105 protein-coding genes and 6 tRNA genes (1 of these 111 running past the window's edge) are annotated in these 111,395 nt (G+C 66.6%); 36 read left to right on the top strand and 75 right to left on the bottom strand.

The window, feature by feature from the left end; all coding sequences use genetic code 11:
• Positions 1-265 carry the 3' portion of an EAL-associated domain-containing protein gene (locus BMZ19_RS17300; protein WP_425287181.1) on the top strand. Its footprint begins 239 nt before the window's first position, so only the last 265 of its 504 coding nucleotides appear in the window; its start codon lies beyond the left edge, outside the window; the stop codon is at positions 263-265.
• Positions 266-337: 72 nt separating this feature from the next.
• Positions 338-1,669, top strand: coding sequence for a deoxyguanosinetriphosphate triphosphohydrolase (locus BMZ19_RS17295; protein ID WP_090312826.1), 1,332 nt, complete (start codon positions 338-340; stop codon positions 1,667-1,669).
• A gap of 66 nt (positions 1,670-1,735) precedes the next feature.
• Here BMZ19_RS17295 and BMZ19_RS17290 read toward each other — a convergent pair whose 3' ends face one another.
• Entirely contained in the window at positions 1,736-2,074 is a 339-nt protein-coding gene (locus BMZ19_RS17290) for a YggL 50S ribosome-binding family protein (RefSeq protein WP_090312825.1), read from the bottom strand.
• Between the two features lie 156 nt (positions 2,075-2,230).
• Here BMZ19_RS17290 and dacB point away from each other — a divergent pair, with 156 nt between their 5' ends.
• Positions 2,231-3,733 (top strand): D-alanyl-D-alanine carboxypeptidase/D-alanyl-D-alanine endopeptidase, encoded by a 1,503-nt coding sequence (gene dacB / locus BMZ19_RS17285; protein WP_425287180.1) that lies wholly within the window; start codon positions 2,231-2,233, stop codon positions 3,731-3,733.
• 121 nt (positions 3,734-3,854) lie between these two features.
• Here dacB and rlmKL read toward each other — a convergent pair whose 3' ends face one another.
• Positions 3,855-6,074, bottom strand: a complete 2,220-nt coding sequence (rlmKL, locus tag BMZ19_RS17280; RefSeq protein ID WP_090312824.1) for a bifunctional 23S rRNA (guanine(2069)-N(7))-methyltransferase RlmK/23S rRNA (guanine(2445)-N(2))-methyltransferase RlmL — start codon at positions 6,072-6,074, stop codon at positions 3,855-3,857.
• 414 nt (positions 6,075-6,488) lie between these two features.
• On the opposite strand from rlmKL, the gene rmf reads away from it, so the two are divergent.
• The gene (gene rmf, locus BMZ19_RS17275; protein WP_090312823.1) at positions 6,489-6,704 is read left to right on the top strand and encodes a ribosome modulation factor; all 216 of its coding nucleotides are present in this window, start codon (positions 6,489-6,491) and stop codon (positions 6,702-6,704) included.
• A gap of 105 nt (positions 6,705-6,809) precedes the next feature.
• On the opposite strand, the gene BMZ19_RS17270 is transcribed toward rmf, so the two are convergent.
• The gene (locus tag BMZ19_RS17270; protein ID WP_090312822.1) at positions 6,810-7,835 is read right to left on the bottom strand and encodes a quinone-dependent dihydroorotate dehydrogenase; all 1,026 of its coding nucleotides are present in this window, start codon (positions 7,833-7,835) and stop codon (positions 6,810-6,812) included.
• Between the two features lie 233 nt (positions 7,836-8,068).
• Here BMZ19_RS17270 and BMZ19_RS17265 point away from each other — a divergent pair, with 233 nt between their 5' ends.
• Positions 8,069-8,935, top strand: coding sequence for a DUF6685 family protein (locus BMZ19_RS17265; RefSeq protein WP_090312821.1), 867 nt, complete (start codon positions 8,069-8,071; stop codon positions 8,933-8,935).
• A gap of 9 nt (positions 8,936-8,944) precedes the next feature.
• On the opposite strand, the gene BMZ19_RS17260 is transcribed toward BMZ19_RS17265, so the two are convergent.
• Both BMZ19_RS17260 and BMZ19_RS17255 read right to left on the bottom strand, forming a co-directional pair.
• Positions 8,945-12,475, bottom strand: coding sequence for a sensor domain-containing protein (locus BMZ19_RS17260; RefSeq protein ID WP_090312820.1), 3,531 nt, complete (start codon positions 12,473-12,475; stop codon positions 8,945-8,947).
• A 219-nt stretch (positions 12,476-12,694) separates the two neighbouring features.
• Positions 12,695-12,771 (bottom strand) — tRNA-Arg (locus BMZ19_RS17255).
• 328 nt (positions 12,772-13,099) lie between these two features.
• Between BMZ19_RS17255 and BMZ19_RS17250 the strand changes: the two genes are divergently transcribed.
• Positions 13,100-13,402 carry an Arc family DNA-binding protein gene (locus BMZ19_RS17250; protein ID WP_090312819.1) on the top strand — a complete coding sequence of 101 codons (303 nt, stop codon included), beginning with the start codon at positions 13,100-13,102 and terminating at the stop codon, positions 13,400-13,402.
• A 67-nt stretch (positions 13,403-13,469) separates the two neighbouring features.
• Here BMZ19_RS17250 and BMZ19_RS17245 read toward each other — a convergent pair whose 3' ends face one another.
• The 16 genes from BMZ19_RS17245 to BMZ19_RS17170 all read right to left on the bottom strand — a co-directional run bounded on the left by BMZ19_RS17245 (position 13,470) and on the right by BMZ19_RS17170 (position 29,646).
• Complete coding sequence (locus BMZ19_RS17245) at positions 13,470-14,606, bottom strand: sodium ion-translocating decarboxylase subunit beta (RefSeq protein WP_090312818.1); 1,137 nt, start codon at positions 14,604-14,606, stop codon at positions 13,470-13,472.
• Between the two features lie 10 nt (positions 14,607-14,616).
• Positions 14,617-16,395 carry a sodium-extruding oxaloacetate decarboxylase subunit alpha gene (oadA, locus tag BMZ19_RS17240; protein WP_090312817.1) on the bottom strand — a complete coding sequence of 593 codons (1,779 nt, stop codon included), beginning with the start codon at positions 16,393-16,395 and terminating at the stop codon, positions 14,617-14,619.
• A gap of 33 nt (positions 16,396-16,428) precedes the next feature.
• The gene (locus BMZ19_RS17235; protein ID WP_090312816.1) at positions 16,429-16,686 is read right to left on the bottom strand and encodes an OadG family protein; all 258 of its coding nucleotides are present in this window, start codon (positions 16,684-16,686) and stop codon (positions 16,429-16,431) included.
• 169 nt (positions 16,687-16,855) lie between these two features.
• Entirely contained in the window at positions 16,856-18,298 is a 1,443-nt protein-coding gene (mgtE, locus tag BMZ19_RS17230; protein ID WP_090312815.1) for a magnesium transporter, read from the bottom strand.
• 328 nt (positions 18,299-18,626) lie between these two features.
• Positions 18,627-18,703: transfer RNA gene (locus BMZ19_RS17225), tRNA-Arg, on the bottom strand.
• A 65-nt stretch (positions 18,704-18,768) separates the two neighbouring features.
• Positions 18,769-18,845 (bottom strand) — tRNA-Arg (locus BMZ19_RS17220).
• 106 nt (positions 18,846-18,951) lie between these two features.
• A tRNA-Ser gene (locus tag BMZ19_RS17215) sits at positions 18,952-19,042 on the bottom strand.
• A 73-nt stretch (positions 19,043-19,115) separates the two neighbouring features.
• Entirely contained in the window at positions 19,116-19,301 is a 186-nt protein-coding gene (gene csrA / locus BMZ19_RS17210; RefSeq protein ID WP_090312814.1) for a carbon storage regulator CsrA, read from the bottom strand.
• A gap of 181 nt (positions 19,302-19,482) precedes the next feature.
• Entirely contained in the window at positions 19,483-20,718 is a 1,236-nt protein-coding gene (locus tag BMZ19_RS17205; protein ID WP_090312813.1) for an aspartate kinase, read from the bottom strand.
• Between the two features lie 102 nt (positions 20,719-20,820).
• Positions 20,821-23,445, bottom strand: a complete 2,625-nt coding sequence (gene alaS / locus BMZ19_RS17200) for an alanine--tRNA ligase (protein WP_090312812.1) — start codon at positions 23,443-23,445, stop codon at positions 20,821-20,823.
• A 156-nt stretch (positions 23,446-23,601) separates the two neighbouring features.
• On the bottom strand, positions 23,602-24,609 hold the full coding sequence (gene astE / locus BMZ19_RS17195; protein WP_090312811.1) for a succinylglutamate desuccinylase: 1,008 nt from the start codon (positions 24,607-24,609) through the stop codon (positions 23,602-23,604).
• Positions 24,610-24,663: 54 nt separating this feature from the next.
• Entirely contained in the window at positions 24,664-24,945 is a 282-nt protein-coding gene (locus BMZ19_RS17190) for a GTPase (RefSeq protein WP_090312810.1), read from the bottom strand.
• 89 nt (positions 24,946-25,034) lie between these two features.
• A complete protein-coding gene (gene astA / locus BMZ19_RS17185; protein ID WP_090312809.1) occupies positions 25,035-26,063 on the bottom strand; it encodes an arginine N-succinyltransferase in 1,029 nt (342 codons plus the stop codon).
• Positions 26,064-26,179: 116 nt separating this feature from the next.
• A complete protein-coding gene (aruF, locus tag BMZ19_RS17180) occupies positions 26,180-27,196 on the bottom strand; it encodes an arginine/ornithine succinyltransferase subunit alpha (protein WP_090312808.1) in 1,017 nt (338 codons plus the stop codon).
• A 27-nt stretch (positions 27,197-27,223) separates the two neighbouring features.
• Positions 27,224-28,444, bottom strand: a complete 1,221-nt coding sequence (locus BMZ19_RS17175) for an aspartate aminotransferase family protein (protein WP_090312807.1) — start codon at positions 28,442-28,444, stop codon at positions 27,224-27,226.
• Positions 28,445-28,683: 239 nt separating this feature from the next.
• Positions 28,684-29,646 carry a GlxA family transcriptional regulator gene (locus BMZ19_RS17170; RefSeq protein ID WP_090312806.1) on the bottom strand — a complete coding sequence of 321 codons (963 nt, stop codon included), beginning with the start codon at positions 29,644-29,646 and terminating at the stop codon, positions 28,684-28,686.
• Between the two features lie 258 nt (positions 29,647-29,904).
• On the opposite strand from BMZ19_RS17170, the gene BMZ19_RS17165 reads away from it, so the two are divergent.
• Positions 29,905-30,990: a metal-dependent hydrolase gene (locus BMZ19_RS17165; protein ID WP_090312805.1), complete on the top strand. Its 1,086-nt coding sequence runs from the start codon at positions 29,905-29,907 to the stop codon at positions 30,988-30,990.
• Between the two features lie 53 nt (positions 30,991-31,043).
• On the opposite strand, the gene mqo is transcribed toward BMZ19_RS17165, so the two are convergent.
• From mqo to BMZ19_RS17135, 6 genes are all read right to left on the bottom strand, one after another.
• Positions 31,044-32,546 (bottom strand): malate dehydrogenase (quinone), encoded by a 1,503-nt coding sequence (gene mqo / locus BMZ19_RS17160; protein ID WP_090312804.1) that lies wholly within the window; start codon positions 32,544-32,546, stop codon positions 31,044-31,046.
• 370 nt (positions 32,547-32,916) lie between these two features.
• A complete protein-coding gene (gene hmuQ, locus BMZ19_RS17155; protein ID WP_090312803.1) occupies positions 32,917-33,222 on the bottom strand; it encodes a heme-degrading protein HmuQ in 306 nt (101 codons plus the stop codon).
• A gap of 49 nt (positions 33,223-33,271) precedes the next feature.
• Positions 33,272-35,068, bottom strand: a complete 1,797-nt coding sequence (locus BMZ19_RS17150) for an ABC transporter ATP-binding protein (protein WP_090312802.1) — start codon at positions 35,066-35,068, stop codon at positions 33,272-33,274.
• Positions 35,061-35,696 (bottom strand): DsbA family protein, encoded by a 636-nt coding sequence (locus BMZ19_RS17145; RefSeq protein WP_090312801.1) that lies wholly within the window; start codon positions 35,694-35,696, stop codon positions 35,061-35,063. Before BMZ19_RS17145 ends, BMZ19_RS17150 begins: the two co-directional genes overlap by 8 nt.
• A 95-nt stretch (positions 35,697-35,791) precedes the next feature.
• The gene (trhO, locus tag BMZ19_RS17140; protein WP_090312800.1) at positions 35,792-36,724 is read right to left on the bottom strand and encodes an oxygen-dependent tRNA uridine(34) hydroxylase TrhO; all 933 of its coding nucleotides are present in this window, start codon (positions 36,722-36,724) and stop codon (positions 35,792-35,794) included.
• A 158-nt stretch (positions 36,725-36,882) separates the two neighbouring features.
• Positions 36,883-37,197, bottom strand: coding sequence for a BolA family protein (locus BMZ19_RS17135; protein WP_090312799.1), 315 nt, complete (start codon positions 37,195-37,197; stop codon positions 36,883-36,885).
• Between the two features lie 184 nt (positions 37,198-37,381).
• On the opposite strand from BMZ19_RS17135, the gene BMZ19_RS17130 reads away from it, so the two are divergent.
• Entirely contained in the window at positions 37,382-38,773 is a 1,392-nt protein-coding gene (locus BMZ19_RS17130; protein WP_090312798.1) for a class II fumarate hydratase, read from the top strand.
• Between the two features lie 15 nt (positions 38,774-38,788).
• Here BMZ19_RS17130 and BMZ19_RS17125 read toward each other — a convergent pair whose 3' ends face one another.
• Positions 38,789-39,751, bottom strand: coding sequence for a DMT family transporter (locus tag BMZ19_RS17125; RefSeq protein ID WP_090312797.1), 963 nt, complete (start codon positions 39,749-39,751; stop codon positions 38,789-38,791).
• A 202-nt stretch (positions 39,752-39,953) separates the two neighbouring features.
• Between BMZ19_RS17125 and BMZ19_RS17120 the strand changes: the two genes are divergently transcribed.
• On the top strand, positions 39,954-40,181 hold the full coding sequence (locus BMZ19_RS17120) for a DUF6316 family protein (protein ID WP_090312796.1): 228 nt from the start codon (positions 39,954-39,956) through the stop codon (positions 40,179-40,181).
• Between the two features lie 6 nt (positions 40,182-40,187).
• Here the strand turns inward: BMZ19_RS17120 and pap are convergent, their stop codons facing one another.
• Complete coding sequence (gene pap / locus BMZ19_RS17115) at positions 40,188-41,678, bottom strand: polyphosphate:AMP phosphotransferase (RefSeq protein ID WP_090312795.1); 1,491 nt, start codon at positions 41,676-41,678, stop codon at positions 40,188-40,190.
• A gap of 129 nt (positions 41,679-41,807) precedes the next feature.
• Here pap and mnmC point away from each other — a divergent pair, with 129 nt between their 5' ends.
• The 4 genes from mnmC to BMZ19_RS17095 all read left to right on the top strand — a co-directional run bounded on the left by mnmC (position 41,808) and on the right by BMZ19_RS17095 (position 45,003).
• Positions 41,808-43,769 carry a bifunctional tRNA (5-methylaminomethyl-2-thiouridine)(34)-methyltransferase MnmC2/FAD-dependent 5-carboxymethylaminomethyl-2-thiouridine(34) oxidoreductase MnmC1 gene (gene mnmC, locus BMZ19_RS17110; protein WP_090312794.1) on the top strand — a complete coding sequence of 654 codons (1,962 nt, stop codon included), beginning with the start codon at positions 41,808-41,810 and terminating at the stop codon, positions 43,767-43,769.
• 112 nt (positions 43,770-43,881) lie between these two features.
• On the top strand, positions 43,882-44,436 hold the full coding sequence (locus BMZ19_RS17105; protein WP_090312793.1) for a Tll0287-like domain-containing protein: 555 nt from the start codon (positions 43,882-43,884) through the stop codon (positions 44,434-44,436).
• Complete coding sequence (locus BMZ19_RS17100) at positions 44,433-44,699, top strand: metal-sensing transcriptional repressor (RefSeq protein WP_090312792.1); 267 nt, start codon at positions 44,433-44,435, stop codon at positions 44,697-44,699. Before BMZ19_RS17105 ends, BMZ19_RS17100 begins: the two co-directional genes overlap by 4 nt.
• Positions 44,700-44,772: 73 nt before the next feature.
• Entirely contained in the window at positions 44,773-45,003 is a 231-nt protein-coding gene (locus BMZ19_RS17095) for a YheU family protein (RefSeq protein WP_090312791.1), read from the top strand.
• 26 nt (positions 45,004-45,029) lie between these two features.
• On the opposite strand, the gene BMZ19_RS17090 is transcribed toward BMZ19_RS17095, so the two are convergent.
• The 3 genes from BMZ19_RS17090 to BMZ19_RS17080 form a co-directional block, all read right to left on the bottom strand.
• Positions 45,030-45,458 carry a hypothetical protein gene (locus BMZ19_RS17090; protein WP_090312790.1) on the bottom strand — a complete coding sequence of 143 codons (429 nt, stop codon included), beginning with the start codon at positions 45,456-45,458 and terminating at the stop codon, positions 45,030-45,032.
• Positions 45,459-45,619: 161 nt separating this feature from the next.
• Positions 45,620-47,278: a cation acetate symporter gene (locus BMZ19_RS17085; protein WP_090312789.1), complete on the bottom strand. Its 1,659-nt coding sequence runs from the start codon at positions 47,276-47,278 to the stop codon at positions 45,620-45,622.
• Positions 47,278-47,592, bottom strand: coding sequence for a DUF485 domain-containing protein (locus BMZ19_RS17080; protein ID WP_090312788.1), 315 nt, complete (start codon positions 47,590-47,592; stop codon positions 47,278-47,280). The genes BMZ19_RS17085 and BMZ19_RS17080 overlap by 1 nt, the downstream gene beginning before the upstream one ends.
• Positions 47,593-47,907: 315 nt before the next feature.
• Here BMZ19_RS17080 and BMZ19_RS17075 point away from each other — a divergent pair, with 315 nt between their 5' ends.
• The 3 genes from BMZ19_RS17075 (at position 47,908) to BMZ19_RS17065 (ending at position 51,160) form a co-directional block, all read left to right on the top strand.
• Positions 47,908-48,132 carry a DUF2061 domain-containing protein gene (locus BMZ19_RS17075; protein ID WP_090312787.1) on the top strand — a complete coding sequence of 75 codons (225 nt, stop codon included), beginning with the start codon at positions 47,908-47,910 and terminating at the stop codon, positions 48,130-48,132.
• Between the two features lie 112 nt (positions 48,133-48,244).
• Entirely contained in the window at positions 48,245-49,828 is a 1,584-nt protein-coding gene (locus BMZ19_RS17070; RefSeq protein ID WP_090312786.1) for a glycoside hydrolase family 17 protein, read from the top strand.
• Positions 49,829-49,972: 144 nt separating this feature from the next.
• On the top strand, positions 49,973-51,160 hold the full coding sequence (locus tag BMZ19_RS17065) for a YbfB/YjiJ family MFS transporter (protein ID WP_090312785.1): 1,188 nt from the start codon (positions 49,973-49,975) through the stop codon (positions 51,158-51,160).
• A 110-nt stretch (positions 51,161-51,270) separates the two neighbouring features.
• Here BMZ19_RS17065 and BMZ19_RS17060 read toward each other — a convergent pair whose 3' ends face one another.
• The 5 genes from BMZ19_RS17060 to dapA all read right to left on the bottom strand — a co-directional run bounded on the left by BMZ19_RS17060 (position 51,271) and on the right by dapA (position 55,386).
• Positions 51,271-52,326: an extracellular solute-binding protein gene (locus BMZ19_RS17060; RefSeq protein ID WP_170847798.1), complete on the bottom strand. Its 1,056-nt coding sequence runs from the start codon at positions 52,324-52,326 to the stop codon at positions 51,271-51,273.
• Between the two features lie 305 nt (positions 52,327-52,631).
• Positions 52,632-52,721: transfer RNA gene (locus tag BMZ19_RS17055), tRNA-Ser, on the bottom strand.
• 98 nt (positions 52,722-52,819) lie between these two features.
• Positions 52,820-53,689 (bottom strand): phosphoribosylaminoimidazolesuccinocarboxamide synthase, encoded by an 870-nt coding sequence (locus tag BMZ19_RS17050; RefSeq protein ID WP_090312783.1) that lies wholly within the window; start codon positions 53,687-53,689, stop codon positions 52,820-52,822.
• 88 nt (positions 53,690-53,777) lie between these two features.
• The gene (gene bamC, locus BMZ19_RS17045) at positions 53,778-54,491 is read right to left on the bottom strand and encodes an outer membrane protein assembly factor BamC (protein ID WP_090312782.1); all 714 of its coding nucleotides are present in this window, start codon (positions 54,489-54,491) and stop codon (positions 53,778-53,780) included.
• A 16-nt stretch (positions 54,492-54,507) separates the two neighbouring features.
• A complete protein-coding gene (gene dapA / locus BMZ19_RS17040) occupies positions 54,508-55,386 on the bottom strand; it encodes a 4-hydroxy-tetrahydrodipicolinate synthase (protein WP_090312781.1) in 879 nt (292 codons plus the stop codon).
• A 170-nt stretch (positions 55,387-55,556) separates the two neighbouring features.
• Here dapA and BMZ19_RS17035 point away from each other — a divergent pair, with 170 nt between their 5' ends.
• Both BMZ19_RS17035 and BMZ19_RS17030 read left to right on the top strand, forming a co-directional pair.
• Positions 55,557-56,114 carry a glycine cleavage system transcriptional repressor gene (locus tag BMZ19_RS17035; protein ID WP_090312780.1) on the top strand — a complete coding sequence of 186 codons (558 nt, stop codon included), beginning with the start codon at positions 55,557-55,559 and terminating at the stop codon, positions 56,112-56,114.
• 25 nt (positions 56,115-56,139) lie between these two features.
• Complete coding sequence (locus BMZ19_RS17030; RefSeq protein WP_090312779.1) at positions 56,140-56,613, top strand: peroxiredoxin; 474 nt, start codon at positions 56,140-56,142, stop codon at positions 56,611-56,613.
• A gap of 42 nt (positions 56,614-56,655) precedes the next feature.
• Here the strand turns inward: BMZ19_RS17030 and BMZ19_RS17025 are convergent, their stop codons facing one another.
• Positions 56,656-56,907, bottom strand: a complete 252-nt coding sequence (locus tag BMZ19_RS17025; RefSeq protein ID WP_090312778.1) for a sulfurtransferase TusA family protein — start codon at positions 56,905-56,907, stop codon at positions 56,656-56,658.
• 106 nt (positions 56,908-57,013) lie between these two features.
• Here BMZ19_RS17025 and BMZ19_RS17020 point away from each other — a divergent pair, with 106 nt between their 5' ends.
• On the top strand, positions 57,014-58,447 hold the full coding sequence (locus BMZ19_RS17020; protein ID WP_090312777.1) for a M48 family metalloprotease: 1,434 nt from the start codon (positions 57,014-57,016) through the stop codon (positions 58,445-58,447).
• Positions 58,448-58,508: 61 nt separating this feature from the next.
• On the opposite strand, the gene nadA is transcribed toward BMZ19_RS17020, so the two are convergent.
• From nadA to aspS, 16 genes are all read right to left on the bottom strand, one after another.
• Positions 58,509-59,567, bottom strand: coding sequence for a quinolinate synthase NadA (gene nadA, locus BMZ19_RS17015; RefSeq protein ID WP_090312776.1), 1,059 nt, complete (start codon positions 59,565-59,567; stop codon positions 58,509-58,511).
• A 112-nt stretch (positions 59,568-59,679) separates the two neighbouring features.
• Positions 59,680-59,754: transfer RNA gene (locus tag BMZ19_RS17010), tRNA-Lys, on the bottom strand.
• Between the two features lie 59 nt (positions 59,755-59,813).
• On the bottom strand, positions 59,814-60,494 hold the full coding sequence (gene queC, locus BMZ19_RS17005) for a 7-cyano-7-deazaguanine synthase QueC (RefSeq protein WP_280142178.1): 681 nt from the start codon (positions 60,492-60,494) through the stop codon (positions 59,814-59,816).
• An 11-nt stretch (positions 60,495-60,505) separates the two neighbouring features.
• Positions 60,506-61,153 (bottom strand): 7-carboxy-7-deazaguanine synthase QueE, encoded by a 648-nt coding sequence (queE, locus tag BMZ19_RS17000; protein ID WP_090312774.1) that lies wholly within the window; start codon positions 61,151-61,153, stop codon positions 60,506-60,508.
• Positions 61,154-61,275: 122 nt separating this feature from the next.
• Entirely contained in the window at positions 61,276-62,073 is a 798-nt protein-coding gene (gene ybgF / locus BMZ19_RS16995; RefSeq protein WP_090312773.1) for a tol-pal system protein YbgF, read from the bottom strand.
• A gap of 6 nt (positions 62,074-62,079) precedes the next feature.
• Positions 62,080-62,580: a peptidoglycan-associated lipoprotein Pal gene (gene pal, locus BMZ19_RS16990; protein ID WP_090312772.1), complete on the bottom strand. Its 501-nt coding sequence runs from the start codon at positions 62,578-62,580 to the stop codon at positions 62,080-62,082.
• A gap of 75 nt (positions 62,581-62,655) precedes the next feature.
• The gene (gene tolB, locus BMZ19_RS16985; protein WP_090312771.1) at positions 62,656-63,957 is read right to left on the bottom strand and encodes a Tol-Pal system beta propeller repeat protein TolB; all 1,302 of its coding nucleotides are present in this window, start codon (positions 63,955-63,957) and stop codon (positions 62,656-62,658) included.
• Positions 63,954-65,006: a cell envelope integrity protein TolA gene (tolA, locus tag BMZ19_RS16980; RefSeq protein WP_090312770.1), complete on the bottom strand. Its 1,053-nt coding sequence runs from the start codon at positions 65,004-65,006 to the stop codon at positions 63,954-63,956. Before tolA ends, tolB begins: the two co-directional genes overlap by 4 nt.
• A complete protein-coding gene (tolR, locus tag BMZ19_RS16975) occupies positions 65,003-65,455 on the bottom strand; it encodes a protein TolR (RefSeq protein ID WP_090312769.1) in 453 nt (150 codons plus the stop codon). The genes tolA and tolR overlap by 4 nt, the downstream gene beginning before the upstream one ends.
• Positions 65,456-65,463: 8 nt before the next feature.
• Positions 65,464-66,159 (bottom strand): protein TolQ, encoded by a 696-nt coding sequence (gene tolQ, locus BMZ19_RS16970; RefSeq protein ID WP_090312768.1) that lies wholly within the window; start codon positions 66,157-66,159, stop codon positions 65,464-65,466.
• Positions 66,160-66,161: 2 nt separating this feature from the next.
• Positions 66,162-66,605: a tol-pal system-associated acyl-CoA thioesterase gene (gene ybgC, locus BMZ19_RS16965; protein WP_090312767.1), complete on the bottom strand. Its 444-nt coding sequence runs from the start codon at positions 66,603-66,605 to the stop codon at positions 66,162-66,164.
• 53 nt (positions 66,606-66,658) lie between these two features.
• On the bottom strand, positions 66,659-67,708 hold the full coding sequence (ruvB, locus tag BMZ19_RS16960) for a Holliday junction branch migration DNA helicase RuvB (RefSeq protein ID WP_090312766.1): 1,050 nt from the start codon (positions 67,706-67,708) through the stop codon (positions 66,659-66,661).
• A gap of 18 nt (positions 67,709-67,726) precedes the next feature.
• Complete coding sequence (gene ruvA, locus BMZ19_RS16955; RefSeq protein ID WP_090312765.1) at positions 67,727-68,332, bottom strand: Holliday junction branch migration protein RuvA; 606 nt, start codon at positions 68,330-68,332, stop codon at positions 67,727-67,729.
• A 17-nt stretch (positions 68,333-68,349) separates the two neighbouring features.
• Positions 68,350-68,874 (bottom strand): crossover junction endodeoxyribonuclease RuvC, encoded by a 525-nt coding sequence (ruvC, locus tag BMZ19_RS16950; RefSeq protein ID WP_090312764.1) that lies wholly within the window; start codon positions 68,872-68,874, stop codon positions 68,350-68,352.
• Positions 68,875-69,067: 193 nt separating this feature from the next.
• A complete protein-coding gene (locus tag BMZ19_RS16945; protein ID WP_090312763.1) occupies positions 69,068-69,817 on the bottom strand; it encodes a YebC/PmpR family DNA-binding transcriptional regulator in 750 nt (249 codons plus the stop codon).
• A gap of 90 nt (positions 69,818-69,907) precedes the next feature.
• Positions 69,908-71,683, bottom strand: a complete 1,776-nt coding sequence (aspS, locus tag BMZ19_RS16940; RefSeq protein ID WP_090312762.1) for an aspartate--tRNA ligase — start codon at positions 71,681-71,683, stop codon at positions 69,908-69,910.
• Positions 71,684-72,116: 433 nt separating this feature from the next.
• Between aspS and BMZ19_RS22845 the strand changes: the two genes are divergently transcribed.
• On the top strand, positions 72,117-72,785 hold the full coding sequence (locus BMZ19_RS22845; protein WP_090312833.1) for a cold-shock protein: 669 nt from the start codon (positions 72,117-72,119) through the stop codon (positions 72,783-72,785).
• A 72-nt stretch (positions 72,786-72,857) separates the two neighbouring features.
• Here BMZ19_RS22845 and BMZ19_RS16930 read toward each other — a convergent pair whose 3' ends face one another.
• The 9 genes from BMZ19_RS16930 to BMZ19_RS16890 all read right to left on the bottom strand — a co-directional run bounded on the left by BMZ19_RS16930 (position 72,858) and on the right by BMZ19_RS16890 (position 80,100).
• Positions 72,858-73,064 (bottom strand): SlyX family protein, encoded by a 207-nt coding sequence (locus BMZ19_RS16930; RefSeq protein WP_090312761.1) that lies wholly within the window; start codon positions 73,062-73,064, stop codon positions 72,858-72,860.
• Positions 73,061-73,495, bottom strand: coding sequence for an HIT family protein (locus tag BMZ19_RS16925; protein ID WP_090312760.1), 435 nt, complete (start codon positions 73,493-73,495; stop codon positions 73,061-73,063). The genes BMZ19_RS16930 and BMZ19_RS16925 overlap by 4 nt, the downstream gene beginning before the upstream one ends.
• Positions 73,496-73,546: 51 nt before the next feature.
• Positions 73,547-75,022, bottom strand: coding sequence for an ATP-binding protein (locus tag BMZ19_RS16920; RefSeq protein ID WP_170847797.1), 1,476 nt, complete (start codon positions 75,020-75,022; stop codon positions 73,547-73,549).
• Positions 75,019-75,678, bottom strand: a complete 660-nt coding sequence (locus tag BMZ19_RS16915) for a response regulator (RefSeq protein ID WP_090312758.1) — start codon at positions 75,676-75,678, stop codon at positions 75,019-75,021. The genes BMZ19_RS16920 and BMZ19_RS16915 overlap by 4 nt, the downstream gene beginning before the upstream one ends.
• Before the next feature lie 131 nt (positions 75,679-75,809).
• Positions 75,810-76,466, bottom strand: coding sequence for a tetratricopeptide repeat protein (locus BMZ19_RS16910; RefSeq protein WP_090312757.1), 657 nt, complete (start codon positions 76,464-76,466; stop codon positions 75,810-75,812).
• 25 nt (positions 76,467-76,491) lie between these two features.
• Positions 76,492-77,283, bottom strand: coding sequence for an SDR family oxidoreductase (locus BMZ19_RS16905; protein ID WP_090312756.1), 792 nt, complete (start codon positions 77,281-77,283; stop codon positions 76,492-76,494).
• A complete protein-coding gene (locus BMZ19_RS16900) occupies positions 77,270-77,944 on the bottom strand; it encodes an iron-containing redox enzyme family protein (protein ID WP_090312755.1) in 675 nt (224 codons plus the stop codon). Before BMZ19_RS16900 ends, BMZ19_RS16905 begins: the two co-directional genes overlap by 14 nt.
• A 13-nt stretch (positions 77,945-77,957) precedes the next feature.
• Positions 77,958-79,418 (bottom strand): AMP-binding protein, encoded by a 1,461-nt coding sequence (locus BMZ19_RS16895; RefSeq protein WP_090312754.1) that lies wholly within the window; start codon positions 79,416-79,418, stop codon positions 77,958-77,960.
• The gene (locus BMZ19_RS16890) at positions 79,402-80,100 is read right to left on the bottom strand and encodes a thermostable hemolysin (protein WP_090312753.1); all 699 of its coding nucleotides are present in this window, start codon (positions 80,098-80,100) and stop codon (positions 79,402-79,404) included. The genes BMZ19_RS16895 and BMZ19_RS16890 overlap by 17 nt, the downstream gene beginning before the upstream one ends.
• Before the next feature lie 261 nt (positions 80,101-80,361).
• Between BMZ19_RS16890 and BMZ19_RS16885 the strand changes: the two genes are divergently transcribed.
• From BMZ19_RS16885 to BMZ19_RS16875, 3 genes are all read left to right on the top strand, one after another.
• Entirely contained in the window at positions 80,362-81,693 is a 1,332-nt protein-coding gene (locus BMZ19_RS16885; protein ID WP_090312752.1) for an OprD family porin, read from the top strand.
• A gap of 157 nt (positions 81,694-81,850) precedes the next feature.
• Positions 81,851-83,566 (top strand): proline--tRNA ligase, encoded by a 1,716-nt coding sequence (locus BMZ19_RS16880; RefSeq protein WP_090312751.1) that lies wholly within the window; start codon positions 81,851-81,853, stop codon positions 83,564-83,566.
• 8 nt (positions 83,567-83,574) lie between these two features.
• Complete coding sequence (locus tag BMZ19_RS16875) at positions 83,575-84,528, top strand: hypothetical protein (RefSeq protein WP_090312750.1); 954 nt, start codon at positions 83,575-83,577, stop codon at positions 84,526-84,528.
• Here the strand turns inward: BMZ19_RS16875 and BMZ19_RS16870 are convergent.
• Complete coding sequence (locus BMZ19_RS16870) at positions 84,525-84,998, bottom strand: TlpA disulfide reductase family protein (protein ID WP_090312749.1); 474 nt, start codon at positions 84,996-84,998, stop codon at positions 84,525-84,527. The two genes, BMZ19_RS16875 and BMZ19_RS16870, sit on opposite strands and share 4 nt — an antisense overlap.
• Positions 84,999-85,148: 150 nt before the next feature.
• Here BMZ19_RS16870 and BMZ19_RS16865 point away from each other — a divergent pair, with 150 nt between their 5' ends.
• Positions 85,149-85,538, top strand: a complete 390-nt coding sequence (locus tag BMZ19_RS16865) for a hypothetical protein (protein ID WP_090312748.1) — start codon at positions 85,149-85,151, stop codon at positions 85,536-85,538.
• Positions 85,539-85,551: 13 nt separating this feature from the next.
• On the opposite strand, the gene BMZ19_RS16860 is transcribed toward BMZ19_RS16865, so the two are convergent.
• Positions 85,552-86,790, bottom strand: a complete 1,239-nt coding sequence (locus tag BMZ19_RS16860) for a YihY family inner membrane protein (RefSeq protein ID WP_090312747.1) — start codon at positions 86,788-86,790, stop codon at positions 85,552-85,554.
• A gap of 97 nt (positions 86,791-86,887) precedes the next feature.
• Between BMZ19_RS16860 and arsC the strand changes: the two genes are divergently transcribed.
• The 3 genes from arsC to BMZ19_RS16845 are packed head-to-tail and all read left to right on the top strand — an operon-like array spanning position 86,888 to position 88,243.
• Positions 86,888-87,241, top strand: coding sequence for an arsenate reductase (glutaredoxin) (gene arsC, locus BMZ19_RS16855; RefSeq protein ID WP_090312746.1), 354 nt, complete (start codon positions 86,888-86,890; stop codon positions 87,239-87,241).
• Complete coding sequence (wrbA, locus tag BMZ19_RS16850) at positions 87,238-87,834, top strand: NAD(P)H:quinone oxidoreductase (protein ID WP_090312745.1); 597 nt, start codon at positions 87,238-87,240, stop codon at positions 87,832-87,834. Before arsC ends, wrbA begins: the two co-directional genes overlap by 4 nt.
• Position 87,835: 1 nt before the next feature.
• Positions 87,836-88,243, top strand: coding sequence for a DUF2069 domain-containing protein (locus tag BMZ19_RS16845; protein WP_090312744.1), 408 nt, complete (start codon positions 87,836-87,838; stop codon positions 88,241-88,243).
• 122 nt (positions 88,244-88,365) lie between these two features.
• On the opposite strand, the gene hda is transcribed toward BMZ19_RS16845, so the two are convergent.
• From hda to BMZ19_RS16830, 3 genes are read right to left on the bottom strand one after another with little or no spacing between them, the layout of a single operon-like run.
• Positions 88,366-89,070: a DnaA regulatory inactivator Hda gene (gene hda / locus BMZ19_RS16840; RefSeq protein ID WP_090312743.1), complete on the bottom strand. Its 705-nt coding sequence runs from the start codon at positions 89,068-89,070 to the stop codon at positions 88,366-88,368.
• On the bottom strand, positions 89,067-90,161 hold the full coding sequence (locus BMZ19_RS16835; RefSeq protein ID WP_170847796.1) for an AI-2E family transporter: 1,095 nt from the start codon (positions 90,159-90,161) through the stop codon (positions 89,067-89,069). Before BMZ19_RS16835 ends, hda begins: the two co-directional genes overlap by 4 nt.
• Positions 90,162-90,209: 48 nt before the next feature.
• Positions 90,210-91,244, bottom strand: a complete 1,035-nt coding sequence (locus tag BMZ19_RS16830; RefSeq protein ID WP_090312742.1) for a DUF2066 domain-containing protein — start codon at positions 91,242-91,244, stop codon at positions 90,210-90,212.
• Between the two features lie 165 nt (positions 91,245-91,409).
• Between BMZ19_RS16830 and purM the strand changes: the two genes are divergently transcribed.
• Genes purM through BMZ19_RS16815 form a run of 3 tightly spaced genes read left to right on the top strand, consistent with a single transcriptional unit; the run spans position 91,410 to position 93,882 of the window.
• Positions 91,410-92,468 carry a phosphoribosylformylglycinamidine cyclo-ligase gene (gene purM / locus BMZ19_RS16825; protein WP_090312741.1) on the top strand — a complete coding sequence of 353 codons (1,059 nt, stop codon included), beginning with the start codon at positions 91,410-91,412 and terminating at the stop codon, positions 92,466-92,468.
• On the top strand, positions 92,468-93,130 hold the full coding sequence (gene purN, locus BMZ19_RS16820) for a phosphoribosylglycinamide formyltransferase (protein ID WP_090312740.1): 663 nt from the start codon (positions 92,468-92,470) through the stop codon (positions 93,128-93,130). The genes purM and purN overlap by 1 nt, the downstream gene beginning before the upstream one ends.
• 41 nt (positions 93,131-93,171) lie before the next feature.
• A complete protein-coding gene (locus BMZ19_RS16815) occupies positions 93,172-93,882 on the top strand; it encodes a DUF3108 domain-containing protein (RefSeq protein WP_090312739.1) in 711 nt (236 codons plus the stop codon).
• Between the two features lie 63 nt (positions 93,883-93,945).
• On the opposite strand, the gene BMZ19_RS16810 is transcribed toward BMZ19_RS16815, so the two are convergent.
• The 5 genes from BMZ19_RS16810 to cysM all read right to left on the bottom strand — a co-directional run bounded on the left by BMZ19_RS16810 (position 93,946) and on the right by cysM (position 100,166).
• Entirely contained in the window at positions 93,946-94,488 is a 543-nt protein-coding gene (locus tag BMZ19_RS16810) for a DUF2058 domain-containing protein (protein ID WP_090312738.1), read from the bottom strand.
• A gap of 81 nt (positions 94,489-94,569) precedes the next feature.
• Positions 94,570-95,409, bottom strand: coding sequence for a nucleoside triphosphate pyrophosphohydrolase (gene mazG / locus BMZ19_RS16805; RefSeq protein ID WP_280142176.1), 840 nt, complete (start codon positions 95,407-95,409; stop codon positions 94,570-94,572).
• Position 95,410: 1 nt separating this feature from the next.
• Positions 95,411-97,657: a GTP diphosphokinase gene (gene relA / locus BMZ19_RS16800; RefSeq protein WP_090312737.1), complete on the bottom strand. Its 2,247-nt coding sequence runs from the start codon at positions 97,655-97,657 to the stop codon at positions 95,411-95,413.
• 154 nt (positions 97,658-97,811) lie between these two features.
• Positions 97,812-99,176 carry a 23S rRNA (uracil(1939)-C(5))-methyltransferase RlmD gene (rlmD, locus tag BMZ19_RS16795; protein WP_090312736.1) on the bottom strand — a complete coding sequence of 455 codons (1,365 nt, stop codon included), beginning with the start codon at positions 99,174-99,176 and terminating at the stop codon, positions 97,812-97,814.
• An 84-nt stretch (positions 99,177-99,260) separates the two neighbouring features.
• The gene (cysM, locus tag BMZ19_RS16790) at positions 99,261-100,166 is read right to left on the bottom strand and encodes a cysteine synthase CysM (protein ID WP_090312735.1); all 906 of its coding nucleotides are present in this window, start codon (positions 100,164-100,166) and stop codon (positions 99,261-99,263) included.
• Positions 100,167-100,377: 211 nt separating this feature from the next.
• Here cysM and BMZ19_RS16785 point away from each other — a divergent pair, with 211 nt between their 5' ends.
• The 6 genes from BMZ19_RS16785 to BMZ19_RS16760 are packed head-to-tail and all read left to right on the top strand — an operon-like array spanning position 100,378 to position 107,759.
• Positions 100,378-103,158 (top strand): response regulator, encoded by a 2,781-nt coding sequence (locus BMZ19_RS16785; RefSeq protein ID WP_090312734.1) that lies wholly within the window; start codon positions 100,378-100,380, stop codon positions 103,156-103,158.
• 22 nt (positions 103,159-103,180) lie between these two features.
• Positions 103,181-104,170, top strand: a complete 990-nt coding sequence (locus BMZ19_RS16780) for a 2-hydroxyacid dehydrogenase (protein ID WP_090312733.1) — start codon at positions 103,181-103,183, stop codon at positions 104,168-104,170.
• 47 nt (positions 104,171-104,217) lie between these two features.
• Positions 104,218-104,655 (top strand): hypothetical protein, encoded by a 438-nt coding sequence (locus tag BMZ19_RS16775; protein ID WP_090312732.1) that lies wholly within the window; start codon positions 104,218-104,220, stop codon positions 104,653-104,655.
• Positions 104,655-105,068 carry an META domain-containing protein gene (locus BMZ19_RS16770; protein WP_090312731.1) on the top strand — a complete coding sequence of 138 codons (414 nt, stop codon included), beginning with the start codon at positions 104,655-104,657 and terminating at the stop codon, positions 105,066-105,068. The genes BMZ19_RS16775 and BMZ19_RS16770 overlap by 1 nt, the downstream gene beginning before the upstream one ends.
• A gap of 33 nt (positions 105,069-105,101) precedes the next feature.
• Complete coding sequence (lapG, locus tag BMZ19_RS16765; RefSeq protein ID WP_090312830.1) at positions 105,102-105,764, top strand: cysteine protease LapG; 663 nt, start codon at positions 105,102-105,104, stop codon at positions 105,762-105,764.
• A gap of 18 nt (positions 105,765-105,782) precedes the next feature.
• Positions 105,783-107,759 carry a bifunctional diguanylate cyclase/phosphodiesterase gene (locus BMZ19_RS16760; protein ID WP_090312730.1) on the top strand — a complete coding sequence of 659 codons (1,977 nt, stop codon included), beginning with the start codon at positions 105,783-105,785 and terminating at the stop codon, positions 107,757-107,759.
• Positions 107,760-107,806: 47 nt separating this feature from the next.
• Here the strand turns inward: BMZ19_RS16760 and BMZ19_RS16755 are convergent, their stop codons facing one another.
• Both BMZ19_RS16755 and BMZ19_RS16750 read right to left on the bottom strand, forming a co-directional pair.
• Positions 107,807-108,118: a hypothetical protein gene (locus tag BMZ19_RS16755; RefSeq protein WP_090312729.1), complete on the bottom strand. Its 312-nt coding sequence runs from the start codon at positions 108,116-108,118 to the stop codon at positions 107,807-107,809.
• Positions 108,119-108,221: 103 nt separating this feature from the next.
• On the bottom strand, positions 108,222-111,395 hold a 3,174-nt coding region (locus tag BMZ19_RS16750), incomplete at its 5' end, for a beta strand repeat-containing protein (protein ID WP_139214707.1).

Below are 111,395 nucleotides of genomic sequence, written 5' to 3'. Positions count from 1 at the left end.
GCGCGAGGATCCCAGCTACCTGCGCCACAACTGGTCGTGGCGCCCGTACTTCCACCAGTTGCTGGCCGAGGGTCTCGACGAGTGGCGACTGACCCTGTCACCCACCTACCGCGACGTCACCAGCAACCAGTACTGCCTGACCGCCGGCCAGTGCATCGACAACGGCCGCCGCCTGCTGCTGGTCGACATCGACGCCGCCGCCCTGAGCACCTGCCCGCAGCCAGCCGCCTGGTGCCCGCTGCAGTTCGGCCTCACCGGCTCCTGAACTCGCGGCAGGGCTTGCAGGCCGGCGCGCCAGACAGCAAGCTGGAGTCTCCGCGATTGCTGAGGATCTCCCTTGGACTGGCACACCCTGCTTACCCGCGAACGGTTCGGCAAACCCGCGCAGAGTTCGGAAGAACTCGGCCGCAGCGCCTTCCACAAGGACCACGACCGCATCATCTTCTCCGGCGCCTTCCGCCGCCTGGGGCGCAAGACCCAGGTGCATCCGGTGTCCAGCAACGACCACATCCATACCCGCCTGACCCACAGCCTGGAGGTCGCCTGCGTCGGCCGCTCGCTGGGCATGCGCGTCGGCGAGATCCTCCGCGACGCCCTGCCGCGCTGGTGCGATCCCAGCGATCTGGGCGTGATCGTACAGTCCGCCTGCCTGGCCCATGACATCGGCAATCCGCCATTCGGCCACTCCGGCGAGGACGCCATCCGCCACTGGTTCCAGCAGGCCGACGAGCGCGGCTGGCTGGATGCGCTGAGCGAGGCCGAACGCGCCGACTTCCTCGGCTTCGAAGGCAACGCCCAGGGCTTTCGCGTGCTGACCCAGCTCGAATACCACCAGTTCGACGGCGGCACCCGGCTGACCTACGCCACCCTCGGCAGCTACCTGAAGTACCCCTGGACCGCCCGGCATGCCGACGCCCAGGGCTACAAGAAGCACAAGTTCGGCTGCTACCAGAGCGAGCTGCCGCTGCTCGAGCAGATTGCCCGCAAGCTGCAACTGCCGCAGCTCGAACCCGAGCGCTGGGCGCGTCACCCGCTGGTCTACCTGATGGAGGCGGCCGACGACATCTGCTACGGCCTGATCGACCTCGAGGACGGCCTGGAGATGGACCTGCTCGACTACCCGGAGGTCGAGGCGCTGCTACTCGACCTGGTCGGCGACGACCTGCCGGAGACCTACCGCCAGCTCGGTCCGCAGGACTCGCGCCGGCGCAAGCTGGCGATCCTGCGCGGCAAGGCCATCGAGCACCTGACCAATGCGGCGGCGCGCGCCTTCGTCGCCCAGCACGACGCCCTGCTCGCCGGCACCCTGGAGGGCGACCTGGTCGAGCACATGCACGGCCCGGCCAAGCAGTGCGTGCTGCGCGCCAAGAGTCTGGCGCGCGAGAAGATCTTCCAGGACAAGCGCAAGACCCTGCACGAGATCGGCGCCTACACCACCCTGGAGATCCTCCTCAACGCCTTCTGCGGCGCCGCGCTGGAGCAGCATGGCGGACGCACGCCGTCGTTCAAGAACCGGCGCATTCTCGATCTGCTCGGCAACAACGCCCCCGATCCGCACTGGCCGCTGTACAAGGCCTACATGCGGATGATCGACTTCATCGCCGGGATGACCGACAGCTACGCCACCGAGATGGCCCGCGAGATGACCGGCCGCTCCAGCCCGGCATAAGCCCCCTGGAAACGCAAAAGCCCCGCGACACCGAAGTGGCGCGGGGCTTTTGCACGGAAGCGGCGATCAGGCGTTGATCGACTTCTCCGGGTACCAAGCGTCAGCCAGGGCACCGAGGGTGTAGCTTTCCAGCTCGCTGCGGCCCTTGAGCCAGGCGTCGACCTTGCCACGCTGCTCTTCGGTCACCGAGCCACGCTTGCCCAGGCAAACCATGCCGAACTCGTCGCAGCCGATGAAGATCATGTCGTTGGCGCTGATCGCTTCCTGGAGGAACTGCTGCAGGAAGGCGTCGGCAGCCACCTCGTCGAGGTCTTCACGGTAGTTGAGCAGCAGCTCGAAGCCGAGTTCCTGGAATTCGTCGACACACAGCTTCTTGCGCAGACGACGGGAACGGTTGGTAGCCATGGGGGAATCCTTAGAACAGATGGGGATGCGGCACTCTACCAGCTTCTGCACGGCAGGCCCATGACAGCCGCGCCGTCCGGCTTGAAAAGCCCCGGAACAAAGCCTTTGCGGCTTATAATGAAATTCGTCTATCCGTTCACGAATGTGAGCCTTCCCATGCTGTTTCGCGTTTCCCTGTCCTTGCTCGCCAAGGTCCAGAACATCGGCCGTCCGCTGCGCATGCTCGGCCTGGCCGGCCTGCTCCTGCCTGTCGCTCTGCCGCTGCCCGCCCACGCCAGCAACCTGCCGCCGCGGATCGAGCAGGCGCTCAAGGCCCACAAGCTGACCAGCGATGCGCTGTCGCTGGCGCTGATTCCGCTCGACGGCCCGGGCACTCCCAGCTACCTGAATGCCGACGTGGCGGTGAACCCGGCCTCGACCATGAAGCTGGTCACCACCTATGCGGCCCTGGAGCTGCTCGGTCCGACCCACCAGTGGAAGACCTCCTTCTACACCGACGGCCCGCTGCGCAACGGCGTGCTGCAGGGCAACCTCTACCTCAAGGGTGGCGGCGATCCCAAGCTGACCATGGAACGCCTGTGGCTGCTGCTGCGCGACCTGCGCAACGCCGGCGTGCAGGAGGTGCAGGGTGACCTGGTACTGGAACGCAGCCATTTCCGCACCGACGGCCAGACTCCCTTCGACGACGACGGCGGCGACTCGAGCAAGCCCTACCTGGTCGAGCCGGATGCCCTGATGGTCAACCTCAAGACCCTGCGCCTGATCGTCCGCGGCGAGGCCCGCGGCGCCGCGGTGCAGGTCGAGCCGCCGATCCCCTACATCCGCATCGACAACCGGGTGAAGGTGACCGCCCCCGCCGCCTGCCCGAGCTGGCCGCAGGTCATCTACAACTTCCAGCCGCAGCCGGACGGCAGCCTCAACGTGGTGGCCACCGGGCAGATTCCGGAAGGCTGCAACGGCCAGCGCTACCTGTCACTGCTCGACCACCCGGCCTTTACCGGAGGCACGGTGCGCGCGCTGTGGAGCGAGCTAGGCGGCTCCATCGCCGGCCAGGACCGCCTCGGCGCCACCCCGGGCAATGCCCGTCTGCTCGCCCAGGCCTTTTCACCGGACGTGGTCGAGGTGATCCGCGACATCAACAAGTACAGCAACAACACCATGGCTCGCCAGCTGTTCCTGTCGATCGGCGCACGCCACCGCCTGCCCGGCGATGGCAACGACGCCAGCGCCGCCCACCGCGCCATCGACCAGTGGCTGACCCGCAAGGGCATCCGCGCCCCGAACCTGATGATGGAGAACGGCTCCGGCCTGTCGCGCCGCGAACGCATCACCGCGCGGGAGATGGCCGCCATGCTGCATGCGGCCTGGAAGAGCCCCTACGCCGCCGAGTTCATCGCCTCGATGCCGCTGGCGGCGATGGACGGCACCCTGCGCAAGCGCATGCGCAACACCCCGCTGGCCGGCAACGCACACCTGAAGACCGGCACGCTGAACAACGTGCGCGCCCTCGCCGGCTTCAGCCGCGACGCCCAGGGGCACACCTGGGCGGTGGTCGCCATCCTCAACCACCCTCGGCCATGGGGCGCCTCGGCGATCCTCGACCAGGTGTTGCAGGAGCTGTACCGCCAGCCAGGCACCCTCGCCAGCCTGGGCCGCTGAGCCGACAACGAAAAACCGCCTGCCCGGGACACCGGACAGGCGGTTTTTTGTTGGCATGACCGCGAAGATCGCCGGGGGAATCAGCCGTACAGAGGCGTGATCCCCCCAGCGGCGACGGGCTCTATCGAGCGGTCAGCCGCCAGGCACGGTGGATCTTCGGATTGCGGGCGAAGTCCGGGTCCAGGGTCTGTGCACTGATCTCCTCCACCGCATAGCGCTGCTCCAGCAGAGGATCGAGCTGGAACTTGCGGAAGTTGTTGGAGAAGTACAGCACCCCGCCCCTGGCCAGGCGCGCCATGGCCAGGTCGAGCAGGTGCACATGGTCACGCTGCACGTCGAACACGCCTTCCATGCGCTTGGAGTTGGAGAAGGTCGGCGGATCGATGAAGATCAGCTCGTATTCGCCGCGATCGGCCTCCAGCCACTCCATCACGTCGCCCTGCTCGAGCTTGTGCTTGTCGGAGAAGCCGTTGAGCGCCAGGTTGCGCCGCGCCCAGTCCAGGTAGGTCTTCGACAGGTCGACGCTGGTGGTGCTGCGCGCGCCGCCCTTGGCCGCATGCACGGTGGCCGTCGCCGTGTAGCAGTACAGGTTGAGGAAGCGCTTGCCAGCCGCCTCGCGCTGGATGCGCAGGCGCAGCGGCCGGTGGTCGAGAAACAGGCCGGTATCCAGGTAGTCGGTCAGGTTGACCAAGAGCTTCACCCCGCCCTCGCTGACCTCCATGAAGCGGCCCTGCTGATCCTGGCGTTCGTACTGCTTCTTGCCGGCCTGGCGCTCGCGGCGCTTGATCACCACCCGCGCAGGGTCCATGTCCAGCGCCTGGGGAATCGCCGCCAGGGCATCGAGCAGGCGTGCCTGGGCCTTGTCCGGGTCGATCGAGCGCGGCGGCGCGTACTCCTGGACGTGCACCCAGTCGGCGTACAGATCCACCGCCAGGGCGTATTCGGGCATGTCGGCATCGTACAGGCGGTAGCACTCGACGCCTTCCTTGCGCGCCCACTTGCCCAGGGTCTTGAGGTTCTTCTGCAGGCGGTTGGCGAACATCTGCCCGCCCTCGGACAGCCGCGCTGGCTCGCTGCGCACCGCCGGCGGACGCTCGACCAACTGGCCGCCGATCATCCGCGCCTGACTCGGCGCCGGCTGCGCGGCCGACTCGTTGCGCCCGGTGACGAACTGCTCGGGCAGCACCTTGAACAACAGCAGCTTGCACGGCAGCGCGCCGTTCCAGAAGGCGTACTGCTTGTGGCTGCGGATGCCCATGCGCTTGCCCAGTTCCGGGGCGCCGGTGAATACCGCCGCCTCCCAGTTCAGGCACGCCTGGCGCAGGCGCTCGCCGAGGTTCTGGTAGAGGTACAGCAGGCTGGCTTCGTCGCCGAGACGCTCGCCGTAGGGCGGGTTGCACACCACCAGGCCCTTCTGGTTCTGGTCCGGACGCGGCTCGAAGGTGGCCAGCTCGCCCTGGTAGATCTTCACCCACTCGGACAGACCGGCGCGCTCGACGTTGTTGCGTCCCGGCTGGATCAGGCGCGGATCGGCCTCGTAGCCACGGATCCACAACGGCTCGCGGGCCAGGCCGGCGGCGGCGCGCGCCTCGGCTTCCTCGTGCAGCTTCTTCCAGATGGCCGGCACGTGGCCGAGCCAGTTGGAGAAGCCCCACTTCTCGCGCTTGAGGTTGGGAGCGATGTCGGCGGCGATCATCCCGGCCTCGACCAGGAAGGTACCGACGCCGCACATCGGGTCGCTCAGCGCGCCGCCCTCGGCGGCGATGCGCGGCCAGCCGGCACGGATGAGGATCGCCGCGGCGAGGTTTTCCTTGAGCGGCGCGGCGCCCTGCTGCAGGCGGTAGCCGCGCTGGTGCAGGCTGAAGCCGGACAGGTCCAGCGACAGCACCAGCTCGCCGCGCTCCAGGCGCGCATGCACGCGCAGGTCGGGCTCGTACTTGTCCACCGACGGGCGCTCACCGGACGCGGTGCGCAGGCTGTCGACGATGCCGTCCTTGACCTTGAGGGCACCGAAGTGGGTGTTGTCGATGCCGGCGCCACGGCCGGAGAACTCCACCGCCAGGCTGCCGGTGGGCAGCAGGTGCTCGCTCCAGTCGACCGAACGCACGGCCTCGTACAGTGCCTCGGCGTTGTCGACCGGGAAGCGGCCGAGGACCAGCAACACGCGGTTGGCCAGACGCGACCACAGACACAGGCGATAGGCGGTTTCCAGGCTGCCCTGCCCCTGCACGGCGGCCACCTGCGAGCGTCCGTCGAGCAGCCCCAGTGCGTTGGCCTCCTCGAGCAGCAGGGTTTCCAGGCCCTTGGGACTGGTGAGAACGAGTGGGTACAGATCGGACATGCAGTATTCCAGGGGCAGAGCCCGTGATGGCCAGAGGGCGGAGCCCGTAATGGGTAATTGATTGTAACGCCGGGTTACAGGCAACCCTTCGTCGGAGGATGACCGCCAACCGCGGCCGCTCCCCTCAAGTTGTTCGGTATCGGTACAAAGTCTGCCACAACACGAGCCGCCGGGCGTGCCGGGCGATGATCGTAGCGACTTATAGTCGAGAAACCATTTTGATTAAGCCCTTATGACAAAACGATCATTCACAGGATCGTGGGCATTGGTTAGAACTGAACCCAGTCCGCAGCCGCAAGAGCTGCGGAATTTGCTCGCCACGCCGGCAGCGGGCAGCACGCAAGTGGCAGACAATCTGCCTGGCCTCCAAGAGGCCAACGGGACAGTACAGTCAACGAACGAGGGCAATACCCGATGAGAAGACTTAAGCGTGATCCGTTGGAAAGAGCCTTTTTGCGCGGTTATCAGTATGGCGTCAGCGGGAAATCCCGTGACATGTGCCCCTTCACCCTTCCCACCGCTCGCCAGGCTTGGCTCAGCGGCTGGCGCGAAGGCCGTGTCGACAACTGGGAGGGCATGACCGGCGCTGCCGGCGTTCATCGTCTCAACGAAATCCACGCTGTCGGCTGACAGCTACCTTACCTAGAGCCTAGAGTCAGCCATTTAGATACCGGCTTTTTCCATCCATCCTCGCCAGGGCTCCTTCGGGAGCCCTGTTCTTTTGTGTAGCGTCGCTTACCGCTTGTTGCCGGCGGCCGCGATGGCATCCACCGCGGCGCGGATCAGCGCCGGCCCCTTGTAGATGAAACCGGAATAGATCTGCACCAGGCTGGCGCCGGCGGCCATCTTCTCCGTCGCATGCACGCCCTCGGTGATGCCGCCGACCGCGATGATCGGCAGCTTTCCCGCCAGTTCGCCGGCCAGTATCCGTACGGTGTGGGTGCTCTTGTCGCGCACCGGCGCCCCGGACAGACCGCCGGCCTCGTCGGCATGCGCCAGCCCTTCGACGCCTTCGCGGCCAAGGGTGGTGTTGGTGGCGATCACCGCATCCATACCGGTATCCAGCAGGGCGCGGGCGACCAGCACGGTCTCCTCGTCGCTCATGTCCGGAGCGATCTTGATCGCCAGCGGCACACGGCGACCATGGCGCACGGTCAGCTCTTCCTGACGCACGCGCAGGGCCTCGAGCAGCTGCTTGAGCGAGTCGCCGAACTGCAGGCTGCGCAGACCGGGAGTGTTCGGCGAGCTGACGTTGACCGTTACGTAGCTGGCATGGGCGTAGACCTTGTCCAGGCAGAGCAGATAGTCGTCCACCGCACGCTCGACCGGGGTATCGAAGTTCTTGCCGATATTGATGCCGAGCACACCGCGGTACTTGGCCGCCTTGACCCGCTCCAGCAGATGATCGACGCCCTGGTTGTTGAAGCCCATGCGGTTGATGATCGCTTCGGCCTGCGGCAGACGAAACAGGCGTGGCTTGGGGTTGCCCGGCTGCGGCCGCGGGGTCACGGTGCCGATCTCGATGAAGCCGAAGCCCAGCTGGGCGAAGCCGTCGATGGCGTCGCCGTTCTTGTCCAGACCGGCCGCCAACCCGACCGGATTGGGGAATTCCAGGCCCATCACCGTCACCGGCAGGCGCGGCGTCTGGCAGACCAGCCGATTGAGGCCGAGGCGGCCACCGGCACCGATCAGGTCGACAGCCAGTTCGTGGGAGGTTTCCGGATTCAGTTTGAACAGCAGCTCGCGAGCCAGAGCATACATGGGCAGGGGTCATCAGCAGGTCATCGGGGCGCAGATTATAGCCCAGCCGTTGCTGCCGGGCGAAGTCGCTACCGCCCATCCGAAAGCCGCCGTTTCCAGTGCCAGCCACGCGCCAGCATTTTTTCGCGAGGCGAAGTCGGTTAATCTTGACGCCTGTTAGGCCGCTACCGGACGGCGTCATACGCCACAGCGCCTATAACTTATCTGTATGCAGGAAGCATTCAGGCGTGGATATGCCCTCCTTTTCTCTGATCGACCGTTTTGCAGGCATGCTCGGCCTCTTCGGCCTGGCGCGTCGCGGCAGCCAGCAGTTGCGCGAGCAGGCTGCGCGTCTGCGTCTGCCTTTCGGTCCGCTGCCGGAAGTACCGGACAGCATCTGGTGGCAGGATGGCCCACCGCTGCAGCGCCTGGCCGATCTGCCACGGAGTGCGCTGTCCGGACCGGTACAGGAAGACAAGGCCGCCGCGCACGCCGCGCTGCGCGCCCTGATCAGCGTGAACGCCCGCCCGATCAGCGAGTTCGACCTGCGCTGGGTCGACGGACTCGGCGGCGTGGCGGAGCCGGGCGCACGCTTTACCCGCTTCGAGGACTACGCGGCCTCACCGGCCTGCCGCAACATCCGCCTGATCAGCTACAAGGACTTCAGCCGTACCCTGGCGCAGGCGCTGCCGCATCACGCCAGCGGCGAAACCCTGCACCTGCGCCAGGCCAACTGGCGCGGGGAGCGCTATTTCTGGAGCGGCGAGCAGGCCCCGCAGGCCTTTGCCTGCGCGATCGCCTACGCTCGCCGTCGCGGCCTAACCCTGCAGATGCCGGCAGTACTCAGCGAGTACCGTCTCAACCGTAGCGGACTCGAGCAACTGGAGGCCGGCTACCACGTCTTGGCCATGCCCGCCGCCGCCTGGAGCGATGCGCGCTTCATGCGCCTGCTGCTCACCGGCATGCCCTACTCGCGCCTGGCCCTGCTGCGCGACAGCGGCGGCCCGGAATTTCTCCTCCTGCCGCGCACCCAGAACGAGGCCAATGCCCTCGGCGAGGGTCTGCGCGAGGCCGGCGCCGCCGACGTCTGTGCCTGGCTGCGCGCCCTGCTGCCGAGCTGATTCCGGCGCTCAGGCCGGCACACCGGCCTGTTCTTGCAGCAGACGCATCTGGGCCTGTGCCGCAGGCACCGGTCGGCCGCACAGATAGCCCTGCACCGCATCGCAACCCAGCGCCCGCAGCAGCTCCAGCTGGCCCGCATTCTCGACGCCTTCGGCCACCACCTGCAGGTCCAGGCTCTGGCCCATGGCGATGATGGTGGCGACGATCTTGTCGGCCCGTGCATCCTGGCCGAAACCGTCGATGAAGCTCTTGTCGATCTTCAGCTTGTCGATCGGGAAGCGGCTCAGATAGGCCAGCGACGAATAGCCGGTGCCGAAATCGTCCACCGCCAGCTGCACTCCCAGCGCCTTGAGTTCGCCCAGACGCTCCTGGGTCTCCAGGTTCTGCGCCATCAGCGCGCCCTCGGTGATCTCCAGCTCGAGCAGTTCCCCGGGCAGGCCGCTGTCCTCCAGCGCCCGGCGCACCAGCTCGACCACATCCAGATGCTGGAACTGGCGCGGTGACAGGTTGACGCTGACCGGCATCTTGTCCAGGCCGGCCTCGCGCCAGCGCACGGCCTGGCGGCAGGCCTGGTGCAGCACCCAGTCGCCGAGGGCGAGGATCAGCCCGGTCTCCTCGAGCAGGGGAATGAACACCGCCGGCGAAACCCCCTCGCCACATTCCGGACGCCAGCGCACCAGCGCCTCGAAGCCCAGGGTCCGGCCACTGACGACATCCACCTGCGGCTGGTAGTACAGCTCGAACTCCTCGGCGGTGATCGCCCGGTGCAGGCGACTCTCCAGGGCCTGGCGGTTTTCCGCGGCGCGGGTCAGCTCCAGGGTATGGAACTGGTAACCGTTGCGGCCGTTCTCCTTGGCCTGGTACATGGCCACGTCGGCGCAGCGGATCAGCTCGGCCATTTCCTGACCATCGTCGGGAAACAGGCTGATGCCGATGCTGGCGCCGACGAACAACTCGTGGCCGCTGCCGGCGCGGAACGGCTGCTGCAGCAGGTTGATCAGATCCTGGGCGACCGTCGCCGCCTCCTCCGGATGACCGATGCCCTCGAGGATCAGCAGGAACTCGTCGCCGCCCAGGCGGGCGAACATGTCCTCGGCGCGGATGCGCTGGCGCAGCCGGCCGGCAATCAGCACCAGCAGTTCGTCGCCCACCGAGTGGCCGAGACTGTCGTTGACCCGCTTGAAGCCGTCGAGATCGAGGAACAGCACGGCCACCTTGCAGTGCTGGCGGCGGGCGCGCTCGATGGCACTGTTGAGATGCGACTGCACGAGAATGCGGTTGGGCAATCCGGTCAGCGGGTCGTAGTGGGCCAGGCGTTCGAGCTGCGCCTCGGACTCCTTGAGCTGGGAAATGTCGCTGAACACCGCCACATAGTTGGTCAGCTTGCCCTTGTCGTCGCGCACGGCGCTGATGCTGTGCCACTGCGGGAACACCTCGCCGGACCTGCGCCGGTTCCACACCTCGCCCTGCCAGTGCCCCGTTTCCAGCAGCGCGCCCCACATGTCGCGGTAGAACTCCTTGCTCTGCCGGCCGGAGCTGACAATGCTGGGGTTGCGGCCGATCACCTCGTGTTCCTCGTAGCCGGTGATGTCGCAGAAGGCGCGGTTGACCGCAATGATCTGCGGACTGGTGTCGGTGATCACCACCCCTTCGCGGGCATTGGTGAATACCGCCGCGGCATGCCGCAGTTTCTCGTCGGCCGCCTTGCGCGCGGAAATGTCGATCAGCAGGCTCTCGAGCCACTGCGCCTCACCGCTGGCATCGCGATGCACGCGGGTATAGTCCTCGATCCAGATATAGCTGCCGACGCCGGTGCGGATGCGGTATTCGAGGACGAACTCCGGGCGCAGCTCGCGAATGTTGCGCGCCACTTCGCCCAGCACCTGGGGCAGATCGTCGGTATGGATCAGCGTGGTGAACCAGCGTGCGCCGTCGAGCAGCTTCGCCACCGAGTAGCCCCAGCGCTCGACGTTTTCCGAAACATACTGCAGCGGCCAGCCGGTCTGGACCTGACGGCGCAGCATGACCATCGGGCTGGCCACCACGGCATCCACCACCGCCTGGACGGTTTCGCGATCCTTGTAGCGCTGGGTCACGTCCAGCAGCGTGCCGATGATCGCCGGCAGGCCATCCAGTTCGATGCGCGTGCCAAAGGCCTCGGCCATGAACTCGCGGCCATCGCGGGTCAGCGCGCGGAACTCGTAGTGCGCCGACACCAGCTCGCCGCGCTCGCGCCTCTCGAGCATGTCGCAGACCAGCGCGCGGTCGCCCTCGCTGACCAGATCCAGCAGCGAACGGGCAACCAGCTCTTCGGGCTGGTAACCGAACCACTCGGCCATGCGCGGATTGACGTACTCGAAGTGGCCGTCACGCAGCACATAGACCCCCACCAGCGACTGCTCGACCAGCCCGCGGAAGCGCGCCTCGTTGGCCTGCAGCTCGGCGCCGGCATCCAGTTCGGCCTGGATATCGAAAGCGCTGCCGAGGTAGCCGCAGAACTGGCCATCGCGCCCGACCAGCGGCGCGCCGTGCAGCTGCACCCAGTGGTGGCGACCGGAGCGCGCGCGCAGGCGCAGGCGCATGGCAAAGTCCTGCCCACACGCCCCCCGACCTGGCCCCAGCAGCGACTCCAAACCGGCGCAGTCGTCCGGGTGCAGCGCCTGCCACCAGCCCTCATGCAGGCTTTGCGCCTGGCTGAGGCCGGTGAAGTGGCTCCAGGCTGCGTTCACGTAGACACAGCGCTGTTGCGCATCCACCTGCCAGACCGGACTGGGAATACAGTTGAGCAGGTACTCGTTGTAGTCGCGCGCGCTGATCACGCGCTGCATCAGGGCGCCGAACTCGGCCGCCAGCTGCCCCACCTCGTCGCTGCCGAGCACCGGCAGGGTGTCGATCCGTCCGCTGCTCAGGTGGCGGACATCCTCGAGCAGCTCCTCGATGCGATCGGTGAGCAGCCGCTTGAGCAGCCAGGCCAGCAGCACGGCCATCAGCAGCAGCGGCAACAGCAACAGAATCAGCTGCTGGCCGGTACGCGACCAGGCGTGGGCGCGCAAGGTATCGCTGCGCATGGCCAGCACCACCATGCCCTGCCCTTGCGCGGCCGGGTCTTCCACCAGCGGGTAGCCCCCGACCAGCAGCTCCTCCTGCTCCAGCCAGTGCAGATGATTCTCCGCCCACTGCTGGCGCTCGTGCAGCAGCCGCTCGATGGCCGGGACGCCCAGCGGCATGCGGGCCGCGCCCTGCGGCAGACTGAGGGTGCGCATCCGCCCGGAATCGTCGAGCACTGCAGCGTAGACCAGCGCAGGATGGTTGAGGTGTTCGGCGAACAGGTGGCCGACCCGGTCGGTCGTGTCGGGACTGCCCTGGCCCAGGCCGCTGGCCAGGAAGTGGCCGATGAAGTCGGTGGTGGTTTCCAGCTCGCCGATCGCCTCCTGCAGCGAATGGCGATAGACCGACACCACCTGATACACGGAGACCAGCAGGCCGAAGCCGAGAAAGGCACTCAGCAGCAACGCACGCAGAGTGAACAGGCGACTCATCCGTAAGCTCTCCAGGGCAGAATTCTTTCACTAGGCGAAGAAAGCCGGTCCGACGGAGGCAAGTCAAACCACCCCGCAGACGTGGGCCACTGGAAATCGAGGTACATGGGGTTGCCGCTGGTGCTGGACGCTTCCGACGGCACACTTTGCATGCACCTGTGGCAGAAATGCAAAAGGGCCACTCCTTAAAACGTAACCCTTTGATTAACATCAAGAACCTGGTGCGCGAGGGGGGATTCGAACCCCCGACCTACCGCTTAGGAGGCGGTCGCTCTATCCAGCTGAGCTACAGGCGCATACGGCCGGCGATGTTAAACGAGGCGCCGCGACTTGTCATGCCCCAGGCGGTAAACACGCCGACGCGATGGGACCGATGCACGCTCGCCGAGGCGGCAATGCAGAACCATTCGCAATTCCACGACCGCCAACTGGCCAGGCTTGCTGCCCGGGGGCACACTCGCGCCTCAGCAATTTCGGAGACTGACCATGTACAGGGATGCAATGGAAAGGAACAACGCTGGAACGCAGGCTCGGGAGATGAACGCCGACGGGAAACTGCGGTCATAACGTGGCTACCTCTAATCCTCATCAGCAAACCTACTGCCAACCGGTTACCTACAGCCTATGAAACAGAGCCTCTCCTCTCGCTCCAGCCGCAGCGCCGACAAATTTGTCGTGCGGCTGCCCGAGGGCATGCGTGCACGCATCGCCGAAGTGGCCCGCCACTATCACCGCAGCATGAACTCCGAGATCGTTGCCCGCCTGGAAAAGACCCTGCTGGCCGAGGGCAACCTGCCGAACGACACCGCCAGCGCTCCGTTTCATGCCGAACTGCATCCCCATGAGCATCAACTGCTGCAGCACTTTCGCCGACTGCCGCAGCCGCAGCAGAGCGCACTGATCGCCCTGCTCAACACCAAGAGCTGAGCCCCTCAACGCAAAAAAGCCGCCCGGCTTGCACCGGGCGGCTTTTCCAGCAACAGCCGCAAGGGGCTCAACCGACGAAGTTGAGCAGTACCCCCGCCGCTACCGCAGAACCGATCACCCCGGCCACGTTCGGCCCCATGGCGTGCATCAGCAGGAAGTTCTGCGGATTGGCCTCGAGGCCGACCTTGTTCGACACCCGCGCCGCCATCGGCACCGCCGACACCCCCGCCGAGCCGATCAGCGGATTGATCTTGTGGGTGCTGAACAGGTTCATCACCTTGGCCATGATCACCCCTGCCGCGGTACCGCCGCAGAAGGCGAGCATGCCCAGCACCAGGATGCCGAGAGTCTTCAGCTGCAGGAAGGCATCCGCCGACAGCTTGGAACCCACGGTGAGCCCCAGGGCGATGGTGACGATGTTGATCAGCGCGTTGCGCGAGGTGTCGGCCAGACGCTCGACCACCCCGGCTTCACGCAGCAGGTTGCCGAAGGCGAACATGCCGATCAACGGCGCGGCATCCGGCAGCAGCATGCCGATCAGCACGCACAGCACCAGCGGGAAGATGATCTTCTCGGTCTGACTGACATGGCGCAGCTGCGACATGACGATCGCTCGCTCTTCCGGCGTGGTCAGGGCGCGCATGATCGGCGGCTGCAGCAGCGGTACCAAGGCCATGTAGGAGTAGGCCGCCACAGCAATCGGGCCGAGCAGTTCCGGCGCCAGCTTGGAGGTCACGAAGATCGAGGTCGGGCCGTCGGCACCGCCGATGATGGCGATCGAGGCCGCTTCCTTGAGGGTGAACTCCATGCCCGGGATGCCCATGGCGGTGAGTGCCAGAGCGCCGAGCAGGGTACCGAAGATGCCGAACTGCGCGGCAGCGCCGAGCAGCAGGGTCTTCGGGTTGGCCAGCATCGGCCCGAAGTCGGTCATCGCCCCCACGCCCATGAAGATCAGCAGCGGAAACACGCTGGTCGGCAGGCCGACTTCATAGAACAGGTGCAGGATGCCCACGCCTTCGGCCATGTCCGCCACCGGGATGTTGGCGAGAATGCCGCCGAAACCGATGGGGATCAGCAGCAGCGGCTCGAAGCCCTTGCGGATCGCCAGGTAGATCAGGCCGACGCACACCGCCGTCATCAGCGCCTGACCAGGCTCCAGATGATAGAGGCCGGTGCTCTGCCACAGCTTGAGAAGCTTTTCCATACGGTGCTCCTCAGCCGATGGTCAGCAGGACGTCGCCCACTGCCACGGCATCGCCGACCTTGACGTTGACGCTGCCGATGCTGCCCGCCCGGAAGGCGCGTATCTCGGTTTCCATCTTCATCGCCTCGAGGATGATCACGATCTGCCCCTCCTCCACCATCTCGCCCGGCTGCACCAGCACCTTGAAGATATTGCCGGCCAGTGGTGCATTCTGCGGCTCGCCAGCACCGGCCGGAGCCGCCACTGCACCGGCCGCGGGAGCCGCCGCGCCACCGAGCGGCTTGATGCCCTCTATGTCGCCGCCCTCGTTGACCTGCACCACGAAGGACTTGCCGCTGACCTCGACGGTATACACCTCGGGCTTGCCGGCCTCGCGCGGCGCGCTTTGCTTGCCGTTCGGCGCCGGCTCGAAGGCCGCCGGATTGCCGCGGTTCTCCAGGAACTTCAGGCCGATCTGCGGGAACAGCGCATAGGTCAGCACGTCGTCGATCGCGTCGGCGGCCAACTTGAAGCCCTTGTCACTGGCCAGCTGCTTCAGCTCGGCGGTGAGCTTGTCCATCTCCGCCTCGATCAGGTCGGCCGGACGGCAGGTGACCGGGTCCTCGCCGCACAGCACGCGCGCCTGCAGCTCCTCGTTGAACGGAGCCGGCGCCGCGCCGTACTCACCCTTGAGCACGCCGGCGGTTTCCTTGGTGATCGACTTGTAGCGCTCGCCGGTGAGCACGTTGATCACCGCCTGGGTGCCGACGATCTGCGAGGTCGGGGTCACCAGCGGAATGAAGCCGAGGTCTTCGCGCACGCGCGGGATTTCCGCCAGCACCTGGTCGAACTTGTCCTGGGCGCCCTGCTCCTTGAGCTGGCTCTCCATGTTGGTGAGCATGCCGCCCGGTACCTGGGCAACCAGGATGCGCGAATCGACGCCCTTGAGGTTGCCCTCGAACTTTGCGTACTTCTTCCGCACTTCGCGGAAGTAGGCGGCGACCTCTTCGAGCAGCTCCAGGTTGAGCCCGGTATCGCGCTCGGTGCCCTGGAAAATGGCCACCACCGACTCGGTCGGCGAATGGCCGTAGGTCATCGACAGCGAGGAGATGGCCGTATCGACGTTGTCGATGCCCGCTTCCACCGCCTTGACAATGGCCGCGGTGGACAGGCCCGCCGTGGCGTGGCACTGCATGTGGATCGGGATGGACAGGCTGGCCTTCAGCCGCGATACCAGCTCGAAGGCGACATAGGGATTGAGGATGCCGGCCATGTCCTTGATCGCCACCGAGTCGGCGCCCATGTCCTCGATCCGCTTGGCCAGGTCGACCCACATTTCCAGGGTGTGCACCGGGCTGGTGGTGTAGGAAATGGTGCCCTGGGCATGCTTGCCGACATTCTTCACGGCCTGCAGCGCGCGCTCGAGATTGCGCGAATCGTTCATCGCGTCGAACACGCGGAACACGTCCACGCCATTGAAGGCGGCACGCTCGACGAACTTGTCCACCACGTCATCGGCATAGTGACGGTAGCCCAGCAGGTTCTGCCCGCGCAGCAGCATCTGCTGCGGGGTCTTCGGCATGGCCTTCTTCAGCGCGCGGATGCGCTCCCAGGGATCTTCACCGAGATAGCGGATGCAGGCATCGAAGGTCGCGCCACCCCAGGATTCCAGCGACCAGAAACCGACCTGATCGAGCTTGGGGGCGATCGGCAGCATGTCCTCGAGGCGCAGGCGGGTGGCGAGGATGGACTGGTGCGCGTCACGCAGCACCACATCGGTAATGCCGAGCGGCTTTTTCACGTCAGTCATGACGACATGACTCCTTGAGCAATGACTCGTGATTCAACCGCGGCGGGCGCGGTGCTGATGGATGGCGGCCTGGATTGCGGCCAGCAGTTCGGCATCCGGCTGTTGCGCCGGTGCAGGCTGCGCCCTGACCGTACGGACAGCGGCAGGCTGCGGCACGGCAGGAGCAAGGAGGGTGATCAGCCACGACATCACGCGGATGGCGCCGATCAGAAGAACAAGGAAGGCGAACACGAAACCCATGCCAAACAGCATGAGTTCAACGCCTTCCATAAGCAGTTGGCCCGAGGTCATGTAGGCTCTGACTCCCTGAAACTGGCAGTTCGTTGTAGGAATGGAAGATCCGCGCACTCTCGCGGACCGGACAAAACCCACCGAACTTACCGGGAAAAGCCCCCCCGGACAATAGTCTGATTGACCGTCGCGCGCCCGAGCGATCTGAGCAGAGCCCCGCGGCCGGGACCTACATCAGAAACAGCGTGGCCAGACCGAGGAAGATGAAGAAGCCGCCACTGTCGGTGACCGCGGTGATCATCACGCTGGCGCCCATCGCCGGGTCGCGCCCCATGCGCAGCAGGGTCATGGGAATCAGCACGCCCATCAGCGCGGCCAGCAGCAGGTTGAGGGTCATGGCTCCGGTCATCACCGCACCCAGCGACCAGCTGCCGTACAGGTACCAGGCCACCGCACCGATCACCCCGCCCCACACCACGCCATTGATCAGGCCGACGCCCAGCTCCTTGCGCAGCAGGCGCATGGTGTTGCCGGTACCCACCTGATCCAGCGCCATGGCACGCACGATCATGGTGATCGTCTGGTTGCCGGAGTTGCCGCCGATACCGGCGACGATCGGCATCAGCGCGGCCAGTGCCACCAGCTTCTCGATCGAACCCTCGAACAGACCGATCACCCGCGAGGCCAGAAAGGCGGTGATCAGGTTGACCGCCAGCCAGGCCCAGCGGTTGCGCAGCGACTTCCACACCGAGGCGAAGATGTCTTCCTCCTCGCGCAGACCCGCCATGTTCAGCACTTCGTTTTCGCTTTCCTCGCGGATCAGGTCGACCATCTCGTCGATGGTCAGACGACCGATCAGCTTGTCGTTCTTGTCCACCACCGGCGCGGAAATCAGGTCGTAGCGCTCGAACGCCTGGGCCGCATCGTAGGCATCCTCATCGGGATGGAAGGTGACCGGGTCGGTGGCCATTACTTCGGCCACCTTCTTGTCCGGATCGTTGACCAGCAGGCGCTTGACCGGCAGCACGCCCTGCAAGACGCCGTCGTAGTCCACCACGAACAGCTTGTCGGTATGCCCGGGCAACTCCTTGAGCCGGCGCAGGTAGCGCAACACCACCTCGAGGCTGACATCGTCACGGATGGTGACCATCTCGAAGTCCATCAGCGCACCGATCTGGTCCTCCTCGTAGGACAGCGCCGAGCGCACCCGCTCGCGCTGCTGCGCATCGAGGGACTCCATCAGCTCGTGGACCACATCGCGCGGCAGTTCCGGCGCCAGGTCGGCCAGCTCGTCGGCGTCGAGGTCGCGGGTGGCGGCGAGGATCTCGTGATCGTCCATGTCGGCGATCAGGGTTTCGCGCACCGCATCGGACACTTCGAGAAGGATGTCACCGTCACGCTCGGCCTTGACCAGCTGCCAGACGGTCAGACGATCGTCGAGCGGCAGGGCTTCGAGGATGTGGGCGATGTCGGCGGGATGGAGATCATCCAGCTTGCGCTGCAACTCGGCCAGATTCTGGCGGTGCACCAGACTCTCCACCAGCTCCTGGTGGTCGCCTTCCTGGCGCTGGGCCAGCTGCTCGACCAGCTTGTGCCGGTGCAACAGCTCGATCACCAGAGCCAGGCGCTCCTGCAAGCTTTCCTGCGGCTTTTTAACTTCGGCTTCGGTCATGATGGCGCACTCCCTGTCCCCCAGTGGCAGGGCGCGCACCGGAGGCGATCAATCTTTCAAGATGCAGACGAACAATCGCGGTTCGCTATGACTACTGGGTAATTCCATGGCTGGATGTCCACACAACCCGCTGGGGGCAGATAAGCGCAATGTTAGCATTCGCCGACCACCGCACGAGCAACAAATCTCTGCCGGAATCGCCGGCCAACGCTGCCACGGCGAGCACGCGATGCGCGCATGACTCGCCAGCCGAGCCACGGAAAAAGCCGCGGCTCGACGAAAAAAAGGCAAAAAAAAGGCCTGCATCGCTGCAGGCCTTTTTTCGATATGGTGCACTCAGGAGGATTCGAACCTCCGACCGCCCGGTTCGTAGCCGGGTACTCTATCCAGCTGAGCTATGAGTGCGGTTGTGATGTTTAACCAGATCACCTCTGGATTGACGCTGAAGCCTTTGCTGCAGTGTCGAATAATGGTGCACTCAGGAGGATTCGAACCTCCGACCGCCCGGTTCGTAGCCGGGTACTCTATCCAGCTGAGCTATGAGTGCACTGGGTGGTGCGCATTATAGGCTCTGTCTTTCGACAGTCAAGATGTTTTTGCTAGATTATTCAGTTACTTACGTCACCGAACAACATCTCTACCGATAATGTTAATGGCGGAGAGGGGGGGATTCGAACCCCCGACACCCTTTTGAGATGTACTCCCTTAGCAGGGGAGCGCCTTCGGCCACTCGGCCACCTCTCCGCAACACGGGGCGTACTATACCCAAGCAAACCCCGCTTTGCAAAGCCCTGATTCGCTAAAAAGCGAAAAAAAATCAATGGCTTGGTTCTTCGTCCTTCTCTTTCTGGATGCGCTGGTAGATTTCCTCGCGGTGCACGGCGACTTCCTTCGGGGCATTGACACCAATGCGCACCTGATTGCCCTTCACCCCCAGCACGGTCACGGTGACATCGTCACCGACCATCAGGGTCTCTCCAACCCGGCGAGTCAGAATAAGCATTCCATTTCTCCTTGTACCTGTTTCAGGACAGCTGTCTGCAAGATAAAAACGACCACAACCGGCAAGCTCGAAACCTGCCGGCTATGGCCCAAGTATTGACCAGCGCCACCAGAATAAAAGTCGGCGGCCCAACCAAAAACGACAAAAGGCGCGGATGTCCGCGCCTTTTGCTCGAAAAACGTCACTCGGCCTGGCGGACCGGCGCGTCCAGATCGAAAGCGGTGTGCAGGGCACGCACGGCCAGCTCGAGGTACTTCTCCTCGACGACCACGCTGACCTTGATTTCCGAGGTGGAGATCATCTGGATGTTGATGTTCTCCTTGGCCAGGGCTTCGAACATGCGGCTGGCCACGCCGGCGTGGGAGCGCATGCCGACGCCGACGATGGACACCTTGGCGATGTCGGTGTCGCCCGACACTTCGCGCGCGCCCATGGCGTCGGCGGTCTGCTTGAGCACGCCCAGCGCCTTGTCGTAGTCGTTGCGGTGCACGGTGAAGGTGAAATCGGTGGTGTTATCGTGCGCCACGTTCTGCACGATCATGTCCACTTCCACGTTGGCCGCGCTGATCGGGCCGAGGATCTTGAACGCCACGCCGGGGGTGTCCGGCACGCCGCGAATGGTCAGCTTGGCTTCGTCGCGGTTGAAGGCGATGCCGGAGATGATCGGCTGTTCCATGGATTCCTCTTCGTCGATGGTAATGAGGGTACCCGGACCCTCCTGGAAGCTGTGCAGCACGCGCAGCGGAACGTTGTACTTGCCGGCGAACTCCACCGAGCGGATCTGCAGCACCTTGGAGCCGAGGCTGGCCATTTCCAGCATCTCCTCGAAGGTGATCTTCTCCAGGCGCTGCGCCCGGGCCACCACCCGCGGGTCGGTGGTGTAGACGCCATCGACGTCGGTGTAGATCTGGCACTCGTCGGCCTTCAGCGCCGCCGCCAGGGCCACGCCGGTGGTGTCCGAACCACCGCGACCGAGGGTGGTGATGTTGCCCTGCTCGTCCACGCCCTGGAAGCCGGCGACCACCACCACGCGACCGGCAGCCAGCTCGCCACGCAGGCGCTGGTCGTCGATCTCGAGGATGCGCGCCTTGGTGTGCGCACTGTCGGTGAGGATGCGCACCTGGTTGCCGGTGAAGGACACCGCCGGCACGCCGCGCTGAATCAGCGCCATGCTGAGCAGACCGATGGTGACCTGCTCGCCGGTGGAGATGATGGCGTCCAGCTCGCGCGGATCCGGCTGCGGCATGACCTGCTTGGCCAGCTCGATCAGACGGTTGGTCTCGCCGCTCATGGCCGAGACCACGACCACGATGTCATGTCCCGCTTCGCGGAACTTCTTCACCTTGTCGGCCACCTGCCCGATGCGCTCGACGCTGCCGACCGAGGTGCCACCGAATTTCTGTACGATCAATGCCATTTGGATGCCGCCTAACCGCAAAAAAGTCGCCCATTAAACCCACCAGGCCTGCGCCTGCCAAGAGCCCGCCGGGCGCCGGGCGGGCTCACTGATGGGCGGTTGTCAGAACGCGGCAGCGACGAACGGCTCGACCAGCGCCAGCGCCTCGCCGAGCTTGCCGGCGTCCACACCGCCGCCCTGGGCCATGTCCGGACGACCGCCGCCCTTGCCGCCGACCACGGCGGCAGCCTGCCTCATCAGCTCGCCGGCCTTGAGCTTGGCGGTCAGGTCCTGGGTGACGCCGGCGACCAGCACCACCTTGCCGTCGAACTCGCCGCCGAGCAGGATCACCGCGCTGCCCAGCTTGTTCTTCAGCTGGTCGGCCAGCGCCAGCAGGGCCTTGCCATCCAGGCCGTCGAGACGGCTGGCCAGCACCTTGACCCCGGCCACCTCGATGGCGGCACCGGCCAGATCGTCGCCGGCGGCACTGGCGGCCTTGGCCTTCAGCTGCTCCAGCTCCTTCTCCAGCTGCCGATTGCGCTCGAGCACGCCGGCCAGCTTGTCCAGCAGATTGTCGCGACTGCCCTTGACCAGCGCCGCGGCTTCCTTGAGCTGCTCCTCGGCGCCACTCAGGTAGTCCAGCGCACCGACGCCGGTAACCGCCTCGATACGACGTACGCCGGCGGCCACGCCACCCTCGCTGATGATCTTCATGAGGCCGATGTCGCCGGTGCGCTTGGCGTGGATGCCGCCGCACAGCTCGACGGAGAAGTCCCCCATGCTCAGCACGCGCACGCTGTCGCCGTACTTCTCGCCGAACAGCGCCATGGCGCCTTTCTGCTTGGCGGTCTCGATGTCGGTCTGCTCGGTTTGCACCGCGGAATTCTTGCGGATCTCGGCATTGACCAGCGCTTCCAGGGCCTTCAGCTGCTCGGGCTTGATCGCCTCGAAGTGGCTGAAGTCGAAACGCAGGCGCTGGCTGTCGACCAGCGAGCCCTTCTGCTGTACGTGTTCGCCGAGCACTTGGCGCAGCGCGGCGTGCAGCAGGTGGGTGGCCGAGTGGTTGAGCGCGGTGGCGCCGCGCACCGAGGCATCGACCTGGGCTTCCACGGCCTGGCCCACGCGCAGGCTGCCTGCGCCGACCACGCCGTGGTGCAGGTAGGCGCCACCGGCCTTGGTGGTATCGCGCACGTCGAAGCGCACGCCACTGGCATCGCTCAGGTAGCCGCAGTCACCGACCTGGCCGCCGGATTCGGCGTAGAACGGGGTGCGGTCGAGGACCACCACGCCCTCCTCGCCTTCCTGCAGCTGCTCGACCGCCGCGCCGGCCTTGAACAGGGCGACGATCTGGCCCTGGCCGAAGGTGTCTTCGTAGCCGGTGAACAGGGTATCGGTATCGACCTTGACCAGGCTGTTGTAGTCCAGGCCGAAGGCGCTGGCGGAGCGGGCGCGTTCGCGCTGGGCCTGCATCTCGCGCTCGAAGCCGTCCTCGTCGATGCTCAGCTCGCGCTCGCGGGCGATGTCGCCGGTCAGGTCGACCGGGAAGCCGTAGGTGTCGTACAGCTTGAACACCACGTCGCCGGGAATCACGCGGCCTTGCAGCTCGGCCAGGTCCTGCTCGAGGATTTTCAGGCCCTGCTCGAGGGTTTTGGCGAACTGCTCTTCCTCGGTCTTCAGCACGCGCTCGATGTGCGCGCGCTGCTCGCGCAGCTCCGGATAGGCCTCGCCCATCTCGGCCGCCAGCGCGGCGACGATCTTGTGGAAGAAGCTGCCCTTGGCGCCCAGCTTGTTGCCATGACGGCAGGCGCGGCGGACGATGCGGCGCAGCACATAGCCGCGGCCCTCGTTGGACGGGGTCACGCCATCAGCGATCAGGAAGCCGCAGGAGCGGATGTGGTCGGCCACCACCTTGAGCGACGGCGCGCCGTCGTTGGCGCAGCCGATGGCCGCAGCGGATGCGGCCAGCAGGTTCTGGAACAGGTCGATCTCGTAGTTGGAGTGCACGTGCTGCAGCACCGCGCTGACCCGCTCCAGACCCATACCGGTGTCCACGCTCGGCGCCGGCAGCGGGTGCAGCACGCCGTCCGCGGTGCGGTTGAACTGCATGAACACGTTGTTCCAGATCTCGATGTAGCGGTCGCCATCCTCTTCCGGGCTGCCGGGCGGGCCGCCCCAGATGTGCTCGCCGTGGTCGAAGAAAATCTCGGTGCACGGGCCGCACGGGCCGGTGTCACCCATCGCCCAGAAATTGTCCGAGGCGTAGGGCGCCCCCTTGTTGTCGCCAATACGCACCATGCGCTCGGCCGGCACGCCGACTTCCTCGGTCCAGATGGCGTAGGCCTCGTCGTCGCTGGCGTAGACGGTGACCCAGAGCTTTTCCTGGGGCAGGTTCAGCCACTGCGGCGAGGTGAGGAACTCCCAGGCGTAGCGGATGGCGTCGCGTTTGAAATAGTCGCCGAAGCTGAAGTTGCCCAGCATCTCGAAGAAGGTGTGGTGGCGCGCGGTGTAGCCGACGTTCTCCAGGTCGTTGTGCTTGCCGCCGGCACGCACGCACTTCTGGCTGGTGGTGGCGCGGGTGTAGGCGCGCTTTTCCAGGCCGAGGAAGCAGTCCTTGAACTGATTCATGCCGGCGTTGGTGAACAGCAGGGTCGGATCGTTCGCCGGGATCAGCGAACTGGAGGCGACACGGGTGTGCCCCTTCTCTTCGAAGAAGCGGAGGAAGGCTTCACGGATTTCTGCGCTTTTCATGGATTATTCTCGGAAAACTGGGCCGCTGCGGCAATTGCGGGACTGCCGCACGGATTGCCGGCAAAGAGCGGCATTATATAAACAACCGGCACCAGCGTGCATCGCCGCAGCAACTATTAGCGCGATAGGCGTCGATAAAGAGTCAGCGGGGAAGCGTCAGGCGCAGGCGTCGTCGAGCGCGACGGGCACCACGATCAGGCCGGCGCGCAGGCCGTTTCTCACCTTGGGATTGGGAAACACGAGGCGCGCGCCCTCTTCCTCGACGCGCCAGCGACGCCCTCCGGCATCCTCGGCCAGGAGACTGCCCGGCACCAGCGCGGTGAAGTTCTCCACACCGTCGTCCAGATAGAAGCGGAACGCGTCGCTGTGGCGGATGACTTCCCGGGCGACCCGAAACAGCTGCAGTTGGTGCAGATCGCCGGCAACGGGCGGCTCGCGGCCCTCGATCAATGCGCGCAGCAGCACCTCCAGGCGCCCCAGGTCGGTGGCGGTGTTCGCTCCGAACGGATGCGCCTGACCCAGCTCGAGGGTGAAGGCTTCGGCCGCCAGGCGGCGACCGGTAAAGGCGCTGAAGGTGGCCGAGCTGCCGTTCTGCAGCAGCACCGCCTGCATCCCCCCTGCCTGCAGACGAGCCAGCTGCTCGCGGGTCGGCGGCTGGGCACTGCACGGGTGCAGGGCGAACTGCTCGATCTGCGAGCCACGGATGGCGGCATGCAGGTCGTAGTGCAGACGGCGACGCTGCGGCCGATTGAAGAACAGCTCGGCCTGCAACTCCAGCTCCACCGCACGCAGGGCCTCTGGGCCGCTGACCGAGGGCTCGCCGCCGCCGAACAGGCGATTGAGGTCGTAGCCGACGAAGCGCTCGCCGCGGCGCAGCGCCGCCGGGTTGCCCAGCACCAGCAGCAGGCGCACGGCCGGCCGCAGCCGACAGGAAGCAATGTCGTGCAGCAGACGCTCGAGCAGCTCCACCGGCGCGGTTTCGTCACCATGAATGCCAGCCGACAGCAGCAGGTCGAGCCCGGTATCGCGCCCGCTCGGGGGATCGATTTCCAGCACCCCCTCGGTCTTCCACTGCAGGCGACAGCCGTCGGCGCACAGCTGGATCGCCTCCGACGGCTCGCGCCCCGTCAGGGTCAGTTCAAGCAAACGGCCCAGAGCAAGCATGGCGCGCACTCCTTGGTTGCGACACCCACAAGCATAGCTACCGGGACCGAATCGTCAGTGGTGATGATCGCAGCCGCAGTCGGGGCCGTGTTCGTGGGCTTCGGCGGCTTCCAGCTCGACCGACAGCGACAGCTGGTTGACCGCCTGGGGGCGCACCACCAGCAGCGGGATGTCGGTTTCACCTTCCACCGACTCGGCGTAGATGATCACCCCACCCATGCCGTCGGCTTCCAGCCACAGCTCGCGGCCTTCGAGGCGCACGCCAACGCGCGCACTGTGGGTTTCCCGGCGCTCGCCGTGGGCATCTTCAAGGATCAGGGGCAGGCTTTCGCTCATGGGGTTTCTCGCTCGGATAGGCTGAAAAATGGACAGGGTCCAGCTTAAGGATTTGCGTCAATTCGTCCAGTGCCGTGCGCGCTGCCAGCTCAACGCCAGCCGACCTGCGCCGACAGCGGCACCGCGCGCACCTGGGCACCGGCGCTCAGGCGCAGGCGCTTGGCGGTGGCGGCATCCACCACCAGGGTGCCGGAAGCCGGGCGTGCCTGGCCGACGGTGATCCGGCACTCCTCACGCTTGCGGTTGTGGATGAGGAACTGCGGCGCCTCCTCACCCGGCGTGCCGATCGCCAACACCAGGGTCTGGCTGTCGCGCACCGCACGGATGCTGCCGGTCTCGCATTCCAGCGCCGGACCACCGTCGAAGATGTCGATGTAGCCCTGGTAGGTGAAGCCCTCGGCTCGCAGCATGGTCAGCGCCGGCTCGGTGTCGCGGTGCACGCGGCCGATCACCGCGCGCGCCTCCTCGGAGAGGAAGCAGGTGTACAGCGGGAACTTGGGCATCAGCTCGGCGATGAAGGCCTTGTTGCCGACCCCGGTCAGGTAGTCGGCCTGGGAGAACTCCATCCTGAAGAAGTGCCGGCCGAGGCTATCCCAGAATGGCGCGCGGGCGTTGTCGTCGGAAATCCCGCGCATCTCGGCGATCACCTTGTCACTGAACAGCTCGCGGAACTCGGCGATGAACAGGAAGCGCGCCTTGGACAGCAGGCGTCCGCTGAGGCCGCTGTGGCGGTAGCTGGCATCGAGGAACAGCGAGCACACCTCGGTGTTGCCGGTCAGGTCGTTGGCGAGGAACAGCGTGGGGTTCTGCCGATGAATCCCCAGCGCGCGCGAGGCACTCACGGTCAGACCGACGCGGAAGTTGTACCAGGGCTCGCGCAGGCCGACCGCGCCGTTCATCGCCGAGATGCCGACCACCTCACCGGCATCGGTCTCCAGCACGAACAGGTAGTCGGCGTCCGCGCGCTCGGACTCGCCGCGGAAGGATTTTTCCGCCCAGACGACCCGCTGGGTCAGGCGCTCCTCGTTGGCCGGCAGCGAAGTCAGGCCGGCACCGGTGCTGCGCGCCATGGCAATCAGCGCGGGCAGGTCGGTACTGCGGACGGGACGAACGATCATGGTGCCTCCTGTTGACGGCCCCGCTTGGTCGGGGCCGGGCCGCGCCGTCTCTGCGCGCGGCATCGATGCCGGAGGCGGCAAGCCTCCAATAGGGTCCGCTCAGCGGCTGACGGGGCTCACATCGCCACCACGCGCACGCTGCTGCCTTCAGCGACGCCCAGCGCGGCGGCCACTGCCGGCTCGAGGATCAGCGGTTGGCCGGGCTGCCAGTCCAGTTCGGCGATCAGCGCGCGGAAATCCTGGGTCTGCTGGTTGGCCACCAGGTAGAGCCGGCCGCTCTGCGCCGGCGCGCCCAGGTGCACCGACTCCAGGCGACTCTGGGCGATCGAGTGGATGCCCGACGTGCGCGCATGCACGGTCGGCCCGCCGTCGAAGATGTCGATATAGTGCTCGGCCTCGAAGCCTTCGCGCATCAGGATATCGAAGGACACCTGCGCACGCGGATGCACCTGGCCGATGGCCTCCTGGGCACTGTCGGGCAGCAGCGGCACGTAGATGGGGTAGCTCGGCATCAGCTCGGCCAGCATGGTGCGGCTCTTCAGGCCGCACAGGCGCTCGGCCTCGGCGTAGTTGATGGCCAGGAAGTTGCGGCCGATGGCGTCCCAGAACGGCGCGTCGCCCTGCTCGTCGCTGTAGCCGACCACCTCGACCACCATCGCTTCGGCGAAACGCTCGGCGTGGCTGGCGACGAACAGCAGGCGGCCCCGCGAATTGAGTTCGGCCGCCGGCGTGCTGTCCAGCTCCGGCTGCAGGTGGAAGCTGGTCAGCAGGCTGTTGCCGGTCAGGTCGTGACACAGCGACAGCACATGAATCTTGTTGTGGATCTTCAGCTCGCGCGAGGCGTGCACGAAGGTCTCGTTGCGGTAGCTGTAGAACGGCTCGGAAAAGCCGGCGGTGGCGACCACCCCCGAGCAGCCAACCAGCGCGCCGCTGGTGGTGTCCTCGAGAACGAAGAAGTAGCTTTCCTCGCCGTTGAAGCTCACCTCGGCGGCGAACGAGGCCTCCGAGGTGCGGATCTTCTCGGCCAGGCGCTCGCGGTCATCCGGCAGGGAGGTGACACCGATGGGACTGTCGGCCGCCAGACGCTGGACCTCCGGCAGGTCGCCCATCCGGGCGGGACGCATGATCAGCATCGATGTCACTCCTTGTCGCAATTGTCGTCAGGCGGCGGTCAGGCTGGCCAGGGCGCGCTCGAGACGGGCCATGCCCTCGTCGATGTCGGCATCGGAGATCACCAGGCTGGGCGCGAAGCGCACCACGTCCGGACCGGCCTGCAGGATCATCAGGTCCTGCTGCTGGGCAGCGGACATCACCTCGCCGGCACGGCCCTTCCAGGCGTCGGTCAGCACCGCGCCGAGCAGCAGGCCCATGCCGCGCACCTGGCTGAACACGCCGTACTGCTCGCCCATGCGCATCAGTTCGCTGGTGAAGCGCGCGCTGCGCGCCGCAACGCCGGACAGCACCTCGGGGGTGTTGACGATGCTGATCACCGCCTCGCCCACCGCGCAGGCCAGCGGGTTGCCGCCGTAGGTGGTGCCGTGCACGCCGACGCCGAAGTGCTTGGCCACCGCGTCGGTGGTGAGCATGGCGCTGACCGGGAAGCCGCCGCCCAGGCTCTTGGCGCTGGTGAGGATGTCCGGGGTCACGCCGTAGTGCATGTAGCCGAACAGCTGGCCGGTGCGGCCGACGCCGGTCTGCACCTCGTCGAAGATCAGCAGCGCGTTGTGCTCGTCGCACAGCTTGCGCACCCCTTCCAGATAGGCCTGATCGGCCGGCAGCACCCCGCCCTCACCCTGGATCGGCTCCAGCACCACGGCACAGGTGTTGGCGGAGATCTGCGCCTTCAGCGCGTCCAGATCGTTGTACGGCACATGGCTGATGCCCTCGATCTGCGGGCCGAAGCCGGAAGAGTACTTGGGCTGGCCGGCGACGCTGACGGTGAACAGGGTACGACCGTGGAAGCTGTTGAGCGCGGAAATGATCTCGCACTTCTGCGGCCCGGCGACTTCGTGGCCATAGCGGCGTGCCAGCTTGAAGGCGGCCTCGTTGGCCTCGGCGCCGGAGTTGGCGAAGAACACGCGGTCGGCGAAGGTGGCCTCGGTCAGCAGCTTGGCCAGGCGCAGGGCCGGCTCGTTGGTGAACACGTTGGACACGTGCCAGAGCTTCTGCGCCTGTTCGGTCAGCGCCTCGACCAGTGCCGGGTGGGCATGGCCGAGCACGTTCACGGCGATGCCGCCGGTGAAGTCCACCAGCTCGCGACCGCTCTGATCCCAGACTCGGCTGCCCTCGCCACGCACCGGAATGAAGGCGGCAGGGGCGAAAACGGGAACCATCAGCTGGTCAAAATCGGCGCGTTGCACCGGCGCGTGCGGAACAGACATCGAACTCTCCTGCCTTGGCGGCTAGTAGGACTGGGTTGTTTCAGATAGGGATTGTAGAGACAAAGCCCGGATCGGCATTGCAGCCATGCGACATCTTCGTACAGCTGGCGCCGCAACCGTTCCGGAATCGCGCCTGCATGCGCAGGCCGGCAACGCCGGAAACCGCGCAGTGTATAGGCTCGGGGCGGCAACTCGAAAGTCCGCAGCGGCGCAAAAATGCCAAGCGGCCGGCCAGCCCGTCACCGCCCCACCGCAGCGGCGACCGCGGAGCGGCGCAGGTTGCGATCATCGCGCGGGGTGACGCCAAAGAAGTTGCGGTAGGCGCTGGAGAAGTGCGGACCGGAGGAAAAGCCGCAGGACAGGCCGATCTGGATGATCGAGGTGCTGGTCTGCTGCAACAACTGGCGGGCACGGTTCAGGCGCAGCTCCAGGTAGTACTGGCTGGGTACGCGATTGAGGAACTGCTTGAAGATCCGCTCCAGCTGACGACGCGACACGCACACCTGCTGGGCGATCTCGTCGGTGGTCAGCGGCTCCTCGATGTTGGCCTCCATCAGCAGCAGCGCCTGGCTCAGCTTCGGATGGGTGGCGCCGAGACGGTTGCGCTGCGGCGCACGCTGGCGCTCGCCGCCCTCGCGAATCCGCTCGAGCATCAGCTCGGCGGCAATCGCGCTGGCCAGCTCGCCACCATGATCGCGGGCCAGCATGGCCAGCAGCATGTCCAGCACCGCCAGGCCGCCGCAGGCGGTCAGGCGCTCGCGGTCCCACTCGAACAGATGATCGGTCGTCGCCACCTGGGCAAAGCGCTCGGTGAAGTCGTCCTGCCAGCGCCAGTGCAGGGCCACCCGGAAGCCGTCGAGCAGGCCGAGCTGGGCCAGCGGATAGACGCCGGCGGCCACGCCGCCAAGCAGCGCGCCGTTGCCGGCCAGCTCGCGCAGCGCCGCCTGCAGCGCCGCTGGCGGCTCGGCCGGTGGCTCCTCGGCCAGCAGGAACAGCCGCTCACTGCCGGACAGCCGCTCCTGCCAAGGCGCGCCGGGCAACGGCCAGCCATCCGCCGCGCGCGGCTCGGCCTGCAGGAAGGCGACCTCGTAGAGCGCCTCCGGATGCAGGCGCGCGGCCAGCTGCAGGGCTTCGTCGATCAGGGACAGGGTGAGCGGACGCACGTCCGGCCAGTAGAGAAACGCGAGATGTACGGGGGTCATGGACGGCAGTCTGGCCGGATTGCTTGCGCAAGGCTAGTGGGCCGCGTCGCAGATCGAATCTGACGATCAGCAATGCCGGCCACCAGGCACGCACCGTGGGCGAGGCAGCAATTTAACCGGAATCCCCGGCAAATGCACCAAAAAGGGGCAAAAATCCGCCCAGCAGTCGAGCCGGAAATTTCCGGCGGCAATTCTATCGCCGCCACCGCCACCCGCCGCGCCTAGAATGCCCCATCCGCCAACCACCGAGGGCCCGCCGTGGACTCCCTGACCCAGGCCCTGCTCGGCGCCAGCCTGCAGGGCAGCCTGCTCAGTCGCTGGCAGGGGCGCAAGGCGCTGCTCTACGGTGCCGCCATCGCCACCCTGCCCGACCTCGACGTGCTGATCGACTTCGGCGACGCCGTGGCCAACATGACCCAGCACCGCGGCTTCAGCCACTCGCTGCCGGTGCTCGCCGGCATCAGCCTGCTACTCGCCTGGCTGATTCGCCGCTGGCGCCCCCATCCCGGCTACTCCGGCCGGCGCCTGCTGGCGTGCATCAGCCTGATCCTGTTCACCCATGTGCTGCTGGACGCCTTCACCAGCTATGGCACCCAGCTGTTGTGGCCGCTGGCGACGCCGCCCGTGGCCTGGTCGACCATCTTCATCATCGATCCGCTGTACAGCCTGCCGCTGCTGCTGGCGGCACTGTCCGGACTGATCGTCGGACGCGGACGCGTCCTGCAGCACGGTACCGCGCTCGCCCTGCTGCTCTCGACCCTGTATCTGGGTTTCACCGTGGCCGGCAAGCAGATGGCCGAGCAGCGCGTCGGCGCCGAACTGGCACGCCGGGGCATCGCTGCCGAAGCGGTGTTCAGTGCACCGACGCCGTTCAACAGTCTGCTCTGGCGGGTGGTGGTACTGGAGGGCAGCGACTACCACGAAGCCCTGGTCGGCTGGCTGGACTCGCAAGCGCCGCAGCTGCACCGTATCGAGCGTGGCGGCGATCTGGCCGGGGTACTGGCCGGCTCGGCACCGCACCAGCGTCTGCTCTGGTTCACCGGCGGCTTCCTGCGCTACGACCAGCTCGGCAACCAGCTGGTGGTCACCGACCTGCGCCTGGGCATGACGGGCTTCCACCCGTTTCGCTTCACCCTGGCCGAGCGCCAGGGGGCTGCCTGGCAACTGCTGCCCACCAGCCAGCGCTGGCCCGCCGAGCGCGGCGACCTGCAGCGACTGCAGCGCCTGTGGCAGCGCATCTGGCAGCCGCAGGTGGAAATTCCGCTACCGGTCTGGGCCGCGGAACTGCGCCGACTGCAAACGCAAACGCCGCGCCAGCCGCACGCCCGATCGGGCGCTGACTGAACGCGGCGTTGTGCCGCCCCGCCGCACCTGAGCGCGGCGGGGATGAGCGCGAATCAGCTCGGCTGATTCAGCTCGAGGGCCTCGCCGGTACGTGCGCGCACCCGGCGCAGCAGCTCGGCGTCCTTCTGCAGGACCTGCTCGTCGGCCTCGAAGATCTTGCCCAGACGCTCCTGCCAGGCAGCACTCTGGTACTGCTCGGGGAAGCAGCGCTCGATCACCTCGAGCATCACCGACACCGACACCGAGGCGCCAGGCGAGGCGCCGAGCAGCGCGGCAATCGAACCGTCAGCCGCAGCGACGATCTCGGTGCCGAACTGCAGCACACCGCCCTTCTTGGCGTCCTTCTTGATGATCTGCACGCGCTGGCCAGCGATTTCCAGACGCCAGTCTTCCTTCTTGGCCGCCGGGAAGAACTTGCGCAGCTCCTCCAGACGCTGGTCCTCGGACTGCAGCACTTCCTTGATCAGGTACTTGGTCAGGTCCATGTTGTCGCGCGCCACCGCCAGCATCGGACCGATGTTGTTCGGACGGATCGACAGCGGCAGGTCGAGGAAGGAGCCCTGCTTGAGGAACTTGGTGGAGAAGCCGGCGAAGGGGCCGAACAGCAGCGACTTGCCGCCATCGACGACGCGGGTGTCGAGGTGCGGCACGGACATCGGCGGCGCACCGATGTCGGCCTGGCTGTAGACCTTGGCCTGATGCTGCTTGACCACTTCCGGATTGTCGCAGCGCAGCCACTGGCCGCTGACCGGGAAGCCACCGAAGCCCTTGCCTTCTTCGATGCCGGACTTCTGCAGCAGGGTCAGGGCCGCACCGCCGGCACCGAGGAAGACGAAGCGGGCGAGCAGATCGCGACTGCCGCCACGGAGCTTGTCGTCGACGACCAGACGCCAACGACCGTCGGCCTCGCGGCGCACGTCGGTGACCTTCTGGTTGTAGGAGACCTTGGCGTTGTCGGTCTGCTCCAGATGCTGCAGGAGCTTCTTGGTCAGCGCGCCGAAGTTGACGTCGGTACCGCCCATGGCGCGAGTCGCGGCCAGCGGCTCGTTGCTGGTGCGGCCCTGCATCAGCAGCGGCGCCCAGTCACCGATGGTGCCGCGATCCTCGCTGTACTCCATGTCGTCGCGGAAGCAGTGATGTGCCTTCAGGGCATCGAAGCGCTTGCGCAGGAAGGACACGCCTTTCTCGCCGCGCACGAAGCTCATGTGCGGAACGGGATTGATGAAGTCCTTGGGCGATTTGAAGTAGCCCTGCTCGACCAGATACGCCCAGAACTGCCGGGAGACTTCGAACATCGAGTTGATGCTCACGGCCTTGGAGATGTCGACCGAGCCGTCGGGACCTTCCGGGGTATAGTTCAGTTCACAGAGTGCGGCGTGGCCGGTACCCGCGTTGTTCCACGGGAAGGAACTCTCGGCAGCCCCGGAGTCCAGTTGCTCCAGAACTTCGATCTTCAAGCTCGGGTCGAGCTCTTTCAGCAGTACCGCCAGGGTTGCGCTCATGACGCCTGCCCCGACGAATACCAGATCCGGCTGTTCACTACCAGTTTGCATCATTCATGCTCCTGAGACACAGGTGTCGCATTTTACCTCGGATCGTCTACAGACGCGTACTGTAGTCTGTCCGACAAAGGTACTACACGCTCCCCGGAACACCCCCTGACAGGGGGGGGCTGGCGAAGGCGGCGCCATGCTAACGATGTGCGCCGCGTAGCGCCAGTGGCAGGCATTGGTTGCGGAAAAAAAGTCTCCGGCGCCGACGCATGGCGGCTGCGCCAGATTTCGCCAGGCTGCCGACAGTCCGTGGTAGGGGAGCAGCGGCCGGCACTACAGCGCGGCCAGCGCCGAACGCCTTGCAGACCGCCGCCGGCACCGATTGTCGACACTTCGGCCAATTCACCCAAATTAGCCCTGCCTGGCTGGCCGCCTAGAGCACCGACTCGAACAGCTCCAGCTGCGGCGGGCCCAGGTAGATCTCGCGGGGGCTCTTGCCGGCATTGGCATGCGCCTTCCTGAACGCCTCGGAGTGCGTCCAGTCCTCGAAGGCCTGGGTCGACGCCCACTCGGTGTGCGACACGAACAGGGTGTATTCCTCGGTCTGCGGGCCCTGCAGCAGATGGAAACGGACAAAGCCCGGCACCTCGTCGAGGTAGCTGTCACGCTGGCGCCAGTGGGCGATGAAGGTGTCCTCGTGGCCACGGGCAATCTTGAAGCGGTTCATGGCGATGAACATGCGGAAATCTCCTGATGATCGAGCTGCGGGCAGTTTAGCTGCATGCCGGCTAGTGCTGCAGATTGCCGTACAGCCGGGCGTACAAGCCGCCCTCGGCGATCAGCTGGCGATGGTCGCCATCCTCGGCGACGCGGCCGCCGTCGAACACCAGCACGCGGTCGGCCTGCTTCACCGCCGACAGACGGTGGGCGATGATCAGCGTGGTGCGCCCACTGAGGAAGCGCCCCAGCGCCTGGTGCAGGGCGTATTCGGTGGCGGCATCGAGCGCCGAGGTGGCCTCGTCGAGGATCACCACCTTGGGCTCGGCGAGGATCATCCGGGCGATCGCCAGGCGCTGGCGCTGGCCGCCGGAGAGGCGCACGCCGGAGCGGCCGACCACGCTGTCCAGCCCATCCGGCAGGGCGCGCACGGTGTCGGCCAGCTGGGCGATCTCCAGCGCCCGCCAGCAGGCGGCATCGTCGCGCTCGCGGCCCATGCTCAGGTTGGCGCGCACCGTGTCGTTGAACAGCGCCGGATGCTGCAACACCACCGCCACGTGCTCGCGCACCCGCTCCAGACCGATCTCCTCGAGGGTCGCGCCGCCGAAGCGGATGCTCCCGGCCTGCGGGCTGTAGAGGCCGAGCAGCAGCTGCACCAGGGTGCTCTTGCCGCCGCCCGAGGCGCCGACGATGGCCACCTTCTCGCCCGCCGCGATATCCAGGTCGAGACCGTCGAGCACCGGCTCGTCGCGGTAGGCGAAACGCAGGCCGCGCACCTCGATGCCGACGGTGGCCTGCCCGGCGAACGGATCAAGGCTGCCCGCATAGCGCGGCTCGTCGGCGCGAGCGAGCAGCTCGTTGATCCGGGTCAGCGCGCCGCCAGCGGCGTAGTAGGCGTACTGCAGGCCGAGCAGTTGCTCGACCGGGCCGATCATGTACCAGAGGTAGCTGAACACGGCGAGCATCTGGCCAATCGACAGGTCGGAGAACAGCACGGTGAGCATGGCGGCGGCGCGGAACACGTCGATGCCGAACTGGAACAGCAGGCCGCTGGCGCGGTTGGCGGCATCGCTCTTCCACAGCGAGGCCACCGCGTAGTCGCGCACCTCGCGGGCGCGCAGGCCGAGGCGACCGAGGAAGAAGCCCTGGCGGTTGCCGGCGCGGATCTCCTGGATCGTCTCGAGGGTTTCGCCGAGCGCCTGGGTGAAGCGCGCGGTGCTGTCGTTTTCCAGCTTCTTCAGGTGCTTGACGCGCTTGCCCAGCTGCACGGTGGCGTAGATCACCAGCGGGTTGAACAGCAGGATCAGCAGCGCCAGCTGCCAATGCATCCAGATCAGGATCGCCGCGGTGCCGGTCAGAGTCAGCAGCGCCACCAGCAGGCGGCTCAGGGTGTCGCCGACGAACTTGTCGAGGGTGTCGAGATCGGTGACCAGATGCGCGGTCACCGTGCCGCTGCCCAGGCTTTCGTACTCGCCGAGGGAGATCCGCTTGAGCCGCTCGATCAGGCGCAGGCGCAGGCGATACACCACGTCCTTGGACAATCCGGCAAACAGCCGGGCCTGCAGCACGTTGAACAGCAGCGAGACGCCGCGCAGCACCAGGGTGGTGACCAGGATGAGGCCGATATAGCCACCCGCCTGCTGCCAGGCCGCCGGCAGATAGCGGTCCATCAGGCGCAGGGCGCCGCCGCCCTGACCAAGCAGCACCTCGTCGACCAGCAGCGGCAGCAGCAGCGGGATCGGCACGCTGCACAAGGTGGCCAGCACCGCCACCAGGTTGGCGATCAGCAGCTCGCGGCGATGGCCCAGCGCCAGCCGGCGGATTTCCGCCCAGCTCAGCCGGTCGGACTCGCCAGTCGGCTCAGCCATGGGCCAGGCGCTCCAGCCAGCGCGCGAGCAGCGGGGCGAGATTCTCCAGCGGCTGGTAGCCGTTGGTCAGCAGCGCCAGCTGGCCGTTGCGCTCGGCCAGCAGGGTGGGAAAGCCGGCGATGCCGAGGTTCTCGGCCCGCGCGAAGTCGGCCTGGGTGGCCGCGCGCAGGGCCGGACTGTCGAAGGCCTCGGCAAAGGCCTGACGCGGCACGCCGACCTGCTCGGCCAGCTCGACCAGCAGCGCCGCGCGGGTGACGTCGCGGCCCTCGACATAGAACGCCTGCTGGATCGCCTGCACCAGCGGCCAGACCTTCTCCGGCGCCAGGCTGCGCAGCACCACCAGCGCACGACTGGCCGGCTCGGTGTCGTAGACGAAGCCCTCCGGCAGGGCGGCGTCGAAATCGAACGACTGTCCGGTGCGTTCGGCCACTGCGCGCCAGTGCTTGAGGATGTAGCTGCGCGTGCCGTCGTCCAGCGCCTGCACCGTGCCCGGGCGCAGGCCGCCGGCGACCAGATGCAGGCTTACCCCCGCGGCCTGGGCCTGGGCGGCCAGGGCGTCGAACACCGGCGCAAAGCCCCAGCACCAGGAACACATCGGGTCCATCACATAGAGCAGACGGGCGTTCATCCGGGCTCCTGTTGGCCGTTGGGCGAACCCGGCCGATTGGGTGCGCCACGCGCACCGGAAAGGGGACGGGGCCAACGGGGCCCCAGCGTAGCGCGTCAGTCGGCCTGACGCGGGTCACGGCCGATCGGGTGCGGCTGCTGCCGCGCGCGCGCCAGCTCGATCTGCTTCTGCCGCTCGCGGGCGCTGGCGCGGGTCTTCTCGCTCAAGCTGTCCCAGCAGTGCGGGCAGCTGATCCCCGCCGCGTAATGCTCCGACTGGCGATCGGCGACCGAGATCGGCGTGCGGCAGGCATGACACTGCTCGAAGTCACCCTCGCTCAGATCGTGGCGCACGGTGACCCGGTTGTCGAACACGAAACAGTCGCCGCGCCAGCGGCTCTGCGCCTGCGGGACCTCCTCGAGGTACTTGAGGATGCCGCCCTTGAGGTGGAACACCTCGGCAAAGCCCTGAGCAAGCATGAAGCTGGACGCCTTTTCGCAGCGGATGCCGCCGGTGCAGAACATCGCCACCTTCTTGTGCTTCGCCGGGTCGAAGTGCTGCTGCACGTAGGCGGGAAACTCGCGGAACGACTGGGTGCGCGGATCGATGGCGCCCTCGAAGGTGCCGATGGCCACCTCGTAGTCGTTGCGCGTGTCGATCAGCAGCACCTCGGGATCCGAGATCAGCGCGTTCCAGTCCTGCGGCTCGACGTAGGTGCCGACCGCCTTGTTCGGGTCGACGCCGGGCACGCCGAGGGTGACGATTTCCTGCTTGAGCTTGACCTTGGTGCGGTAGAACGGCTGCTCGGCGCAGTACGACTCCTTGTGGTCGATGTCGACCAGGCGCGGGTCGCTGCGCAGCCAGGCCAGCAGCGCGTCGATCCCCTCGCGCGTGCCGGACACCGTGCCGTTGATGCCCTCCTCGGCCAGCAGCAGGGTGCCCTTGACCCCGTTGGCCTGCATCGCCGCCAGCAGCGGCTCGCGCAGGGCGATGTAATCCTCGAGGGTGACGAACTTGTACAGCGCCGCCACCACGATGTTCTGACTCATGACGCTCTCCAGTGGTCGCCCACGCAAAGGGCGGACCGGACCATGACATTGGACCTCAGGCAACGCCTGAAAACGACAACGCCGGCGGGAGCCGGCGCGGGGGCGCATTCTAGCAAAGGCAGCGCGGCGCCGGTGACCGCGCGACGAGGAGCGGCGCCTCAGTGCGCGTGGCGGTCGTGCTTGCTGCCGCCCATGCAGGCCGGCGAGTCCGGGGCGGCGCCCTGCGCCGCCCATTCTTCGGGGGTGTAGGTGAACAGCGCCAGCGCATGGAAGCGGCCCATCAGCTCGCCCAAGGTGGCGTAGACCTTCTGGTGGCGCTTGACCGCATTCAGGCCGTCAAACAGCGGGCTGACCACCACTGCCTTGAAATGGCTTTCCTGGCCACGGCTGTGCATGTGGCTTTCGTTGAGGATCTCGAGGTGCTGCGGCTCGAGGGCGGCCAGCGCCTGCTGGATCTGTTCCTGCATGGACATCGAGGTGCTCCGGAGTGGCTGCGGACCGCCGGCGGCGGCCCGGGATCGTCCCATTCTGCGCAGATCGCCGGGTGCGCTCAAGTGCAGGACTGTCGCACGAAGCTGGCGCAGCGGCTGGACGGACGGGGCCGCTGGCGCAGTCTACGCTACCTAGACTGTGGAAAACCCTGCGGAGAGCCGCCCGATGAGCCGTACCGAAACCGACAGCCTGGGTCCCATCGAGGTGCCGGAAGATGCCTACTGGGGCGCGCAGACCCAGCGCTCGCTGATCAACTTCGCCATCGGCAGCGAACGCATGCCACTGGCGGTGATCCACGCCCTGGCACTGATCAAGAAGGCCGCCGCGCGGGTCAACGCCCGCATCGGCGCCCTGCCGGCCGACCGCGCGCGGCTGATCGAGCAGGCCGCCGACGAGGTGCTCGCCGGCAAGCACGACAGCCAGTTCCCGCTGGTCGTCTGGCAGACTGGCAGCGGCACGCAGAGCAACATGAACGTCAACGAGGTGATCGCCGGGCGGGCCAACGAACTGGCCGGCCAGGGCCGCGGCGGCAAGCAGCCGGTGCACCCCAACGATCACGTCAACCGCTCGCAGAGTTCCAACGACTGCTTCCCCACCGCCATGCACATCGCCGTGGTGCGCGCGGCGCACGAGCAGCTGCTGCCGGCCCTGCACGAGCTGCGCGACGGCCTGCACGCCCAGGCCGTCCGGCACGCCAAACTGGTCAAGACCGGGCGCACCCACCTGATGGACGCCACGCCGCTGACCTTCGGCCAGGAGCTGTCGGCCTTCGTCGCCCAGCTCGACTACGCCGAGCAGGCGTTGCGCGCCAGCCTCCCCGCCGCCTGCCAGCTGGCCCAGGGCGGCACCGCGGTGGGCACCGGGCTGAACGCGCCCAAGGGCTTTGCCGAGGCGATGGCCGCCGAGCTGGCCGCCCTCAGCGGCCTGCCGTTCGTCACCGCGCCCAACAAGTTCGCCGCCCTCGCCGGCCACGAGCCGCTGGTCAGCCTGGCCGGCGCGCTGAAGACCCTGGCGGTGGCGCTGATGAAGCTGGCCAACGACCTGCGCCTGCTCGGCTCGGGACCGCGCGCCGGGTTTGCCGAGGTGCGCCTGCCGGCCAACGAGCCGGGCAGCTCGATCATGCCCGGCAAGGTCAACCCGACCCAGTGCGAGGCGCTGTCGATGCTCGCCTGCCAGGTGCTCGGCAACGACGTCACCGTGAGCTTCGCCGCCAGCCAGGGCCATCTGCAGCTCAACGTGTTCAAGCCGGTGATCGTGCACAACCTGCTGCAGTCGATCCGCCTGCTCGGCGACGGCTGCCGCAACTTCAACCAGCACTGCATCGCCGGCATGGAGCCGGACGCCGCACGCATGGCCGAGCACCTGGAGCGCGGCCTGATGCTGGTCACCGCGCTGAACCCGCACATCGGCTACGACAAGGCCGCGCAGATCGCCAAGAAGGCCTATGCGGAGAACACCAGCCTGCGCCAGGCGGCGCTGGCGCTGGGCTTCCTGAGCAACGAGGAGTTCGACAACTGGGTGCGCCCGGAGCAGATGCTCGAGGCCGACGACGAGTGATTGGCCGCGGCAGGTTCAGTCGGCGATGACCCGCGCCGCACGGCGGGAGCGCTGGCGGGCCAGCCAGGTCGGCGCCAGCGCGATCACCACCGAACCACCGGCCACCAGCAACGCGCCGAAATAGGCCAGGGCGTTGATATCCTCGGCCTGTACCTGCCCCGGCCACAGGCTGGCCGCTAGGGCCACCGAGCCCAGGGTCACCAGCGGGGTCAGCGCCAGCACAGCGCTGACCCGCGAGGCCTCCCAGTGCGCCAGCGCCTCGGCAAAGGCGCCATAGGCCACCAGGGTATTCAGGCAGCAGGCCAGCAGCAGCCACGCCTGCAGGCTGCTCAGCTCGAACAGCTGGGTCGGCTGCGCCCAGGGCGTCACCAGGGCGGCGCAGGCCAGGTAGATCGCCATCATGATCTGCACCGAACTCCACTGGGTCAGCAGCTGCTTCTGCGCCAGGCCGTAGAACACCCAGACCAGCGCTGCCGCCAACACGGTGAGCACGCCGAGGGTGTAGCTGCCGAGGGAGCCGAACAGCTCGCCCAGGCGCTGATTGAAGAACAGCCCGAAGCCCAGCACCAGCACCAACAGGCCCAGGCCCTGGGCGCGACTGAACGACTCGCGGAACACCAGCAGGCTGGCGAGCAGCAGCATGACCGGCGCGCTCTGGATGAGCAGCTGGGTGGTGCCGGCGCTGAGCCGCTCGAGGCCCATCAGGTAGAGCACGTAGTTGGCCGTCAGTCCGCCAATCGCCAACAGCAGCAGGCCGCGACCGCGACGCCCCAGCGGGCGCAGCGACGGCAGCCGCCGGCTGGCCGCCAGCCAGGCGAACAGGATCAGCCCCGAACTGAACAGGCGGTACCAGGTCACGGTGACCGGATCCATCGTCTGCAGGACTTGCTTGAGCCAGATCGGCAACACCCCCCAGAGCACCACGGTGACCAGGGACAACAGCAGGCCGCGCAACCAGCGGCCGGAGGAGACATGCATGGGAATTCCACAAGAAAGCGAGCCTGCCCGAGGCTCGCAACAGCGAGGGCAGCGCCCATTCTAGACGGCCGCCCCGCCCGGCGACAGACAAACGCCGCCAGCACTCCCCGCCCGACGACACTGCCGCTGGTCGACTGCCCTGTGGTGCGCACCGACAGCGGCTAGACTTTTTCTGTTCACCCATCGTTCGGGAGATTTGGCCATGTTCGGAAAACGCCAGCACGATGAAGCGCCAGGCACCCACTACCGCACCGACCGCATCAGTACCGTCAATGGCCAGTACTTCTTCGCCACCCGCGAGGGCACGCTGGTGGGGCCGTTCTTTACTCGCATCGACGCCCAGCAAGCCATCACCCGCTACGTCGGAGATCTCGACAGCCTCGCCGCCCAACAGGCCGGCCAGCTCCCCCATGCGCCGCGCCGCCATTGAAGCCGCTCAGCGCTTGCGGGCAAACGCTGCCTCCAGCGCCTCGTTGATGGTGCGCAGCACCTTGACCCGGGCGAAGCGCTTGTCGTTGGCCTCGATCAGCGTCCAGGGCGCGATCTCGGTACTGGTGCGGTCGACCATGTCGTTCACCGCATCGATGTAGTGCGTCCACTTCTCGCGGTTGCGCCAGTCATCCTCGGTGATCTTGAAACGCTTGAACGCAGTCTTCTCGCGCTCCTGGAAGCGCTCCAGCTGGGTCTGCTGGTCGATGGCCATCCAGAACTTGACCAGCACCACCCCGGCATCGGTGAGCTGCTCCTCGAAGTCGTTGATCTCGCTGTAGGCACGCAGCCAGTCGGCCTGGGAGCAATAGCCCTCGACCCGCTCCACCAGCACCCGGCCGTACCAGGAGCGGTCGAACATGGTGAAACGTCCGCGTGCCGGGATGTGCCGCCAGAAACGCCACAGGTAAGGCTGGGCCTGCTCCTCCTCGGTCGGCGCCGCCACCGGCACGATGTGGTACTGGCGCGGATCGAGCGCCCCGGTCACCCGACGGATCGCCCCGCCCTTGCCCGCCGCGTCGTTGCCCTCGAACACCGCCACCAGCGCGTGGCGGCGCATGCGCTTGTCGCGCAGCAGCTGCGCCAGGCGCGCCTGTTCGACCACCAGCTGCTGCTGGTAGCTGTCCTTGTCCAGGGTCTGGGTCATGTCCAGACTGTCGACCAGACCGCGATTGTCGATGCTCGCCGCCACCGGTGCCGCATGGGGCTGGCGCTTGGGCAGCTCCTGCATGCGCAGCGCCGCCTGCAGGCCCTCGAGGAGGATGCGCCCGACGGTGAGGCTACGGTAACGCTCGTCGACACCCTCGACCACGTACCAGGGTGCATAGTCGCGGCTGGTACGCCGCAGCACGCGCTCGCCGTAGCGCACGAACTCGTCGAAGGTCTTCGACTGCTGCCAGTCCAGCGGGCTGATCCGCCAGCTGTGCAGCGGGTCGCTCTCCAGCGTCTTGAGGCGGGCCTTCATCTGCTTCTTCGACAGGTGCAGCCAGAACTTGAAGATCAGCGCCCCCTCGTCACAGAGCATGCGTTCAAAGCGCACCGTGGTGCTGATGGCCTGGTCCAGCTGGGCATCGTCGATGCGTCCATGCACCCGCCCCTGCAGCATCTGGCTGTACCAGTTGCCGAAAAACACGCCGGTGCGCCCCTTGGGCGGCAGGCGTCGCCAGTAGCGCCAGAACGGCGGACGCGCCAGCTCCTCGTCGGTCTGCTGGTCGAAGGTCTCGACCTGGATCAGCCGCGGGTCCATCCACTCGTTGAGCAGCTTGACCGTCTCGCCCTTGCCGGCGCCCTCGATGCCGTTGAGCAGCACGATCAGCGGAAAGCGCGCCTGCTCGCGCAGCTCGAGCTGCGCCTCGAGCAGCGCCTGGCGCAGTTCGGGCACCGCGGCGTCGTAGGTTTCCTTGTCGATCTGGTGGCCGATTTCGGCGGATTCGAACATGCAGGCTCTCCTTGGCGATACTGCGCAGACTAGCCGATGCCCCGGGGAGGCATGCAAGGGTTTTGCAGCAGTCCATGGCGGCCAATCGGCTAGAATGGACGCCCCTCCTTTCCGCCGTCTACCGCACCGATGACCGAGCAACCGCACGCCCAGCTGGACTGGGACGAACAGGGCCAACCGCTGTCGCGCACCTTTGGCGACGTGTACTTCTCCACGACCTCGGGCCTGGAGGAAACCCGCTACGTGTTCCTCGCCCACAACCAGCTGGCCGAGCGCTTTGCCGCCCTGCCGGCAGACGGGCGCCTGGTGATCGGCGAAACCGGCTTCGGCACCGGACTGAACTTTCTCTGCAGCTGGCAGCTGTTCGAGCAGGTGGCGCCGGCTGCGGCGCGGCTGCATTTCGTCAGCGTGGAAAAGCACCCGCTGAGCCGCAGCGATCTCGAGCGCGCCCTCGCCCTGTGGCCGGAGCTCGCCCCCTGGGCCGGGCAACTGCTGGGCCAGTACGTGGCGGTGCACGCCGGCTTCCAGCGCTTCGTCTTCGACGGCGGCCGGGTGATCCTCACCCTGCTGGTGGGCGACGTGCTCGACGCCCTGCCGCAACTGGATGCGCGCATCGACGCCTGGTTCCTCGACGGCTTCTCGCCGGCCAAGAACCCGCAGATGTGGACCGCCGAGGTGTTCGCCCAGCTCGCCCGCCTCTCGGCGCCCGGTACCACCCTGGCCACCTTCGCCAGTACCGGCTTCGTGCGCCGCGGCCTGCGCGAGGCCGGCTTCGCGGTGGCCAGGGTCAAGGGCTTCGCCCACAAGTGGGAGATGCTCGCCGGCGCCTTCCAGGGCGCGCCCGCGGACAGCGGCAAACCCTGGTTCGCCCGCCCGCCGCGCCCCAGCGGCCCGCGCGAGGCGCTGGTGATCGGCGGCGGCCTGGCCGGCTGCGCCACGGCCAGCAGCCTGGCCGGACGCGGCTGGCGGGTGACCCTGATCGAGCGCCATGCCGCGCTGGCCGAGGAAGCCTCGGGCAACCCGCAGGGCGTGCTCTACCTCAAGCTCTCGGCCCACGGCACCGCGCTGTCGAAACTGGTGATCGGCGGCTTCGGCTACACCCGCCGCCAGCTCGAGCGCCTGCAGGCCGGCGTCGACTGGAGTGCCTGCGGCGTGCTGCAGCTGGCCTTCGACGCCAAGGAGGCCGAGCGCCAAGCGCGCCTGGCCGCCGCCTTCCCGAGCGACCTGCTGCTGCCGGTGGATGCCGGCGAAGCCTCGCAGCTGGCCGGCCTGGCGCTCGAGCAGGGCGGCCTGTGGTACGCCGAGGCCGGCTGGGTCCATCCACCGGCGCTGTGCCGCCTGCTGGCCAGTCAGCCGGGCATCTGCGTGCTCACCCAGCACGAGGCCTTCGAGCTGCGCCGCGCCGACGGCCAGTGGCAGGCCTGGCAGGACCACCAGCTGCTCGCCAGCGCGCCGGTCGCGGTCCTCTGCACCGCCAGCGAGGTGCGCCACTTCGCCGCCGCCGAACACCTCAAGCTCAAGCGCATCCGCGGGCAGATCAGCCGCCTGCCGAGCACCAGCGCCAGCCGTGCCCTGCGTACCGTGCTGTGCGCCGAGGGCTACGTCGCCCCGCCGCGCGCCGGCGAGCACACCCTAGGCGCCAGCTTCAACTTCCAGCGCGACGACCTGGCGCTGTCCGCCGACGAGCATGCCGACAACCTCGGCATGCTGCGGCAGATTTCGCCGGCGCTGGCCGAGGCCCTGCACGTCGACCAGCTCGACCCGGCAGCGCTGACCGGGCGGGCGGCCTTTCGCAGCACCAGCCCGGACTACCTGCCGCTGGTCGGCCCGCTGGTGGATGCGCCGGCGTTCAATCGCGTCTACGCCCGTCTGGCCAAGGACGCCAGCCTGCGCATCGACACTCCGGCACCCTGGCTCGAGGGGCTGTACGTCAACTGCGGGCATGGTTCGCGCGGCCTGATCACCGCACCGCTGTCCGGCGAGCTGCTGGCTGCCTGGCTCGACGACGAACCACTGCCGCTGCCGCGGGCCGTGGCCGAGGCCTGCCACCCCAGCCGCTTCCTGCTGCGTGAACTGATCCGTGGACGCTGAACGAGCGGCGACCGACCATCGCCCTGCGACACTTGGCGTATTGCCAGGCGCCAGCCTCCTTCCGATACTCCCCCTAGTACCAAAGGACCGCCACCTTCAGGAGTTCGACCCCATGCGCTTCATCACCCTGTCCCTGCTTGCCACCCTCAGCGCCCCGGCCCTGGCCGCCGACGTCCAGCAACTGACCGCCGAGGGGGCAGCGCTGATTCCACCGTTCCAGCAGCAGCTGCTGGACACCGTCAAGGCCGCCATGCAGGAGGGCGGACCGGTCAAGGCCGTGGAGGCCTGCCAGCTGCTCGCTCCGCAGATCACCGCGCAGCACAGCCAGGCGCCATGGAAGGTAGGGCGCACCGCACTGAAGCTGCGCAATCCGAACAACGCCCCGGATGCCTGGGAGCGCCAGGTACTCGAACAGTTCGCCGCCCGCGCCGCTGCCGGCGAGCCGGTGATGGAGCTCAAGCACGCCGAGATCGTCGATGGCGAATTCCGCCTGATGAAGGCGATCCCCACCGGCGAACCCTGCCTGGCCTGCCATGGCCAGAACCTCAAGCCGGAGCTGGCCGCGGTGATCGATCAGCGCTATCCGCAGGATCAGGCGCGCGGCTTTGCTCCCGGCGAACTGCGCGGCGCCTTCACCCTGCGCCGCAGCGTGGAGAACAGCCAATGACCGACAGCATCCCGCCGCATCAGGACGCCATGCTCAAGCGCCTGGCCCGCATCGAGGGCCAGGTCCGCGGCCTGCAGGCGATGATACGCCGCGGCGAGGACTGCGAGGCCATCGCCCAGCAGTTCAGCGCCGCGCGCAAGGCGCTGGACCGCGCCTATCAGGAAATGCTCGCCTGCCTGCTGGAGGAGGCGGTACTCGACCCCCAGCAGGACAGCGCCGCTACCCTGGCCAAGGTTCGCGCCATCTTCACCAAGTACACCTGAGCCGCCGCCACCGGGCAGTGGCCAGACGCGAGCAGGGACGCTAGCATCGCCAGCCGTTTTGCCGAGACAAGCCATGCTGATCCCCCACACCCTGCTCGAACCCGACACCCTGGATCGCCTGATCGAGGACTTCGTCACCCGCGAGGGCACCGACAACGGCGACGAAACACCACTGGCCACCCGCGTCGAACGGGTCCGTCACGCCCTGCGCCAGGGCGAGGCGGTGATCGTCTTCGAGCCCGACAGCCAGCAGTGCCAGCTGATGCTGCGCCGCGACGTGCCGGCCGAGTGGCTCGCCGACTGAGTGCGCCGCGCGGCGCCCGGCCACGCTCAGCCGCGCAGTCCACCCTCGTGCTCCCAGGCGCAGCGCATGCGCAGCACGCCCTCGCCCGGATGATGGAAACCCTGCTCGCTTTCCCAGCGGAAGGTGTGGAAGCCGCGTAGCTCGGTATCCAGGTGCACCACCGCACTCGACCAGTACAGACGCCCGAGCAGGGCCTCGAACTGCTGTAGCCAGGCCGCCCACTCGTACTCCACCGCACGATAGCTGGCGCCGAAGTGGATCACCTGGGTCTGGTACAGACCGTCGCCCTCGAAGCGGCAGAAGGAGAACATCTGCCGGCTGAGCAGCGACAACGCACCCAGCTCCGGCAACTCGTCGAGCACCTGCCGGTTGTGCAGCCGGCGGCTGCGGCGCGCCAGCGGATCGCCATCCGGACAGTCGCGGATGCATCCGTAAACGATGGATTCGGGGTCCACACGGACACTCCTGAAAGGACAGGCCCGCCTTCTACCATAGCAACCGGCAGCGGGAAAGGAACTGGCGCAAGACTCGCTGGCCAGCCGCGCAGAGGCAGTAATGAAAAGGGGCAGCCCGCAGGCTGCCCCTTTTGTATTGCAAGGTCGGATGACCGTGTTGCTTAGTGCGCTACGGCACCGGTAGCACCCAGACCAGTCTGCGAACGCACGAACTGCGGGAAGAACCGCTCGCGCTCGTCGCTGGCCATCTTGGACTTGTCGGTGATCGAGAAGAACCAGATGCCGACGAAGGCCACGGCTACCGAGAACAGCGCCGGGTAGGAGTACGGGAAGATCGCCTGGGCATTGCCCAGCACCTGGACCCATACGGTCGGGCTGAGGATGGTCAGCAGCAGTGCAGTGAACAGACCCAGAGCACCACCGAACAGCGCGCCGCGAGTGGTCAGGTTCTTCCAGTACATGGAGAGGAACAGGACCGGGAAGTTGCAGCTGGCGGCGATGGAGAAGGCCAGACCCACCATGAAGGCGATGTTCTGCTTCTCGAAGGCGATGCCGAGCAGGATCGCGACCACACCCAGGGTCAGGGTAGTGATCTTGGTCACGCGCATCTCGTCCTCTTCCTTGGCCTTGCCCTTCTTGATCACGCAGGCGTACAGGTCGTGGGACACGGCCGAGGCGCCCGCCAGGGTCAGACCGGCTACCACCGCCAGGATGGTGGCAAAGGCCACGGCGGAGATGAAGCCCAGGAACAGGTTGCCGCCGACAGCGTTGGCCAGGTGGATGGCCACCATGTTGGTGCCGCCAATGATGGCGCCAGTGGCGTCCTTGTACTCGGGGTTGGTGCTGACCAGCAGGATCGCACCGAAGCCGATGATGAAGGTCAGGATGTAGAAGTAGCCGATGAAGCCGGTCGCGTAGAACACGCTCTTGCGGGCTTCCTTGGCATCCGACACGGTGAAGAAGCGCATCAGGATGTGCGGCAGGCCAGCGGTACCGAACATCAGCGCCAGACCCAGGGAGATCGCCGAGACCGGATCGGTCACCAGACCGCCCGGGCTCATGATGGCTTCGCCCTTGTCGTGGATCTTCACGGCTTCGGAGAACAGGGTACCGAAGTCGAAGTTCACGCCCTTCATCACCATCAACGCCATGAAGGTGGCGCCGGAGAGCAGCAGGACGGCCTTGATGATCTGCACCCAGGTGGTGGCCAACATGCCGCCAAACAGCACGTAGCAGACCATCAGCACGCCGACCAGGATCACCGCGACGTAGTAGTCGAGGCCGAACAGCAGCTGGATCAGCTTGCCGGCACCGACCATCTGGGCGATCAGGTAGAAGGCCACCACGGTCAGCGAACCCAGGGCCGACAGGATGCGGATCTGGGTCTGGCCGAGACGGTAGGAGGCCACGTCGGAGAAGGTGAACTTGCCCAGGTTGCGCAGACGTTCAGCCATCAGGAACAGGATCAGCGGCCAGCCGACCAGGAAGCCGATCGAGTAGATCAGGCCGTCGTAGCCGGAGGTGAACACCAGCGCGGAAATACCCAGGAAGGACGCTGCGGACATGTAGTCGCCGGCGATCGCCAGGCCGTTCTGGAAGCCGGTGATGCTACCGCCGGCGGTGTAATAGTCGGCGGTGGAAGTATTGCGCTTGGCCGCCCACTTGGTGATGCCCATCGTGAAGATGATGAACATCACGAACATCCCGATGGCGGTCCAGTTGGTCGCCTGCTTTTGGACTTCGCCGGTCAGGGCTTCGCCAGCCAGCAGCATCGGGGAGGCTGCCAGCAGAGTGGCTGCAGTCAGGAAACGAGCAATCATCACTGTTGGGCCTCGTTGAGAATTTCCTGGGTGATACGGTCGAACTCACCGTTGGCGCGATGCACGTAGACACCGGTCAGAGCGATAGCCAGAAAGATCAGGCCCAGGCCAGCCGGGATGCCCCAGGTAGTCACGGTATCCGGGCCCAGCGGAATGCCAAGCACCTTGGGGTCGAAGGCAATCACCAAGATGAAGGCGAAGTAGGCGGCCAGCATGATGATCGAAAGCACCCAGGCGAACCGGCCGCGTTTGGCGACCAACTCCTGGAAGCGTGGGTTGGCGTAGATCTGCCGGTACACATTGTCATTATTCATTGGATGGTCTCCACACGATCTGATGCCCCCCCTGTGGAGGACACTGCAATACTTTATGTCCGAGTGTTGCAAACACCAGACGACTTTAGTCGCGAGCCCGACGGCCGCAGGCCGGCGGAATAGAGCACCCGCCGCGTGGCAGAGGGGGTCTTGCAGGCGGCAGGCCGCAATAGCCGTGGCTTTGCGCAACTTGCACCATGATAGAGCACCGCTATACCGACCATCGAGCCGGACGATTTCCCCACCCGGCAGGACGGGTCCAGAATCCCTTACAAGAGATAAAAGTTCTCATCCTGACCCGTAGTGAGGTGTGCCATGCTCAAGACCCTGACCTTCACCGTCATGCACTTCTGCATCGCCTTCTCCGTCGCCTACGCGCTCACCGGCAGCCTGACCGTCGGCGGACTGGTGGCCACCGTGGAGCCGCTGTGCAATGCAGTGGGGTTCTTCTTCCACGAAAAGGCCTGGCAACGTCTGGAACATCGCGCTGGCGCACCGACCCCGCGCGCCGGGCTGATCTGGCAGCACCGGCACATCTGAGGCCAACCGCAGCCCCGCCAGCCTCCACCGCCGCGGCACACCCTGCGCGCCTCTGGCGCGCAGGGTGTGCTCTCTTTAATATCCGCGGCCTCGTCCCTTGATCTGCGCTGACATGCCTCTCCTGCCCCGTGCCACCCTGACCTATTGCTGTGCCCTGCTGTGCTCCCTGCTCGTCCTTGTCGGACTGTGGTATGGCATCGGCCGCGAACAGCCGCTGCCCGACCCGCAGCCCCGCAGCGGCAAGCTGCAATGCGCGTCCTACAGTCCTTTCGACCATGATCAGTCGCCCTTCGACAAGCCCCTGGGAATCCGCCGGGAGCGTCTCGAGGCGGACGTCGCCCTGCTCGCCGAGCGCTTCGACTGCCTGCGCACCTATTCGGTGACCGGTCTCGAGGCCCTGCCCGACATCGCCCGCAAACACGGCATCACCCTGATGATCGGCGCCTGGGTCAGCCGCGAGGCCAAGGCCACGCGCAAGGAAATCGAGCTGCTGGTGAAGACCGCCAACGCCCACCCGGACGTGGTCACTGCGGTGATCGTCGGCAACGAGGCGCTGCTGCGCCGGGAAATCAGCGCGAAGCGCCTGAGCGCGCTGATCGAGGAAGTGAAAGGACGGGTCGAGCAGCCGGTGACCTACGCCGACGTCTGGGAGTTCTGGCTGCGCCACCCGGAAATGGCGCCGGCGGTGGATTTCATCACCATCCACCTGCTGCCCTACTGGGAGGACGACCCCACCGGCATCGACGCCGCCCTCGCCCAGGTCGAGCGGGTCCATGAGAAGTTCGAACGGCTGTACGCGCCCAAGCCGATCTTCGTCGGCGAGACCGGCTGGCCGAGCGAAGGGCGTCAGCGCGAGGACGCCCTGCCCAGCCGGGTCAACGAGGCGCGCTTCATGCGCGGCTTCATCGCCATGGCCGAACAGGGCGGCTGGCAGTACAACCTGATCGAGGCCTTCGACCAACCGTGGAAGCGCATCAGCGAGGGCACGGTCGGTGGCTACTGGGGGCTGTTCGACGCCTTTCGCGGTGACAAGGGTGTGCTCGCCGGGCCGGTCTCCAACCTGCCGGACTGGCCGCGCTGGCTGGGCCTCAGCGGCGTACTGCTGATCGCCGGCCTGCTGCTGGGTGGCGCCCCGCGCGAGCGCCGGGCCGCCTGGCAACTGCCGCTGGCCAGCGCTATCGCCGCCGCCGCCATCGCCCTGTGGACCCAGCAGCTGACCCTCGACAGCCGCCATGCCGGCGAATGGCTGTGGCACGGCGCCCTGCTCGCGCTCAACCTGCTGGTCGCGGCGCGCACCCTGCTGTGCATCAACCCGCCACTGGGCGGCTGGCGCGCACGGCTCGGCAGCTGGCTGGAGGCGCGTGCCGGCTGGTGGCTGCTGGCCGCCGGCCTGGCCGCGGCCTGGCTGATGCTGGGCCTGGTCTTCGAACCGCGCTATCGCAGCTTCCCGAGCGCCGCCCTGCTGCTGCCGGCGCTGGCCTACCTGTGCTGGCCGGCCCCCGGCCCGCGCGACGAACTGGGTCTGCTGGCGGTACTGCTCGGCATCGGCCTGCCGGTGATGCTCTGGCAGGAAACCCTGCTCAATATCCAGGCTCTCGGCTGGGGACTGGTCAGCCTGCTCCTGCTGCTGGCCCTGTGGCGCTGTCGCCGCCCCGCTCCTGCCGTTGGCCTGGCGCACCGACAGCAGGGCACGTGAAGCGCGCGAGGTGCCGCCCCAGCGCTCAGCCCGTGCAGGATTTGTTGCCTAACGGCTGGCCGACTCCCTAAGCTGATCGGCCAAGCCCTGCCCGCGACGGGGCGCAGGCCACGACCCGCAGAGGCCTCTCGCCAAGGATTGTTCATGACGCCCCAACGCCCTGCGCTGTTCCCGGTTCTACTGGCCGGTGCACTGGTCCTACTGACCGTGCATACCCTCGGCCGCTTCATCTACACGCCCCTGCTGCCGTGGCTGGTCGAGGATGGCCTGCTCACGCTCAGGCAGGGGGCCGACATCGCCAGCTGGAACTACCTCGGCTACCTGCTCGGCGCCTTGCTGGCGATCCGCTGGCACCGCATCGCCCAGATTCGCCGCTGCCTGCCCTGGGGGCTGGTGCTGCATGCGCTGACCACCCTGCTGCAGACCCAGGCCAGCGACCCCGATCTGCTCGCCGCCCTGCGCCTGCTCAACGGCATCAGCAACGGCCTGGTGTTCGTCCAGGCCCCGGCGCTGATCCTCGAATGGCTGGTACGCCACAACCGTGCCAGCGCCAGCGGCCTGGTCTACCTCGGCGTCGGCGCCGGCCTGCTGCTGTCCAGCGCCATGGTCGGCCTCAGTGCCGACTGGCTGCAGGGCGCCGCACGCTGGTGGCCGGCGGCCCTGCTCAGCCTGCCGCTGGCTTGGTGGGGCTGGCACCGGCTGGCGCGCCTGGACACTGCCGAACAGGCCGCCCCACCCGGCGAGGGCAGCCCCAGCGGGCAACTGCTGGACCGCCGCACCACGCCGCTGTTTCTCGCCTACACCGGCGCGGGTATGGGCTACATCCTGCCGATGACCTTCCTGCCGACACTGGCGCGACTGCAGGTTGCGCCGGACAGCTTCCTGATCAACGGCAGCTGGCTGGTAGTGGCGCTGGCCACCCTGATCGCACCCTGGCTGTGGAGTCGCCTGGGCGGCCAGCTCGGCGACAAGCATGCCCTGCAGATCAACTACCTGATCCAGCTGGCCGGCGTACTGGCGGCCCTGCTGCTGCCGGGCGCCACGGGCATCCTGCTCTGCGCCCTGCTGGTCGGCAGCACCTTCCTCGGCACCGTACTGCTGACCCAGCGCCTCGGCCGCAGCCTGCAACCGCATCAGGGACCGCGCATCTCGGCGGCGATGATCGCCCTGTACAGCGTCGCCCAGCTGGCTGCGCCCTGGCTGACCGGCCAGTGGCTGGGCATGGGTGGCAGTCTGCACAGCGCCTTCTGGCTCGGCGCGGGTGCGCTGGCCTGGGGATTCGGGTGGATGTTCGCGGTGCCGGGACCGGGGGCGGATGAGGCGCGCCGCTGAATGAAGGCAGGCCGCGCCTGGATATGGCACGGCGCAGCCTAGGGGTACGTGCGATCAACACGACCAAGCCCCGATCACTCAGGGCTTTGCATGCGAGGGAGACAAAGGCTTCAGCGGGGCGCCGACACCCCCTGCTGCAGCCGCGGCCAAGAGTCTTCGATCAGCTTGCCCACCTCCGCCTTCGGCGCCACATAGCCGAACATGCCGGCGGACAGCTTGGCGGCATGGAAATGCTCGTCAGCGGCCTCCAGCACCTGGCGCGCCTTGGTGTTCGGCGTCTGGTAGTAGGTAGCCCGGGCGATCTGGGCGGAGACCTCTGGACGCAGCATGTAACTGATGAAGGCCTTGGCCCCCTCGACATTCTGCGCCGCGGCCGGAATCGCCAGGATGTCGACAAACACCAGACTGCCCTCCTCGGGCTCGATCAACTTCACCGGCCGGCCTTCCGCTTCTGCCGCCAGCGCATCCCCCGTCCAGGCCATGCTCACGCAGTTCTTGCCGGCGCTCAGATCGTCGATGTAGTCACTGCTGCTGACATAGCGGTAATGCGGGCGCAGTTCGCCCAGATATTCCAACGAGCGCGAGGCGTAGTTCTCGCCAATATGATTCAGACTGCGCCCCCGATAGTTCACCAGCAGGCTGACCACATCGTTGGCGGAGTCCAGCACGGTGACACCGCAGGACGACAGCCGCTTGACCAGTTCCTTGTCGAACACCAGCCCCCAGGTCCTGGGCACCGGACCACCCAGCGCCGCCTCGGCCAGCGGCACGTTCACCGCCAGGCCGATGCTGCCCCACAGGTAGGGCACGCCATACTCGCGGGCCGGGTCATGACCGGCCAGGCGCGTCATGATCAGCGGCTCGAGGACCTCGAAGCCGGGCAGGCTCGCCGCCGCATAGGGGCGCAGCAGCCCCTCCTCGATCAGCTTGCCGAAATTGTCGGTGGAAGGCACCACCACATCGAGCGACTCTCCTTTTTTCAGCAGGTCGTAGACCTCCTGGTCGTTGTCGTAGGTCTGGTAGTTGACCTCGATACCCGTTTCCCGGGTGAAGGCCTCCAGCACCGCGGGATCGATATAGTCGTTCCAGTTGGCGACGTTCAGGGACTGGGCTTGGGCTGCAGCAACCGAGAGCGCCAGCAACGGCGCAGCGATCCATTTTTTCACGATGAGGAGTCCATTCGTCGATGGAGGAAATGATTGTTGCCTGACTTGCGTGGCAGCCTGAGTGCGGAGATGGATGGCCGTCGGGCAAACCGCGCAGATCATAAGACCTATTAGCGCAAAAACCAGCAGCCGTCGCGTGGTTATCACTTTTACCGAACAGGGTCGCATCCGGCCACTCGAATGCCCGCAATTCGCCGGTTTCAGGCGGGGGGAGTACAGAGGAAGGACAAGCAGCCAAGGGGTAGCGGGACTGACGTATCCCAGAAACGCGAAAGCCCCGCAATGCGGGGCTTTCAACGTCAATATGGCGGGGAGATAGGGATTCGAACCCTAGGTACTCTTGCGAATACAACGGATTTCGAATCCGTCCCGTTCGACCACTCCGGCATCTCCCCCAAGTCGGCGCGAATAATACCAGCTCAAATCCGTTTGGCGAAGCCCCTTGCGAGAATTTTTTCACGCAGGATCAGTTGCTTGCGCGCCGCAGCAGTGCTCAGCAGGTCAGCCGGGTCAGCGCTTCGCGGTACTTGTCCGCGGTCTTCTGCGCCACCTCGGCTGGCACCGCCGGCGCCGGCGGCTCCTTGTTCCAGCCGGTGGACTCCAGCCAGTCACGCACGAACTGCTTGTCGAAGCTCGGCGGATTGGTGCCTTCGGCGTAGCTGTCGGCCGGCCAGAAGCGGCTGGAGTCCGGAGTCAGCGCCTCGTCCATCAGGGTCAGGGTGCCATCCTCGTCCAGACCGAACTCGAACTTGGTGTCGGCGATGATGATGCCGCGGGTGGCGGCGTACTCGACCGCGGCGCTGTACAGGGCGATGGCGGTGTCGCGCACCTTGGCGGCCAGCTCGGCACCGATGATCGCCTCGCACTGTGCAAAGGAGATGTTCTCGTCATGGTCGCCGACGGCGGCCTTGGTCGAGGGGGTGAAGATCGGCTGCGGCAGCTTGGCCGCCTCCTTCAGCCCGGCCGGCAGGGCGATGCCGCAGACGGTACCGCTCTTCTGATATTCCTTCCAGCCCGAACCGACCAGATAGCCGCGCACGATGGCCTCGACGGCGACCGGCTTGAGGCGCTTGGCCACCACCGCACGGCCCTCCACCAGCGGCAGCTCGGCGGCCGGCACCACGTCCTCGACCTTGTCGCCGGTGAAGTGGTTGGGCACCAGGTCCTTGAGCTTGTCGAACCAGAAGTTGGAGATGGCGGTGAGGATCTTGCCCTTCTCCGGGATCGGCTCGTCGAGGATGACGTCGAAGGCCGACAGACGATCGGTGGCCACCATCAGCATGCGCTTGTCGTCGATTTCGTAGAGGTCGCGAACCTTGCCCGAGTAGATCTTCTTCAGGCTCAGGGTGGTGGGTGTGCTCATATCGGCATTTCCGTCTCTGGCAAACAAAACAGGCGAAACCCTGGGGGTTTCGCCTATCGTGGGTAGCGGCTGGGGGCTGCGGCCCGATTCAGCCGAGATGTTCCTGGATCAACTCCAGCACGCGGCGCGCCACATCGCTCGGCGCCACGCTCTCGAGGCTTTTCTCGACCGACACCTGGACGCTGTCGCCCACGGTGGTCAGGCGGACCTGGTAACGCTCGGCACTCGCCTCATCCTCTGCGGCATCATCGCTGCCCAGCAGACGCGCGAAGAAACCCGGCTCCTCGTCGGGCTTTTCCGCCCCTTCGGCGAGGTTGATGTAGTAGAGACCGAGACTGCGGTTCATGTCGTCGACCCGCACATCGCCATCCTGCAGCGCGCGGCCCACCGCCGACCAGGCCCGATCGAAATCGCTGGCCAGGCTGAGCAGCGGATTGCCGCTGCCGTCGGTGGTCAGGCTGACGCGATCCGGCGCATCGTAGCTGCGGTCGGCCAGCAGCGACACGCTGCCGCCCTGCTCCGCGTCATCGCCGCGCAGGGCGGCAGCGCTCAGCGCCTGCGGACGCGGCACCTCGAACTTGCCCTCGGCAGTGGATGTCGACACGGCGGCCGGCACCGGCAGCAAGGGCTCGAGGCGACGCACCTGGACATCCGGCGGCAGCTGCATCGGAGCCGTTTCGCGGGCGGTCAGGTAGTCGCTGCCACGGTCTCGAAAGTAGCCATTATCGCCCCAGATCCAGCCGCAGCCGCTGCTGGCAGCGATGATCAGGGCAAGCGCGGAAAGTCCGGCCAGTTGCTTCATGCATGTTCTCCGTCGATCAGGCCAGCACACCGGCCTGGCGCATGGCCTGACGCAGCGGCTCCTGGCAGTCCTGGCTGAGCCAGGTCAGGGGCAGGCGGATGCCTTCGGGAATCAGACCCATCTCGTGCAGGGCCCACTTCACCGGAATGGGGTTGGCTTCGCAGAACAGTTGCTTGTGCAGCGGCATCAGGCGCTCGTTGATCGCGCGACCGGTGGCGGCATCGCCACGCATGGCGGCGGCGCACAGCTCGCTCATCGCACGCGGAGCGACGTTGGCGGTCACCGAAATGTTGCCTTGGGCGCCCATCAGCATCAGCTCGACCGCGGTGGCGTCGTCGCCGGAGTAGACCAGGAAGCCGGAGGCGACCTTGTCCAGCACTTCCTTGCCACGCTGCAGGTCGCCGGTGGCTTCCTTGACGCCGATGATGTTCGCCACCGTGGACAGGCGGGCAATGGTGTCGGCCAGCATGTCGCAGGCGGTACGCCCCGGCACGTTGTAGAGGATCTGCGGAATGGCCACCGACTCGGCGATCTTGCGGTGGTGCAGGTACAGGCCTTCCTGGGTCGGCTTGTTGTAGTACGGGGTGACCAGCAGGCAGGCATCGACGCCGGCCTGCTTGGCGGCGGCGGTCAGTTCGATGGCCTCGCGGGTGGAGTTGGCCCCGGTACCGGCGATCACCGGAATGCGTCCGGCGACCTGCTTGACCACGTGGCGGATCACCGCGACGTGTTCGTCGACGTCCAGCGTGGCGGACTCACCCGTGGTGCCGACCGCGACGATGGCGTTGGTGCCTTCCTGGAGGTGAAAATCGACCAGCTGGGTCAGGCTATCCCAATCCAGACGGCCTTCTGCATCCATGGGCGTGACCAGTGCCACCATGCTGCCCGTAATCATGCAACCACTCCTGCCGCTATATAGATAAAGGCGTAATGGTACTGATGCCACCAGCCTTGCACAAGCTGGCGGCAGGCTGCCAGGCATTCCCCTTGCCGGCGCTTTTCGCTACCCTTCCCGGCTCTGCCGGCGCGTGCTCTGCCGCCATCTCTTTGCACCAGGAATTCTGCATGTCGACCCCCCAACCCCGTGAACAGTTTCTCGTGATCAGCGCCCTGGGAGCCTCGCCCATGGAGCTCACCAGCGTGCTCTGTCGCGCCAGCCAGGAAAGCCGCTGCAACGTGATCAGCAGCCGCCTGACCCGGCATGGCGAGTACAGCGCCCTGGTGCTGCAGGTTGCCGGCAGCTGGGACGCGCTGGCGCGCCTGGAAGCCAGCCTGGCGCCGCTGGCCAAGCGCCACAAGTTCAGCATCAACATGACCCGCAGCGCCGCCGCCGTCGAGCGCGCCAACGCCCTGCCCTACGTGGCCTACATCAGCGCCGCCTATCGGCCGGACATCATCGGCGAGCTGTGTCAGTTCTTTACCGATCATCATGTCGAACTGGAAAACCTCACCTGCGACACCTATCAGGCGCCGCAGACCGGCACCCTGCTGCTCAACGCCACCATCACCGTGACCCTGCCGCCGGGCACGCAGATCAGCTGGCTGCGCGACCAGTTCCTCGACTTCGCCGACGCCCTCAACCTCGACGCCCTGATCGAACCCTGGCGCCCGCAGAATCCGTAATCCCCATTCCCCCCAGGAGTTCCGCATGCCGGTAGCCATCGATTCGCCCGTCGCCGATTTCCAGATCCAGGCCACCAGCGGCCAGCAGGTGGTGCTCAGCGCGCTCAAGGGCCAGCAGGTGGTGCTGTATTTCTATCCGAAAGACAGCACCCCGGGCTGCACCACCGAAGGCCAGAACTTCCGTGACCTGCACAACGAGTTCGCCGCCGCCAACACCCTGGTGTTCGGCGTGTCGCGCGACAGCCTGAAGTCCCACGAGAACTTCAAGGGCAAGCAGGAGTTCCCCTTCGAACTGCTGTCCGACGCCGACGAGCAACTGTGCCAGCTGTTCGAGGTGATCAAGCCGAAGAAGCTGTACGGCAAGGAGTACCTCGGCATCGAGCGCAGCACCTTCCTGATCGACAAGGACGGCGTGTTGCGCCAGGAGTGGCGCGGCGTCAAGGTGCCGGGCCATGTCGACGCCGTGCTGACGGCCGCCCGCACCCTCAACGCCGGCTGAAGCCTTGCTGACCGGCCGGCAGCCCTGCCGGCCGGTATTGCTTCAGGCCTTGCGCAGCCAGTAGCGAAAGCAGCCCGCCTCCTCCTCTTCATGCAGCAGCGCGTGCCCGGCCAGACGGGCGAAGGCGCGAAAGTCGCGCTGGGAGCCGGCATCGGTGGCAATCACCTTGAGCACCGCGCCACTGGGCAGGCGGTTGAGCTCCAGCTTGGCCTTGAGCAACGGCAACGGACAATTCAAGCCACTGGCATCCAGCTCGGCGTCGTGGGCCGGCACCGGCCCGGTAATCTCGGTCATGATCTCTCCCCGCAAATGCCGCGCAGCATAGCCAAGCCGGCGCATCGCTGGCCAGCCGGGCCTGGCTGCGGCTAGAGTAGCTACTTTGCCGTACCGAGTCCGAGCGATGAAGATGCTGCGCCCCACCCTGCTGACGCTGACCTGTCTGCTGACCACTCCGGCCTTCGCCAGCGACCTGCCCGCACTTGGCGATGCCAGCTCCTCGATCGTCTCGCCCGACCAGGAGCACCAGCTCGGCAGGGCCTGGCTCAACGTGCTGCGCGGCCAGGTGAAGAGCCTGCCCGACCCGCTGCTCAAGGACTTCGTCGAAAGCAGCGTCTACCGCCTGGCGGAAACCAGCCAGTTGCAGGACCGCCGCCTGGTCTTCGTCCTGCTCGACAGCCCGCAGCTCAACGCCTTCGCCGCCCCCGGCGGGGTCATCGGCGTCAACGGCGGCCTGTTCCTGCACGCACAGACCGAGGGCGAATACGCCTCGGTGCTCACCCACGAACTGGCGCACCTGTCGCAACGCCACTTTGCCCGCGGCCTCGAGGAACAGAAGCGCATGCAGGTGCCGCTGATGGCCGCCATGCTCGCCGGCGTGGTCGCCGCCGCCGCTGGTGCCGGCGATGCCGGGATCGCCGCCATCGCCTCGACCCAGGCCGCAGCCATCCAGGCGCAGCGGCGCTTCTCGCGGCAGAACGAACAGGAAGCCGACCGCATCGGCATCCTCAACCTGCAGCAGGCGGGCTACGACCCACGCGCGATGCCGAGCATGTTCGAGCGTCTGATGCGTCAATATCGCTATACCCGCGTGCCGCCGGAGTTCCTCCTGACCCACCCGCTCAGCGAGTCGCGGGTGGCCGACACCCGCAACCGCGCCGAACAGTTTGCCGGCAGCGGCAGCCAGGATTCCCTGCGCTACCAGCTGATGCGCGCCCGTGTGCAGCTGACCTACGAAAGCTCGCCGGGACTGGCCGCCCAGCGCTTCCGCGCACTGCTCGACGAGAACCCCGAACTGGATGCCGCACGCTATGGCCTCGCCCTGGCGCAGATCAAGAGCGGGCAACTCAAGGAAGCCGGCAGCAACCTGCAGCCCTTGCTGGCCAAGGCGCCCAACGATATAGTCTACAATCTCGCCCAGGTCGAGCTGGACATCACCGGCAACCGTCTGGATGCCGCCAGCCAACGCCTGCAGCGCCTGCTCGGCCTGTATCCGGCCAGCTATCCGACCCGCCAGGCCCTGAGCGAACTGCTGCTCAAGCAGAACCGCCCGGCCGAGGCCGAACAGCAGCTCGACCGCCTGCTCAAGGAGCGCCCCAGCGATGCCGAACTGTGGTTCCAACAGGCGGAAACCCGCGGCCTGTCCGGCAACATCATCGGCCTGCATCAGGCCCGCGCCGAATATTTCGCTTTGGTCGGCGACTACGACCAGGCGCTCGAGCAGCTGGACTTCGCCCGTCGCCGCGCCAACGGCAACTTCCAGCTGGCGGCACGCATCGATGCGCGCCACAGCGAGCTGGCGGACGAGAAACGGATGATCGACAAGCTGCTGCGCTGAGCGGCATGCGAAAACGCAGAGGCCCGGCAATTGCCGGGCCTCTTGCCATCTGCGCGACCGATCAGGCGTTGCCGGTCACCTTGAGCCGTGCCGCCTGGGTGAAGTCGAGCATGCGCTTGAGCGGCTTGACCGCCTTGGGAATCAGCACCGGATCGACATGGATCTCGTTGCTGCCCTCACGCAGGCACTGGAGCGTGCGCTCCAGGGTGTTCATCGCCATCCACGGGCAGTGCGCACAGCTGCGGCAGGTCGCGCCCTGGCCGGCGGTCGGCGCCTCGATGAACGACTTACCGGGGCACAGCTGCTGCATCTTCCAGAGGATGCCGCGGTCGGTGGCGACGATGAAGATCTGGTTGGGCAGGGTCTGCGCCGCCTTGATCAGCTGGCTGGTGGAGCCCACCGCGTCGGCCAGAGCGATCACCGACTCCGGCGATTCCGGGTGCACCAGCACCGCCGCCTCCGGATACAGCTCCTTGAGGTCGTGCAGCTGCTTGGCCTTGAACTCCTCGTGGACGATGCACGAACCCTCCCAGAGCAGCATGTCGGCGCCGGTTTCGCGCTGGATATACCCCCCCAGGTAGCGATCCGGCGCCCAAAGGATCTTCTCGCCGTTGTCCATCAGGCTCTCGACGATCTCCACCGCGCAGCTGGAGGTCACCACCCAGTCGGCGCGCGCCTTCACCGCCGCCGAAGTATTGGCGTAGACCACCACGGTGCGCTCGGGATGCTGGTCGCAGAAGGCCGAGAACTCCTCGACCGGACAACCTAGGTCCAGCGAGCAGGTCGCTTCGAGGGTCGGCATCAGGATGCGCTTTTCGGGGTTGAGGATCTTGGCCGTCTCGCCCATGAAGCGCACGCCGGCGACCACGATGGTCGAGGCCGGACTCTGGCTGCCGAAGCGGGCCATCTCCAGCGAGTCGGACACGCAACCACCGGTTTCCTCGGCCAGCGCCTGGAGGATCGGATCGGTGTAGTAGTGGGCAACCAGCACGGCGTCACGGGCCTTGAGCTCGGCAGCGATGGCCTGACGGTAGTCGGCGATCTCCAGCTCGGTGAGCGGGCGCGGCTGCTTGGCGTCCAGATGGGCCTGGACCAGGAGTTGTTCGGAAATCTGCGTCATGTTTGCTGCACCTGAAGGTTAGGGTGCGGGAAACGGAGTATAAACCCGATCCAGAGCACCAGACGGGATAACTAGCAGGGAAGAAACGCGGGGAACTGCGAGGAGGGAAAAATGGTGGGGCGTGTGGGATTCGAACCTACGACCAATTGGTTAAAAGCCAACTGCTCTACCACTGAGCTAACGCCCCAACTTGGTGTGTATATTACTGATTTCTAACGGAAATACAACACCCCAAGGCAAATAATTTCAAACATAGCGGGTCGGATCGGCAACCCCGGCGGCGCGGAAGCCTTCAGCACGCAGACGGCAGCTGTCGCAGCGGCCACAGGCGCGGCCGTCGGCATCGGCCTGATAGCAGGAGACCGTCAGGGCGAAATCCACGCCGCGGGTCAGCCCCGCCTCGATGATCTGCGCCTTGGACAGGTACTGCAGCGGCGCCCGGATGCGAAAGCCCTCGCCCTCCACGCCGGCCTTGGTGGCCAGATTGGCCAGGCGCTCGAAGGCAGTGATGAACTCCGGCCGACAGTCCGGATAGCCCGAGTAGTCCACCGCATTGACGCCGATGAAGATATCGCGGGCGCCCAGCACCTCAGCCCAGCCCAGCGCCAGCGAGAGGAACAGGGTGTTGCGCGCCGGCACATAGGTCACCGGGATGCCCTCGCCCGGCTCTTCCGGCACGGCGATGCTGTCGTCGGTCAGCGCCGAGCCGCCGATACCGTTGAGGTCGATGCCGACCACCTTGTGCTCGACCGCCCCCAGCTGGCGCGCTACCCGCTCGGCCGCCTGCAGCTCGGCGCGGTGACGTTGACCGTAGTCGAAGCTCATGGTGTAGCAGGCATAGCCCTCGGCAAGGGCCATGGCCAGCACGGTGGCGGAGTCGAGGCCGCCGGAGAGCAGGATTACTGCTTTCTTGTCAGTCATGTCGATGCTCCTCGCGATCAGTGGCCGGGCTCGTCGTTCCACAGGTACTTGTGCAGCTGCAGCTGCAGGCGTACCGGCAGGTTGTCGGCGATGATCCACTCGGCCAGGCTGCGTGCCTCCAGCTCGTGGTGGCTGGGCGACATCAGCAGCTCGCCGGCACGCTGGTCGAGGCGGTACTCGATGATCTTGGAGACTGCCCAGTCGTAGTCCTCACGCGAACAGATGACGAACTTGACCTGATCGTTGCCGGTCAGCTCGGCCATGTTCTCATAGCGATTGCGGCCCACCTCCGCCGATCCCGGGGTTTTCAGGTCGACCACCCGGCTGACCCGGGTATCCACCGGCGCGATATCCAGGGCGCCACTGGTCTCCAGCGACACCTGGTAGCCGGCGTCGCACAGCGCCTCGAGCAGCGGAATGCAGTTCGGCTGCGCCAGCGGCTCACCGCCGGTCACGCAGACGTAGCGCGGCTTGTAGCTGGCGACCTGGGCGAGGATCTGTTCGAGGGTCATGACCTCGCCACCACTGAACGCGTAGGCGGTATCGCAGTACTGACAGCGCAGGGGACAGCCGGTCAGGCGCACGAACACGGTCGGCAGGCCGACGGTACGTGTTTCCCCCTGCAGCGAATGGAAGATTTCGGTGATGCGCAGAGTCTGGTTCATAAGCCCCGGGCGTGATGGCGAAACAGGCCATCCGCCTCCGTTGCAGGAAGTGGAAAAAGGAGTGCGAGTTTAACGAAAAAACCCGCGCCGGGCGCGGGTTTCCTCGGTACAGCAGGCGGCGCTCAGGGCAGCCGGGCGAGATCGCGCTGGGCCAACTGGGCCGCCGAAGTGCCAGGATACTGGGCAATCACCTGCTGCAGGATGCCGCGCGCCTTGTCGGGGTTACCGAGGCGCTGCTCGACATCGGCGAGCTTGTACAGCGAGTCGGCCACCTTCTGGTGGTTCGGGTAACCCTGGCTGACCTGGGCAAAGGCACGCCCGGCGCCCTGCAGATCGCCCTGGGCGAGCTTCACTTCACCCAGCCAGTACTGCGCGTTGCCGGCGTACTGACTGGTCGGATACTTGCGCAGGAATGCGCTGAAGGCCTGATCGGCCTTGGCAAAATCCTTCGCCTTGATCAGGTCGAAGGCGGCATCGTAGAACAGTTTTTCCTTGGCCGGATCACCCGGGGCGCCATTGGCTGGCGCAGCCGGCGCGACAGGCGCTGCGGCCTGGGAGCCGTTTGCCGCCGGGACAACAGGAGCCGGTGCCGGCGCCTGGCCCACGGAGGACAGACGGCCGTCGAGATCCTGGTAACGCTCGAGGCTTTCCTGCTTGAGACGCTGGATTTCGTACTGCTGCTCTTCCAGGGTACCGCGCAGGCGGGCAACCTCTTCCTGCAGCTGTTGCAGCTGCAGGAAGAGCTCACCTTGGGCCGAGGTAGGAGCGGGGGTTACCGCCCCACCGGCATAAGCAGCTCCCGTGGCTCCATAGCCGGACGGCGGATAACCGTTGCCACCCTCGATGACGGGCACCTGGGCCCAGGTCGCGAAGGGTGCGGCCAAAGCCAGCAGGAACAGGAGACGGGAGTGCTTGCGCATGGCTTGTTACTTCTTCAGTTCGACGCGACGGTTCTGCGCCCAGCTCTCTTCGCTGGTGCCCATGGCCATCGGACGCTCTTCACCGTAGGACACCAGCTCCAGCTGGGCCGGGGACACGCCCTGCAGCACCAGGTAGCGCTGAACGGCCTTGGCGCGACGCTCGCCCAGAGCCATGTTGTACTCGCGGGTGCCGCGCTCGTCAGCGTGGCCTTCCAGGACGACGCGAGCGCCGTTGGACTGCAGGTCGCGAGCGTGAACGTCCAGAGCGCGCATGGCTTCCGGCTTCAGGTCGGAGCTGTCGTACTCGAAGAAGAAGGTGGTGATGGCGCGCAGGGCCGCCTCTTCACCGTTCAGGCTGCCATCGACGGCACCGGTGTTGGCACCGTAGCCAGCGTTCGGATCGACTGCACCTTCGCCAGCAGCATCACCGCCCTTGGAGGAGCAACCTACGGCAACTGCCATAGCCAGAGCCAGCGCAGCAAATTTGCCGATTTTCAGCATTTCCATCTTTTAAAACCCCAGTGTGTGTTCAAAACAACATGTTCAAAACAACGTATTGAAACGAGCAGTTGGCAGCCGCCGTCAGTTCAGATAGGGAGACCAGGAAGGCTCACGGACTTCGCCCTGAGCGACAGGAAGCGGGAGCCGTACGCGACCATTGGTGGACACGAGCATGAGCACCCCCCTGCCCTGTTGGCGGGTGGCGTAGATTAGCATGGTGCCATTGGGCGCAACAGTGGGCGACTCGTCCAGACTGGTCTCGCCGGAGAGGATGCGCGGGGCACCACCACGCTGCAGGTCCATGGCAGCCACCTTGAACACGGTGAAACCATCCTGGCGGTGGATCATGACAAGGGTGCGTTCATCCGCGGACAGCTTCGGGTTGGCGTTGTAGTTGCCGACGAAGGTCACCCGCTCGACACCACCACCGAGGCCGGTCTTGTAGATCTGCGGCTTGCCGCCACGATCCGAGGTGAAGTAGATGGTCTGGCCGTCCTTGCCCCAGAAGGGCTCGGTATCGATGGCCGGGCTATTGGTCACGCGGCGCACCTGACGGCTGCCCATGTCCATCACGTAGATCTCCGGGTTGCCGTCGCGCGACAGCACGAAGGCCAGGCGATTGCCGTCCGGCGACCAGGCCGGGGCGCCGTTGAGGCCCTCGAAGTTGGTGATCTGCTCGCGGCGGCCGGTGTCGATGTGCTGGACGAAGATCCGCGGACGCTGCTGCTCGAACGACACGTAGGCCACCCGGCGGCCATCCGGCGCGAAGCTCGGCGACAGGATCGGTTCGCGCGACTGCAACAGGGTCACCGCCCGCGCGCCGTCATAGTCGGAGCGCTGCAGGGTGTAACGGGTGTTGTTGGCAGAGAAGCGTTCGGCGGTGACGTAGAGCATGCGGGTCGAGAAGGCGCCCTTGATGCCGGTGAGCTTCTCGAACGACTGGTCGGCGATGTAGTGCGCCATGTCGCGCAATTGGGCCGTCGTGCCGCCGACGCTGCCGGTGAGCATCTGCTGCTCGGTGGTGACGTTGAACAGCGCGTACTGGATCTGCACGCCGCCACCGTTGGGTACCATGCTGCCGGTGAGCACGTACTGGGCGCCCAGCGCCTTCCAGTCACGGTAGATGACCTCGCTGGCCTGGCTCGGCAGGCTGATCATGTTCTGGCGCGGGATCGGCTCGAAGTAGCCGGAGTTGCGCAGGTCCTTGCCGATGATCTCGGCCATGTCCTCGGGCAGCACGGCGCCGCCCTGCGAGCCGAACGGCACCACGGCAATCGGGATGGCGCGATCGGTACCGCTGGAAACCACCAGCGGGTCGGCCGCTTTCGCCACACCGGCGAGCAGCGCCAGGCCCAGTAGGGCCATGCGGATCAGGGTGTTCACAGGCTCAAGTCCTCCGGTTTGAATATCATGCGACGCTGACGATACATCTTGTCGAAGGTCGCGCGGTCCAGCTGCTGCAGCTCGGGGATACGACCGACATTGCGCACTGCGGCAACTGCCGAGTTGTCGAAGGCCGTATCACCGCTGGAGCGATTCACACGTGCGTTGGTGATGGTGCCGTCGGGCAGCATCTGGATCAGCACTTCCACGCTCATGCCGTTGCGTGCCGACGGCGGACGCCGCCACTGCTGGCTGACCAGATTGATGATCAGGTCATCCAGGTTGCCGGCCACCTGGTCGCCGACGCTGTCAGCCAGCGCCTGCTGGTGCTGCACATCGTCGGCCAGCAGCTCGGCCAGCGCAGCCGCTTTCTTGTCTTCCGTGGCCTTGCGAGAAGCATCGGCCGCGGCTTTCTTCTTCGCGTCCTCGGCCGCCTTGCTCTTCGCGGCATCGGCTGCAGCCTTTTTCTTCGCTTCCTCGGCTGCCTTCTTCTTGGCATCCTCGGCGGCTTTCTTCTTCGCCGCCTCTTCCGCTGCCTTTTTCTTGGCCGCCTCGTCTGCCGCCTTCTTCTTCGCCGCTTCCTCGGCAGCCTTCTTCTTGGCGATGTCGGCCTGTTGCTTCTGCTCGGCGGCCTTCTTCTCAGCTTCCGTCTTGGCCTTGGCTGCAGCGACTTCCTTCTGCTTCTGCGCCTCGGCGGCCTTGGCCTGCTCGGTCTTTCGAGCCTCTTCGGCCCTCTTTTGCTCCGCCGCCTTGGCCGCCGCCAGTCGCTGCTGCTCGACCTTCTTCTGCTCCATCTGCTCGGTTTCGTACTGCGGCGCCGCAGTCTTCTTCGCCTCGCCGGCAATTTTCTGGTTGGTCTGCACGGTCGCCTGGCTCTGCGACTTGAGCTGGTACAGGGTCGCCTGCACGATCGGCCGCGACGGCGGCAGTTCCGGGGTCATCGAGAAGCTGACGAACAGCATGGCAAAGATCAGGACGTGCAGACCCACTGCCCAGATGGTCGGCCAAAAATAGCTTTCCGGGGAAGAGCGCTCACGCTGCTGCATCAGGGCGCCTCGGTAATCAGCCCGACGTTGCCCACGCCAGCCTGTTGCAGACCGCCCATGGCCGCCATCACCGCGCCGTAGTCAACCGCCTTGTCACCGCGGACGAAGACCTGGACCTGTTTACCCTGACTCCGACTCTGGTTCATGATCGCGGTCACCGCCTGGGTCATCTGCTCCAGGGTCAGGGCGCTGTCCTGCACGGTGTCGGTATCGACCTCGCTACCCATGTTCCAGTAATAGGTCTTGTCGGCCTTGATCGAGATGGTCAGTACCTGGGCGTTGTTGTCCTGCGGCAACGCCTCGCTGCCCACCTTGGGCAGGTCGACCTTGACCCCCTGGTTGAGCATCGGCGCGGTCACCATGAAGATCACCAGCAGCACCAGCATCACGTCGATATAGGGCACGACGTTCATCTCGGCGACCGGCTTGCGTCTGTTGCGAATTCTGGCCATGAGGGGTCTCAGTCGTCCGAGGTGTGCACCTTGCGATGCAGGATGGCCTGGAACTCATCGGCGAAGGTGTAGTAGCGGCCGATGAACATCTCGCCGCGGGCTGCGAAGCGGTTGTAGGCGATGACCGCCGGAATGGCGGCGAACAGGCCGATGGCGGTGGCGATCAGCGCCTCGGCGATACCCGGCGCCACGGTGGCGAGGGTCGCCTGCTGCACCTGGGCCAGGCCGCGGAACGAGTTCATGATCCCCCACACGGTACCGAACAGGCCGATATAGGGACTGGTGGAACCGACGGTGGCGAGGAACGGCAGGCTCTGCTCGAGCTTCTCTTCCTCGCGCGAGATCGCCACGCGCATGGCGCGGTTGACGCCGTCCATCACCGCATCCGGGTCGACCCCCGGCTGCTGGCGCAGGCGCGAGAACTCCTTGAAGCCGGCACGGAATATCTGCTCGACACCGGAGTCCGGGTCGGGGTTGCTGCCGGCCTGGCGATACAGCTTGGACAGGTCGATGCCCGACCAGAAGCGCTCCTCGAAGGTATCCAGCCCGCGCTTGGCGGCACGCAGCAGGGCGCTGCGCTGGAAAATCATGATCCACGAAGTGACCGAGGCAGCCACCAGGATCAGCATCACCAGTTGCACCACGAAACTGGCATTGCTGATCAGGCTCCACATGGACATATGGTCAACGGCGTTGGCTTCCACGCTTACTCTCCTGCAGGGGATAGACCCGCGCCAGCGAAGGCTGCACGCAGCGCTTCGGGTATGGCCCGGGGTTTGAAACTGTCGGCGCGCACACAGGCCACCATGATCTGCCCTTCACAGAGCAGCGTCGCATCGCTTGTCCGCCACACCTGCTGACGAAAGCGCAGGCTGGCACGGTTGAGCTCGATGATTTCGGCACTGACCCGCAGCTCGTCGTCCAGCCGCGCCGGCGCCAGGTAGCGCGCCTCGGCCGAATGCACGACGAACAGCAGGTTCTCCGCCGCCAGTTGCGACTGGGCACAGCCCAGTGCGCGCAACCATTCGGTGCGAGCCCGCTCCATGAACTTGAGGTAATTGACGTAATAGACGACGCCGCCCGCGTCGGTGTCTTCGTAATAGACCCGACAGGCATGGGTGAACGGCTGTCCCTCGTGTTGCGCGCGCATACTCTAGTCTCGGCTCCTCCGGTTGCCAACGGCCGTGGCAACTATTTTTTCCGTCAATCGTCGGCGCCAGACAGGCCGGCGTCACTGATCTGGCTCAGGCGCCCCGGCACATTGAGGCCGAAGTGCAGGTAGGCGTGACGGGTCACCACCCGGCCGCGCGGCGTGCGCATGATGTAGCCCTGCTGGATCAGGTAGGGCTCGAGCACGTCCTCGATGGTGTGGCGCTCCTCGCTGATCGCCGCCGCCAGGCTGTCGATACCCACCGGACCGCCATCGAACTTGTCGATCATGGTCAGCAGCAGGCGGCGGTCCTGGTGATCGAAGCCGTGGGCGTCGATGTCCAGCAGGTTCAGCGCGCGATCGGCGATCGCCAGGCTGATCTCGCCCTGACCGCGCACCTCGGCAAAATCGCGCACCCGGCGCAGCAGGCGGTTGGCGATGCGCGGTGTGCCGCGCGCGCGACGGGCAATCTCGAAGGCGCCCTGGGCGTCGATGGGCAGACCGAGAATCCCCGCCGAACGGGTGACGATGGTCGACAGATCCTCGACATTGTAGAACTCCAGACGCTGGACGATGCCGAAGCGGTCGCGCAGCGGGTTGGTCAGCATGCCCGCGCGGGTGGTCGCGCCGATCAGGGTGAACGGCGGCAGGTCGAGCTTGATCGAGCGCGCCCCCGGTCCCTCGCCGATCATGATGTCGAGCTGGTAGTCCTCCATCGCCGGGTAGAGCACCTCCTCGACGATCGGCGACAGGCGATGAATCTCGTCGACGAACAGCACGTCGCCCGGCTCGAGGTTGGTCAGCAGCGCCGCCAGATCGCCTGGGCGCTCCAGCACCGGGCCGGAGGTGCTCTTGATCGACACGCCCATTTCCTGGGCGATGATGTTGGCCAGGGTGGTCTTGCCGAGGCCCGGCGGGCCGAAGATCAGCGTGTGGTCCAGCGCTTCCGCCCGGCCTCTGGCCGCCTGGATGAACAGCTCCATCTGTTCGCGCACGCCGGGCTGGCCGATGTACTCGGCCAGCTTCAGCGGGCGGATGGCGCGATCCTGCTGCTCCTCGCGTTCGCGCGGCGCAGCCGTGATCAGGCGGTCGGCTTCAATCATCTGGGGTCATCCACGGGTTCAGGCCATGCCCTTGAGGGCACGGCGGATCAGTTCTTCGCTGGACAGATCGTCCTCGTCCACCAGACTGACGGCGCGACTGGCCTCCGCTGGCTTGAAGCCGAGGGCCACCAGGGCGCTCACCGCATCGCTCTGTGCGCTTGAGACCGCTGCCGCGCGCGCAGGTTCCACCACCAGCGGGGCAATCGACGGCATCGACTCCCAGACCTTGAAGCGATCCTTGAGTTCGACCAGCAGGCGCTCGGCGGTCTTCTTGCCAACGCCCGGCACCTTGGTCAGCGCCGAGGTATCCTCCGCCTGCACGCAGCGCACCAGCTCGTCCACCTCCAGCGCCGACATCAGCGCCAGCGCCAGCTTGGGACCGACGCCGTTGAGGCGGATCAGCTCGCGAAACAGCTCGCGCTCGCGCTTGCTGGAGAAACCATAGAGCAGATGGGCGTCCTCGCGCACCACCAGGTGGGTATGCAGGGTCAGCGGCTCGCCCACCGCCGGCAGACGATAGAGCGTGGTCATCGGCACTTCCAGCTCGTAGCCGATACCGCCGACATCGACGATCAGGTGGGGTGGTTGCTTTTCCGCCAGGGTGCCGCGCAGGCGTCCGATCATGCTGTGCTGTCCTTCAATCAGAGACGCAGCCGCCCGCCGCGCCGGCGCGCGGTGGACAGGCCATGGGGAAGCAGGCTCTGCCGGTGATGGGCATGGCAGAGGGCGATGGCCAGGGCATCGGAGGCGTCGATCTGCGGCTTCTGCACCAGCTTGAGCAGGTGCATGACCATCAACTGCACCTGCTGCTTGTCCGCCGCGCCGGTACCGACGATGGCCTGCTTGACCTGGGTGGCGGTGTACTCGTCGACCGACAGCCCCTCCTCCATCGCCGCGACGATGGCCGCGCCGCGGGCCTGACCGAGCTTGAGCGCCGAGTCGGCGTTGCGCGCCATGAACACCTGCTCGATGCCGAGCATCACCGGGCCGTGCAGGCGGATCACCTCGCGCACGCCGCGATAGACCTTCTGCAGCCGCTCGGGCAACGGCCCGTCGCCGGTGCGGATGCAGCCCGAGGCGACATACTCGCAGCCGCGCCCGGTGTCGCGCACCACGCCGTAGCCGGTGATGCGCGAACCGGGGTCGATGCCGAGAATCAGGGTCATGCGGAGTCATCCAGCCGAGTCGGGCAGTGGCCCGCCACAACCGATAGCCACTGTCTATTTATCCAGCCGCGAGTATAGGTGGAGCATGCCGCGCCGTCACGTCCGGCAAGCCGGCCCATGACGCCTCTCCCAAAAACAAAGCCGGAAGAGCATTCACTCTTCCGGCTGTGCATGCCCCGCAGGATCGTCGACCTCAGCCGAGCTGCTCCATGATCTCGTCGGGAATCTCGGCGTTGTGGTAGACGTTCTGCACGTCGTCGAGGTCCTCGAGCATGTCGATCAGCTTGAGCACCTTCTGCGCGGTTTCCAGGTCGGCGACCGGCGCGGTGATCGACGGGATCATCGCCACTTCGGCCTCGTCGCCCTTGAAGCCGGCGGCGGTCAACGCCTCGTTGACCGCGAGGAAGTCGGCGAAGCTGGTGAACACGTCCATCGAGCCGTCGTCGTTGGTGACGATGTCGTCGGCGCCGGCCTCCAGCGCCGCTTCCATCAGTGCGTCCTCGTTGACGCCCGGGGCGAAGCTGATCTGACCCTTGCGGTCGAACATGTAGGCCACCGAGCCGTCGGTGCCCAGGTTGCCGCCGCACTTGCTGAAGGCATGGCGCACTTCGGCCGCGGTGCGGTTGCGGTTGTCGGTCATCGCCTCGATGATGATCGCCACGCCGCTGGGCGCGTAGCCCTCGTAGCTCAGCTCGACCATGTTGTCGGCTTCGCTGGAGCCGGCGCCACGGGCGATGGCGCGCTCGATGGTGTCGCGGGTCATGTTGGCGGTCAGCGCCTTGTCCACCGCCAGGCGCAGGCGCGGGTTGTCGGCCGGCACGCCGCCACCATGCTTGGCCGCAACGGTCAGTTCGCGGATCAGCTTGGTGAAGATCTTGCCGCGCTTGGCGTCCTGACGTTCCTTACGGTGTTTGATGTTGGCCCATTTGGAATGACCTGCCATGACTCTCTCCGTCGTGTTTCTGGTGGATCTTGTACTTTTGCAACCCCTGAACTGAAGGAGCCTGGCATAACCAGGCTCCTTCGGGGCGACTTATTCGGCCTTGGGCTGCTCGCGCAGGCGAATGTTCAGCTCGCGCAACTGCTTGTTGTCCACGGTGCCCGGCGCCTGGGTCATCACGCAGGCGGCGCTCTGGGTTTTCGGGAAGGCGATCACATCGCGAATCGAATGGGAGCCGGTCATCAGCATCACCAGACGGTCGAGACCGAAGGCCAGACCACCGTGCGGCGGCGCACCGAACTTCAGGGCGTCGAGCAGGAAGCCGAACTTCTCCTGCTGCTCGGCCTCGTCGATGCCGAGGATGCGGAATACCGCTTCCTGCATGTCCTTGCGATGGATACGGATCGAGCCGCCGCCCAGCTCGGTGCCGTTGAGCACCATGTCGTAGGCGCGCGACAGGGCGGCACCCGGGTTGGCGGCCAGCTCTTCCGGCGAGCACTTGGGCGCGGTGAACGGGTGGTGCAGCGCGGAGAACGAACCGTCGTCGTTTTCCTCGAACATCGGGAAGTCGACCACCCACATCGGCGCCCACTGGCAGGTCAGCAGGTTGAGGTCGTGACCGAGCTTGATGCGCAGGGCACCGAGGGCTTCGGAAACGATCTTGGCCTTGTCGGCGCCGAAGAACACGATGTCGCCGTCGACCGCACCGACGCGATCGAGGATCACGTTGAGGTTGGCTTCCGGGATGTTCTTGACGATCGGCGACTGCAGGCCTTCGACGCCCTTGGCGCGCTCGTTGACCTTGATGTAGGCCAGGCCCTTGGCGCCGTAGATGCCGACGAACTTGGTGTAGTCGTCGATCTGCTTGCGCGGCATGCTCGCGCCGCCAGGGACGCGCAGGGCGGTCACGCGGCACTTGGGATCGTTGGCCGGGCCGGCGAACACCTTGAACTCCACATCCTTGAGCTGGTCCTCGACATCGACCAGTTCCATCGGGATGCGCAGGTCCGGCTTGTCCGAGCCGTAGCGGCGCATGGCCTCGGAGTAGGGCATGTGCGGGAATTCGCCGAACTCGACGTCGAGCACTTCCTTGAACAGCTTGCGGATCATCTTCTCGGTCAGACCGATGATGTCGGCCTCGTCGAGGAAGCTGGTCTCGATGTCGATCTGGGTGAATTCCGGCTGACGGTCGGCGCGCAGGTCCTCGTCGCGGAAGCACTTGGCGATCTGGTAGTAACGGTCGAAGCCGGCGACCATCAGCAGCTGCTTGAACAGCTGCGGCGACTGCGGCAGGGCGAAGAAGCTGCCGGCGTGGGTGCGGCTCGGCACCAGGTAGTCGCGCGCGCCTTCCGGAGTGGCACGGGTGAGGATCGGCGTCTCGACGTCGAGGAAGCCGTTGTCGTCCAGGTAGCGACGGATGCTGCTGGTGATGCTCGAGCGCAGCTTGAGCTTCTCGGCCATCTCCGGGCGACGCAGATCGATGAAGCGGTAGCGCAGGCGGGTTTCCTCGCCGACGTCGGTGTACTCGTTGAGCGGGAACGGCGGGGTTTCCGCCTCGTTGAGCACTTCCAGCTCGTAGCCGAGCACCTCGATGGCGCCGCTGGCCATGTTCGGGTTGACCGCACCGGCCGGACGCAGGCGCACCTTGCCGGTCAGCTTGACCACGTACTCGCTGCGCACGCGGTCGGCCTTGGCGAAGGTCTCGGCGCGATCCGGATCGAACACCACCTGGGCCAGACCTTCACGGTCGCGGATGTCGAGGAAGATCACCCCGCCGTGGTCGCGACGGCGATGGACCCAGCCGCACAGGGTGACTTCCTGGCCGTCCAGGCTTTCGTTGAGTTGGCCGCAATAGTGGCTGCGCATCATGGTCGGTTCGCTTCTCAAAAGTCAGTCGTAAATTCCGCACGGCGGTCGATCCGCGGCTGCCAGGCAACCGCTGCCGCCCCAGGCGCCGACCTGCCGCAAACACGCGGGCGGCGACAGGCCTTGCCGTGATAAAGGGCGGGGATTATAGCCTGAAACAATCCCGCGGCGCAGGCCCTGTGCCCCGCACCGCCCGCATGCCGGCGACATCCCCGCACGCCCAGTACCGCTCTGCAGCACGGCGCAATTGAGCGCCCGCAGCCTTTACGGTTAAATAGCCGCCGCGTCGCGGCAGCTCGCGCACCTGTTCGCCGAGCCTGTCCCGCGCCGTCCGGTCTGACCTGAATACCCTGGCGCCATCCCTTTCCGCCTCGCCGTCGTCATGTCCGGACGCAATCGTCTGTGTCTGTTGGTTACCAAGGTGAAATCTTTGAGCATATTGAAAACCGTCCACCTCTTGTCGGGCGCGGCCGCCCTGCTGCTGTCCATCGTTCCCAGCCTGCGCGCCGACGCCCTGCCCTGGCTGCAACAGCCGGACTCCCTGTACCTGGCCTTCACCGGCCTGGCCAACCTGCTGGTCGCACCGCTGGTCGCTGGCGCCCGCCAGCGCCTGCAAGGCGCCGCCAGCACCCTGCTGGTCCTCGCCGTGGTCCTGCAAAGCCTGGCGCTGATGGTGCCACTGAGCAGCATCGGCGGGCAGCCGGCGGAGCTGTTCACCCTGCTGGCCGTCGCCCTCGCCGCCCTCATGCAATTGATCCCGCAGCCGAGTGCCGCTCCTGCGGCTGCCGCGCCGGCGACCCAGCAGACCGCTCCCTCCCGCCCCAGCACGGCACCCAGCCCAAGCGCCAAGGCACCTGCCGCCAAGGCCACCGCCACCCGCCGCAGCGAGCCGGACAGCGAGCGCGAGACCGGCACGGTGAAGTGGTTCAACACCTCCAAGGGCTTCGGCTTCATCTCCCGCGACCGCGGCGAGGACATCTTCGTGCACTTTCGCGCCATCCGCGGCGAAGGTCACCGGGTGCTGGTCGAGGGCCAGCGCGTGGAGTTCTCCGTGGTCCAGCGCGACAAGGGCCTGCAGGCCGAGGATGTAACGATCATCGACTGATCCGCACACTCCCGACGCCACAACGACAGAGCCCGCCATTTTGGCGGGCTCTGTCGTTGTGGCGAGGATGACTCAGTAGTGCGGCGGCGGGGCTTCATCCTCCACCGGGCCGATCTGCCCGGCCAGGTCGGCCTGCCGGGCAGCCAGCGCCTCGAGCTGACGCTGCATGCGGTCGATCAGCCGATTCTGCGCCAGCAGCTCGTCGCTCAGCTGCTGCAGGGCGTCATCCTGGAACGCCAGGCGGGTTTCCAGTTCGGTGATGCGCTGCTCCAGACTCATACCGCCTCCTGCGCGAAGCGGAAGTCTGCGGAACCCAGCACCAGCTTCAGCCGGTCGCGCACTTCCTTCACCTGGTCCTCGGTGTACGGCTGCGCCGGCTGGTGCCCCCATACCGGCGCCGGCCAGGCGGCATCGCCGCGACGGCGGGCGATCACGTGCATGTGCAGCTGGCTGACCATGTTGCCGAGACTGGCGACGTTCATCTTGTCGGCCTTGAAGGTGTCCTTGAGCACTTCGGCGAGCAGATTGGTTTCGTGCCACAGCGAACGCTGGTCGACTTCGTCCAGCTGGAACAGCTCGCTGACCTCCTCGCGGCGTGGCACCAGGATGAACCAGGGATAGCTGGCGTCATTCATCAGCAGCAGGCGGCACAGCGGGAAGTCACCGACGTGCAGGGTGTCCTGCTGCAGACGGGGATCGAGGGCAAACATGGCGGCTATCTCCTGGTGGTTCGGCGATGCGCGCCAGTGTGCCACAGCTCGCTAGGCAACTGGCGGCAGGTTGCGCGGCAGCCAGACCGCGACTTCGAGCCCGCCCAGCGCTGCCTCGCCAAGCCGGATCTCGCCACGGTGCAGCTCGACGATGCGCTGCACGATCGACAGCCCCAGTCCCGCCCCCTGCCCCTCGCCCTGGCGATAGAAGCGCCGGAACAGCTGCTCGCGCTGCTCGGCCGGCACCCCCGGCCCGCTGTCGGCCACGCGCAGACAGACGCGCTGCGCCTCGGCCTGCAGACTGACCGCCACCAAGCCGCCGCGCGGGGTGTACTGCACGGCATTGCCGACCAGGTTCTGCAGCAGGGTGCCCAGGCTCGGCGCATCGGCCCGCAGGCGGTAGTCGGCCGCCTCGTCGTAGTCGAGGCTCAGCTCCTGCTCGCGCTCCAGGGCCAGCGGGATCAGTTCGGCTAGCTCCTCGCGCACGTAGGGCGCCAGATTCAGCATCGCCATGCTGCGCTGCAGGGCATCCGGCTCGAGACGTGCCAGAGTCAGCAGCTGGGTCACCACCCGGGTGGCGCGCTCCACGCCGGTGCCCAGCTGCTGCAGGGCGGCGGTGCGGTCAGCGGCTTCCGGTGCCTCCAGCGCGTTCTGGGCATGGATGCGCAGCACCGCCAGCGGCGTGCGCAACTCGTGGGCGGCATCGGCGAGAAAGCGCTTCTCGCGCTCCAGCAGGGTGGTGACCTGCTGGAGCAGACGATTGAGCGCGGCGACCATCGGTTCCAGCTCCTGCGGCAACGGTGCCAAGGTCAGCGGCGCGAGATTCTCCGCATCGCGCGCCTTGATCAGCCCCACCACCTGCTGCAGCGGGCGCAGGCCCAGACCGATGGCCGACCAGACCAACAGCGCCAACAGCGGCAGGCCGATCAGGTCCGGCAGCAGGCTGCGCAGCGTGATGCTGCCGACCAGCTCGCCGCGCACATCCTCCCGTTCGGCGACCAGGATCCAGTGCCGGTCGACCACGTCCTGACGCAGGAACAACCGCCAGTAGCTGTCATCCACACGGACATCGTGATAACCGGCCAGCCGTGTCCCCAGCGCCGACAGCGGCTCTGCCTTGCCGAGCGCGTGGCCGGTCTCGCCCAGTTGCTGGAGCAACTGCGGCAGCAGGTTCGGCGGTGCGCTGGCCGAGCGCAGCAGGGACTGGCCGCGCTCATCGAGCACCAGGAAGGCCAGCTTGGTTTCGTAGCGGTGGCCCTCGGCGCCAGCGGCCGGCCCCTCTGGAGCATGCTCGACCTGCAGCGCCGCATCCAGCGCCTGCTGCATGGCGGCACGGGTGGCCGGAGGCAGATCGCGGCCGACCATGCCCTCGAGCAGGCGTGCGCCCTGCGCCAGCTGAGCGTCGAACAGCTCCTCGATCTCGTGCTGGGCGTCGCTGTAGCTGCGCCAGGAAATCAGCGTCAGGGCAATGCACAGCACCCCCAACACCAGCGCCAGGGTCCGCGAACGGATCGAACGCAACCTCATGCCTTGTCCACCAGGTAGCCGACGCCGCGCACGGTACGGATCAGCTCGGGAAAGAACTTCTTGCGCAGATGGTGCACATGCACCTCGAGGGCGTTGCTCTCCACCTCCTCGCCCCAGCCATACAGCACCTGCTGCAGCTTGTCGCGGGTCAGCACGCGGCCCGGCTGAGCCAGCAGCTCATGGAGGAGGAGAAATTCCTTGCGCGCCAGATTGACCGGCGTGCCCTGGTAGCTCACCTGCTGACTGTCGGGCTCGATGCGGATGCCGCGGTACTCCAGCGCCGGCTGGGCGCGGCCGAAACTGCGCCGCAGCAGGGCACGCAGACGCGCCTTGAGTTCGGCCACATCGAAGGGTTTGATCAGGTAGTCGTCGGCGCCGGCATCCAGCCCGGCGATGCGGTCGCTGGTGGCATCGCGGGCGGTGAGCACCAGCACCGGCATGGCGCTGCCGGCCGTGCGCAGGCGGCGCAATACCTCCAGGCCGTCCATGCGCGGCAGACCGAGATCCAGCACGCACAGCTCGAAGCTCTCGTGACTCAGGGCATGCAGGGCGCTGGCGCCATCCTGCAGCCAGTCCACCGTGTAGCCCTCGGGCTTGAGCGCGGTACGGATGCCCTCGCCCAGCGCCTTGTCGTCTTCCACCAGCAATATCCGCATGCAGCACTCCTGTGTTCGGCCTACTCCGGCAACCGCTACCTGTATTCAATCAAAAAAACGCCGAGCCGGCGGAAGTGTCTCACCTCCGCCGGCTCGGCGAGCAGTTCGGACCGGGACTATCGCCCCCTCGATCAGTTCAGCTTGGCGCGTGCCTTGTCCAGCAGCGCCTGCGCTTCCTGGCGGCGGCCGGCATCGGCCACTTCACGGCCGGGGCGCGGCAGTGCGGCCAGGGCCTTTTCCAGCGCCTTCTCGGCCTCGGCATAGCGCTTCTCGCCCAGCAGGAAATCGCCGTAGAAGTAGTTCGGGTCGATGCCGTCGGGATTCAGGCTCAGCGCCTGCTTGAGCAACTGCTCGGCGCGCTCGTCGTCGCCGAAGCCGACCGGCCAGCCCGGCACCTGATAGTAGAGCGAGCCGAGGCTGGTGTAGGCCGAGCCGTCGAGGGCCTTGGCATCCAGCTTGATCGCCTGCTCGAACTGGCCGCGCGCCTGCTTGACCAGGTCCAGCGCGCCCAGTCCACCCTTGGCGCCCGCCCAGGTGCTGAGGATGATGCCGCGCCAGATCAGCAGCTCGGGCGCCTGCGGCTCGGCCTTGAGGGCGACCTCGGCCTCGCCGGCCAGCTTGGCGAACGCTGCCTCGCGCTGCGCCTCGGGCAGCTGATAGTTGATTTCGGCCCAGCGGGTCTGCAACTGCTTGAGGCTTTGCGCACCGGCGGCAGTCAGGGCGAGGCTCGGCAGACTGAGCAGCAGGGCACCACCCAGAATCAGGGCGCGCACGAGGGATTTCGACATGGTTCTACTCCACTCACGGGAAAGATCAGGGCTTGTTGCGGGCAAAGCGCTGGATGATCGGCAGCTGCTTGCGCAGCGCCTGATCCACCACCCGCGGCAGCAGACTGTTGAGGCGCACGAAGAGCTTTTCCGGCCAACCCAGATAGAGTTCCTCGCTCTCGCGGACGATGGCCTTCACCACGGCATCGGCCACCAGGGCCGGGTCGTCCATGGCCACCTTCAGCTCGTCGTTCATCGCCACCACGCTCTGCTCGTTCATGCTGGTACGGGTGGCGCGCGGGGCGATGTACATCACCTTGACCCGAGTGTCGGCCAGCTCGCGGCGCAGCGCCTCGGAGAAGCCGCGCAGGGCGAACTTGCTCGCGCAGTAGGCGGAAAAGCCCGGATAGCCGATCGAGCCGAAGGTCGAACCGATGTTCACCACCAGCGCCTGGTCCTGCTCGCGCAGCATCGGCAGCAGGCGATGGGTGAGCTGCAGGGTGGCGGTGACGTTGAGCTGGACCAGCGTCGCCAGGGCCTCCTCGTCGTGCTGTTCGAGCATGCTGAAGTGGTTGATCCCCGCCGCGTTGATCAGCAGATTGATGCCGCCGAAGCGCCGCGCGGCCTGCAGCACCAACTCACGCCCGGCGCTGGCGGTGATGTCGGCGCAGACGCTCTCGGCACGGCCGTGGCACTGCGTCACCAGTTGCTCGAGACGACTCGCCTGACGGCCAACCAGCAGCACCCGCGCGCCGTCGGCGCACAGGCGCTCGGCCAGCAACTGGCCAATGCCACCGGTGGCCCCGGTGAGCAGCACGCGACACTCAGACAGCTGCATGCTGGCTCTCCCGGGGCAGCGGCAGGCTGCGGAACAGGTCGCCGTACAGGCGATAGACCACCCGCGCCGTGTGCACCACCGCGGCCTGGTCGGCCGCATCGTCGAGGCGATCCATCAGCGTCTTGAAGAACTCGACATGACTGATATCCAGGCTGCCGTGGGAGGTCAGGTAGCTGAAGGCCTGGTCCGGCAACTGCAGGCGATCCTGGATGATTCCGGCGACCTGGGTCGCGAGGGCGATGCTGGTGCCCTCCAGCACGTTGACCATGCCGAAGAAGCTCACCGGGTTGTCGCGAGCGATGCGGTCGTAGACGTAGCTGACCATCAGCTCGGTCGGCAGGTTGGGCGTGGCGTTGCGCACCGCCTCGGCATCGGCGCCACAGGCGCGGATGTCGTTGAGGATCCACTCCTGGTGGCCGTACTCCTCCTCGATGTACTCGGCGATCGCGCCGCGCAACCACTCCAGCCGCTCCGGCAGGCGCGCCCCGCAGGCCATCAGCAGCGGCACGGTGTGCTTGACGTGGTGGTAGGCCTGACCGAGGAAGGCCACGTAGCTATCGAGGCTGATCCGCCCGGCCAGGACCTCGGCGAAGATCGGTGCAGCCAGCAGGTATTCGCGCTCGGCCTGGGTCTGTTCTTGCAGGGACTCGTAGAAACTCATCAGTACGCTTCCTCTAAATGTTCTGTACGGCCATCAGGTTGTCGATGGCGTTCTGGTAATGCTGCAACAGGGCGGCGCGGCGCAGCCGGCCGTTGGCCGTGGCCAGGCCGTTGGCCTCGCTGAACGGCTGCGCGGCGCGCAGCCAGTGATGGACGCGGGCGTAATCGGGCAGTCCGGCATTGACCTGATCGATGGCGGCCTGCAGATCGCCGTCCGCCAGCTCGCCGCTGCGCGGCACAATCACCGCGACGTTGGCCGCCAGCGCCTCGCCGTACAGCCAGGCCTGGGCAATCGGCAACTGCTGGACCAGCTCCGCCTCGACCCACTCGGGATTGACGTTGCGGCCGAAGGCGGTGACGAACTGGTGCTTCTTGCGCCCGTGCAGGACCAGGAAACCGTCCTCCCAGTGGCCCAGATCGCCGCTGCCCAGCCAGCCGTCCGCCAGCGGCGGTTCGCCCAGGTAGCCGAGCATGCAGGCGCCACGCACCAGCACCTCGCCATCGTCCGCCAGCCTGACCTCGGCATGCGCCAGCGGCTGACCGACCGTACCGATGCGCCGCTGCTCGGGGCTGTTCAGGCAGACCACCGAAGCGCACTCGGACAGCCCGTAGCCCTCGAACACCGGCAACCCCAGCGCCTCGGCGCGCTCGAGCAGCTGCGGCGCCACCCGCCCGCCGCCGACGGCGATGAAACGCAGCGAATCCGGCAGCGGCAGCCCCCGCTCCGCCGCCGTGACCAAGCCCAGCAGCAGCTGCGGCAGGAGGATCAGGCTGTTCGGGCGCAGGCGCGCCAGCGTGGCGAGGAAGACCGGCAGCTCGAACTGACTGGCGCCGCGCAGTCCGACCGCGGCCAGCGACGGCAGTTCGATGCGCGCGCCGAGCAGCAACGGCGTGTAGTTGCCGGCCAGGTTCTCCAGCAGGGTCGCCAGCGGCAGCACGCACAGGTGGCGCTCGATGGCGCGGCTGGCGAGGGTCTGGCGCAGGCTCTCGGCCACGGCAAGCATGGCGTCGACCGACAGACACACGCCCTTGGGCTGACCGGTAGTACCGGAGGTGTAGGTGATCTTCGCCGTACCGACCGGCAGCGCCGCGGCAGCGGCGACCGGACGCTGACACAGGCCGTCGCTGCCGGGCACGAAGCCCAGCTCGGTGAAAGCCTCGGGGTCAGCGGCGACCAGGCTATCGACGCCGGCGCTGTCGAGCACATGGCGCTGCTGCGCCGGCGAGAAGAACCCCGGCAGCGGCACGCAGACCACCCCGGCGAACAGCGCAGCCAGATCCCAGAGCAGCCAGTCCGGGCCGTTGTCCAGCGCGATGGCCAGGCGCCTTGCACTGCAGCGGTGCAAGATCGCCTGACGCGCAACAACTTCGTGCAACAGCTCGGCGTAACGCCACTGGCGCACACCGTCGCTCAGCGCAATACGCTCGCCATGGGCAGTCAGCCGCCGCCACAACCGCTCAACCGCAGGCGACATGGGCAAACTCCCTGTCCAGTACTTGAGCCGACTGGTAACCCAGTTGCCGATAGACCCCCATCGACAGCAGGCGCTGATGCGCGGCAAACACGTCTCCGACCATCACCTGCGGCTGGGTGGCGTAGTAGCTGCCCCAGTCGGCCAGCTCTTCGCCCAGGCGCTGCCCATCGGCAGATCCCAGATGCAACAGGCTCAAACCCAGGCGCTGGAAGCTGTTGAGCAGCAGCGACGTGCCGGTGAACGCCACCCAGCGAAAGCCCGCCGTCGCCAGCAGGTCGGTCAGCGCAACGATCAGCAGCCGGGCATGCCCGGCACCCAACGAAGCCAGGTTGCCGACCTCGGCGATCGCTCCGCGCGTGGGTTGACTGCCGCCATTGAGCTCGGCAATCCGCTGCTCGACCGGCACATCCAGATAACGCTCGAGAAACAGTGAACCACTCTGCCCACAGCGTACGCCAAGGGCCGCCTGCAACTGCTGCTGGTGGTCGTACAGCCCCAGCAGACAGGGCATGAAGTGCCGTATCCGAGCGCCATAATGCTCGGCAAAGCGCTCACCGATAAAGCTTTCCAGCTGCCTGCGACGCTCTGTGCACGGCTTTTGCATAGCAACCTGTAATGCAAGCTCGGCATGGGTGCCGATCGTTGCCAGATAATCATCCTGACCAGCCTGAAGCGCCGCCATGACAAGGCCTCTCGTCTTAAGGTATGGAGGCGATTCTGCGGCGACTGACTTAACGCAGTCTTAAGCACGGTGAGACGGACGTCACTTCCCGTGACTGGCAGCACTCCCAAGGCGACCGACCAGCGTGGTCTGCCCGTACTTCCGTGCTACTTAAGGAGCGTGATATAAGTTGTCGCCGACAATAAGAAAGTAGTGCTCTGCCAGACTGTGCTCGCAGAGCCACAAACACTTCAAAAAAAATACCAAGGGGCTATTCCTGATATGCAAATGATGAAACTGAGCGCCATCGCGTTCGCCATCGCCGCGAGCACCTCCCAGCTGGCCATGGCCAGCGCGCAGTCCGAGTCGAAAGGCTTCGTCGAGGACGGCAGTCTGGTTCTGCTGAACAAGAACTACTACTTCAACCGCGACTTCCGTAACAACACTGGCGGCCAGAGCTACCGCGAAGAGTGGGCCCACGGCGTTCTGGCCACCTTCGAGTCCGGCTACACCCAGGGCACCGTCGGCTTCGGTGTCGACGCGCATGGCGCGGTGGGCATTAAGCTGGACAGCGGTGGCGGTACCAGCGGCACCGGCCTGCTGCCCACTTCCAGCGAAGACGGCCGCGCCCAGGACGATTACTCCTACGCTGGCGGCGCCGTGAAGGCGCGCATCTCCAACACCGAGCTGAAATACGGCAACCTGATCCCGGCCTCCCCGGTGTTCGCCACCGGCACCGCCCGCCTGTTCCCGGGCACCGCCACCGGTTTCCAGCTGCTGAGCAGCGAGATCGACGGCCTGAGCCTCGACGCCGGCCACTTCACCGCCATCCGCGACGGCAGCCGCGAAACCAACAGCGACGGCGAGATCACCACTGCCTACGACGGCCTTGGCTTCAGCGCCAACAGCGCCGACTACCTGGGCGGTACCTACGCCTTCAGCGACAACTTCAGCGCCACCCTCTATGGTGCCCAGCTGGAAGACGTGTGGGACCAGTACTACGCCAACCTGAACTACAGCATCCCGCTGAGCGGCAGCCAGGCGCTGACCTTCGACGCCAACGTCTACGACACCAGCGAGACCGGTGACGAGAAGGCCGGCAAGATCGACAACACCACCTGGTCGCTGTCCGCCGCCTACACCCTGGGCGCGCACAAGCTCACCCTGGCTCACCAGCAGGTCGACGGCGACACCCCGTTCGACTACATCTCCATGGACGGCCGCAACGCCGGCGACTCGATCTTCCTGGCCAACTCGGTGCAGTACTCCGACTTCAACGCCCCGAACGAGAAGTCCTGGCAGCTGCGCTACGACCTGGACATGGCCGCCTACGGCGTACCGGGCCTGAGCTTCATGGCCCGCTACATCACCGGCGAGGACATCGACGGCACCGATGCCGACCCGACCGGCGCCTACACCTACTTCGGTGAAGGTGGCGAAGAGTGGGAGCGCAACCTGGAAGCCAAGTACGTGTTCCAGGAAGGCGCCGCCAAGGACCTGTCGATCCGCGTGCGTCACTCTACCTGGCGCGCCAACGACGCAGGCAATGCAGCCCTGGGCAACGATCTCGACGAAATCCGCGTGATCACCGAGTACCCGCTGAGCATCCTGTAACGCCCAGCAGTTCACTCGCTGCAACGGAAGCCCGGCCCCGCGCCGGGCTTCCGCTTTTCCACCCCAGTACAGCCCATCCCCCTGCCCTGTACGCCACCAGACCCGCGCCGTACAATGCGGGCATTTTTCCGCTCAGCGAAACCGGATTCTCCAGCCCATGCGCACCAGCCAGTATCTGATCTCGACCCTGAAAGAAACCCCCTCCGACGCCGTGGTCATCAGCCACCAGCTGCTGCTGCGCGCCGGGATGATCCGCAAGCTCGCCTCCGGTCTGTACACCTGGCTGCCGATGGGCCTGCGCGTACTGCGCAAGGTGGAGAACATCGTGCGCGAGGAAATGAACGCCGCCGGTGCCCTCGAGGTGCTGATGCCGGCGATCCAGCCGGCCGAGCTGTGGCAGGAGTCCGGGCGCTGGGAGCAGTACGGCCCCGAGCTGCTGCGCATCAAGGACCGCCACGATCGCGAGTTCTGCGTCGGCCCGACCCATGAAGAGGTCATCACCGACCTGGCACGCAACGAGCTGAACAGCTACAAGCAGCTGCCGATCAACTTCTTCCAGATCCAGACCAAATTCCGCGACGAGATCCGTCCGCGCTTCGGCCTGATGCGCGGCCGCGAATTCCTGATGAAGGACGCCTACTCCTTCCACCTCAACCAGGAGTCGCTGCAGGAAACCTACGACCGCATGCACCAGGCCTACTGCAACGTGTTCACCCGCCTGGGCCTGAACTTCCGTCCGGTGCAGGCCGACACCGGCTCCATCGGCGGCACCGGCTCCCACGAGTTCCACGTGCTGGCCGAGTCCGGCGAAGACGACATCGCCTTCAGCGACAGCTCCGACTACGCCGCCAACATCGAGAAGGCCGAGGCCGTCCCACGCGAGACCGCCCGCGGCGCCGCCAGCGAGGAGCTGCGCCTGGTCGACACCCCGGATGCCAAGACCATCGACGAGCTGGTCGCCCAGTTCGGCGTGGCCATCGTCAACACCGTGAAGACCCTGGTGGTGCACGGCGCCGAAGAGGGCCAGCTGGTCGCCCTTATCGTCCGTGGCGACCACGAGCTGAACGAGATCAAGGCCGCCAACCTGGCCCAGGTCGCCAGCCCGCTGGTGTTCGCCTCCGAGGCCGAGATCCGCGCCGCCATCGGTGCCGGTCCCGGCTCGCTCGGCCCGCTGAATCTCAGCATCCCCTGCGTGATCGATCGCTCGGTCGCCCTGATCAACGACTTCGCGGCCGGCGCCAACGTCGACGGCAAGCACTACTTCGGCCTCAACTGGGAGCGCGACCTGCCGCTGCCGACCGTGGCCGACCTGCGCAACGTGGTCGCCGGCGACCCCAGCCCGGATGGCCAGGGCACCCTGGAGATCAAGCGCGGCATCGAGGTCGGCCACATCTTCCAGCTCGGCACCAAGTACAGCGAGGCGCTCAAGCTGACCGTGCTCAACGAGATCGGCAAGCCGGTGACCCTGACCATGGGCTGCTATGGCATCGGCGTCTCCCGCGTGGTGGCTGCCGCCATCGAGCAGAACTGGGACGAACGCGGCATCCTCTGGCCCGAGGCGCTGGCGCCGTTCCAGATCGCCATCGTGCCGATGAAGTACGAGAACGCCGCCGTCAAGGAAGCGGCCGACTGCCTGTACGCCGAACTGACCGCCGCCGGCTACGAAGTGCTGTTCGACGACCGTGACAAGAAGACCAGTCCGGGCGTCAAATTTGCCGACATGGAACTGATCGGCATCCCGCACCGCATCGTGGTCAGCGAACGCGGCCTCGCCGAGTCGGTTCTGGAATACAAGGGCCGTCGCGACAGCGAGGCGCAGAGCGTTCCGCTCGCCGAGATCCAGGCCTTCCTCGCTGCCCGCCTCAACCGTTAAAAGAGATCATGCCCAGACGCTGTCATCGCCTTGCCGGCGCCGCCTTGTGCGGCGCCGTGTTCCTCACCGGTTGTGCCAACCAGCTGCCCCAGCGCAGCGAACTCGAGGAGCGGGTCGAGCGCAAGCTGCTCGACCACAGCCTGCAGATCGACGCCGGTACTTCGCTGCAGCTCGAGCTGCCGCAACGCCGTGTGCGCGTCCAGGAGCAGAAGACCTTCGAGGTCACCCCGTTCGAGGTGACCCGCCGCTACCAGCGCTACACCCCCTACCAGCCCTGGCGCGAACTCTACGAGATCCCGCTGGGCGCACTGGCGGTGGTCGCCGGCATCGGCGCCAACGTGCTCAACGTGCCGCTGCTCGGCCGTCTGCCAGAAAGCGCCACCCGCGGCTGGATCGGCTACGGCTTCGCCGGCCTCAACCCGTTCATGAACGCCGAATCCAATGGTCGCGCACAGCAGAACCTGGCGGCCGTGGACGAACAGCAGGGCGAAACCCGCCTGGAATACTCCAGCCTGCCCTGGGCCGAACGCCCGGTGCTGGTCACGGCCGGCGAGCAGACCCACGAACTGACCACCAACCGCCACGGCGTGCTGCGCTTGAACCTGCTGGACAGTCCGTTCGCCGAGCAGGATCTGGGGCCCATCGGCAAGCTGCAACTGAGCGTGGAAGATCCTCAGGACCAGACCCGCGCCGACCTCACCCTGCTGGTCAGCCGGTCGCTGCGCGGGCGCCTGCAGGAAGCCCACACGCTGATCTACGAAGACCTCGAAGACAGTGACGTGGCGCGCTGGGTCCATCGGGTCAAGCGCCTGTCCGAACTGGGCCTGGAAGAGGAAGCCAGCGAGTTGGAGCAGAGCCTGCTCGAACTCACCCGCAACGACCCGGAACTGCAGCAGGAGCTGGTCCAGGCACTGCTCAAGGATGCCGGGCGAGCCGCTGCGGCCCCTGGCAGCGACGGTTAATCCGCCGGGCGGCGCAGCTCCGCCAAGCGGGCCTTCAGCCCCGCCCCCGTCTGCTCGCCGGGTAGCTGCTCCAGCACCCGGCCCTGCGGATCGATCAGCCAGGTCACCGGCAACACCTGGCTCGGCGTCAACCCCAGCCGCGGCGCAGGGTCACTGGCCAATACGGTGAAGCGGATGCCCAGTTGCTCGGCCGCCGTGCGCAGTTCCTCGCCCTGCAGGGCATCGAAATTCACCCCCAGCACCCGCACCTGCTGCGCCTGCAGCTCCTCGGCCAGGCCGTTCAGCTCGGGAATTTCCTTGCGGCAGGGACCACACCACTCCGCCCAGTAGTTGATCACCAGCCAACGCCCCTCCAGCTCGGCCGCCGCAACCTGGCGCCCGTGCTGATCGACGCCCCAGTCGGCCTCGCCGCAACCGGCCAGCAGCAAGCTGACACCCGACAGCAGCACCCGCGACCATGACATCCCCATAGCTACCCGCTCCCATTCGCTCGTCTCTCGCGCAGGGTCCGCGCGCAAATTGCGTACCCGGTCACCTGCAGCATCGTGCTGAACCACAGTCTCCACCCCGCAGGGCTTTTTATAATTCTGACGCCAACTCAACTGCCATCAGAGGTCCGCATGCTTTCCAACCACGACCAGCTGCTCCATGCCTTGAGCACACCTCAACTGGACGCGGCCCGCAAGCACAGCGGCAACCGGGGCAACCGCGTCGTCGAGCTGGAAGTCGCCGCCTGGCTGCATCTGCCCGGTCTCAGCAACCTGCCGGTATCGCTGATCGTCAGCTATCTCGACGGTGACCAGTCTCGTGAAGTCCCGATCGACCACGGCCGCATCGATCCGCAGCAGCGCATCCTGCTCTCCGGGGTCGCCCGCCTGCCACTACAGAAGGCGCTCGAAGGCGTCGAGCTGCGCCTGCGCTGCGCGGTGGTACCGCACAGCATCAAGGTCGAGGACATCTTCGTGCAACCCATCGAACCCGCCCCGTCCCGACAACTGAACATCGCCTGAACCCGCGCGACATTCAGCCTTCCGGCGTCTCCCCGCCCAGCCAATCCGCCAGACTGGCGCCGAGCTGCTGGGCACGCGCCTGCTCCAGCGCCTGCAAGGCATGGAGCAGGCGCGGATACCAGGGCGCGCGCAATTTGTCGGGCAGCGACTCCGGCAGGCTGGTCAGCGCCGGCAACGGCCACGGGCTGCGCTCGAGCAGCCGCTGCAGCGAGATCTGCGACAGATCGCGACAGAGCACCCAGTCACCGCCACGGGTGGCCGTCACCAGACGCTCGCGCTCGAGAAACTCGATCAGCGGCGCCCACTCATCCTCGTCCAGCGCCCAGCCAGCGCGCGCCAGGGCCACACGCGACAGGGCGCGACCGCTCTGCTGGTAGGCGAACAACTGCGCCAGCACCCCAAGCAGATTCACCAGCGGCGGCCGCGCCACGCTGCGCCAGTAGCCCGACGCACCGAGATGGCAGACCAGTTCGGCGCCAAACAGCACGATCAGCCAGGCCAGATAGATCCACAACAGGAACAGCGGTACGGCGGCGAAGGCGCCGTAGATCAGCTGGTAGCCGGGGAACAGACCGACGTACAGGGCGAACAGCGCCTTGGCCGCCTCGAACGCCAGGGCGCTGAAGCAGCCGCCGAGCAGCGCATGACGCAGCGGTACCCGGGTGTTGGGCACCGCCGCATACAGCAGGGTGAAGGCGGCGATGCCGGTGAGCAGCGGCATCAGGCCCACCAGGGTTCCCGCCCCCGGCAGCGCACGGGGACCGGAGATCAGCTGCAGCGAGGTGACGTAGGTGCCGGCGGCGAAACCGAGGCCGAGCAGCAACGGGCCGAGACTGAGGATTGCCCAATACAGCAGGAAGCTCGACAGCCCGCGCCGCGCCCGACGCACCCGCCATATATGGTTGAAGGCATCCTCGATGGTGTACAGGGTCAGCAGCGCGGTCGCCACCAGCACGGCGACACCGATCCAGGTCAGCTCGCGCGCCTGCATGCTGAACACGCGCAGATATTCCTGCACCTGCTCGCCCGCCGAAGGCACGAAGTTGCGGAAGATGAACGCCTGGATCGGCTCGCCAAGATCGCGAAAGGCCGGCACCGCGGCGAGCATGACGAAGGTCACGGTCATCAGCGGCACCACCGCGAACAGCGTGGTGTAGGTCAGTGCCGCCGCACTCTGCGGCCCGCGATCGGCGAAGAAACGGCGGACCAGATGGACGACGAAGCGCCGCGCCACCTGCAGGTGTTCGAACATTGCCACTCCTTGGTATCCAAACGGCACCCCGGAAAGTTCAGGGGCATGCGCCGACGCGGTTAGAATAGCGCCCTCCTCCACCCACGGGCCAACCGACATGACCGACCTGACCCTGTATCACAACCTGCGCTGCTCGAAATCCCGTGGCGCCCTGGAGCTGCTCGAGGCCCGCGGCCTGCAGCCCCGGGTGGTGCACTACCTGGAAACCCCGCCCAGCGCCGCCGAGCTGCGCGAGTTGCTCGGCAAGCTCGGCTACAGCGCGCGCCAGCTGCTGCGCAGCGGCGAGGAGGTCTATCAGACCCTCAACCTGGCCGACCCGACTCTGGACGACGAAACGCTGATCGCCGCCATGCTCGAACACCCGCGACTGATCGAGCGGCCGATCCTGGTGGTCGGCGACAAAGCCATCATCGGCCGCCCCTCCGAGCGCATCCTGGAGCTGCTTCCGTGAGCACACCCTACATCCTGGTGCTCTACTACAGCCGCCACGGCGCCACCGCCGAGATGGCCCGACAGATCGCCCGCGGCGTCGAACAGGGCGGCCTGGAGGCACGTCTGCGCTGCGTGCCGGCGGTGTCGTCCGAATGCGCCGCGGTGGCGCCGGAGGTCCCCGAGGAAGGCGCGATCTACGCCACGCTCGACGATCTCAAGCACTGCGCCGGCCTGGTGATGGGCAGTCCGACCCGTTTCGGCAACATGGCGGCGCCGCTAAAGCACTTTCTCGACAGCACCAGCAACCTGTGGCTGACCGGCGAACTGGTGGGCAAGCCGGCGGGCGTGTTCACCTCCACCGCCAGCCTGCACGGCGGCCAGGAAAGCACCCAGCTGTCCATGCTGCTGCCGCTGCTGCACCATGGCATGCTGGTCTGCGGCCTGCCCTACAGTGAAACGGCCCTGCTGGAAACCCGTGGCGGCGGCACCCCCTACGGCGCCAGCCACCACTCCGGCGCCGATGGCAAGCGGGCCCTCGACGAGCACGAAACCATTCTGTGCCGCGCGCTGGGTCAACGTCTGGCGCACACCGCGCAGAAACTGGGGAGCTGACATGGCCAGGAAGAACAAACCGCTGCCGACGCTGGACTGGCTGGAACCGCGCCTGCGCCTCTCTCGCTGGCTGAGCCTGGCGCTCTTCGTGGCCCTGATCGGCCTGCTCGGCGTCTGGTACCTGTTGCTGGTCGACCTGCACGGCGCGCGCCCCTGGGTGATCCTCGGCGTGCACCTGGTGCCGCTGGCGATCCTCGCCCCGGGCATGCTGCTCGGCAACGCCCGCGTGCATGCCTGGGCCTGCTATGTGCTCAACCTGTACTTCATCCAGGGAGTGGTCACCGCCTTCCAGCCGGGCCGCGAGCTGTTTGGCTGGCTGGAAGCCGGCGTGAGCCTGGCCCTGTTCTGCAGCGCCCTGCTCTACACCCGCTGGCGCTTCCAGTACGACCGCAAGCTGGCTGGGGAATGATGCGTAGGGCGGGTTAGCCGCTATGCGGCGTAACCCGCCAAGGATGCTGTAGGCATCACTTTGCTGGTATGGCGGCTGGTAGTCGAGTTACGGCTTGCAGCCCACCCCGCTCTACGCCCGAATCACCAGCCAAGAGTTTCTTTCAGGAAGGGAATGGTCAGCTTGCGCTGTGCCTGCAGCGAGGCGTGGTCGAGCTGGTCGAGCAGGTCGAACAGCGAGTTCATGCTGCGCGAGCCGCGAGTGAGGATGAAGCGACCGACCTCGTCGGTCAGATGCAGGCCCCGCCGCGAGGCGCGCAACTGCAGGGCGCGCAGCTTTTCCTCGTCGGACAGACCGTGGAGCTGGAATACCAGCGCCAGGGTCAGCCGCGACTTGAGGTCGGGCAGCTTGATCGCCAGCTCGCGCGGCGGCGCCGAGGCCGACAGCAGCAGGCGCCGGCCGGCATCGCGCAGGCGGTTGAACAGGTGGAACAGCGCCTCTTCCCAGGTCGGGTGGCCGGCGATCAGGTCGATCTCGTCGATACACACCAGATCGCACTGCTCGAGGTTGTCCAGCAGCTGCGGGCCGTACATGGCCACCGCATCCAGCGGCAGATACACCGCGCGCCCGCCGAACTGCTCCATGCGCAGGCAGGCGGCCTGCAGCAGGTGACTGCGCCCGACACCCTCGGCGCCCCACAGGTAGATCAGGTTCTCCGCCCAGCCGGCATCCGTCTCGCACATGCGCTCGACGTAACCCAGCGCGGCCGCGTTGGCCCCGGGGTAGAAATTGGCGAAGGTGGCGTCATCACGCAGACGCACCCCCAGAGGCAGCTGGATGGGTTTCATGGGGACTCTGACGACTCCTGAGAGTCGCGGCCTGACTCTCCGTATAGTGCCGACAGTTTATAGAAGTCATGCACATGGCGCAGCAGCACCATGATCACCGCCGCCACCGGCAGGGCCAGCAGCACGCCGGTGAAGCCGAACAGCTGGCCGCCGGCGAGGATGGCGAAGATCACCGCCACCGGATGCAGGCCGATGCGATCGCCGACCAGCAGCGGCGTCAGCCACATGCCCTCGAGCAACTGGCCGACGGTGAACACCACCAGCACGCCGAACAGCGGAACCCAGTCGAGGCCGAACTGGAACAGCACCGCCACCAGCGCCGCAACGATCCCCACCACGAAACCCATGTACGGCACGATGCTGGCCAGTCCGGCCAGCACGCCGATCAGCAGGCCCAGCTCGAGGCCGACCAGCATCAGTCCCGCCGCATACACCAGCGCCAGCGCCAGCATCACCAGCAACTGGCCACGCAGGAAGGCCCCCAGCACCTCATGGCACTCGCTGCTCAGCGCCACCACCAGGCCCTCGCGCTTGCGCGGCAGCAGGCTGCGCAAGCGCGCCAGCATCAGGTCCCAGTCGCGCAGCAGGTAGAAGCTCACCACCGGAATCAGCAGCAGATTGCCGATCCAGGCCAGCAGCGCCAGGCCCGAGGACGTGACCTGCGCCAGCAGCATGCCGGCGATGTCGCCCGCCTGGCCGAGATGCTCGGTGAACAGCGCCTTGAACCGATCCAGCTGCCAGAAGTCGGCGCGCAGGCCAAGCTGTTGCTGGATCCAGGGCAGCGCCGCCACTTGCAGCCAGTCGAGCATCTGCGGCACCAGTTCGTACAGGCGCAGCAGCTGCCTGCCGAGCAGCGGCACCAGCACCAGCAGCAGGATCAACAGGATCAGGCTGAACAGGCTGAACACCGCCACCACCCCCCAGGTGCGCGTCAGTCCACGCGCCTCCAGGCGGTCAACCAGCGGATCGCCCAGATAGGCGAGCAATACGCCGACCAGGAACGGCATCAGGACTGGCTGCAGCTGGTGAACCAGCCAGCCAAACAGGACCACGGCCGCCAGCCACAGCCAGCTGCGGGAATTGCTCAACATGCGCGCACTCCATTCCATCCATGAAAGAGCCACCAGGTGGCCGCGGGCTTACCAGGAGAAGCGCATCCGGTTGGCGGTTGCCGCCGGCACCTGCAGCGGCTGAGCCTGTGGCGTGGCCTGGGCATCGACGGCCTCGGCCGGCACCTCGTGCAGGCGGCCGAGCTGCAGCTGGGAACGCAGCTGATCGGGGCTGGCGTTGACCTGATAGACCAGCTTGCTGCCGACCACCGCCTGCAGGCGCGGAGCAAAGGGCTCCAGCAGGCGCTGCAGGCTGGCATAGCGCGCCAGATCGTTGCCCTGCACCTCCAGGGTCAGACTCTGCGCGGCGCCGGCCTTGGCGAACTGCGTCGCCAGGCGCTCGCCGACATCCAGCAACACGGCATCGGCCAGCGCGGCCTGACTGGCGGCACTGCTCGAACCCGACACCCGCTCGTCCGCGACCCAGAGCTGCCAGTCGGCCTGCCAGCCGTCGCCGGCGCCCTTCGCCACCACGGCCAGCAGGGCATCCGCCGCGTAGCGTTCGGAAGCGTCCTGCAGCGCCTGGGCATCGCTGCCGCGCAGGGTCTCGGCATTGGCCAGCAGTTGCTCGTTGAGGTCGCCCAGCGGCAGGCTCAGCGGCACCCCGCGGTTCTGCGCCGCCGCACGCAGGTCGGCCGCGCCTTCCTGGTCCTCGGCCACCAGGCTGCTGCCGGCATCGCTCTCGTTCAGCCACCAGGCCAGCACGCTGGCGCGCTCGGCACTCTGCAGGGTCAGCCCGGCCTCGCGCAGGGCGCGCTGGGTGAGCACCGGATCGAACACCACCGACAGGGTGACCGGCGTGCCGGCCTCGTAGACGTACTGCTGCACCAGCTGCTGCGGATCGGCCAGCAGCGGCTGCAGGCGCGGGTCCTGCGCCGCCTCGCGCTTGCCGGTCAGGCGCACCACCAGGGTCTGCAGGGCGCGCCCCATGGCCGCGGCCCGCTCGCCCGGATCCTGCGAAGCCACCGGCTCGCGCACCTCAAAGAGCCCCTCGACCTGGGCTGCCGTGACCGACAGGGTGGTGAACAACAGGCAGAAGGCAAACCATCGGGCGATCAGGCGCATGCAGGCATCTCGGCAGGGGGACAGGCGCGCGGCCAATGCGCGCAATAAACAAAGCCTATACCTTAAACAGCAGTCCGGACGGCGGCAACCGCCCGTGATGGCCGCTATCTTGCAAGAATGCTAAAATCGCCCGCTTTCACGCACTTCCTTCAAAGGCCCGGATTTATGAGCAAGCAACCCTCCCTGAGCTACAAGGACGCCGGTGTTGACATCGATGCTGGTGAAGCACTGGTCGAACGCATCAAGGGCGTGGCCAAGCGCACCGCGCGCCCTGAAGTGATGGGCGGCCTGGGCGGCTTCGGCGCCCTCTGCGAAATCCCGGCCGGCTACAAGCAGCCGGTACTGGTCTCCGGCACCGACGGCGTCGGCACCAAGCTGCGCCTGGCGCTGAACCTGAACAAGCACGACAGCATCGGCCAGGATCTGGTCGCCATGTGCGTCAACGACCTGGTGGTGTGCGGCGCCGAGCCGCTGTTCTTCCTCGACTACTACGCCACCGGCAAGCTCAACGTCGACGTGGCCGCCACCGTGGTCACCGGCATCGGCGCCGGCTGCGAGCTGGCCGGCTGCTCGCTGGTCGGCGGCGAGACCGCCGAGATGCCCGGCATGTACGAAGGCGAGGACTACGACCTGGCCGGTTTCTGCGTCGGCGTGGTGGAAAAGAGCGAGATCATCGACGGCTCGAAGGTCGCCGCCGGCGATGCGCTGATCGCCCTGCCCTCCTCCGGCCCGCACTCCAACGGCTACTCGCTGATCCGCAAGATCATCGAAGTCGCCGGCGCCGACATCGAGCAGATCCAGCTCGACGGCAAGCCGCTGACCGAGCTGCTGATGGCGCCGACGCGCATCTACGTCAAGCCGCTGCTCAAGCTGATCAAGGACACCGGTGCGGTCAAGGCCATGGCCCACATCACCGGCGGCGGCCTGCTCGACAACATCCCGCGCGTGCTGCCCGAAGGCGCCCAGGCGATCATCGACGTGGCCAGCTGGAACCGCCCGGCGGTGTTCGACTGGCTGCAGCAGCAGGGCAACGTCGACGAGCACGAGATGCACCGCGTGCTCAACTGCGGCGTCGGCATGGTCATCTGCGTGGCCTTTGATCAGGCCGAAGCCGTGCTCGCCAACCTGCGCGCCAGCGGCGAGCAGCCGTGGGTGATCGGCAGCATCGCCAGCGGCGCCGAAGGTGCCGAGCGCGTCGTGCTGAACAACCTGAAGGCCCACTGATGGTCCAGCCCTGCAATGTGGTGGTGCTGATCTCCGGCTCCGGCAGCAACCTGCAGGCGCTGATCGACAGCTTGGGCGAAGACAACCCGGCACGCATCTGCGCGGTGATCTCCAACCGCGCCGATGCCTACGGGCTGACCCGCGCGCAAAATGCCGGGATCGCCACCGCCGTGCTGGATCACAAGACGTTCGCGGGCCGCGAGGCCTTCGACGCCGCACTGATCGAAGCCATCGACGCCCACCAGCCAGACCTGGTGGTGCTGGCCGGCTTCATGCGCATCCTCACCCCGGGCTTCGTGCAGCACTATGCCGGCCGCCTGTTCAACATCCATCCGTCGCTGCTGCCCAAGTACAAGGGCATGCACACCCACCAGCGCGCGCTGGAGGCGGGGGATGCCGAGCATGGCTGCAGCGTGCACTTCGTCACCGAGGAACTCGACGGCGGACCGCTGGTCGTACAGGCCGTGGTGCCCGTGCAACCCGGCGACAGCGCCGAGACGCTGGCCAGCCGCGTGCAGATCGGCGAGCATCGCATCTATCCGCTGGCGGTACGCTGGTTTGCTGAAGGGCGCCTGCGCCTGACCAGCCGCGGTGTGGAACTGGACGGAACCCCCCTGCCGGCCAGTGGTCAGCAGATTCGCGACTTGCCACTGAGCCACTGAGGCGTCGTCGGGCAAGCGTCCGCAACCCAAGGAGATTTGCCATGCGTCGTGCATTAACGCTTGCCCTCGCCCTGTTCGGCCTGCCCGCCAGCGCCCTGGCTCTGGAACCCTTCACCGCCCAGTACACCGCCGACTGGCAGCAGGTGCCGGTCAGCGGCAGCGCCGAACGGCAGCTGGAGCAGGCCGCCGACGGCAGCTGGAAGCTGCTGTTCAAGGCGTCGATGCTGGTGGCCGGCATCAGCGAGGAAAGTCGCTTCAATCATGTCGGCCAGCGCTTCGTGCCGCTGAGCTACCGCTTCGAGCGCAGCGGCCTGGGCAAGAGCAAGAGCATCGCCCACGACTTCGACTGGCAGAACAAGCTGATCACCGGCCACGACCGCGACCACCCGGTCAAGCTGGTGCTGAAGAGCGGCCTGCTCGACAAGTCGACCTACCAGCTGGCGCTGCAGGAAGATGTCGCCGCCGGTAAGCAGAGCATGAGCTACCAGGTACTCGACGGCGACGAGATCGAAACCTACGACTTCCGGGTGCTCGGCGAAGAGACGGTGCCGACCGAAGCCGGCCAGATCGACGCGATCAAGGTCGAGCGCGTGCGCGACCCCACCAAGTCCAACCGCCAGACCGTGCTGTGGTTCGCCAAGGACTGGGGCCATCTGCTGGTGCGCCTGCACCAGGTGGAAAAGGACGGCAAGGAATACCGCATCATGCTCAAGCAGGGCGCGGTCGACGGCCGCGCCGTGCAGGGCAAGTAAGCCTGCCCGCACCTGAAAACGCCCGGCATTCGCCGGGCGTTTTACATTCTGCCGAAGCCTGGATCACCACATGAGATCGTCGGGAACCACATAGTCCTTGTACGGATCATCCTCGTCGTCCGGCACTTCGCTGGCGATGTTGAGCAGGATGATGCGCTGTGGTTCACGCTCCTGCACCTTCAGCGCCGCCTCGCGCGGGATCAGCTCGTACTTGCCTTCCAGGCGCACGATGGCCAAGGTGCCGCGGCTGAGCTTGTCGCGCAGCATCGGGTTGACCGCGATGCGCTTGACCTTCTTCTCGTCGACGAAGTTGTAGTAGTCCTCGGTAGCCAGACGCGGCAGGCGGCTGCTCTCGATCAGCTGCTTGACCTGCGCGGCCATCGCCTTCTTCTGGGCCTTTTCCTGCTGCTGGCGGTTGAGTTCCTGGTCGCGCGCCAGTTTTTCCGCCTGCGCCTTGAGCGCGGCCTCGCGCTGCGAATTGTCCTTTTCCAGCTGGCCCTTGTGCTCCAGGCGCTGCTGTTTCTGCTTCTGCTTGCCGACCTGCTTGGCCTGCTTCTCGTTGACCAGGCCGGCTTTGAGCAGCTGGTCGCGTAGGGAAAGACTCATGACGTACCTTGTACCCGAGGAATCTGACGAGGCATGGCGCCGGCCTGGCGCCATGCCGGGAATGATCTGAATGAGGAACGACTAACCGCAGGCGGGCCCTTCCCGCTCCTCACGCTTGGCCTCGCCCCACAGGGCGTCCAGCTGTTCGAGGGTGCAATCTTCCATGCGTCGGCTGTCTGCGCGCAAGGCCTGTTCGATGAACTGGAAACGGCGCTCGAACTTCTGATTCGCCGCGCGCAGCGCCGCCTCCGGCTCGACCTTGAGATGGCGGGCCAGGTTCACCGCGACGAACAGCAGGTCGCCGACTTCCTCGGCGATGTGCTCCTGGTCGCCCTCGGCCATGGCCTCGAGAACCTCGTCGAGCTCCTCCTGCAGCTTGTCCAGCACCGGTAGCGGCGCCGGCCAATCGAAACCGACCTGGGCCGCGCGCTTCTGCAGCTTGGCCGCCCGCGACAACGCCGGCAGGGCGTGGGGAATGTCGTCGAGCAGCGACAGCTGCTGCGGCGCCGGCGCCTTGGCGGCGCGCTCCTCGGCCTTGATCTCCTCCCAGCGCCGCTTGATCGCTGCCTCATCGAGCTTGGGCAGATCCGCCGCGCCATACAGGTCGCCGTCGGGAAATACGTGGGGATGGCGACGGATCAGCTTGGCGGTGATGCCGTCGACCACCGCGGCGAAGTCGAAGCGGCCCTCCTCGCGGCCCAGCTGGCTGTAGTAAACCACCTGGAACAGCAGGTCGCCGAGCTCGCCCGGCAGGTGGGCGAAGTCGCCGCGCTCGATGGCGTCGGCCACCTCGTAGGCCTCCTCGAGGGTATGCGGGACGATGCTCGCATAGTCCTGCTGGAGGTCCCACGGGCAGCCGTGCTGCGGGTCGCGCAGGCGAGCCATCAGGTGCAGCAGGTCGTCCAGTTGGTACGTCGCCACCTCAGACTCCCGAGCGGCTGCGCCGCGCTTCGATGATGTTGGGCAACTGCGAGATGCGCGCCAGCAGGCGGCCGAGCGCCTCCATGCCGGGGATCTCGATGGTCAGATGCATGTTGGCGGTGTTGTCGTTCTTGTCCGACTGGGTGTTGACCGCCAGCACGTTGATCTTCTCGTTGAGCAGCATCTGCGACACGTCGCGCAGCAGACCGGAGCGGTCGTAGGCGCGGATCTGGATATCCACCGGGTAGGTCTTCGCCGGTGCCTGGCCCCAGCTGACCTGGATCATCCGCTCGGGCTCGCGCTCGGTCTGCTGCAGGGCCATCGGGCAGTCCTGGCGATGGATGCTCACTCCGCGGCCCTGGGTGATGTAGCCGACGATCGGCTCGCCCGGCACCGGCTGGCAGCAGCCGGCCATCTGGGTGAGCAGGTTGCCGACGCCGAGGATCTGGATCTCGTCGCGCCCGCCGCTGCGCCCGCTGGCGGCGCGGCGCGGCAGCAGTTCGAGCTGGTCGAAGTCGCGCTCGGGCTCGACCAGCTGCTGGGCGGCATTGACCACCTGGGCCAGGCGCAGGTCACCGGCACCGAGGGCGGCGAACAGGTCCTCGGCGGCCTTCAGGTTGCATTTCTCGGCCAGACGCTCGAAGTCGACGCCCTGCAGCGCCAGGCGGTTCAGCTCGCGCTCGAGGTAGTTCTTGCCGGCAATCACGTTCTGGTCGCGCGCCTGCAGCTTGAACCAGTGGACGATCTTCGCCCGCGCCCGCGAGGTGGTCACGTAGCCGAGGTTGGGGTTGAGCCAGTCGCGGCTCGGCGAGCCGTGCTTGCCGGTGATGATTTCCACCTGCTCGCCGGTCTGCAGGCTGTAGCTGAGCGGCACGATGCGCCCGTTGACCTTGGCGCCGCGGCAGTTGTGACCGATCTCGGTGTGCACGCGGTAGGCGAAGTCCAGCGGCGTGGCGCCGGTGGGCAGGTCGATGGCATGGCCGTCGGGGGTGAACACGTAGACCCGGTCGGGCTCGATGTCGACGCGCAGCTGCTCGGCCAGGCCGCCGATGTCGCCGAGTTCCTCGTGCCACTCGAGCACCTGGCGCAGCCAGGCGATCTTCTCTTCATAGTGGCTGGAGCCGGACTTGACGTCGGTGCCCTTGTACAGCCAGTGCGCGCACACGCCCAGCTCGGCCTCCTCGTGCATGGCGTGGGTGCGGATCTGCACCTCCAGCACCTTGCCCTCGGGGCCGAGCACCGCGGTGTGCAGCGAGCGGTAGCCGTTTTCCTTGGGATTGGCGATGTAGTCGTCGAACTCCTTGGGAATGTGCCGCCACAGGGTGTGCACGATACCGAGGGCGGTGTAGCAGTCGCGCACCTCCGGCACCAGCACGCGCACCGCGCGCACGTCGTAGATCTGGCTGAACTCCAGACCCTTGCGCTGCATCTTGCGCCAGATCGAGTAGATGTGTTTGGCCCGGCCGCTGATGTCGGCCTCGACCCCGGTGGCGGTCAGCTCCTCGCGCAGCTGCTGCATCACCTTGTTGATGTACTGCTCGCGGTCGAGGCGCCGCTCGTGCAGCAGCTTGGCGATCTGCTTGTACTGATCGGGCTGCAGGTAGCGGAACGACAGGTCCTCGAGTTCCCACTTGATGTGGCCGATGCCGAGACGATGGGCCAGCGGCGCGTAGATGTCGAACACCTCGCGGGCCACCCGGTAGCGCTTGTCGTCGTCGGTGTTCTTCACCGCGCGGATCGCGCAGGTGCGCTCGGCCAGCTTGATCAGCGCCACGCGCACGTCGTCGATCATCGCCACCAGCATCTTGCGCAGGTTCTCGACCTGCGCCTGGGTGCCGAGGACCAGCGACTGGCGCGGGTTGAGGCTGGCGCTGATCGCCGCCATGCGCAGCACGCCTTCGATCAGCTTGGCCACCGGCGCGCCGAAGTGCTTCTCCACCGCCTCCAGCTTGGCCTTGCCCTCGCGCACCGCACGGTAGAGCACCGCGGCGACCAGCGACTCCTGGTCGAGGCGCAGATCGGCGAGAATCTCCGCGATCTCCAGGCCGGTGCGGAAACTGGACGTGCCTTCGGCCCAGATGTGCTGGACGGCGATCGCCTGCTGCTCGGCCTCGCGGGCGAACTCGCAGGCCTTGCGCAAACTGTCGCGATCCAGGGCCGGATCGACGCCGAGGACGTGATCCAGCCAGGCCTCGAGGTTGATGCTGCCGTCGGTATTGACCGGCTGTTGCGCTCTTACCTGTACCATCGTCTTTTTACCTTTCCTGCCACCGCGCGACACACGTCACGCTGGGTCCAGGGCCACCTGCAGGCCCTGATTGCGCCGACCTTCTGTGGGCCGGTCCATTGGCAGGTCGTGGAGCAGCGACGGCTCTGCGCGCGTCCTCTTCTCCAGCGACCCGTTACGGACGCTCCGCATCCGCTTCGAACAATGCCATCGCCTCGACATGCGCCGTCTGCGGGAACATGTCGAGAATACCGGCGCGTTTCAGCCGGTAGCCCTGCTGCACCAGCAGGGCCGCGTCGCGCGCCAGGGTGACCGGGTTGCACGACACATAGAGCACCCGCCGCGCGCCGAGGCTGCGCAGCTGGCCGACCACCGCCGCCGCACCGTCGCGCGGCGGGTCCAGCAGCACGGTGGCGAAGCCACCTTTGGCCCAGGCCGCCTCAGCCAATGGCTGAGACAGGTCCGCTCGATAAAAGTGCGCATTGCCCAAGCCGTTGGCCGCGGCATTGGCCGTCGCACGTTCGACCATCGCCTGCACACCCTCCACGCCGACCACTTCGGCCGCCCGCTGCGCCAGCGGCAGGGCGAAATTGCCCAGACCGCAGAACAGATCCAGCACCCGCTCGCCCGCCTGCGGCGCCAGCCAGTCCAGTGCCTGCGCCAGCATCAGGTCATTGACCGGCGCATTGACCTGGACGAAATCCCCCGGCCGCCAGGCCAGGGTCAGGCCATAGGCATCCAATCGGTAACCCAGCGCCTGCGCCGGATCGTCCGCCTGCGGTTCGCCCTCGCCCTGCCACCACAACTGGGCGCCGTGCTCGCTGCAGAAGGTGCGCAGCAACTGGCGATCTTCCTCCGGCAACGGCTGGGTATGGCGCACCAGCAGCGCGCTGGCGGTGCCATGGAACAGCTCGGCATGGCCGATGGCCTGCGGCTTGCGCAGGCGGCGCAGCACGTCCGGCAGGGCGACGAGCAGTGGTTGCAAAGCCTGGACCAGCACCGGGCACTGGTCCAGATCGACTATCGCCTGACTTGCCGTCGCACGAAAACCCACCTCCAGCTGCCGGCTTTTCGCCTCCCAGCGCACCGCAATGCGCGCCCGGCGCCGGTAGCCGAACTCCGGACCGAGCAGCGGCGGCGCCCATTCCTGCGGCTCCAGCGCGGCCAGACGGTGCAGCTGCTCGGCCAGGCTGCGCTGTTTCAGGGCAACCTGCTCGCCATGCGGCAGATGCTGCAGGGTGCAGCCACCACAGCGCCCGGCCAGCGCACAGGGCGCAACACGGCGCAGAGGACTGGCCTCGAGCACCCGCTCGACCCGCGCATCCACCACCTGGCTGCGCGCGGCCAGCACCCGCGCCTCGACCTGCTCGCCGGCCAGCGCCCCGGCGACGAACCAGGTGCGTCCGCCTTCATGGGCAATGCCGCGACCGTCGTGGGCCACCCGCTCGATGGCAAGGCGCTGCTTCTTGCCGACCGGCAGTTGTACGGCGCGTGAACCGCCGCTCGGCTGGAAGCGCAGCCCCGTGTTGCGTTTGGCCATCAGGCAACCTGCAAATAGTGTAGGGCGCGCCAGGCGCGCCGGAGAAAACGTTCAGCGTCGACCCACGCTCGCGCGAGCCGGCGATCAGGCCCGCGGGGCGTCGTAGACCCCCGTGGACAGGTAGCGGTCGCCGCGGTCGCAGATGATCGCCACCATCACCGCGTTCTCCACCTCGCGCGACAGGCGCAGCATGGCGGCCACCGAGCCGCCGGAGGAGACGCCGCAGAAGATGCCTTCCTCGCGGGCCAGACGGCGCATGACCTCCTCGGCCTCGCTCTGCGCCATGTCGATCACCCGGTCGACCCGGCTGGCATCGAAGATCTTCGGCAGGTATTCCTGCGGCCAGCGGCGGATGCCGGGAATCGCCGAGCCTTCCTGCGGCTGCAGGCCAACGATCTGCACCGCTGGATTCTGCTCCTTGAGGTAGCGCGACACGCCCATGATGGTGCCGGTGGTACCCATGGAACTGATGAAGTGGGTGATGGTGGCCTGGGTCTGCCGCCAGATCTCCGGGCCGGTGCTCTCGTAGTGGGCCAGCGGGTTGTCCAGGTTGCTGAACTGGTCGAGCACCTTGCCGCGCCCTTCGCTCTGCATCTGCAGCGCCAGGTCACGAGCGCCCTCCATACCCTCGGCCTTGCTCACCAGCACCAGCTCGGCGCCGTAGGCGCTCATCGCCGCCTTGCGCTCGGCGCTCATGTTGTCCGGCATGATCAGGACCATCTTGTAGCCCTTGATCGCCGCGGCCATGGCCAGGGCGATGCCGGTGTTGCCGGAGGTGGCCTCGATCAGCGTATCGCCGGGGCGGATGTCGCCGCGCAGTTCGGCGTGGCTGATCATCGACAGCGCCGGCCGATCCTTCACCGAGCCGGCCGGATTGTTGCCCTCCAGCTTGACCAGCAAGGTGTTGGAGGTTTCGCCCGGCAGGCGCTGCAGGCGCACCAGCGGGGTGTTGCCGACGCAGTCGGCAATGGTGGGAAACTGCACGGTCATGGCACGCTCGGCTTTTCGCAGCGACAAATAGGGTGTCTATGATAGCGGCAAACACCGCGGGCCGATAACACGGCACGGCAGTAGGATATTCCTGCTAGCTATATAGGTAATAGCCGGAATATTGCCTTGTTCCACATCCCGCCGCGCACTGCTTTGTCCACCCCCGGCAAGGCGCTACACTGCCGCCACCCCAATGCAGCGGAGAATCTGCGTGTTCGATAATCTCGGCATCAAGGGCCGTGTGCTGCTGCTGACCCTGCTACCCACCAGCCTGCTGGCGCTGGTCCTTGGCAGCTATTTCGTCTACGTGCAGTTGGCGCAGATGAACCGCCAGCTGACCGAGCGCGGTCAATTGCTGGTCGAGCACCTAGCCCCGCTGGGAGCCCGCCTGCTGGCCGCCCGAGACACCCCGCTGCTCGAGCGTCTGGCCATCCAGACCCTAGAGCAGACCGACGTGCGCGCCCTCAGCCTGCTGGATCCGCAGGGTGCCCTCCTCGCCCATGCCGGCCCGCGCATGCGCACCGAGCCGCCCGAGCGCCTGCCCAACCAGCTCACCCAGGTCAGCAGCGTCAGCGCCACCCGCTTCCTGCTGCCGGTCTACGGCCACCACCGCCAGCTCGGCGGCCATGCGCCGCTCAACGAAAACGACCGCCTGCTCGGCTGGATCGAACTGGAGCTGTCCCACCAGGGCACCCTGGTGCAGAGCTACCGCAGCCTGCTGGCCAGCCTGCTGCTTACCCTGGGTGGGCTGATGCTCAGCGCCCTGCTCGCCCTGCGCATGAGCCGGGCGATCAACGAGCCGCTGGAGCAGATCAGCCATGGCGTCGCGCAGATCCGCGACGGTCAGCTGCACACCCGCCTGCCGACCTTCGCCAGCCGCGAGCTGGACGAACTGGCCGCCGGCATCAACCGTATGGCCGAGTCGCTGCAGAATGCCAACGAGGAGCTGCAGCTGAGCGTCGAGCAGGCCACCGAAGACCTGCGCAACACCATGGAAACCATCGAGGTGCAGAACATCGAGTTGAGTCTGGCGCGCAAGGAGGCTCTCGAGGCCAGCCGGATCAAGTCCGAGTTCCTCGCCAATATGAGCCACGAGATCCGCACCCCGCTCAACGGCATCCTCGGCTTCACCGGCCTGCTGCAGAAGAGTGGGCTCAACGGTCGCCAGCAGGACTATCTGGCGACCATCGAGAAGTCCGCCGACAGCCTGCTGGCGATCATCAACGAGATCCTCGACTTCTCCAAGATCGAGGCCGGCAAGCTGGTCCTCGACCAGGTGCCGTTCAACCTGCGCGACCTGATCCAGGACACCCTGACCATCCTCGCCCCGGCCGCCCACGAAAAGCAGCTCGAGCTGGTCAGCCTGATCTACCGCGACACTCCGCAGGCCCTGGTCGGCGACCCGCTGCGCCTCAAGCAGGTGCTCACCAACCTGGTGAGCAACGCCATCAAGTTCACCCGCAGCGGCAGCATCGTGGTGCGCGCCATGCTCGAGGAAGACCTGGGCGACCACGCCCAGTTGCGCATCAGCGTGCAGGACAGCGGCGTCGGCCTGTCCGAGACGGAGCAGCGCACGCTGTTCCAGGCCTTCACCCAGGTCGACAACTCTAGCTCGCGCCAGGCCGGTGGCACCGGCCTCGGCCTGGTGATCTCCAAGCGCCTGATCGAACAGATGGGTGGCGAGATCGGCGTGTCCAGCGAGAGCGGCGAAGGCGCCGAATTCTGGGTGCTGCTCAATCTGCCCAAGGCCGCCGCCGACGGCGACGAGCTGCCGCGCGCCCTGCTCGGCGGGCGCTACGCCGCCCTGCTGGAAAGCCACGATCTGGCCCGCCAGTCGCTGCGTCACCAGCTCGAGGATTGCGGCATGCAGGTGATCGAATTCAGCAGCCTCGACACCCTGATCGAGGAAGCCGCCCTGCGCCAGCACGGCAGCGCACCGCTGGGCATCGCCCTGATCGGCATCGACACCCGCGAGCATCCCCCCGAGCGGCTGAGCCGCCAGTTGTGGGAGCTCAACCAGCAGGGCTGCCAAGCCCTGCTGCTGTGCCCGACCACCGAGCAGGCGCTGTATCACGCCAGCCTGCCGGAAAACTACGGCCACCTGCAGGCCAAGCCGGTCTGCACGCGCAAGCTGCAGCGCACCCTGACCGACCTGCTCAGCCCGCGCGTGCAGCGGCTCGAGCAGCACGCGGCCAGCCCGGTGGCCAGCAGCCGGGCACCGCGACTGCTGTGCGTCGACGACAACCCCGCCAACCTGATGCTGGTGCAAACCCTGCTCGGCGACATGGGCGCCCAGGTCCGCGCGGTCGACAATGGCTACGACGCCCTGCGCGCGGTGCAGCAGGAGCGCTTCGACCTGGTGTTCATGGACGTGCAGATGCCCGGCATGAATGGCCGGGAAACCACCGAGGCGATCCGCCAGTGGGAAACCGAGCACCGCCAGCCGCCCATGCCGATCGTCGCGCTGACCGCCCACGCCCTGGCCAGCGAGAAACGCGCCCTGCTGCAGTGCGGCATGGACGACTATCTGACCAAGCCGATCAGCGAGCGCCAGCTGGCCCAGGTGGTGCTGAAGTGGACCGGCCTGGCGCTGCACAACGGCGAGCCCGTCGAGCCGCCCCTGCCCGAGCGCGGCAGCGCGGCCCCCGAGCTGCTGGTGCTCGACCCGGCCGAAGGCCTGCGCTTGGCTGCCGGCAAGGCCGATCTGGCCGCCGACATGCTGGCCATGCTGCTCGACTCGCTGGCCGCCGACCAGCAGGCCATTCGCCAGGCCCGCGCCAGCAACGACAGCGCCGCCCTGCTCGAGCGCATCCATCGCCTGCATGGCGCCACCCGCTACTGCGGCGTGCCGCAGCTGCGCGCCGCCTGCCAGCGCAGCGAAAGCCTGCTCAAGCAGAACGCGCCGGCCAGCGTCGCCCTCGACGAACTGGATGCCGCAATCAGCCGCCTGGCCGAGCAGGCCGCCCACCCCGCCTCCGAAGCGGCGTCCTAGTCAGCATCAGCAGGAACCTCCCGTGCGCATCACCCTGTTCAGCAGCAAGCCCTACGACCGCGACAGCTTTCTGGCCGCCAACCCGTCCCACGGCCACGACCTGCACTTTCTCGAGGCGCGCCTGGATGCCGACACCGCCGCCCTGGCCGCCGGCGCCGAGGTGGTCTGCGCCTTCGTCAACGACGACCTGTCGGCAGCGGTACTCGCCCGGCTGCAGGCCGGCGGCACCCGGCTGATCGCCCTGCGCTCGGCCGGCTACAACCATGTCGACCTGCACGCCGCCCAGGCCCTCGGCCTGCCGGTGGTGCGGGTGCCGGCCTACTCGCCCCACGCGGTGGCCGAGCACGCGGTGGCGCTGGTCATGGCGCTGAACCGGCGCATCCATCGGGCCTTCAACCGCACCCGCGAGGGCGACTTCTCCCTGCACGGGCTGACCGGCTTCGACCTGCACGGCAAGACTGTCGGGGTGATCGGCAGCGGCCAGATCGGTGCGGTGTTCGCGCGCATCATGCTCGGCTTCGGCTGCCGCGTGCTGCTCCACGACCCGCACCCCGACGCCAGCCTCACGGCGCTCGGCGCGCAGTTCGTCGCTATCGACGCCCTGCTGGCGGCCTGCAACATCGTCAGCCTGCACTGTCCGCTGACGCCAGCCACCCGCCACCTGATCGACCAGGACAGCCTGCAGCGAATGAAGCCTGGCGCCATGCTGATCAACACCGGCCGCGGCGCGCTGGTGGATACCCCGGCGCTGATCGAGGCACTGAAAAGCGGCCAGCTCGGCTACCTGGGGCTGGATGTCTACGAGGAGGAGGCCGACCTGTTCTTCGAGGACCGCTCCGACCAGCCGCTGCAGGACGACGTGCTGGCCCGCCTGCTGACCTTCCCCAACGTGATCGTCACCGCCCACCAGGCCTTCCTCACCCACGAGGCGCTGGCAGCAATCGCCAACACCACGCTGGACAATGTCGCCGCCTGGCAAGCCGGCCGCCCCTGCAACCGCGTGCAGCCCTGATCAACCACTGGCGGCGTGCTAGCATGCGCGCCCCTCCCGGAGGCCCCATGACCGAACACGATTTCCGCTACACCCTGCTCAACCCGCAGCACACCCTCACCGAATGCCGCGCGCTGGCACCTGGCCTCTATCAGGTCACCGGCAACGGCGGCTCGATCAAGACCGGCGACAGCCTGCTGGTCACCCTCAAGGGCAGTCGCGACCTGTCCATGCGCCTGGTGGTGGACAAGGTCCGCCACCTGATCAACCCGCCCGGCCAGTGGCTGGCGGTGGCCAAGGGGCCGGCCTTCAAGGAGCTGAACATCCTGCAGTGGCAGGTCGACTGCGACGGCTGCGGGGCGCAGCTGGACTTCGAGTTCGCCGTCGACGGCAAGCTGGGCGAGGCGGCCCGCGCTCCGGCCGCCGAAGCACGCATCGCCGAACTGGGCTGGCACAACCGCGCCGGCCGTCACCTCTGCCCTCGCTGCCACGCCCAGGAGGCCTGATGCTGCGCACCACCTTCACCGCCAGTCCGGCCGCCATCGCCCTGGCCCTGGCCGGCTGCGCCACCCCTCCGCCGGCCCTGGAGCAGGAACGCACCTACCGCGTCGAATGGATCGGCGAGCGGCCGCTGCTCGATGGTAGCCACCTGACCATCACCTTCGGCGCCGACGACCGCGCCTACGGCACCGGTGGCTGCAACCACTGGTTCGCCGGTTACGGCGTGGAAGGCGAGATCCTGCGCTTCAGCCAGGTCGGCAGCACCCGCCGGGCCTGCCCGCCGGCCCTGATGGAGCAGGAGGCCCGCTTCTTCCAGGCACTGGAGCACATCCGCCGCTGGGACGTGTCGCCGCTCGACCAGCTGCAGCTGTGGCCGGATGAAGGCAAGCCGATTCGCCTGTGGCCGGACGAAGGCTAAGCCGGGGCGCCTTTGAAATGCGAGACGAGGGCCCTGCCGACTGCACCACGGAGCGACTCGCTGCGCCGCAGACTTGCCATCCTGCTTCTTGCCTTGGGTCTCTGCGGGCTGGCGTCGGCCTGGGATTTCAGCCTGATCGCCCGGCGTGCCGAACAGCTCTACGGGACTCAGAGCGCGGGCCGCGAGAACCTTGACGCCTGGCAACAGTTGCTGAGAGAACATGGCAGCGCCAGCGAGCAGGAGAAGCTGCAGGCCGTCAACCGCTTCTTCAATCTGCGCCTGCGCTTTCGCGACGATATCGAGCTGTGGCATGTCAGGGACTACTGGGCAACGCCGGTGGAGGCGCTGTACAAGGGCGCAGGCGACTGCGAGGACTTCGCCATCGCCAAGTACTTCAGCCTGCGCCATCTCGGCGTACCCAGCGACAAACTGCACGTCACCTACGTCAAGGCGCGCGCACTGAACCAGGCGCACATGGTGCTGACCTACTACCCACATCCCAGGGCTACCCCGCTGGTACTGGACAACCTGATCGATGCCATCGAGCCAGCGAATCGACGTACCGACCTGGTGCCGGTCTATGCCTTCAATGCCGAAGGACTCTGGAGCGGCAGCGGCCGACAGGTGGGCGACAGCAAGCACCTGTCGCGCTGGCAGGACCTGCTGCGGAAAATGCATGCCGAAGGATTTCCATAGGAAAACAAGGGGCCGTTGATGTCATTGTTCAAGCAGCTGTTCATCGCCATCTGCATACTGATGCTGGCGAGCTTCTCCGGCAGCCTCCTGATCGGCGTGGAAAGCTCCCGCGAACAGCAGGTCGCCCAGCTGCGCAGCCACGCCCAAGACGCGGCGACCGCCCTCGGCCTGTCGCTGGCCCCGCACATCAACAACGACCGGACCATGGTCGAGCTGATGGTCAGCTCGGTCTTCGACAGCGGCTATTTCGAAAGCATCCGTGTGCTCGCCCCGGACAGCGACGAGGTGCTGGTCGAACGCAGCGGAGTGCCGGTGAGCGACGAGGCGCCGCAGTGGTTCTCCCGTCTGGTGGATCTGGAGTCCGCCCGCGGCGATGCCATCGTCAGCGACGGCTGGCAACGTGCCGCCCGAGTCGAGGTGGTCAGCCACCCGTTGTTCGCCATCGGCAAGCTCTGGAAAAGCGCCCAGGGCAACCTGCTCTGGCAGGCTCTCGTCAGCCTGGCCTGCATCGTGCTCGGCGGCCTGCTGCTCAAGCGGCGCCTGCACCCCCTGGATCACATGGTCGAACAGTCACAGGCCATTGCCCGCCGCGAGTTCTTCACCCAGAGTGAACTGCCGAGCACTCCGGAGTTCCGCAGAGTCGTCCAGGCGATGAACCAGATGGTGGACAAGCTCAGGAGCCTGTTCGCCGAAGAGGCCGCTCGCAGCGAAAGGCTGCGCGATGAAGCCTACCAGGACCGGCTGACCGGGCTGGCCAACCAGCGCTATTTCGACCTGCAGCTTCACGCCTGCCTCGCCGGTGAAGAGCGGGCCAGCAGCGGCTTTCTCCTCCAGCTCGAGGTCAATGACCTGCTCGGGCTCAACCAGCGTCTTGGCGAACAGCGGACCGACCAGTTGCTCAAGAGCATTGCTGAGCAGCTGCAGCAACTGAGTGAAGGCCGCTTCCTGGTGGCCCGCCCCCGGGGCGGCAAGTTTCTGCTGCTCGCCGCCGGCCTGCAACGCGCCGAGGCAGAACAGCTGGCGCAGCGAATCGATCAGGCCCTGAGCAGCTTGCAGCAGACCGGCGCCTGCGACTGCCTGCCGGTCGCCCATATCGGCCTGGTGGCCTTCGCTGCCGGCGACGAAGCAGCCGGCCTGCATCGCGCCCTGGATCTGGCACTGACCCAGGCAGCGGCACAGCCGGCCCACCCCTGGGCCATCCATGAGCTGGCCGAGGTGCCGCCTGCCGAAGACCCGAGCCACTACTGGTACGCCCTGCTCGACCGGGCCTTGCGCGAAGACCAGCTCCAGCTCTACTTCCAACCGGTGGTCGATGCCCGGGAGCCGGACCGGATCCTGCATCACAAGATACTGGCGCGCCTGTACGACGAGCAGGGCCAGGTGCTCGCGGCCGGACGCTTCCTGCCCTGGCTGGAGCGTTTCGGCTGGACCACCCGCCTGGATCTGGCCATGCTCGAGCGCACGTTGCGGCAGCTACGGGGCAACGACCAGCGCCTAGCCCTCAGCCTGTCCCCGCACCTGCTGCACGAGCCGCAGGCGCTGGAGCGCTTGTACCGGCTGCTCGAGGACAACCGCGAACTGAGTTCACGCCTGACCCTGGACCTGGACGAGAACCAAGTGCCCGATCCCGCCGCGCTGGAGGCGCTGACCCGGAACCTGCGCCGTCTGGGATGCGGCCTCGGCCTGCAGCACTTCGGCGGGCGCTTCAGCATGATAGGCAACCTGGCCAGGCTCGGTCTGAGCTACCTGAAGATCGACGGCAGCTACATCCGCGCTATCGACCGGGAGAGCGACAAGCGTCTGTTCATCGATGCCATGCAGCGAGCCGCCCACAGCATCGACCTTCCGCTGCTGGCCGAGCGGGTCGAAACCGCTGGCGAATGGCAGGTATTGCGTGACATGGGGATTGCCGGCGTGCAGGGCCACCTGTTCGGCGAACCGACCCCCGAACTGCGCAGTAGCTGTAGGGACGCACGGGGCGGGGTTCCAGAATAACCGCCCCTTCGGGAGATGTGCAGCTCGGGACTACGAGCAGAGGGCGATCAGATCAGCCCCTGCTCCTCGTCATTGATCAGGCCCGTCAGGCCACCGAGTGCATCGCGCGTCCTGCTCCGTTCGCTCAGCTTGGCCTGGGCGACCTCCGGCAGATCGGTGATGCGCACCATCCGCTTGTGAATCAGCAGGTGGATCAGATCCTCCAGCACCCGGATCATCTCCAGATCGCTCTGCTGCAGACGCAGCAGACTGTCCTCCAGCCTGCGCGCGGCCCCCTCCCCACTGCCTGCCGAACAGTCACAGCTCTCCTTCACCCCGAGACGCAGCGGATCGCCCGCATCATCGTTCCCATACACCATGCCCCACTCCTCATTACTATCTCTGCGCCCCTGGCGCAGCAAGCCTTTGCTGACAGGAAAAGGCCTCCGCCACCGATGGTGGCGGAGGCCTTCCCGCTTGAGGTCAACCGATCTTGACCAGCGGATCGCCACCCGCGATCAGCGAGCTGACCAGATCATCGTGACTCAGGCCGCCAGGGTTCAGATCCACACCCAGCCCACCGTTTTCAAGCCGAATGGTCACATCGGCATTGCTGCCGTCGGCGGCCAGTGTGCCCGCGCTGCTGATCTGCAGGGTGGACGTGGCGGTATCCACGCGCAGGTAGTCGAGGATATTCAGCGCATTTTCACCCTGCAGCAGATCGCTTAGATCGATGCGGTCGCCCTCGCTGGCATTGAAATCCTTGAGCACATCCTGGCCGGTGTCGCCGGTTTGCCAGACGAATCTGTCGGCCCCCGTGCCGCCCAAGAGTATGTCGTTACCCTCATTACCGATCAGCGTATCGATGCCCGCACCGCCGCTGATGTAGTCATTGCCGACGCTGCCGGCGAATGTCGAGTCGGCAGAACCTCCTAGGATCGTCTTGGCGATGCTCGCACCATCGGCTATCTCGACGGTAAGAGTGGGAGCGAACCCGCTAGGCAGTAGCCCGGCACTGACCAGATAGATCTTGTCGGTACCCGATACAGTTGGTGTGCTCAGCAGGTCGCTGTACGCACTCAAGTCATACACGCCCTGCGCATCCGGGGCGATCTCATGATACGCCTGGTCGTCTTCGCTCCATATGCTGAGGGCTACGCCGGCGGGCAGATCGCTCAGGGTCAGTCCGCTGAAAGACTCCGGCGTACCCACGGCGTCCTGGATCACGCCATAGAGATCGATCGGGTAGCTATATGTGGTTGTACCGGAGGGAGCTGCACTGAGATCGATGTACTCGATCTGGAAGCCATCGTTGTTCTTGCTGTAGGTATTCAGTGTGTCTTGGGCAATCGACAGGCTCTGCATGTCGGAGCTGATCGAGTAGGACACATTCGCCGAGGTATTGCCGCCTTGGTTGAACAGGCTGCCGTCGAGATAGGCGGCGACGGTTGCCTTGGTGATGGTGCCGGTAACGCCGCTGTAGGACACCGACCAAGTGCCGCCAGAGTTCACCGTAGCCTGCACGGTAACCGGCGTTACCTGTCCAGCCACTTCCAGTATCAGGCTGACCTTGAGGTTGGTGGACGAGAGGGTGATCCCGGACGACGAAGTAATGGTCCCGCTGAGCACGCCGCCGGTGAGTTCGCCGACCTGAAGATCGCTGCGGATCAGGATGGAGTCGTTACCTGCGTTCTTGAGCTTGAGCGCCATGTACTGCATCCCCGTCGGGAAGTTCAGCTCGATCTTGTCAGCATCATTGATGCGCTGGCTTTCGGTACCGTTCTCGCCAGGAGACGTCACTCCCAGCAGGTTGCCGGTGGACCAGTTGAACGTCTTGGTCGGATCACCAGTAGACAGCAAGATCCCACTCGGGAAACTGTAGTTATTTTTACTCTGCAGACCGGTAATGTTGCTGCCGAAATCGAGGGTATTGGCCACAGGCGCGCCGACCAGCAGCGCGACATTGCTGCCCTCCAGCGCATCGGCCACCCGATTGATGGTGATGTCGATGCTGTCGGTATCGGTCAGTGCGCCACCCGGCCCGCTATTGCCGAGGTCGTTGCTGGTCATGGTCAGCGCGACCGTACCGCTGTCATCCAGCAGCGGCGTATACGCAGGCTGCGTGGCCGCGTCGGCGAGATAGGCATTGATGTTGGCGAGCGTGCCGCTGAGCACCACGCTGGAGCTACCCGAGCCGCTCACGGTCACACCGTTCGCAGTGGCGGCCGTGAGTGTCCCGCGGCTCACGCTGAGAGTGACCGAAATGCTGCCCGCGCCGGCATCGATGTCCGCCACGGAAAGACCGCTCAGCTTGAGTGTGGTGTCCTCGTCCATCGTATAGTTCACCGGCAGGCTGTTCACCGGCGCATCGTTTCTGTCGGTCTCCGCAAGGCTGACCGCGATGTCGCGACTGACACCGGCACTGCTGGTCACTGTCACCGTCAGGCTGTGGAGGTTGTCCAGAGCTTCGTAATTGTTAGCCAGCGATGTTGCGCCGGCCGGAGTCAGGCTGATCCCACCGGCGCTGTTGATGGTGAAGTAACCGTCGGCGTTGCCGCCGGTGATCGCGTAGCTCACCGCGTGGCCGCTCGGGCTGGTGGCCTGGACAGTGCCCAGCACCGCGCCCATCGCCTGGTTCTCGGCATAACTGAAGCTGATGCTGTTGCCTGCCGTAATGGTCAATGTCGCTGGAGCGGAAATCGTGCCATCCCCGTCGGCCAGTCGGTAGTCGAACCGATCCACGGATTCAGACGAGTCAACGTTGATCTGCCCCATCGCAGTATAGGAGTAGCTGCCGTCCTGTTGGATCACCAGCGTACCGTTGACGGTCACCAGCGTCCGCCCACCAGCCGGAATCGAGTAGGTCGTACCTCCCAAGGAGACGCTAACCACCGTGGCCGGTGCATCGGCGAAGATATCCGCCCCTCCCGGCGCATCGCCGCCCTCTCCGGTAATCACATTACCGGTGATGGTTGCACCGATAGCGACGCTGTCCTCGTCGTCGTTAGTATCCGGCGCCGAGTCGAGCACAATGATATTCACGGTTGTCCATCCCGACTGCAGCTCACCATCCGAGCTGCGGTAGACGAAACTGTCGGTCCTCTGGCTTGAAGAACTATGATCGAGAACCGGCGCAATGTAGCTGAAGCTGCCGTCGGCATTCATGACCACTGCCCCGCCAAGAGCAGTGGTAATCGAATTGCTGCCGTTTGCCACTGTCGGCGTAGCAACGTTGCTGGTGGCAAACTGCACGACGGTCAGGCTGTCCAAGTCCGCATCCATATCGTTGTCCAGCACGCTGCCGAAAGTGCTCGTGGAGCCTTCATTGACAAAGACACTATCGGTCTCGGCCACCGGCGCGTCATTCACCGGGGTCACCCCGAGGGTGACGGTGCCGGTGACCGTGGTGGTGCCGTCATTCACGCTGTAGGTGAAGGTGCCGACGGTGTCACCGGTGTTGTAGTCGGCCGGGGCGTTGTACTTGAGGCCGGTCAGCTGGGCGCTGGTCAGGGTCTGGCCGTTGGTGACGGCGGTGCCGTCGGCCAGGGTCACGCTGCCCAGGGTCGGCAGGCCGGTCACGGTGATGGTCAGGCTGTCGCCATCGACATCGCTCGGGGCCACGAGGCCCAGGTCGGTGCCGACGGATTCCTCGTTGAC

It is taken from the genome of Pseudomonas linyingensis (genome assembly GCF_900109175.1).
In the GTDB taxonomy this organism is placed as follows: domain Bacteria; phylum Pseudomonadota; class Gammaproteobacteria; order Pseudomonadales; family Pseudomonadaceae; genus Geopseudomonas; species Geopseudomonas linyingensis.
This window is presented reverse-complemented; position numbering and strand designations above follow the sequence as displayed.

What these genes read in the sequence shown, in the direction of transcription:
- pal (WP_090312772.1), bottom strand. Translation starts at nt 62,580, where the DNA reads ATGGAAATGCTGAAAATCGGCAAATTTGCTGCGCTGGCTCTGGCTATG.
- BMZ19_RS16890 (WP_090312753.1), bottom strand. Translation starts at nt 80,100, where the DNA reads ATGGCGGCGCTTCAGGCTGGTCAGGATGATTATCTGGCAACGATCGGC.
- BMZ19_RS17105 (WP_090312793.1), top strand. Translation starts at nt 43,882, where the DNA reads ATGCGCTTCATCACCCTGTCCCTGCTTGCCACCCTCAGCGCCCCGGCC.
- BMZ19_RS16835 (WP_170847796.1), bottom strand. Translation starts at nt 90,161, where the DNA reads ATGTTGAGCAATTCCCGCAGCTGGCTGTGGCTGGCGGCCGTGGTCCTG.
- BMZ19_RS16900 (WP_090312755.1), bottom strand. Translation starts at nt 77,944, where the DNA reads ATGAGTTTCTACGAGTCCCTGCAAGAACAGACCCAGGCCGAGCGCGAA.
- BMZ19_RS16930 (WP_090312761.1), bottom strand. Translation starts at nt 73,064, where the DNA reads ATGAGTCTGGAGCAGCGCATCACCGAACTGGAAACCCGCCTGGCGTTC.
- ybgF (WP_090312773.1), bottom strand. Translation starts at nt 62,073, where the DNA reads ATGCGCAAGCACTCCCGTCTCCTGTTCCTGCTGGCTTTGGCCGCACCC.
- ruvC (WP_090312764.1), bottom strand. Translation starts at nt 68,874, where the DNA reads ATGACCCTGATTCTCGGCATCGACCCCGGTTCGCGCATCACCGGCTAC.
- BMZ19_RS17080 (WP_090312788.1), bottom strand. Translation starts at nt 47,592, where the DNA reads ATGAATAATGACAATGTGTACCGGCAGATCTACGCCAACCCACGCTTC.
- mnmC (WP_090312794.1), top strand. Translation starts at nt 41,808, where the DNA reads ATGACCGAGCAACCGCACGCCCAGCTGGACTGGGACGAACAGGGCCAA.
- BMZ19_RS17125 (WP_090312797.1), bottom strand. Translation starts at nt 39,751, where the DNA reads ATGCATGTCTCCTCCGGCCGCTGGTTGCGCGGCCTGCTGTTGTCCCTG.
- aruF (WP_090312808.1), bottom strand. Translation starts at nt 27,196, where the DNA reads ATGCTGATCATGCGTCCCGCCCGGATGGGCGACCTGCCGGAGGTCCAG.
- rlmD (WP_090312736.1), bottom strand. Translation starts at nt 99,176, where the DNA reads ATGGCCAAACGCAACACGGGGCTGCGCTTCCAGCCGAGCGGCGGTTCA.
- BMZ19_RS17250 (WP_090312819.1), top strand. Translation starts at nt 13,100, where the DNA reads ATGAAACAGAGCCTCTCCTCTCGCTCCAGCCGCAGCGCCGACAAATTT.
- BMZ19_RS16875 (WP_090312750.1), top strand. Translation starts at nt 83,575, where the DNA reads ATGCCCAGACGCTGTCATCGCCTTGCCGGCGCCGCCTTGTGCGGCGCC.
- BMZ19_RS17270 (WP_090312822.1), bottom strand. Translation starts at nt 7,835, where the DNA reads ATGTATGCTCTGGCTCGCGAGCTGCTGTTCAAACTGAATCCGGAAACC.
- ruvA (WP_090312765.1), bottom strand. Translation starts at nt 68,332, where the DNA reads ATGATCGGACGCCTGCGCGGCACCCTGGCGGAAAAGCAACCACCCCAC.
- pap (WP_090312795.1), bottom strand. Translation starts at nt 41,678, where the DNA reads ATGTTCGAATCCGCCGAAATCGGCCACCAGATCGACAAGGAAACCTAC.
- BMZ19_RS16845 (WP_090312744.1), top strand. Translation starts at nt 87,836, where the DNA reads ATGGCCAGGAAGAACAAACCGCTGCCGACGCTGGACTGGCTGGAACCG.
- ybgC (WP_090312767.1), bottom strand. Translation starts at nt 66,605, where the DNA reads ATGCGCGCGCAACACGAGGGACAGCCGTTCACCCATGCCTGTCGGGTC.
- BMZ19_RS16860 (WP_090312747.1), bottom strand. Translation starts at nt 86,790, where the DNA reads ATGTTCGAACACCTGCAGGTGGCGCGGCGCTTCGTCGTCCATCTGGTC.
- BMZ19_RS16945 (WP_090312763.1), bottom strand. Translation starts at nt 69,817, where the DNA reads ATGGCAGGTCATTCCAAATGGGCCAACATCAAACACCGTAAGGAACGT.
- BMZ19_RS17175 (WP_090312807.1), bottom strand. Translation starts at nt 28,444, where the DNA reads ATGTCTGTTCCGCACGCGCCGGTGCAACGCGCCGATTTTGACCAGCTG.
- BMZ19_RS16925 (WP_090312760.1), bottom strand. Translation starts at nt 73,495, where the DNA reads ATGTTTGCCCTCGATCCCCGTCTGCAGCAGGACACCCTGCACGTCGGT.
- mgtE (WP_090312815.1), bottom strand. Translation starts at nt 18,298, where the DNA reads ATGACCGAAGCCGAAGTTAAAAAGCCGCAGGAAAGCTTGCAGGAGCGC.
- BMZ19_RS17065 (WP_090312785.1), top strand. Translation starts at nt 49,973, where the DNA reads ATGACGCCCCAACGCCCTGCGCTGTTCCCGGTTCTACTGGCCGGTGCA.
- rmf (WP_090312823.1), top strand. Translation starts at nt 6,489, where the DNA reads ATGAGAAGACTTAAGCGTGATCCGTTGGAAAGAGCCTTTTTGCGCGGT.
- ruvB (WP_090312766.1), bottom strand. Translation starts at nt 67,708, where the DNA reads ATGATTGAAGCCGACCGCCTGATCACGGCTGCGCCGCGCGAACGCGAG.
- hmuQ (WP_090312803.1), bottom strand. Translation starts at nt 33,222, where the DNA reads ATGTTCATCGCCATGAACCGCTTCAAGATTGCCCGTGGCCACGAGGAC.
- BMZ19_RS16815 (WP_090312739.1), top strand. Translation starts at nt 93,172, where the DNA reads ATGCGTCGTGCATTAACGCTTGCCCTCGCCCTGTTCGGCCTGCCCGCC.
- relA (WP_090312737.1), bottom strand. Translation starts at nt 97,657, where the DNA reads ATGGTACAGGTAAGAGCGCAACAGCCGGTCAATACCGACGGCAGCATC.
- BMZ19_RS17130 (WP_090312798.1), top strand. Translation starts at nt 37,382, where the DNA reads ATGAGCCGTACCGAAACCGACAGCCTGGGTCCCATCGAGGTGCCGGAA.
- BMZ19_RS17245 (WP_090312818.1), bottom strand. Translation starts at nt 14,606, where the DNA reads ATGGAAAAGCTTCTCAAGCTGTGGCAGAGCACCGGCCTCTATCATCTG.
- BMZ19_RS17265 (WP_090312821.1), top strand. Translation starts at nt 8,069, where the DNA reads ATGCCCTCCTTTTCTCTGATCGACCGTTTTGCAGGCATGCTCGGCCTC.
- BMZ19_RS17170 (WP_090312806.1), bottom strand. Translation starts at nt 29,646, where the DNA reads ATGACCCCCGTACATCTCGCGTTTCTCTACTGGCCGGACGTGCGTCCG.
- BMZ19_RS16865 (WP_090312748.1), top strand. Translation starts at nt 85,149, where the DNA reads ATGCTTTCCAACCACGACCAGCTGCTCCATGCCTTGAGCACACCTCAA.
- purM (WP_090312741.1), top strand. Translation starts at nt 91,410, where the DNA reads ATGAGCAAGCAACCCTCCCTGAGCTACAAGGACGCCGGTGTTGACATC.
- BMZ19_RS16810 (WP_090312738.1), bottom strand. Translation starts at nt 94,488, where the DNA reads ATGAGTCTTTCCCTACGCGACCAGCTGCTCAAAGCCGGCCTGGTCAAC.
- BMZ19_RS17025 (WP_090312778.1), bottom strand. Translation starts at nt 56,907, where the DNA reads ATGACCGAGATTACCGGGCCGGTGCCGGCCCACGACGCCGAGCTGGAT.
- BMZ19_RS16885 (WP_090312752.1), top strand. Translation starts at nt 80,362, where the DNA reads ATGCAAATGATGAAACTGAGCGCCATCGCGTTCGCCATCGCCGCGAGC.
- mqo (WP_090312804.1), bottom strand. Translation starts at nt 32,546, where the DNA reads ATGATGCAAACTGGTAGTGAACAGCCGGATCTGGTATTCGTCGGGGCA.
- hda (WP_090312743.1), bottom strand. Translation starts at nt 89,070, where the DNA reads ATGAAACCCATCCAGCTGCCTCTGGGGGTGCGTCTGCGTGATGACGCC.
- BMZ19_RS16775 (WP_090312732.1), top strand. Translation starts at nt 104,218, where the DNA reads ATGACCGAACACGATTTCCGCTACACCCTGCTCAACCCGCAGCACACC.
- BMZ19_RS16910 (WP_090312757.1), bottom strand. Translation starts at nt 76,466, where the DNA reads ATGTCGAAATCCCTCGTGCGCGCCCTGATTCTGGGTGGTGCCCTGCTG.
- BMZ19_RS17205 (WP_090312813.1), bottom strand. Translation starts at nt 20,718, where the DNA reads ATGGCATTGATCGTACAGAAATTCGGTGGCACCTCGGTCGGCAGCGTC.
- BMZ19_RS16895 (WP_090312754.1), bottom strand. Translation starts at nt 79,418, where the DNA reads ATGTCGCCTGCGGTTGAGCGGTTGTGGCGGCGGCTGACTGCCCATGGC.
- dapA (WP_090312781.1), bottom strand. Translation starts at nt 55,386, where the DNA reads ATGATTACGGGCAGCATGGTGGCACTGGTCACGCCCATGGATGCAGAA.
- BMZ19_RS17070 (WP_090312786.1), top strand. Translation starts at nt 48,245, where the DNA reads ATGCCTCTCCTGCCCCGTGCCACCCTGACCTATTGCTGTGCCCTGCTG.
- BMZ19_RS16830 (WP_090312742.1), bottom strand. Translation starts at nt 91,244, where the DNA reads ATGCGCCTGATCGCCCGATGGTTTGCCTTCTGCCTGTTGTTCACCACC.
- BMZ19_RS16905 (WP_090312756.1), bottom strand. Translation starts at nt 77,283, where the DNA reads ATGCAGCTGTCTGAGTGTCGCGTGCTGCTCACCGGGGCCACCGGTGGC.
- BMZ19_RS17020 (WP_090312777.1), top strand. Translation starts at nt 57,014, where the DNA reads ATGAAGATGCTGCGCCCCACCCTGCTGACGCTGACCTGTCTGCTGACC.
- BMZ19_RS16770 (WP_090312731.1), top strand. Translation starts at nt 104,655, where the DNA reads ATGCTGCGCACCACCTTCACCGCCAGTCCGGCCGCCATCGCCCTGGCC.
- BMZ19_RS16760 (WP_090312730.1), top strand. Translation starts at nt 105,783, where the DNA reads ATGTCATTGTTCAAGCAGCTGTTCATCGCCATCTGCATACTGATGCTG.
- oadA (WP_090312817.1), bottom strand. Translation starts at nt 16,395, where the DNA reads ATGACTGACGTGAAAAAGCCGCTCGGCATTACCGATGTGGTGCTGCGT.
- BMZ19_RS17190 (WP_090312810.1), bottom strand. Translation starts at nt 24,945, where the DNA reads ATGAGCGAAAGCCTGCCCCTGATCCTTGAAGATGCCCACGGCGAGCGC.
- BMZ19_RS17085 (WP_090312789.1), bottom strand. Translation starts at nt 47,278, where the DNA reads ATGATTGCTCGTTTCCTGACTGCAGCCACTCTGCTGGCAGCCTCCCCG.
- csrA (WP_090312814.1), bottom strand. Translation starts at nt 19,301, where the DNA reads ATGCTTATTCTGACTCGCCGGGTTGGAGAGACCCTGATGGTCGGTGAC.
- BMZ19_RS17075 (WP_090312787.1), top strand. Translation starts at nt 47,908, where the DNA reads ATGCTCAAGACCCTGACCTTCACCGTCATGCACTTCTGCATCGCCTTC.
- purN (WP_090312740.1), top strand. Translation starts at nt 92,468, where the DNA reads ATGGTCCAGCCCTGCAATGTGGTGGTGCTGATCTCCGGCTCCGGCAGC.
- BMZ19_RS17290 (WP_090312825.1), bottom strand. Translation starts at nt 2,074, where the DNA reads ATGGCTACCAACCGTTCCCGTCGTCTGCGCAAGAAGCTGTGTGTCGAC.
- trhO (WP_090312800.1), bottom strand. Translation starts at nt 36,724, where the DNA reads ATGAGTCAGAACATCGTGGTGGCGGCGCTGTACAAGTTCGTCACCCTC.
- BMZ19_RS16920 (WP_170847797.1), bottom strand. Translation starts at nt 75,022, where the DNA reads ATGAGGTTGCGTTCGATCCGTTCGCGGACCCTGGCGCTGGTGTTGGGG.
- aspS (WP_090312762.1), bottom strand. Translation starts at nt 71,683, where the DNA reads ATGATGCGCAGCCACTATTGCGGCCAACTCAACGAAAGCCTGGACGGC.
- BMZ19_RS16880 (WP_090312751.1), top strand. Translation starts at nt 81,851, where the DNA reads ATGCGCACCAGCCAGTATCTGATCTCGACCCTGAAAGAAACCCCCTCC.
- BMZ19_RS17050 (WP_090312783.1), bottom strand. Translation starts at nt 53,689, where the DNA reads ATGAGCACACCCACCACCCTGAGCCTGAAGAAGATCTACTCGGGCAAG.
- BMZ19_RS17100 (WP_090312792.1), top strand. Translation starts at nt 44,433, where the DNA reads ATGACCGACAGCATCCCGCCGCATCAGGACGCCATGCTCAAGCGCCTG.
- BMZ19_RS17035 (WP_090312780.1), top strand. Translation starts at nt 55,557, where the DNA reads ATGTCGACCCCCCAACCCCGTGAACAGTTTCTCGTGATCAGCGCCCTG.
- BMZ19_RS17030 (WP_090312779.1), top strand. Translation starts at nt 56,140, where the DNA reads ATGCCGGTAGCCATCGATTCGCCCGTCGCCGATTTCCAGATCCAGGCC.
- BMZ19_RS17095 (WP_090312791.1), top strand. Translation starts at nt 44,773, where the DNA reads ATGCTGATCCCCCACACCCTGCTCGAACCCGACACCCTGGATCGCCTG.
- cysM (WP_090312735.1), bottom strand. Translation starts at nt 100,166, where the DNA reads ATGACCGTGCAGTTTCCCACCATTGCCGACTGCGTCGGCAACACCCCG.
- astE (WP_090312811.1), bottom strand. Translation starts at nt 24,609, where the DNA reads ATGCTTGCTCTGGGCCGTTTGCTTGAACTGACCCTGACGGGGCGCGAG.
- BMZ19_RS17235 (WP_090312816.1), bottom strand. Translation starts at nt 16,686, where the DNA reads ATGACCTCGGGCCAACTGCTTATGGAAGGCGTTGAACTCATGCTGTTT.
- alaS (WP_090312812.1), bottom strand. Translation starts at nt 23,445, where the DNA reads ATGAAAAGCGCAGAAATCCGTGAAGCCTTCCTCCGCTTCTTCGAAGAG.
- BMZ19_RS17135 (WP_090312799.1), bottom strand. Translation starts at nt 37,197, where the DNA reads ATGTCCATGCAGGAACAGATCCAGCAGGCGCTGGCCGCCCTCGAGCCG.
- queE (WP_090312774.1), bottom strand. Translation starts at nt 61,153, where the DNA reads ATGAACCAGACTCTGCGCATCACCGAAATCTTCCATTCGCTGCAGGGG.
- dacB (WP_425287180.1), top strand. Translation starts at nt 2,231, where the DNA reads ATGCTGTTTCGCGTTTCCCTGTCCTTGCTCGCCAAGGTCCAGAACATC.
- BMZ19_RS17260 (WP_090312820.1), bottom strand. Translation starts at nt 12,475, where the DNA reads ATGAGTCGCCTGTTCACTCTGCGTGCGTTGCTGCTGAGTGCCTTTCTC.
- bamC (WP_090312782.1), bottom strand. Translation starts at nt 54,491, where the DNA reads ATGAAGCAACTGGCCGGACTTTCCGCGCTTGCCCTGATCATCGCTGCC.
- nadA (WP_090312776.1), bottom strand. Translation starts at nt 59,567, where the DNA reads ATGACGCAGATTTCCGAACAACTCCTGGTCCAGGCCCATCTGGACGCC.
- BMZ19_RS17150 (WP_090312802.1), bottom strand. Translation starts at nt 35,068, where the DNA reads ATGGCTGAGCCGACTGGCGAGTCCGACCGGCTGAGCTGGGCGGAAATC.
- BMZ19_RS17120 (WP_090312796.1), top strand. Translation starts at nt 39,954, where the DNA reads ATGTTCGGAAAACGCCAGCACGATGAAGCGCCAGGCACCCACTACCGC.
- BMZ19_RS16870 (WP_090312749.1), bottom strand. Translation starts at nt 84,998, where the DNA reads ATGGGGATGTCATGGTCGCGGGTGCTGCTGTCGGGTGTCAGCTTGCTG.
- rlmKL (WP_090312824.1), bottom strand. Translation starts at nt 6,074, where the DNA reads ATGTCCGATCTGTACCCACTCGTTCTCACCAGTCCCAAGGGCCTGGAA.
- astA (WP_090312809.1), bottom strand. Translation starts at nt 26,063, where the DNA reads ATGATCGTTCGTCCCGTCCGCAGTACCGACCTGCCCGCGCTGATTGCC.
- arsC (WP_090312746.1), top strand. Translation starts at nt 86,888, where the DNA reads ATGACCGACCTGACCCTGTATCACAACCTGCGCTGCTCGAAATCCCGT.
- tolR (WP_090312769.1), bottom strand. Translation starts at nt 65,455, where the DNA reads ATGGCCAGAATTCGCAACAGACGCAAGCCGGTCGCCGAGATGAACGTC.
- BMZ19_RS16755 (WP_090312729.1), bottom strand. Translation starts at nt 108,118, where the DNA reads ATGGTGTATGGGAACGATGATGCGGGCGATCCGCTGCGTCTCGGGGTG.
- BMZ19_RS17145 (WP_090312801.1), bottom strand. Translation starts at nt 35,696, where the DNA reads ATGAACGCCCGTCTGCTCTATGTGATGGACCCGATGTGTTCCTGGTGC.
- BMZ19_RS16915 (WP_090312758.1), bottom strand. Translation starts at nt 75,678, where the DNA reads ATGCGGATATTGCTGGTGGAAGACGACAAGGCGCTGGGCGAGGGCATC.